Annotated in this window: 73 protein-coding genes and 4 pseudogenes (1 of these 77 cut by a window edge); 27 read left to right on the top strand and 50 right to left on the bottom strand. The window is 70.8% G+C overall.

All coding sequences use genetic code 11. From position 1 onward, the window contains the following. The first annotated feature begins 54 nt into the window (after window positions 1-54). Window positions 55-1719 carry a PHP domain-containing protein gene (locus G5C60_RS01390; protein WP_165254274.1) on the top strand — a complete coding sequence of 555 codons (1665 nt, stop codon included), beginning with the start codon at window positions 55-57 and terminating at the stop codon, window positions 1717-1719. Between the two features lie 139 nt (window positions 1720-1858). On the opposite strand, the gene G5C60_RS01385 is transcribed toward G5C60_RS01390, so the two are convergent. Genes G5C60_RS01385 through G5C60_RS01370 form a run of 4 tightly spaced genes read right to left on the bottom strand, consistent with a single transcriptional unit; the run spans window position 1859 to window position 5683 of the window. Beyond that, complete coding sequence (locus G5C60_RS01385) at window positions 1859-2314, bottom strand: MaoC family dehydratase (RefSeq protein ID WP_165254273.1); 456 nt, start codon at window positions 2312-2314, stop codon at window positions 1859-1861. A 17-nt stretch (window positions 2315-2331) separates the two neighbouring features. Continuing rightward, the gene (locus G5C60_RS01380) at window positions 2332-3864 is read right to left on the bottom strand and encodes an acyl-CoA synthetase (RefSeq protein ID WP_165254272.1); all 1533 of its coding nucleotides are present in this window, start codon (window positions 3862-3864) and stop codon (window positions 2332-2334) included. A gap of 10 nt (window positions 3865-3874) precedes the next feature. After that, window positions 3875-4762: an amidohydrolase family protein gene (locus tag G5C60_RS01375; RefSeq protein WP_165254271.1), complete on the bottom strand. Its 888-nt coding sequence runs from the start codon at window positions 4760-4762 to the stop codon at window positions 3875-3877. Window positions 4763-4765: 3 nt separating this feature from the next. Next, entirely contained in the window at window positions 4766-5683 is a 918-nt protein-coding gene (locus G5C60_RS01370) for an SDR family oxidoreductase (RefSeq protein ID WP_165254270.1), read from the bottom strand. Between the two features lie 228 nt (window positions 5684-5911). Here G5C60_RS01370 and G5C60_RS01365 point away from each other — a divergent pair, with 228 nt between their 5' ends. Together G5C60_RS01365 and G5C60_RS01360 are read left to right on the top strand one after the other, a co-directional pair. Next, window positions 5912-6337: a MarR family winged helix-turn-helix transcriptional regulator gene (locus G5C60_RS01365; protein WP_165254292.1), complete on the top strand. Its 426-nt coding sequence runs from the start codon at window positions 5912-5914 to the stop codon at window positions 6335-6337. A 69-nt stretch (window positions 6338-6406) separates the two neighbouring features. Beyond that, window positions 6407-7186, top strand: a complete 780-nt coding sequence (locus G5C60_RS01360; RefSeq protein ID WP_165254291.1) for an IclR family transcriptional regulator — start codon at window positions 6407-6409, stop codon at window positions 7184-7186. Between the two features lie 132 nt (window positions 7187-7318). On the opposite strand, the gene G5C60_RS01355 is transcribed toward G5C60_RS01360, so the two are convergent. Then, entirely contained in the window at window positions 7319-9085 is a 1767-nt protein-coding gene (locus G5C60_RS01355) for a sulfatase-like hydrolase/transferase (protein WP_165254269.1), read from the bottom strand. 553 nt (window positions 9086-9638) lie between these two features. On the opposite strand from G5C60_RS01355, the pseudogene G5C60_RS01350 reads away from it, so the two are divergent. Next, window positions 9639-10586: pseudogene (locus G5C60_RS01350) on the top strand (glycoside hydrolase family 16 protein); the annotation flags it as partial. Between the two features lie 173 nt (window positions 10587-10759). Beyond that, the gene (locus G5C60_RS01345; protein ID WP_241266393.1) at window positions 10760-11320 is read left to right on the top strand and encodes a DoxX family protein; all 561 of its coding nucleotides are present in this window, start codon (window positions 10760-10762) and stop codon (window positions 11318-11320) included. Window positions 11321-11371: 51 nt separating this feature from the next. On the opposite strand, the gene G5C60_RS01340 is transcribed toward G5C60_RS01345, so the two are convergent. From G5C60_RS01340 to G5C60_RS01330, 3 genes are all read right to left on the bottom strand, one after another. Beyond that, entirely contained in the window at window positions 11372-12415 is a 1044-nt protein-coding gene (locus tag G5C60_RS01340) for a hypothetical protein (RefSeq protein ID WP_165254268.1), read from the bottom strand. A 121-nt stretch (window positions 12416-12536) separates the two neighbouring features. Then, window positions 12537-13343, bottom strand: a complete 807-nt coding sequence (locus G5C60_RS01335; RefSeq protein ID WP_241266392.1) for an SDR family NAD(P)-dependent oxidoreductase — start codon at window positions 13341-13343, stop codon at window positions 12537-12539. Window positions 13344-13415: 72 nt separating this feature from the next. Continuing rightward, complete coding sequence (locus G5C60_RS01330) at window positions 13416-14303, bottom strand: helix-turn-helix domain-containing protein (RefSeq protein WP_165254267.1); 888 nt, start codon at window positions 14301-14303, stop codon at window positions 13416-13418. 146 nt (window positions 14304-14449) lie between these two features. Between G5C60_RS01330 and tkt the strand changes: the two genes are divergently transcribed. From tkt to G5C60_RS01295, 7 genes are all read left to right on the top strand, one after another. After that, on the top strand, window positions 14450-16543 hold the full coding sequence (tkt, locus tag G5C60_RS01325) for a transketolase (RefSeq protein WP_165254266.1): 2094 nt from the start codon (window positions 14450-14452) through the stop codon (window positions 16541-16543). Between the two features lie 19 nt (window positions 16544-16562). Then, on the top strand, window positions 16563-17699 hold the full coding sequence (gene tal, locus G5C60_RS01320; protein WP_165254265.1) for a transaldolase: 1137 nt from the start codon (window positions 16563-16565) through the stop codon (window positions 17697-17699). Beyond that, complete coding sequence (gene zwf / locus G5C60_RS01315; RefSeq protein ID WP_206438960.1) at window positions 17696-19306, top strand: glucose-6-phosphate dehydrogenase; 1611 nt, start codon at window positions 17696-17698, stop codon at window positions 19304-19306. The genes tal and zwf overlap by 4 nt, the downstream gene beginning before the upstream one ends. After that, window positions 19303-20235, top strand: a complete 933-nt coding sequence (gene opcA / locus G5C60_RS01310; protein WP_165254264.1) for a glucose-6-phosphate dehydrogenase assembly protein OpcA — start codon at window positions 19303-19305, stop codon at window positions 20233-20235. Before zwf ends, opcA begins: the two co-directional genes overlap by 4 nt. A gap of 71 nt (window positions 20236-20306) precedes the next feature. Then, window positions 20307-21185, top strand: coding sequence for a phosphogluconate dehydrogenase (NAD(+)-dependent, decarboxylating) (gnd, locus tag G5C60_RS01305; protein WP_165254287.1), 879 nt, complete (start codon window positions 20307-20309; stop codon window positions 21183-21185). Window positions 21186-21190: 5 nt separating this feature from the next. Beyond that, on the top strand, window positions 21191-21778 hold the full coding sequence (locus G5C60_RS01300; RefSeq protein WP_165254263.1) for a histidine phosphatase family protein: 588 nt from the start codon (window positions 21191-21193) through the stop codon (window positions 21776-21778). 231 nt (window positions 21779-22009) lie between these two features. Next, complete coding sequence (locus G5C60_RS01295) at window positions 22010-22318, top strand: hypothetical protein (protein WP_165254262.1); 309 nt, start codon at window positions 22010-22012, stop codon at window positions 22316-22318. A gap of 58 nt (window positions 22319-22376) precedes the next feature. Here G5C60_RS01295 and G5C60_RS01290 read toward each other — a convergent pair whose 3' ends face one another. After that, on the bottom strand, window positions 22377-24176 hold the full coding sequence (locus G5C60_RS01290; protein WP_165254261.1) for a bifunctional sugar phosphate isomerase/epimerase/4-hydroxyphenylpyruvate dioxygenase family protein: 1800 nt from the start codon (window positions 24174-24176) through the stop codon (window positions 22377-22379). A 113-nt stretch (window positions 24177-24289) separates the two neighbouring features. Then, window positions 24290-25165: a shikimate dehydrogenase gene (locus G5C60_RS01285; RefSeq protein ID WP_165254260.1), complete on the bottom strand. Its 876-nt coding sequence runs from the start codon at window positions 25163-25165 to the stop codon at window positions 24290-24292. A gap of 146 nt (window positions 25166-25311) precedes the next feature. On the opposite strand from G5C60_RS01285, the gene G5C60_RS01280 reads away from it, so the two are divergent. Beyond that, on the top strand, window positions 25312-25977 hold the full coding sequence (locus tag G5C60_RS01280) for a TetR family transcriptional regulator (protein ID WP_165254259.1): 666 nt from the start codon (window positions 25312-25314) through the stop codon (window positions 25975-25977). Window positions 25978-26197: 220 nt separating this feature from the next. Further along, the gene (locus G5C60_RS01275; RefSeq protein ID WP_165254258.1) at window positions 26198-27538 is read left to right on the top strand and encodes an MFS transporter; all 1341 of its coding nucleotides are present in this window, start codon (window positions 26198-26200) and stop codon (window positions 27536-27538) included. A 107-nt stretch (window positions 27539-27645) separates the two neighbouring features. On the opposite strand, the gene G5C60_RS01270 is transcribed toward G5C60_RS01275, so the two are convergent. Continuing rightward, window positions 27646-28050 (bottom strand): nuclear transport factor 2 family protein, encoded by a 405-nt coding sequence (locus G5C60_RS01270; protein ID WP_165254257.1) that lies wholly within the window; start codon window positions 28048-28050, stop codon window positions 27646-27648. Window positions 28051-28101: 51 nt separating this feature from the next. Continuing rightward, window positions 28102-28708 (bottom strand): annotated as a pseudogene (locus tag G5C60_RS01265) (TetR/AcrR family transcriptional regulator). Window positions 28709-28834: 126 nt separating this feature from the next. Between G5C60_RS01265 and G5C60_RS01260 the strand changes: the two are divergent. Both G5C60_RS01260 and G5C60_RS01255 read left to right on the top strand, forming a co-directional pair. Beyond that, a pseudogene (locus G5C60_RS01260) lies at window positions 28835-29287 on the top strand (serine hydrolase); the annotation flags it as partial. A 127-nt stretch (window positions 29288-29414) separates the two neighbouring features. Beyond that, window positions 29415-30878: a pentapeptide repeat-containing protein gene (locus tag G5C60_RS01255; protein WP_165254256.1), complete on the top strand. Its 1464-nt coding sequence runs from the start codon at window positions 29415-29417 to the stop codon at window positions 30876-30878. A gap of 61 nt (window positions 30879-30939) precedes the next feature. Here the strand turns inward: G5C60_RS01255 and G5C60_RS01250 are convergent, their stop codons facing one another. The 5 genes from G5C60_RS01250 to G5C60_RS01230 form a co-directional block, all read right to left on the bottom strand. Continuing rightward, complete coding sequence (locus G5C60_RS01250) at window positions 30940-32784, bottom strand: hypothetical protein (RefSeq protein WP_165254255.1); 1845 nt, start codon at window positions 32782-32784, stop codon at window positions 30940-30942. Between the two features lie 5 nt (window positions 32785-32789). Continuing rightward, window positions 32790-33710 carry a carbohydrate ABC transporter permease gene (locus G5C60_RS01245; RefSeq protein WP_241266390.1) on the bottom strand — a complete coding sequence of 307 codons (921 nt, stop codon included), beginning with the start codon at window positions 33708-33710 and terminating at the stop codon, window positions 32790-32792. 25 nt (window positions 33711-33735) lie between these two features. Beyond that, window positions 33736-34716: a carbohydrate ABC transporter permease gene (locus G5C60_RS01240; protein ID WP_165254254.1), complete on the bottom strand. Its 981-nt coding sequence runs from the start codon at window positions 34714-34716 to the stop codon at window positions 33736-33738. 51 nt (window positions 34717-34767) lie between these two features. After that, window positions 34768-36099, bottom strand: a complete 1332-nt coding sequence (locus G5C60_RS01235) for an extracellular solute-binding protein (RefSeq protein ID WP_165254253.1) — start codon at window positions 36097-36099, stop codon at window positions 34768-34770. A gap of 265 nt (window positions 36100-36364) precedes the next feature. Continuing rightward, a complete protein-coding gene (locus tag G5C60_RS01230; RefSeq protein WP_165254252.1) occupies window positions 36365-37486 on the bottom strand; it encodes an ROK family protein in 1122 nt (373 codons plus the stop codon). A 300-nt stretch (window positions 37487-37786) separates the two neighbouring features. On the opposite strand from G5C60_RS01230, the gene G5C60_RS01225 reads away from it, so the two are divergent. Together G5C60_RS01225 and G5C60_RS01220 are read left to right on the top strand one after the other, a co-directional pair. Next, the gene (locus G5C60_RS01225) at window positions 37787-38347 is read left to right on the top strand and encodes a hypothetical protein (RefSeq protein WP_165254251.1); all 561 of its coding nucleotides are present in this window, start codon (window positions 37787-37789) and stop codon (window positions 38345-38347) included. A gap of 64 nt (window positions 38348-38411) precedes the next feature. Continuing rightward, entirely contained in the window at window positions 38412-40352 is a 1941-nt protein-coding gene (locus tag G5C60_RS01220; protein ID WP_165254250.1) for a phosphatase PAP2 family protein, read from the top strand. On the opposite strand, the gene tgmB is transcribed toward G5C60_RS01220, so the two are convergent. After that, the gene (gene tgmB / locus G5C60_RS01215; RefSeq protein WP_165254249.1) at window positions 40312-41331 is read right to left on the bottom strand and encodes an ATP-grasp ribosomal peptide maturase; all 1020 of its coding nucleotides are present in this window, start codon (window positions 41329-41331) and stop codon (window positions 40312-40314) included. The genes G5C60_RS01220 and tgmB overlap by 41 nt on opposite strands. A 15-nt stretch (window positions 41332-41346) precedes the next feature. Continuing rightward, complete coding sequence (gene tgmA / locus G5C60_RS01210) at window positions 41347-41538, bottom strand: putative ATP-grasp-modified RiPP (protein WP_165254248.1); 192 nt, start codon at window positions 41536-41538, stop codon at window positions 41347-41349. Between the two features lie 467 nt (window positions 41539-42005). Here tgmA and G5C60_RS01205 point away from each other — a divergent pair, with 467 nt between their 5' ends. After that, a complete protein-coding gene (locus G5C60_RS01205; protein WP_165254247.1) occupies window positions 42006-43289 on the top strand; it encodes a serine hydrolase domain-containing protein in 1284 nt (427 codons plus the stop codon). A 43-nt stretch (window positions 43290-43332) separates the two neighbouring features. Here G5C60_RS01205 and G5C60_RS01200 read toward each other — a convergent pair whose 3' ends face one another. The 5 genes from G5C60_RS01200 to ribA form a co-directional block, all read right to left on the bottom strand. Then, a complete protein-coding gene (locus tag G5C60_RS01200; protein WP_420907329.1) occupies window positions 43333-43560 on the bottom strand; it encodes a hypothetical protein in 228 nt (75 codons plus the stop codon). A 207-nt stretch (window positions 43561-43767) separates the two neighbouring features. After that, window positions 43768-44829, bottom strand: coding sequence for a saccharopine dehydrogenase (locus G5C60_RS01195; protein WP_165254246.1), 1062 nt, complete (start codon window positions 44827-44829; stop codon window positions 43768-43770). Beyond that, a complete protein-coding gene (locus G5C60_RS01190; RefSeq protein ID WP_338145639.1) occupies window positions 44826-45980 on the bottom strand; it encodes an NAD(P)/FAD-dependent oxidoreductase in 1155 nt (384 codons plus the stop codon). The genes G5C60_RS01195 and G5C60_RS01190 overlap by 4 nt, the downstream gene beginning before the upstream one ends. Continuing rightward, complete coding sequence (locus G5C60_RS01185; protein ID WP_165254245.1) at window positions 45977-46948, bottom strand: ornithine cyclodeaminase family protein; 972 nt, start codon at window positions 46946-46948, stop codon at window positions 45977-45979. Before G5C60_RS01185 ends, G5C60_RS01190 begins: the two co-directional genes overlap by 4 nt. A 90-nt stretch (window positions 46949-47038) precedes the next feature. Then, a complete protein-coding gene (ribA, locus tag G5C60_RS01180) occupies window positions 47039-47713 on the bottom strand; it encodes a GTP cyclohydrolase II (protein WP_165254244.1) in 675 nt (224 codons plus the stop codon). A gap of 77 nt (window positions 47714-47790) precedes the next feature. Here ribA and G5C60_RS01175 point away from each other — a divergent pair, with 77 nt between their 5' ends. After that, window positions 47791-48603 carry a creatininase family protein gene (locus G5C60_RS01175; RefSeq protein WP_165254243.1) on the top strand — a complete coding sequence of 271 codons (813 nt, stop codon included), beginning with the start codon at window positions 47791-47793 and terminating at the stop codon, window positions 48601-48603. A gap of 176 nt (window positions 48604-48779) precedes the next feature. Here the strand turns inward: G5C60_RS01175 and G5C60_RS01170 are convergent. The 5 genes and pseudogenes from G5C60_RS01170 to G5C60_RS01150 all read right to left on the bottom strand — a co-directional run. Continuing rightward, window positions 48780-49868: pseudogene (locus G5C60_RS01170) on the bottom strand (lysylphosphatidylglycerol synthase transmembrane domain-containing protein); the annotation flags it as partial. Window positions 49869-50236: 368 nt separating this feature from the next. Further along, window positions 50237-51181, bottom strand: a complete 945-nt coding sequence (locus G5C60_RS01165; protein WP_241266389.1) for a class I SAM-dependent methyltransferase — start codon at window positions 51179-51181, stop codon at window positions 50237-50239. Further along, entirely contained in the window at window positions 51178-52278 is a 1101-nt protein-coding gene (locus G5C60_RS01160) for a glycosyltransferase family 4 protein (protein WP_165254284.1), read from the bottom strand. Before G5C60_RS01160 ends, G5C60_RS01165 begins: the two co-directional genes overlap by 4 nt. A 23-nt stretch (window positions 52279-52301) precedes the next feature. Continuing rightward, window positions 52302-52700, bottom strand: coding sequence for a 6-pyruvoyl trahydropterin synthase family protein (locus G5C60_RS01155; RefSeq protein WP_165254242.1), 399 nt, complete (start codon window positions 52698-52700; stop codon window positions 52302-52304). Window positions 52701-52946: 246 nt separating this feature from the next. Further along, window positions 52947-53939: a zinc-dependent alcohol dehydrogenase gene (locus tag G5C60_RS01150; protein ID WP_165254283.1), complete on the bottom strand. Its 993-nt coding sequence runs from the start codon at window positions 53937-53939 to the stop codon at window positions 52947-52949. Between the two features lie 176 nt (window positions 53940-54115). On the opposite strand from G5C60_RS01150, the gene G5C60_RS01145 reads away from it, so the two are divergent. Further along, window positions 54116-54979 carry a CDP-alcohol phosphatidyltransferase family protein gene (locus tag G5C60_RS01145; RefSeq protein WP_165254241.1) on the top strand — a complete coding sequence of 288 codons (864 nt, stop codon included), beginning with the start codon at window positions 54116-54118 and terminating at the stop codon, window positions 54977-54979. Between the two features lie 38 nt (window positions 54980-55017). On the opposite strand, the gene G5C60_RS01140 is transcribed toward G5C60_RS01145, so the two are convergent. Next, on the bottom strand, window positions 55018-56046 hold the full coding sequence (locus tag G5C60_RS01140; RefSeq protein WP_165254240.1) for a DUF748 domain-containing protein: 1029 nt from the start codon (window positions 56044-56046) through the stop codon (window positions 55018-55020). A 222-nt stretch (window positions 56047-56268) separates the two neighbouring features. Between G5C60_RS01140 and G5C60_RS01135 the strand changes: the two genes are divergently transcribed. Continuing rightward, a complete protein-coding gene (locus G5C60_RS01135) occupies window positions 56269-56562 on the top strand; it encodes a heavy-metal-associated domain-containing protein (RefSeq protein WP_165254239.1) in 294 nt (97 codons plus the stop codon). 132 nt (window positions 56563-56694) lie between these two features. Further along, window positions 56695-58977, top strand: coding sequence for a heavy metal translocating P-type ATPase (locus tag G5C60_RS01130; RefSeq protein ID WP_165254238.1), 2283 nt, complete (start codon window positions 56695-56697; stop codon window positions 58975-58977). Window positions 58978-59039: 62 nt separating this feature from the next. Here the strand turns inward: G5C60_RS01130 and G5C60_RS01125 are convergent, their stop codons facing one another. Genes G5C60_RS01125 through G5C60_RS01095 form a run of 7 tightly spaced genes read right to left on the bottom strand, consistent with a single transcriptional unit; the run spans window position 59040 to window position 66497 of the window. Next, window positions 59040-60455 (bottom strand): NADH-quinone oxidoreductase subunit N, encoded by a 1416-nt coding sequence (locus G5C60_RS01125; protein ID WP_165254237.1) that lies wholly within the window; start codon window positions 60453-60455, stop codon window positions 59040-59042. Further along, window positions 60452-61957, bottom strand: a complete 1506-nt coding sequence (locus G5C60_RS01120) for a complex I subunit 4 family protein (protein WP_338145638.1) — start codon at window positions 61955-61957, stop codon at window positions 60452-60454. Before G5C60_RS01120 ends, G5C60_RS01125 begins: the two co-directional genes overlap by 4 nt. Window positions 61958-61962: 5 nt before the next feature. Then, window positions 61963-63873: a proton-conducting transporter transmembrane domain-containing protein gene (locus tag G5C60_RS01115; RefSeq protein ID WP_165254235.1), complete on the bottom strand. Its 1911-nt coding sequence runs from the start codon at window positions 63871-63873 to the stop codon at window positions 61963-61965. After that, entirely contained in the window at window positions 63870-64175 is a 306-nt protein-coding gene (gene nuoK, locus G5C60_RS01110; RefSeq protein ID WP_165254234.1) for an NADH-quinone oxidoreductase subunit NuoK, read from the bottom strand. The genes G5C60_RS01115 and nuoK overlap by 4 nt, the downstream gene beginning before the upstream one ends. After that, window positions 64172-64735: an NADH-quinone oxidoreductase subunit J gene (locus tag G5C60_RS01105; protein ID WP_165254233.1), complete on the bottom strand. Its 564-nt coding sequence runs from the start codon at window positions 64733-64735 to the stop codon at window positions 64172-64174. The genes nuoK and G5C60_RS01105 overlap by 4 nt, the downstream gene beginning before the upstream one ends. 39 nt (window positions 64736-64774) lie before the next feature. After that, entirely contained in the window at window positions 64775-65707 is a 933-nt protein-coding gene (locus G5C60_RS01100; protein ID WP_165254282.1) for an NADH-quinone oxidoreductase subunit H, read from the bottom strand. 4 nt (window positions 65708-65711) lie between these two features. Next, window positions 65712-66497, bottom strand: a complete 786-nt coding sequence (locus G5C60_RS01095; protein WP_206438956.1) for a hypothetical protein — start codon at window positions 66495-66497, stop codon at window positions 65712-65714. A gap of 24 nt (window positions 66498-66521) precedes the next feature. Between G5C60_RS01095 and G5C60_RS01090 the strand changes: the two genes are divergently transcribed. Further along, window positions 66522-67346, top strand: a complete 825-nt coding sequence (locus tag G5C60_RS01090; RefSeq protein WP_165254176.1) for a hypothetical protein — start codon at window positions 66522-66524, stop codon at window positions 67344-67346. 317 nt (window positions 67347-67663) lie between these two features. Here the strand turns inward: G5C60_RS01090 and G5C60_RS01085 are convergent, their stop codons facing one another. From G5C60_RS01085 to G5C60_RS01070, 4 genes are all read right to left on the bottom strand, one after another. After that, window positions 67664-68014: an NADH-quinone oxidoreductase subunit A gene (locus tag G5C60_RS01085; RefSeq protein ID WP_165254281.1), complete on the bottom strand. Its 351-nt coding sequence runs from the start codon at window positions 68012-68014 to the stop codon at window positions 67664-67666. 190 nt (window positions 68015-68204) lie between these two features. Further along, complete coding sequence (locus tag G5C60_RS01080) at window positions 68205-69113, bottom strand: DUF5134 domain-containing protein (RefSeq protein WP_241266388.1); 909 nt, start codon at window positions 69111-69113, stop codon at window positions 68205-68207. 216 nt (window positions 69114-69329) lie between these two features. Beyond that, complete coding sequence (locus G5C60_RS01075) at window positions 69330-70250, bottom strand: M48 family metalloprotease (protein ID WP_165254232.1); 921 nt, start codon at window positions 70248-70250, stop codon at window positions 69330-69332. Next, window positions 70247-70615: a BlaI/MecI/CopY family transcriptional regulator gene (locus tag G5C60_RS01070; protein ID WP_165254231.1), complete on the bottom strand. Its 369-nt coding sequence runs from the start codon at window positions 70613-70615 to the stop codon at window positions 70247-70249. The genes G5C60_RS01075 and G5C60_RS01070 overlap by 4 nt, the downstream gene beginning before the upstream one ends. 158 nt (window positions 70616-70773) lie before the next feature. Between G5C60_RS01070 and G5C60_RS01065 the strand changes: the two genes are divergently transcribed. Then, window positions 70774-70986 (top strand): copper ion binding protein, encoded by a 213-nt coding sequence (locus tag G5C60_RS01065; protein ID WP_165254230.1) that lies wholly within the window; start codon window positions 70774-70776, stop codon window positions 70984-70986. Window positions 70987-71103: 117 nt separating this feature from the next. On the opposite strand, the gene G5C60_RS01060 is transcribed toward G5C60_RS01065, so the two are convergent. Then, window positions 71104-71847 (bottom strand): SDR family NAD(P)-dependent oxidoreductase, encoded by a 744-nt coding sequence (locus G5C60_RS01060; protein WP_165254229.1) that lies wholly within the window; start codon window positions 71845-71847, stop codon window positions 71104-71106. A gap of 102 nt (window positions 71848-71949) precedes the next feature. Here G5C60_RS01060 and G5C60_RS01055 point away from each other — a divergent pair, with 102 nt between their 5' ends. Continuing rightward, entirely contained in the window at window positions 71950-72804 is an 855-nt protein-coding gene (locus tag G5C60_RS01055; RefSeq protein ID WP_165254228.1) for a helix-turn-helix transcriptional regulator, read from the top strand. A 68-nt stretch (window positions 72805-72872) separates the two neighbouring features. On the opposite strand, the gene G5C60_RS01050 is transcribed toward G5C60_RS01055, so the two are convergent. Genes G5C60_RS01050 through G5C60_RS01030 form a run of 5 tightly spaced genes read right to left on the bottom strand, consistent with a single transcriptional unit; the run spans window position 72873 to window position 77766 of the window. Beyond that, entirely contained in the window at window positions 72873-73313 is a 441-nt protein-coding gene (locus G5C60_RS01050) for an SRPBCC family protein (protein WP_165254227.1), read from the bottom strand. A gap of 46 nt (window positions 73314-73359) precedes the next feature. Then, window positions 73360-74196, bottom strand: a complete 837-nt coding sequence (locus G5C60_RS01045) for an ABC transporter permease subunit (RefSeq protein ID WP_165254226.1) — start codon at window positions 74194-74196, stop codon at window positions 73360-73362. Continuing rightward, window positions 74193-75179 (bottom strand): carbohydrate ABC transporter permease, encoded by a 987-nt coding sequence (locus G5C60_RS01040; RefSeq protein WP_165254225.1) that lies wholly within the window; start codon window positions 75177-75179, stop codon window positions 74193-74195. The genes G5C60_RS01045 and G5C60_RS01040 overlap by 4 nt, the downstream gene beginning before the upstream one ends. Before the next feature lie 5 nt (window positions 75180-75184). Further along, window positions 75185-76477, bottom strand: a complete 1293-nt coding sequence (locus G5C60_RS01035) for an ABC transporter substrate-binding protein (RefSeq protein ID WP_165254224.1) — start codon at window positions 76475-76477, stop codon at window positions 75185-75187. Further along, window positions 76474-77766, bottom strand: coding sequence for an aminotransferase class V-fold PLP-dependent enzyme (locus G5C60_RS01030; RefSeq protein WP_165254223.1), 1293 nt, complete (start codon window positions 77764-77766; stop codon window positions 76474-76476). The genes G5C60_RS01035 and G5C60_RS01030 overlap by 4 nt, the downstream gene beginning before the upstream one ends. A gap of 233 nt (window positions 77767-77999) precedes the next feature. Here G5C60_RS01030 and G5C60_RS01025 point away from each other — a divergent pair, with 233 nt between their 5' ends. Further along, complete coding sequence (locus G5C60_RS01025; RefSeq protein ID WP_165254222.1) at window positions 78000-78731, top strand: FadR/GntR family transcriptional regulator; 732 nt, start codon at window positions 78000-78002, stop codon at window positions 78729-78731. Between the two features lie 21 nt (window positions 78732-78752). On the opposite strand, the gene G5C60_RS01020 is transcribed toward G5C60_RS01025, so the two are convergent. The 3 genes in view from G5C60_RS01020 to G5C60_RS01010 are tightly spaced (at most 52 nt apart) and all read right to left on the bottom strand, a layout consistent with a single transcriptional unit that may run on beyond the window. Next, a complete protein-coding gene (locus tag G5C60_RS01020) occupies window positions 78753-79718 on the bottom strand; it encodes an ABC transporter ATP-binding protein (protein ID WP_165254279.1) in 966 nt (321 codons plus the stop codon). 44 nt (window positions 79719-79762) lie between these two features. Next, the gene (locus G5C60_RS01015) at window positions 79763-82558 is read right to left on the bottom strand and encodes a hypothetical protein (RefSeq protein WP_165254221.1); all 2796 of its coding nucleotides are present in this window, start codon (window positions 82556-82558) and stop codon (window positions 79763-79765) included. A gap of 52 nt (window positions 82559-82610) precedes the next feature. Beyond that, a protein-coding gene (locus G5C60_RS01010; protein ID WP_241266387.1) for an FtsX-like permease family protein crosses the window boundary here: on the bottom strand, window positions 82611-84735 show its 3' portion. 1118 nt of this gene lie beyond the right edge of the window; only the last 2125 of its 3243 coding nucleotides appear in the window; its start codon lies off the right edge, out of view; its stop codon occupies window positions 82611-82613.

The raw sequence follows: 84735 nt of genomic DNA, 5'->3' as shown, positions 1-84735 counted from the left end.
CCCCTACGCCCCCCATGCTCGACAAGTGTCCGACTCCCGGAGAAGAGATCACCCATGTCCGAGCAACAACTGCCCAGTTGGGCGGATCCATCCGTCTCCCCCGCCGCCCTCGATCCGCAGGGCCTCTCCAGACGTCAGCTCATGCGCCGTGCGGGTCTGTTCGGCGCCGCCTTCGCGGCCGGTTCCCTCGCCGCGCCCGCGGCCGCGCAATCGACCCCGCTCGGCGGCGAAGACCCGCGGCTCGCCTACCTCGTCGGCGACCACCACCTCCACACCGTCTACAGCCACGACGCCAAGTACACGTTCACCCAGATCGCCCAGGCCGCTGCCGAGTACGGTGTCGACTGGATGGTGTTCAACGAGCACTCCAACTTCGGGCACGCGAAGTACGGGGCGCAGATGGAGCACGAGGAGATCCTCAAGACACGCGCCGCGAACCCCCGTCAGCTGATCTTCCAGGGCCTGGAGTGGTACATCCCGGGTGCCGAGCACTGCACGGTCTTCGCGGCGCCGGGCCCGCACGAGGTCGACGTCCTCACCAAGTTCGAGCTCGCCTACGACGGCAAGCTGCTCGGTTACACAGCGGGCGGCCCCACCCACCCCGACACTCCCCGCAACGAGGCGCACGCCGTCGCTGCCATCAAGTGGCTCGCCGAGCAGCGCCGCACCGGCTACGTCGACGACGTACTCGTCCTCGCCAACCACCCGCTGCGCCTGGGCATCGACTCCCCGCACGAGATGCGCAACTGGCGGGACGCGGCACCCGAGATCATGATCGGCGTGGAGGGCGCGCCCGGTGCGCAGGGCGGCGGCATCCCGGGCTGGCGCGGCCCGACGTCGATCCGCGGCGAGTACGAGAACAAGCCGTCGGCGAACTCCTGGCCCGGCTATCCGGAAGACGCGTACGTCACCTACGGCGGCTTCGACTGGATGACAGCCACCGTCGGCGGCCTGTGGGACGCCATGCTCGCCGAGGGCAAGCTGTTCACGATCACCACCAACTCCGATGTGCACCGGGTGGTGTTCGACACCTGGAAGAACGGCGACTGGCTGCCCGGCCAGACCTTCGACAACACCGGCCGTCTGCCCGACCCGGTGAACACGACCGAGCCGCAGCCCGGGGGCGACTTCTGGCCCGGCCAGTTCAGCCGCACCCACGTGGGCGTGACCCGCTACGGCTACCGCGCGGTGATGTCGGGCCTGCGCGCGGGCCGGGTCTGGCTCGACCACGGGCATCTGCTGGACGGCCTCGACATACGCGTGAAGCGGGACCGCGACTTCGGACCCGGTGTGACGCTCGGCGGCCGACTGCGCGTGCGCAAGGGCGAGAAGCTCACCCTGTCGGTCACCGTGACGACCGCCTCCCGCCCCAACACCCAGGGAATCCTGCCGGAGTTGGCTCACGTCGACGTCATCCGCGGCGCGGTACGCGGCCCGGCAGCCGACCGCGACGACTGGCGCGCCCCCGACACGAAGGTCGTGCACACGGCGGACGTGAGCGGGCGGAAGGGGACCTACACCCTGCGCATCCCGCTCACGGCCGGAGACGAGTCCTTCTACGTCCGCCTGCGCGGCAGCGACGGAAACCGCAACGGAACGGGCTATCTGGGAGCTGCCGTTGACCCGCACGGCCCGATCCCGCACGAGCCCGGGAACGGCGACCCGTGGGCGGACACCTGGTTCTACTCGAACCCGGTGTTCGTGGACGTGGCCCCGTAAGGGGCGCGGGGCTGTATCAATTTGCGGCTCCGCCGCGTGGGCGCGACCAGCCACAACGGGCCCCGTAAGGGGCGCGGGGAACTGCGCGACCAGCCACAAACGGCCCGCAGTTCCCCACCCCGCTCAAGCCCTACGGCGCTCAGGCATAAAACCGAGAAAGGCTCTGCAACACAGCCGCAGGCTTGGCCCCGCCCTCGATCTCGATCGTGCCGTCAACGGCAATCTGCACGCCCCCCGGCACGTCCTCGACCGACGCCAGCTTCCCGACCAGCCGAATCCGCGACCCCACCTTCACCGGCGAGGGAAACCGCACCTTGTTCAGCCCATAGTTGACCTTCGTCGAGACACCCTCGACGTCCAGCAACTCGGTGAACAGCGGGATGAAGAGGGAGAGCGTGAGGTAGCCATGGGCGATGGGAGCGCCGAACGGCCCCTCCTTGGCGCGCTCGGGGTCCACGTGGATCCACTGGTGATCCCCGGTGGCGTCGGCGAACGTGTTGATGCGCTCCTGGGTGACCTCGATCCACTCACTGGTACCGAGGTCACTCCCCGCAAGCTTCTTGAGCTCGTCGATGCCGTTCACGGTGATGCTCATATGCCGTAGTTCCTTAGCTAAGAGTTGGAAGAGTCGGAAGAGCCGGGAGAGCTGGTGCCGTACCGCTTACGGACACGTGCCTTCAGCAGCTTGCCGGAGGCGGTGCGCGGCAGTTCCTCCGCGAGCACCACCGACTTCGGGATCTTGTACTTGGCGAGGCGTCCGGCCAGCCGGGCGAGGACCTCGTGCGGATCGAGCTCCACGTCCTCCCGTGGCACGACGACCGCACGCGGCACCTCGCCCCACTTCTCGTCGGGCACGCCGATGACCGCGCACTCGACGATGTCCGGATGGGCCAGGAGCTGGTCCTCGATCTCGGCGGGATAGATGTTCTCGCCACCGGAGATGATCATGTCCTTGATGCGGTCGACGATGTAGACGTAGCCGTCCTCGTCGACCCGCGCCGCGTCCCCGCTGCGGAACCAGCCGTCGCTGAAGACGGCTGCGGTCTCGTCGGGCAGCCCCCAATAGCCGGGCATGACATGCGGTCCGCGTACGACGACTTCGCCGGTCTCGCCGACCTCGACCGGCGCCATGTCCGGCCGTACGACCTTCACGTCGCTGAAGAAGTGCGGCACACCCGCCGAGCCCGCCTTGTCGACCGCGTGCTCGGCGTCCAGGAAGAGCGTGCCGGGCGAGGCCTCGGTCATGCCGTACCCCTGGAGGAAGGTGAGGCCGCGCTCCTGGTACCTGGCGATGAGCGGGGTGGGGACCGGTGAACCCCCGCACGTCAGAATCCGCAACGACGACAGGTCGGCGCCGGCCCAGCGCTCGTGCCGCGCCACCTGGTCGAACATCGTCGGGACGCCGAACATGAAGGTGATCCGGTGCCGTTCGATCAGGTCGAAGGTGGCCGCCGGGTCGAATGCCTCGACCAGGACACAGGTGCCGCCCTTGAGCAGCACGGGCAGGGTGAGCATGTTCAGCCCGGCCGTGTGGAACAACGGGGCGGAGACCAGGGCGCGTTCCTCGGCGATCAGGTCGTGGTCGACGAGGACGTTGATCGCGTTCCACGTCAGATTGCCGTGGGTGAGCATGGCGCCTTTGGGGCGGCCCGTCGTCCCCGAGGTGTACATGATGATGCAGGTGTCGTCGGCGGTGACGGGTTCGTCGATCGGCTCGACGGCCGCCCCGGCGATCAACTCCTCGTACTCGGCGCCGATTTCGACGTACGACCGCACATCGGTACTGCCCGGCATACCGGCGACGACCCCGGCCAGCGACGGCGCGTAGACGAGTGCCTTCGCGCCCGAGTCCGCGAGCTGGTAACCGATCTCCGGTCCGGCGAGCCGGACGTTGAGGGGCACGAAGACCGCGCCGAGCGTGCCCGCCGCGAACAGCGTCTCCAGGTACGAGGGGTGGTTGGGGCCGAGGTAGGCGACCCGGTCGCCGCGTCGTACGCCGGCCGCGCGCAGGGCGTGCGCGAGGCGGGTGGTGCGCTCGTACAGCTCGGCGTACGAGACCTCGGTGTCGTGGTGGATCAGGGCGGTGCGTCGGGGAGTCTTGCGAGCCCGGCGTGCGGGCCACGATCCCAGTCCCTCATTGCGCATCGGTAGCCCCTTACGTCTTCGTCAGTCCGAGCAGCCGGGCCGCGTTCTCCTTGAGGATCTTCGGCTTGACCTCGTCCTTGATGGTGAGCTTCGCGAAGTCGGCGAGCCAGCGGTCCGGGGTGAGGACCGGGTAGTCGGAGCCGAACAGCACCTTGTCCTTGAGCAGCGTGTTCGCGTACTGCACGAGCTGCGGCGGGAAGTACTTCGGCGACCAGCCGGAGAGGTCGATGTGCACGCCCGGCTTGTGGGTGGCGACCGCGAGGGCCTCGTCCTGCCAGGGGAAGGAGGGGTGCGCCAGAATGATCTTCAGGTGGGGGAAGTCCGCGGCCACGTCGTCCACGTGGAGCGGGTTCGAGTACTTCAGGCGGATCCCGCCCCCGCCGGGGACTCCGGCGCCGATGCCCGTCTGGCCGGTGTGGAAGAGGGCGATCGTGCCGGTCTCCTCGATCACCTCGTACAGGCCGTACGCCACGGACCGGTCGTTCGGGAAGAAGCCCTGGATGCTGGGGTGGAACTTGAAGCCCTTCACCCCGTACTCCTCGACCAGGCGGCGGGCCTGCTTGACGCCTGCCTTGCCGCGGAAGGGGTCGATGGAGGCGAACGGGATGAGGACGTCCGGGTTGGCTGCCGCGGCCTCGGCGACCTCCTCGTTCGGGACGGGCTCGGTGCCGGTCGCGGACTCGGCGTCCACCGTGAAGATCACGGCGGCCATCTTCCGCTCGCGGTAGTACGCGGCCGTCTCCTCGAGGGTGGGCTTCCGCTTGCCCTCGACCTTGAAGTAGGCGCTGGAGGCGTCGTGCAGGTCGTCGTCGAGGGACGAGGTGCCCTTGGAGGACACCTCGGCGTGGGTGTGGACGTCGATCGCGACGAGTTCCTCGACGTTGAGGGGAGTCGCCATGGTTTACGCCTCCGGGAACTTCGGCGCGGGGATGCCCACGGTCTGCGGCTCGGCGCCCAGCGAGGTGGGCCAGGCGTCGGCGAGGGCGTCGGGGGACCAGCCACCGTCAGCGTACGCCGCCTTGATCTCCTGGGGATGGGACCAGAGGGCCACCTTGTCGCCGCCGATGCCGATGGCCTGGCCGGTGACACCGCGGGCGGCTTCGGAGGCGAGGAACGGGACAAGGGCGGCGCAGTCCTCGGGGGTGCCGAAGCCCTCGCCCTTGCGCAGGAAGTCCGGCAGCGGCTCGCCCTGGCGCATCGCCTCGATGTAGGGGGCGAAGGCCGGGATGGTCTCGGTCATCGCGGTGGCCGCGACGGGCACGATCGCGTTGACGGTGATGCCTGCGCGGCCCAGCTCCATCGACCATGTACGGGCCATGGCGGCGATGCCGGCCTTCGCGGCAGCGTAGTTCGTCTGGCCGAAGTTGCCGCGCTGTCCGGCCGGGGAGCCCACCAGGATCAGGCTGCCGCCCTCGCCCTGCTCGCGCATGCGCACGGCGGCGGCGCGGGCGCAGGTGAAGGTGCCCTTCAGATGGGTCGTGATCACCGCGTCGAAGTCCTCGTCGGTCATCTTCCACAGGACCTTGTCGCGCAGGATGCCCGCGTTGGTGACCAGGATGTCGAGACGCCCGAACTCCTCCACGGCGCGGTTGACCAGCCGGTCCGCGGCCTCGCTCGTACCGACCGCGACCACCTCGGCGACCGCGGCGCCCCCGGCCGCGGTGATCGCCTTGACGGCCTGCTCGGCGACGGCCTCGTCCACGTCGTTGACGACCACGGAGGCGCCTGCGGCGGCGAGAGCGTGCGCGTAGGCGAGGCCGAGGCCACGGCCGGAGCCGGTGACGACGGCCACTTTGCCGGTGAGATCGATGCTGGGCACGACGGGGTCCCTTCGAGAGCGGATGCGCTGCGGCTACGAAATCGAAGGTAAGGACAATAATTGTTGACGTCAATAGTTGTTGTCGGTGGAGGTGTGCGCCATGCTGTGAGAACCGAACACCACCTACGCCCGCCCCGCCCGACACTCGGGGCCACGACCAGGGAGCCCGCCATCGCCGGCCAGCAGCATGTGACGAACCCCGACGCCATCGACGCGCAGGAGCCGTGGATGCGGGAGCTGCACGCGGACACCGGCTACCTGCTGTACCGGATCGGTCTGCGCTCGGGGCAGTTGTTCAACGCGTTCCTCCAGGAGTCGGGGCTGCGGCTGCGTCACTACGCGCTGCTGCGCTTCCTGGCCACCTCGGAGGGCGCGCTCCAGCGGGAGCTGAGCGCCCGCCTCGGGTACGACCCGAGCGCGATCGTCGGGCTCGTCGATGACCTGGAGAAGCTCGGTTTCGCCGAGCGCCGTCCGTCGCCCGACGACCGCCGAAGCCGGATCGTCGTGCTGACCGAGGACGGCCGGGCGTTCCTGCGGAACACCGACGAGGCGGGGCTGCGCGTCACGAACGACCTGCTGCACGCCCTCGACCCCGCCGAGCGGGTCACGCTGCACACGCTCCTGCAACGGATCGCCGAGACAGAACTCAGCTGAGATGAGATGAGGTCAGGTGAGGTGGGATGAGCCGGGACGAGGTGAGGTGACATGAGCCGGGACGAGCTGATGACCGCACGATCGGCGCCCGACCGCCTCCTCGCCGTGCTCGCCGCCTTCGACCACGACCACCCGGCGCTCTCCCTCACGGACGTCAGCCGCCGGGCCGGGCTCAGCCTCACGACCGCCCACCGGCTCGTCGGCGCGCTCAGCGAGTGGGGTGCCCTGGAGCGCGACGCGTCCGGGATGTACCACGTCGGGCTGCGCCTGTGGGAGATCGCGGCCCTTGCCCCACGCGGCCTGGCGCTGCGGCAGATCGCGCTGCCGTATCTGGAGGACCTGTACGAAGCCACGCACGAGAACGTGCAGTTGGCGGTGCGCGACGGTGCCGAGGTCGTCTACATCGAGTGGCTCTCCGGGCGTTCGGCGGTCGGCGTGCACATCCGGGTGGGCGGGCGCTGGCCGCTGCACGCGACCGGAGTGGGGCTCGCGCTGCTCGCACACAGCGACGCGGCGTCCCAGGAGGAGTACTGCGCGCAGCCGCTCGCCACGTTCACCCCGTACACGATCAGGGACCCGGCCACCTTGCGCCGCGTTCTGGCCGAGGTGCGGCGCTCGGGCGTGGCGGTGAGCAGCCGTCAGGTCACCGAGGACGCCCTGTCGGTGGCCGCCCCGGTACGGGGAGCGGGCGGTTCCGTCGTGGCGGCGGTCTCCGTCGTGGTGCCCCAACGCGGCGCCCAGACACCGGCGTTGATCCCGGCGGTACGGCTCGCGGCGCGTGGGATCTCCCGGGCACTGGGGTGGCAGCCGGCCCAGGACAAACCACCGGGTCCGGCTGCCACCGGGTGACTAGGCAGCCTTGGTGAAGTCCGGTGCGGTACCGCGCCCCTAAGGAGGCCGCAGGCCTCTTAGGGGCGCGGGGAACTGCGCGACCAGCCTCCACCGGCCCGCAGGTCAATCACCGTTCTGCCAGCGGAGCGCTCACGCTGAGGTGTTCGCACTCGCGGCGTACGTGACGAGAGCACCCGCGTGCCTGGCCGTGCCCACGCAGGTCAGCCACTCGCCGTCCGACGTGGGCGTGACCGTCCACCGTGTGGTGAGGCGGCCGCCCGCGGTGATGAGGTCCGCGGTCTCGGAACTGAGCGCGCGTACGCTCCAGCCGCCCGGGACCTGGAGCTCGAGCCGGGCCGCCGTCCACGGCCTGGCGGAGCCGTTCGCGAGGGTGGCCGTCACGGTGAACTCGTCACCCCGCGAGGCCACATCGAGCGTCACACCGAAGGGCTTGCGCTCGTACGGGTCCACCCAGGACGAACGCATCAGCCTCACCAGCGCGTCGGCTTCGGCGGGGCGCTTGTCGGCGATGTCGTCCTGCTCGCCGGGGTCCCTGGCGAGGTCGTACAGCTCGACGTCCCACTGGTCGTCGGGTGCGCGGCGGTCCTGGCCAGGCGCGAACCGCACCGCCTTCACATCGCCGCGCCGCAGCGCCTCGGCGAGCTGTCGGCCCCGGCCCTGGTCGACGGCGTTGGCGCCCGGGGTCACGCCGGAGTGGTTGCGGTAGAAGTACAGGTGGTCGTGGCGGGCGGTGTCCGTGCCGCCGCGCAGCAGCGGGGCGATGGACAGTCCGTCGATGTCCGCAGGGGCGGGCGCGCCCGCGAGTTCGGCGAGGGTCGGCAGCAGGTCGGTGAGCGGGGTCAGGCGGTCCGTGGTGCCGGACGGTACGCGCTTCGGGGACCAGGCGATGAGCGGGACGCGGATGCCGCCCTCGTACAGATTGCGCTTGATGCCGCGCAGTCCGCCGCTCGCGCCGAAGAGTTCGGGGTCGGTACGGCCCTCCTCGTGCGGGCCGTTGTCGCTGGTGACGATCACCACGGTGCGCTGCGCTATGCCGAGGGACTCCAGCCGGTCGGTGACGTTGCCAACGAGGGCGTCGAAGCGGCTTACCTGGGCGGCGTGCAGCTTGTTGGGCCGCGACCAGGGGCTGGCGCCGTACGCCCCCATGTCCGGTGCGCGGCTCGGCGCGTGCGGCAGGGTGGGCGTGAGGCAGAGGAGGAAGGCCTCGTCCTTGTGCGCGTCCATGAAGTCGAGGGCGCGGCCCTCGAGGAGGTCGGGGGCGTAGGCCCGTCTCGCCCCGTCCTCGTTCTCCGGGATCTGCTCCCGCTCATCGTTCCGCCACAGGTACGACGGGTAGTAGTCGTGCGCGTGCCGGTGCGAGATGTAGCCGTAGAACTCGTCGAAACCACGGGCATTGGGGTGGCTCGGCTGGTTCGGCTCCTCGGGGCCGAAACCCCACTTGCCGATCAGCGCGGTGCGGTAGCCGCGGGCACGCAGGGCCTCGGCGAAGGTGAAGTCGCGGTCGGTAAGTGGGGCCTGGCCACCGGGCCCCCACGGGTTCTCGCGCACGGTCGCATGGCCGCTGTGCAGTCCGGTGAACAGGGAGCAGCGGGAGGGGGCGCAGACCGGGGCCGCCGCGTAGGCGTCCGTGAAGCGCAGTCCCTCGGCGGCGAGGGCGTCCAGGCGCGGGGTGCGGATCAGCTTCTGGCCGTACGCTCCGAGCTCGCCGTATCCGAGGTCGTCCGCGAGGATCACCACGAAGTTGAGCCCGTTCGCCGGGGATTGGGCGGCGGGCATGACGGGGGCCTGCGGAAGTGCGTCGGTGGACGAGGTCGTGGCCGACTCACAGGCCGTGGCCGCCCCTGTGACGCCGAGCGCGACTGCGGTCCCGGCGAGGAAGCGACGGCGGCTGGGCATACGTGTTCTCCTGTGCGGGTGGTTGAAGATCGGCTGCAACGACAACCGTGACTGATGGTGATGCTGATGTTGCTGGGAACACTCGGCGCAAGACCATGCACGGCGTATGAAGTGTTGGTTGCAGCAGGTCATTCGGGGGTGCGCACAGGTGGATCCGAGCCTCCGCACGACGCTGGGCGAACGCTCGCCCATAGAGAGGGCGAATCGCGGTCGCAGGTTCCCGCCTACCGGTTCTCGACTGGATTCGTCTGGTTCGTGACTCGATTTATGCCTTCGCGTGCCTTCTCAGGTCTTCTCGGGCCTTCTCGTGCCTTCTCGCGTCTTCTCGGGCCTTCGCCTGCCTTCTCGCGTCTTCTGGTACGCGCGGCCGATATCCCTCTCACCGGTCCCTCTTCGTTCACGGCGTGAACTCTCCACCCGCGCAAGCACTTTCTCGGCTTTACCTCTTGACGACTGGAGTGACAGGGAGCACATTGTCCGGCGCAGCTTCATTGAGAGCGCTCTCAATGGACCCCCACCTGCATACCCCCCACCCCTCCGCGAAGAGGCACCCATGAGTGGAACTCACAGCAAGCGCAAACCTCTCCGGCATGTGGTCATCGCCGTACTGAGCACGCTGGGCCTGGCCGCGGGCGCCGCCGCGGCGGTCACCCTGCCCGCGAACGCGTCGCCGCCCCCGCCCCCGGCGGGCTGGACGGAAGTGTTCACCGACGACTTCAACGGCGCCGCGGGCTCCGGCGTCAACACCGAGAACTGGCAGTATGCGACGGGCACCGGCTACCCGGGCGGCCCCGCCAACTGGGGCACCGGCGAGATCGAGACGATGACCGACAGCACGGACAACGTCTCCCTCGACGGGAACGGAAACCTCCGGATCACGCCGCGCCGCGACGCCTCCGGCAACTGGACCTCGGGCCGTATCGAGACCAACCGCACCGACTTCGAGCCGCCCGCCGGAGGCAAACTGCGCGTCGAGGGCCGGATCCAGGCGCCGAACGTCACGGGCGCCGCCGCGAAGGGCTACTGGCCCGCGTTCTGGATGCTGGGCGGGCCCTACCGCGGCAACTACCAGAACTGGCCGAGCGTCGGCGAGCTGGACATCATGGAGAACACCCAGGGTCAGAACACGGTGTACGCCACGATGCACTGCGGCACCGCCCCGGGCGGCCCCTGCAACGAGAACACCGGCATCGGCGGCTCCACCGCGTGCCCCGGCACGGCATGCACGGCCGGCTTCCACACGTACGCCGTCGAGTGGGACAGGTCGACCGACACGGAGGAGATCCGCTTCTACGTCGACGGCACCAACTACCACACGGTGCGCGAGAACCAGGTCGACGCGACGACCTGGGCCAACGCCACCAACCACGGCTTCTTCATCATCCTGAACGTCGCGATGGGCGGCGCCTTCCCGAACGCGCACGGCGGCGGCCCCGACGGTGGCACAGAGCCCGGCCACCCGCTCGTGGTCGACTACGTCCAGGTTCTCCAGGCCGCCGGTTAGAAGATCACGGAAAATGTTGCGGGGTCTGGCCCCGGCCCGGCAGGGCCGGGGCCAGACCCCACGTAATTTCCCCGAATACTTCGCGCCACGCTCGCCTTGTGCCACGGGTCAAGGGGAAGGAGCTCCTCCGCACATAACCCGAACGCACTTGCGGAGAGGCAGGTGGACGGATGTCCCTGGCGGAGCGGATGGGCGGCGAGGGCGGCGGACCCAAGGCCATCGACGGCTTCGGTGACGCCCCGGGCGGTGGCGGGATCAGGACCTCGGCCGGGCGTCATGCGCTGCTGCCGCTACGGCTCTTCCTCGGCATCACCTTCATCTACGCCGGTTTGGACAAGCTCACCGACTCCGCCTTCCTCGCCGGCAGCGGTGACGGCTCGCTCGCCTCGCTGCTGGAGAGCGTGCAGCAGACGGCGGCCGTGCCCTGGCTGATCGACCTCGCGCTGCAGAGCCCGGAGGGCTTCGGCTATGCCATCGCGGCGGGCGAGATCGCCGTGGGGGCGGGGACGTTGCTTGGCCTGTGGTCCCGGCTGGCCGCATTCGGCGGAGCGTTGATCTCGCTCACCTTCTGGCTGACGGTCAGCTGGGAGACCGAGCACTACTACTACAGCAATGACCTCGCCTATCTGATGGCCTGGCTGCCCCTGCTGCTGTCAGGGGCTCCGACGTACTCGCTGGAGTCGTCGCTGGCGGTGCGGCGACGGCGGAGGGGCCGGCAGATCTTCGGCTAGAGGACTTGCTCCTCGCCGGCCTCGTGGTCGGAGTCGTGGTGGGAGTCGTGGCTACAACGAGCAGCCGTTCTCCAGGTAGTGGCGCGTGACGGCCTCCGTCGGGAGATGCGCGCGGAACTCGTAGCACCACATGGCTCCGACGGTCTGCACCCGGGCGACCACAGTCACCTCGGTGGGCGAACGCTCCACACTCTCCAGCCGGTCGACCGGGGCGCCGGTCGTCTCGCCGCCCATCCCGTCGGGTGTCGGGAGGGCCAGGGCTACCTGCATCTCGGCATCGGTCAACCGTCCGTCGTCCAACGCATCCTCCATCCGTCGCTCGACGTTCTCGGCACCCGCTTCGAGTTCGGCCCGACGGGCCTTTTCTGCCTGGGCGTAGCGCTCGCGCTCGATGCGGTAACAGCCGTCCGGCTTCAGCAGTTCGGCGGTGACGGAGGACTGGGTCACCCGGAACTCGTAGCAGACCTTGCTTCCAAATCCGGTGCCGCCATGCAGCCAAGCAAGCGTGGTCAGCTGACCGCTCACGGTCTCCCTGTCCTCGATCCTGATGCCCGAGGTCTGCCACACGTGCGCGGTGCCCGCGCCCTCGACCCCGTCACGGGCCACCGCGGCCCGCAGTTCCACGACCACGTCGTCGGCGACCTCCGCCGGCTTCCGGTCCGGCCAGGGCGAACGGTCGAGGCAGGTCCGCTCGGGCACTTCGCGTACGGAGACGGAAGGCGAACCGGCGGAGGGTACGGTCTCGAACCGGTAGCACCCGGCGGCGTCCCCGGCGCCGACGAACCAGGCACCCACGGAAGCCGACAACCGCATGGTGACCGTGACGGTCCTGGCCTGACGCCGGACCTCGGGGCGCGACTTGGTGAAGCCCACCACCGCCCGGTCGATCTCGGTACCGAGCAGGATGCCGTCGGCGGCCGCCCGCGCCAGGGCGGCCCGCGTCCGGTCCACGCTCGCCTTCAGGTCGTCCCGCGCCTGGTTTTCGTAACGCCAGCCGCGCGTCCCGATCCACGCCATCACGCCGATGACCACCACCAGGGCGAGCACCAGCACGGTCAGGCAACCGTTGATCAGACATCCCCCGCGTCTCGCCATGCCCGCAGACTCCCCGAGCCACCGGTCCCGGGCATGCCCCTTGTCCGATACGTGATGGAACAGGCCTCGAACCGTGGTCGAACGGGCGCGGCGTCAGCGGCCTCGTCGAAGTCCGACTGCGTCAACCCGCCTTGGCCTGGGCCGAAATACCCCCGTCGACCGGCATCGCCACGCCCGTGACGAATGACGAGCGCCCACTGCACAACCAGGCCGCCGCCTCGGCGATCTCCCGAGGCGACGCCATGCGCTTCTGGATCTGCGGGGCGATGAACGCCTCCTCCAGATGCGGGAGTTGCCGCACCGCCTCGTCGATCATCTCGCTGCGCGTCGTGCCGACGACGAGTGCGTTGACACGGATCCCGTGCTCTCCGTACTCGGACGCCGCCGCCCGCGTGATCCCCAGGATCGCGTGCTTGGCCGCCACGTACGGAACGGACGCACCCGTCGCGTACCGGCCGGCCGTACTACTGGTGTTGACGACGGACCCGCCCTTTCCCGACGCCAGCATCACCGGCAGCTGGTGCTTCATGCAGTTCCACACGCCTCGGACGTTGACGTCCATCGTGCGGTCGTACACCTCGTCGTCCGTCTCGTGCAGCAAGGTCCCGACGGTGGCGTAACCCGCGTTGTTGAACGCGGAGTCGAGGCCGCCGAAATGCTCCACCGCCGCCTCGACGACGCGCTGGACGTCGGCGCTGACAGCGACGTCGCCCGGAACGGCGAGTGCCTGGCCGCCGGCGGCGGCGATCTCCTCGGCGAGCGTGCGCAGCCTGTCCTCGCGGCGCGCCATGAGAACGACCGCGGCCCCCTCTTCCGCGAACAAGCGTGCAGCGGCCTCGCCGATGCCGCTGGACGCCCCCGTGATCATGACCACTTGACCTGCGAGCAGGCCCTCGTGGCTCCCCTGTGCGATCCCTTGTCCCGTCATCGGCCGAGCATACGAAAGTCGGACCGCGCGCACCCTCGGCTTTGCGGGGCTCGGCTCGTAAACGCCGGTGTGTCAGCGCAGCTCCGCCCGGAACGCCGCCGGAGTCGTGTCGGTGTGCTGGTGGAAGAACTTGGAGAAGTTCGCGGCGTCGGGGAAGCCGACGGCCACGCCGACGCGCCCGATGGGCATGTCCGTGTGGGCGAGCAGACGCTTGGCCTCCAGGACGACCCGCTTGTCGATGAAGCCCTTGGGCGTCTGGCCCGTGGCGGCGCGCACCGCGCGGACCAGGGTGCGGCGGGAGTAGCCGAGGGCGTCGGCGTACGCGCTGACGCTGTGGTTGGTGGCGAAGCCCTTCTCGACCGCCTCACGGAAGCGGCTGAAGGTCGTGTCGGTGTGCTCGTGCGATGACTGGGCCGAACTGGCCGCCAGATGGGCCAGGCGCAGCAGAAACGCCGTCAGGGAGTGCCTCAGCACCGCGGTGTGCAGGCTGAGCGGGAGCGTCGTCGTGTCGACGTACTCGCGTTCCAGCTGGGTCAACGCGTGCCGCAGCGCGACCAGTTGGGCCGTGTCCGGACGCAGGAGCGGTGGCAGGTCGTAGCGGTAGAGGCCCGTCGCCTCCACGGTCGCGCGGGGCAGGAAGCCGGGCTGCATGGTCAGTGCCGTCCCGCGGTACCCGGCCGTCCGGGAGAAGCGATGGACCTGGCCGGGGCGGATCCACAGCAGGTCGCCTTCCGTGACCTCGTACTCGGCGAAGTCGATCATGTGGGTCACCGGGCCGCCGCTGAACAGCAGCACGACGTGGAAGTCGATGCGGTGCACGCGTTCCAGGGGCGCGTCCGCCTGACAGGCGTAGCCGGGCCCCATCGGGCCCACCTGCATACCGACGCCGGAGAGGCTCAGGTCGACGGGGAAGGGAAATGTCTTGATCCCGTCCCCGTCTTGCGTGGTTCTGTCTGCCATGTCCCTCTCGCAGCCGCTCGGCCCTGCTGTGCATGTCCCACTTTCACCGAAGGCTGACACAGGCACACCTTCCCCATCAAAAGTCAGACTTTTACTTTTGAAGGCGTTCCACCAGTCCACTCGGCACTCAGTGAGGACTTCTGAAGATGAGCGCGCAGAGCAACGACGACTTCGAATGGACCGACCTCGACCGGCGTGCCGTCGACACGGCCCGTCTGCTGGCGGCCGACGCCGTGCAGAAGGTAGGCAACGGCCACCCGGGCACCGCGATGAGTCTGGCGCCGGCGGCGTACACCCTCTTTCAGAAGGTGATGCGACACGATCCGGCGGATCCCGAGTGGACGGGACGCGACCGTTTCGTCCTCTCCCCCGGCCACACCTCGCTGACCCTCTACACGCAGCTCTTCCTCGCCGGGTACGAGCTGGAGCTTGACGACCTCAAGGCGTTCCGTACGCACGGCTCGAAGACGCCCGGTCACCCCGAGTACGGGCACACGGCCGGCGTCGAGACCACCACAGGACCTCTCGGTCAGGGTGTCGCCAACGCCGTGGGCATGGCGATGGCCGCCCGCTACGAGCGCGGTCTGTTCGACCCGGACGCCCCCGAGAGCGAGTCCCCCTTCGACCACACCGTCTGGGCGATCGTCTCCGACGGCGACCTCGAGGAGGGCATCTCCGCCGAGGCCTCGTCCCTCGCAGGCCACCAGAAGCTCGGCAACCTCGTCTTCGTCTACGACGACAACCACATCTCCATCGAGGGCGACACCGCCACCGCGTTCTCCGAGGACGTCCTGAAGCGGTACGAGGCGTACGGCTGGCACGTCCAGCGCATCGAGCCCTCCGCGAACGGCGACATCGATGTGCACTCGCTGTACGCGGCGCTCCGGGCGGCGCGGGCCGACACCGAGCGCCCCTCGATCATCGCGATGCGCACGATCATCGCCTGGCCGGCCCCGAACGCCCAGAACACCGAGGCCGCGCACGGCTCGGCCCTCGGCGCGGAGGAGATCGCGGCCACCAAGCGTGCTCTGGGCTTCGACCCCGAGAAGACCTTCGAGGTCTCCGACGAGGTGCTGAACCACACCCGTCAGGCCCTCGACCGCGGCGCCGAGGCGCACTCCGCCTGGGACAAGCGGCTCGCGGAGTGGCGGACGGCCGTCCCGGAGCGCGCGAAGCTCTTCGACCGCGTCGTGGCCGGGCAGCTGCCCGAAGGCTGGGAGTCCGCACTGCCGGTGTTCGAGGCGGGCGCGTCCGTCGCCACCCGTGCCGCGTCCGGCAAGGTGCTGCAGGCGCTCGGCGCGGTCATCCCCGAGCTGTGGGGCGGCTCCGCCGACCTCGCGGGCTCCAACAACACGACCATCGACACGACGAGTTCGTTCCTGCCGAAGGGCAACCCGCTGCCGGAGGCCGACCCTTACGGCCGTACGGTCCACTTCGGCATCCGCGAGCACTCCATGGCCGCGGAGATGAACGGCATCGCGCTGCACGGCAACACCCGTATCTACGGCGGCACGTTCCTCGTGTTCTCCGACTACATGCGCAACGCCGTCCGCCTCGCCGCGCTGATGCAACTCCCCGTGACGTACGTCTGGACCCATGACTCCATCGGTCTCGGCGAGGACGGCCCCACCCACCAGCCGGTCGAGCACCTCGCCTCGCTGCGCGCCATCCCCGGCCTGAACATCGTCCGCCCCGCCGACGCCAACGAGACCGCCGTCGTCTGGGCGGAGATCCTCAGGCGGCACGCCACGAACCCGGCCCCGCACGGCCTTGTCCTCACCCGTCAGGGCGTACCGGTGTACGAGCCCGACTCGCAGGCGGCGAAGGGCGGTTACGTCCTGCGCGACGCCTCCACCGAGACCCCGGACGTCATCCTCATCGCCACCGGCTCCGAGGTGCAGCTCGCCGTCGCGGCGCGCGAGCAGTTGGAGGCGGAGGGCGTGGGCACCCGGGTGGTGTCGATGCCGTCCGTGGAGTGGTTCGAGGAGCAGTCCGCGGAGTACCGCGCGAGCGTGCTCCCGCCGTCCGTCAAGGCCCGGGTGGCGGTCGAGGCAGGCATCGGGCTCACCTGGCACCGGTACGTCGGGGACGCCGGACGCATCGTTTCGCTGGAGCACTTCGGCGCTTCCGCCGACGCCAAGACCCTGTTCGCCGAGTACGGCTTCACTGCCGAGAACGTCGCCGCGGCAGCCCGGGCTGTGCTCAATTCAACTACGGGTGTTACCGCCGCGCGCGGTTGATCCGATCGCCAGAAAGAAGATGATCACTGTGACCAATACTGCCGACACCCTCAAGTCCCTTTCCGACGAAGGCGTTTCCATCTGGCTGGACGATCTGTCGCGCACACGCATCGAGTCCGGCAATCTCGCGGAGCTGATCGAGAAGCGGCACGTCGTGGGTGTGACCACCAACCCGTCGATCTTCCAGGCCGCCATAGGCTCCGGTGAGGGTTACGAGGACCAGCTCGCCGACCTCGCCGTACGCGGTGTGACGGTCGACGAGGCCGTACGGATGATGACGACCGCCGACGTCCGCGCCGCCGCCGACATCCTGCGGCCCGTGTACGACACGACCGGCGGCCGCGACGGCCGCGTCTCCATCGAGGTCGACCCGCGTCTCGCGCACAACACCGAGGCCACCATCGCCGAGGCCAAGCAGCTCGCCTGGCTGGTCGACCGGCCGAATGTGCTGATCAAGATCCCGGCGACCAGGGCGGGCCTCCCCGCGATCACCGAGGTCATCGGCCTCGGCATCAGCGTCAATGTCACGCTGATCTTCTCGCTGGAGCGCTACCGCGAGGTGATGGACGCCTACCTGGCCGGTCTGGAGAAGGCACGGGCCAACGGCCTCGACCTCTCCACCATCCACTCCGTCGCCTCCTTCTTCGTCTCCCGCGTCGACAGCGAGATCGACAAGCGGCTCACGAAGCTCGGCACGGACGAGGCCCTGGCGCTCAAGGGCAGGGCGGCGATCGCCAACGCGCGCCTGGCCTACGAGGCGTACGAGGAGGTCTTCGCGAGCGACCGCTGGACCGGGCTCGCCCCGTCCGGCGCGCACCGGCAGCGTCCGCTGTGGGCCTCGACGGGCGTCAAGGACCCGGCGTACAAGGACACGCTCTACGTCGACGAGCTGGTCGCGCCCGGCACGGTCAACACCATGCCCGAGGCCACGCTGAACGCCACCGCGGACCACGGCGAGATCCGTGGCGACACGGTGACCGGCGGCTACGCCCAGGCGCGCGCCGAACTGGAGGCCGTCGAGCGGCTCGGCATCTCGTACGACGAGGTCGTGAAGCAGCTGGAGGACGAGGGTGTCGCGAAGTTCGAGGCCGCGTGGGGCGAACTGCTGGACGCGGTGGCGACTTCGCTGAGCAGCAAGGGAGTTGACGGGGAATGAGCGACACGTCTGTCGAGGCGCTGGTCGAAGCGCTTGTGGCGGAGGAGACGCCCGCCGCGGTGCCGGTGGAAGGCGATCCGGCGGCCGACTGGGACAACCCCCTCCGTGACCCCCGCGACCGCCGCCTCCCCCGGATCGCGGGACCGTCCGGACTGGTCATCTTCGGTGTCACCGGCGACCTGTCCCGCAAGAAGCTGATGCCGGCCGTCTACGACCTGGCCAACCGCGGTCTGCTGCCGCCGGGCTTCTCGCTGCTCGGGTTCGCCCGGCGCGACTGGGAGCACCAGGACTTCGCGCAGGTGGTGCACGACGCGGTGCGCGAGCACGCCCGTACGCCGTTCCGTGAGGAGGTCTGGCAGCAGCTCGCCGAGGGCATGCGGTTCGTCCCGGGCGCCTTCGACGACGACGCGGCGTTCAAGCAACTGCGCGCCGCGGTCGACGAGTTGGACGCCTCCCGGGGCACCAGCGGGAACTACGCCTTCTACCTCTCCGTACCGCCGAAGTTCTTCCCGAAGGTCGTCCAGCAGCTCAAGAAGCACGGGCTCGCGGACGCCCCGGAGGGGTCCTGGCGGCGCGCGGTCATCGAGAAGCCGTTCGGGCACGACCTGGCGAGCGCGCGTGAGCTGAACGCGATCGTGCACGAGGTGTTCGACCCGGAGCAGGTGTTCCGCATCGACCACTACCTCGGCAAGGAGACCGTCCAGAACATCCTGGCGCTCCGCTTCGCCAACCAGATGTACGAGCCGATCTGGAACCGGTCGTACGTGGACCACGTACAGATCACGATGGCCGAGGACATCGGTATCGGCGGCCGGGCCGGGTACTACGACGGCATCGGCTCGGCCCGTGACGTCATCCAGAACCACCTCCTCCAGCTGATGGCCCTGACCGCGATGGAGGAGCCCGCCGCCTTCGACGCCGAGTCCCTGCTGGCCGAGAAGCTGAAGGTCCTCAAGGCCGTCAAGCTCCCTGAGGACCTGGCCCTGCACACCGTGCGCGGGCAGTACGCCGCGGGCTGGCAGGGCGGCGAGCAGGTGCGCGGCTACCTCCAGGAGGACGGCATCGACCCGGCCTCCACGACCGACACGTACGCGGCGATCAAGCTGGAGGTCGACAACCGCCGCTGGGCGGGCGTCCCCTTCTACCTGAGGACCGGCAAGCGCCTCGGCCGCCGCGTCACCGAGATCGCCGTCGTCTTCCAGCGTGCGCCCCACTCCCCCTTCGACTCGACCGCCACCGAGGAGCTCGGCGCGAACGCGATCGTCATCCGCGTCCAGCCCGACGAGGGCATGACGGTGCGCTTCGGTTCGAAGGTGCCGGGTACGTCGATGGAGATCCGGGACGTCACGATGGACTTCGCGTACGGCGAGTCCTTCACGGAGTCCAGCCCGGAGGCGTACGAACGCCTCATCCTGGACGTCCTGCTCGGAGACGCCAACCTCTTCCCGCGCCACAGGGAAGTGGAAGAGTCCTGGAAGATCCTCGACCCGATCGAGGGGTACTGGGACTCGGGCACCAAGCCCGCGCAGTACGCCTCGGGCAGCTGGGGTCCCGAGGAAGCCGACGAGATGCTCGCACGAGACGGACGGAGCTGGCGCAGGCCATGAAGATCGATCTGACCGACACCACGGCAAGCAAGATCAACAAGGCGCTCGTGCAGGGGCGCCGGGCCATCGGCACCCCCGCCGTGGGCATGGTCCTGACGATGGTCATCGTGACCGACGAGGAGAACGCGTACGACTCGATCAAGGCGGCCGAGGAGGCCTCGCACGAGCACCCCTCGCGCACCCTGGTCGTCATCAGGCGCGTCTCCCGCTCACCCCGCGACCGCACGAAGTCCCACCTCGACGCCGAGGTGCGGGTCGGCGCGGACGCGGGCACCGGCGAGACGGTCGTACTCCGGCTGTACGGGGACACCGGCGACCACGCCGACTCGGTGGTCCTCCCGCTGCTGCTGCCGGACGCGCCCGTCGTCGTGTGGTGGCCGGTGGACTCCCCCGAGGTGCCCGCGAAGGACCCGCTGGGCGCTCTGGCCCAGCGCAGGATCACGGACATGTACGCCGTCGAGTCGCCGCTCGTCGCACTGGAGCAGCGCCTGGCCTCGTACGCCCCCGGCGACACCGACCTGGCGTGGACCCGGCTGACGCCCTGGCGCTCGATGCTGGCCGCGGCCCTCGACCAGGCCCGTACGGAGGTGATCTCGGCCGCCGTCGAGAGCGAGGCCGACAACCCGAGCGCCGAACTGCTCGCCCGCTGGCTGGAGGCACGGCTGCGGGTGCCGGTCGAGCGCGTCGTCACCGCAGGGCCCGTCGTCACGGCGGTACGGCTCGGCACCGCGAACGGCGAGATCCGCATCGACCGCCCCGAGGGCCCGCTGGCCACCCTCTCCCTGCCCGGCCAGCCCTCGCGCACCCTCGCCCTGAAGGTCCGCCCCACCTCGGAGCTGATCGCCGAGGAACTGCGCCGCCTCGACGCGGACGAGATGTACGCGGTCGCCCTGCGCGGTGACGCCGAGGCGGCGAGCAGCCGTGCCTGACACACCCGGTTCACCCGCCCTGATCGCCACGTACCGCACCCTGCGAAAGAAGTGAAGTTGACATGACTGCGATGCAACTGGGCCTCATCGGCCTCGGCAAGATGGGTGGCAACATGCGCGAGCGGATCCGCCGCGCGGGCCACACCGTCATCGGCTACGACCGCAACCCCGACCTCTCCGACGTCAGCAGCCTGACCGAACTGGTCGACAAGCTCGAAGGCCCGCGCGTGGTCTGGGTGATGGTCCCGGCCGGCGGCCCGACCCAGTCCGTCGTCGACGAACTCGGGGACCTCCTGTCGCCGGGCGACACCGTGGTCGACGGGGGCAACTCCCGCTGGACGGACGACGAGAAGCACGCGGAGGAGCTGGCGGCGAAGGGCATCGGCTTCGTCGACGCGGGCGTCTCCGGCGGTGTGTGGGGCCTGGAGAACGGCTACGCCCTCATGGTCGGCGGCGACAAGGAGCACGTGGACCGGCTCCAGCCGATCTTCACGGCGCTCAAGCCGGACGGCCCGTACGGCTATGTCCACGCGGGCAAGGTGGGTGCCGGGCACTTCTCGAAGATGGTCCACAACGGCATCGAGTACGCCATGATGCAGGCCTACGCCGAGGGCTGGGAACTGCTGCAGGCCGCCGAGTCCGTCACGGACGTACGTGAGGTGTTCCGCTCCTGGCAGGAGGGCACGGTCATCCGTTCCTGGCTGCTCGACCTGGCGGTCAACGCCCTCGACCAGGACGAGCACCTGGAGAAGCTGCGCGGCTACGCGGAGGACTCCGGCGAGGGCCGCTGGACGGTCGAGGCCGCCATCGACAACGCGGTACCGCTGCCCGCCATAACGGCGTCCCTCTTCGCTCGGTTCGCCTCCCGGCAGGACGACTCCCCGCAGATGAAGATGATCGCGGCGCTGCGCAACCAGTTCGGCGGGCACGCCGTCGAGTCGGCGAAGTAGCGGTCATGGGTGACCTTCTTCTGGTCCGCCACGGCGAGACCGAGTGGAGCCTGTCGGGGCAGCACACCAGCTGGACCGACCTGCCCCTCACCCAGCGCGGCGAGGAACAGGCCAAGTTCCTCGCCCCGCTCCTCGCCGGGCGGACCTTCGCCCTCGCACTCACCAGCCCGCTCACCCGTGCCGTCCGGACGGCGGAGCTCGCGGGCCTGACCTCGGCCGCGACGGACCCCGATCTGCACGAGTGGGACTACGGCGCGTACGAGGGCGTGACGACGGCCGAGATCCATCGCACCCGGCCCGACTGGTCCCTCTGGACCGACGGCGTGCCCCCTGGTCCGGACGGCCACCCAGGCGAGTCTCCGGCCGAGGTGGGCGTGCGCGCCGACCGCGTCCTCGCGCGCGTGGCGCCCGCACTCGACGCGGGCGACGTGGTCCTCGTGGCGCACTCCCACTTCCTGCGCGTCGTGACGGCCCGCCGCCTCGGCCTGTCGGCCGAGTACGGCCGCCTGTTCCGACTCGAGACGGGAACGGTCAGCCGGCTGTCCACCGAGCACGGCAGCCCGGTGATCGTGGAGTGGAACGCCAGGGGATAGCGGGGGCTGGGCGAACCGGCGGAAGCCAGGAGCCGCACTCTGCCGATCACCAAAAAGACTTTCGCCTCTGGTGGATCGTGCCCTAATCTGCCGTCCGCGTCGGGATTCCGCCCGGCCGGTGCATCGGACAATTCCTCTGACAAAGGAAGGAGCGTGTCGCCATGAAATGGCGAACCCAGCCGCCCGCCCGGAAGTTCCGGGAGCCCGGGCGGCGGTTCCGAAAGGAACGAGATGTCCCGAACGGACAGGACAAAGCCGTTGTGGGTGCGCCATATTGAGCACAACCCCCGGCCGGTCCACGATCACCGCTACGGCCCCTGCGATCTGCCGCCGGACCCGACGCGGGAGGGCACGGACACACGCTGCCGGTGGGAAGACCCCGCCGCGCACATACTGTCCGGCCGCAACTGCTGTTCGGGCTGCAAGGTGCGCTCCCACATCAAGGAGCGGCAGCAGTGGGCCAAGGAGGACAACCGCAAGGAACGCTACGCGGGCCGACGCGAAGCTCGCCGTTTCGCCACCGGCGAGGACAGCGACTGACTCCGCCGGCACCGGTTCCGTTCACCGATGACCCACCGGCTCGGCCCGGAACCGTGGCTCAGCCGACCGGTCGCCGCGTGTGCTGTGCCGCGAGCCGCACCGGGGCGTTCTGCGCGCCGTAGCCGCGGTAGCTGTCGTCGCGCTGGACGAGTTCGAAGAAGACGCGGCCGACGGTCTCCGTGTAGCAGTGGCGGAACTCGCCGCCCGCGTCCCGGTCATAGAGGATGCCGAGCTCCCGGTACGTCTCCAATTCCTGCTCGGTGAACTCGTACTTGGCCGCGAGGTCGTCGTAGTAGTTCGCCGGCATCGGCAGCAACCGTCCGCCCGCGGCCCGGAACCGGCGGGCGGCCGTCACGACGTCGTCGGTGGCGAGCGCGATGTGCTGGGCACGGCCGCCCTCGTCGGCGGTGGGAGCGGGACCGACGCCGAGAGCGATGCGGACGCTGCCGTCGGCGTTGGTGACGGCGCGGCTGCGCAGCAGGCCGTACGGGTCGGCGACATCGACGCTCTCCTGGGCACCAAGACCGAGCACGCTGCGGTGGAAAAGGACCGCCTCGTCGAACTCGTGCCAGGGCTGGGTGAGGGCCAGGTGGTCGATGCGGTGGATGCCGTCGCCTCCGGATGACTTGTGCTGCTCGGTCGGCTGGAAGTCGCCTGTCCAGCTGGGGAGTTCGGGGCGGTCGGTGGCGCAGAAGAACAGTTCCGTGCCGTCGGGCGCGGCGACCGCGTCGAGCGGGGCGTCCTCGGGGGCGCGGCGTCGGGGCAGTACGGGAGCGAGAAGGGCCTCGGCGCGCCGGGCCGCACCGGCCGGGTCCGGGGACTCCAGGCCGATCGCGGCCAGCGAGGTACCGTCGCGTCGAGCGGGCGGACCCGTGTTGAGCAGGACGCGAGCCTCGCCCTGCTGCCACAGGTCCACCGGTTTGCTGCGGTGCCGGGCCGTGCGGGCGAAGCCGAGCGCGTCGAGGACCGCGGCGACCGGTTCGGCGTCGGGCGTGACGAGTTCGGCGAAGGCGATCCCGCTGGGCACGACGGGCGCGGGCGGCTCGGCGAGGCCCACCGTCTCCTGGAGGACCAGCAGCGAACGCCGGCCGTCGACGGCGGTCGGCCCGGCCTCGGCCTGCCGGAACACGTCGTTGAAGACCTCCAGCGACAACGGCCCCTGATATCCGGCACGGATCACATGCCCGACGAGCCCGGCGATGTCGAAGCCGCCCTGCCCGGGAAAGCATCGGTAGTGGCGGCTCCACTGCAGGACGTCCATCGCCATCAGCGGGGCGTCGGCGAGCTGAAGGAAGAAGATCTTCTCGCCGGGGATGTCCTCGATGGCCTTGGGATCGGACCCGCGGGCGAGGATGTGAAAGCTGTCCAGACACGTACCGAGCGCCGGATGATCGGCCCGCTCGACGATGCGCCAGGCATGGTCGTACGTACTCACATGACGGCCCCACGCCAACGCCTCGTACGCGACCCGGATGCCGGACTCCTGGGCCAGTTCGGCAAGTCGACGCAGCTGCCGGGCGGCGAGCACGTCGTCGTCCACGGCGAGCGGCGACACACTGGAGCACACAAGTACGGTGTCGGCCCCGAGCCGCCGCATGACCTGAAACTTGCGCTCGGCCCGGCGCAGGTTGCGGTCGAACTCGTCCTCCGGCACGGCCTCGATATCGCGCATCGGCTGGTAGAGGTCGATGCTCAGACCGAGGTCGGCACAGCGGTCACGGATCTCCTCGGGCGCGAGAGGACTCGCAAGCAGGTCGTTCTCAAAGATCTCGACCCCGTCGAACCCGGCCCGAGCGGCGGCCGTCAACTTCTCGGTGAGAGAGCCACTGAGGGAGACGGTGGCGATGGAGGTACGCATAGGGTGCTCCTTCAAGAATCCGGTTCCGGCAGCGCGCCCCTTAGGGGCGCGGGGAACTGCGCGACCAGCCACAACGGACCCGCAGCCGACGAACGGCACAACCCCCACGGCGCTTAGTTACGGACACGCGCAACACCAGCCAACTCGCCAATGTCCGCCAGCATGCGGTCGGCATCCGGTTCCCGACCGGTAAAGAGCCGAAACGCATCCGCAGCCTGGAACACAGCCATCCCACCCCCGTCCAGCGTGGCGCAGCCAACCCCGCGCGCGGCACGCAACAACTCCGTCTCCAGCGGCCGGTAGACAACCTCGGCCACCCACAACCCGGGATGCAGCAACTCAGCCGGAAGCGGCAGCCCAGGATGGGCCGCCATCCCCGTGGGCGTGGCATGCACGATCCCGTCGGCGTCGGCGACCAGCACCGCCAGCCGGTCCGGCGTCGCGGCGGCCGCACGGCCGCCACCGAAGTGCCGGTTCAGCTCAGCGGCAAGCGCAACCGCGCGGGCCGGCACAGCGTCCGTCACCGTGACGTGCCCCGCGCCAAGCGTGAGCATGGCGTGCGCGACCGCCGCCCCCGCACCCCCCGCGCCCAGCTGCACGACCCGCTCCAGCGGAGCGTCGGGCAACCCGCGGGCGAACGAGGCCGCGAACCCGGTGACGTCCGTGTTGTGGCCGATCGCGCGGCCGTCCTCGAAGACGACGGTGTTCACCGCGCCGAGTGCCTCGGCCTGCGGGTCCAGCGCGTCCAGATGCTCGATGACGAGCCGCTTGCAGGGATGCGTGACGTTCAGACCGTCGAAGCCCAGGGCGCCGGCCGCACGCACCAGCTCACCCACCGCTTCCGGGCCCACACCGAGGTGGTCGATGTCGATGAGCCGGTACAGATAACGCAGGCCCTGGCGGTCGGCCTCCCGTTCGTGCAGCGCAGGACTGAGCGACGGGCCGATGCCAGAGCCGATCAGCCCGACGAGATACGAGTCCTTTGTCACGAGGGGCCTCCTGAGGGGCTCACTAATGTACGAACTAGTACGTTAGTGATAGCAGCATCGCCGGGCCGTGGGAAGACCTCTCCGGGAACACGAAATGAGAGGGCTTCTACAATCGCGAGCACTGGACCCTCGCCCGAAGGAACCCGATGACCAGCGTCGAACAACCGGCACGCACAGGCGGGCGCATCCGCGACGCCGTCCGCACCAGGGCCGAGATCCTCGACGTGGCGACCCACGAGTTCGCCAGGGCCGGGTTCACCGGGGCCCGGGTGGACGAGATCGCCGCCCTGACCCGTACCACGAAGCGGATGATCTACTACTACTTCGGCGGCAAGGAGCAGCTGTTCACGGCCGTGCTGGAGCGGGCGTACAGCGTGATCCGGGAGGCCGAGCAGCAGCTGGACGTCGAGCACCTGGACCCGGTCGCGGCGATCCGGCGGCTCGCCGAGCTCACCTTCGACCACCACGAGGCACACCCCGACTTCATCCGCCTGGTCAGCATCGAGAACATCCACGAGGCGGAGCACATCGCCGCCTCCGCGGAACTGGGCAGGATCGGCTCGCCCGCGCTCGACGTGATCGGCCGCATCCTGGCGGCGGGGCGCGAGTCAGGCCTGTTCACGGCGGATGTCGACGCGGTGGACCTGCACGCGATGATCAGCTCGTTCTGCTTCTTCCGGGTCGCCAACCGGCACACCTTCGGCGCGCTCTTCGGCCGCGACCTGATCGCCGCCGACCAGCGGGAGCACTACCGGAACATGCTCGGCGACATGGTCATCGCGTATCTGACGGCGGACCGCTCGGCGGACTGACCGCGCCAATGCTCCGCTGCGCAGCGGGAGAGATCCTCCAGCACGACCCCTTGACACCCGGGAAACGTGAGCGCAACATCCGTAGCCAACCGCTACTAACTATCCAGTGGGTTAATTAGCCGGGTAGCGCCCGGCGCGGCCGACCCGTCACCCCAGGGATCCGGCACCTCTCCCCGCCGCTCACTCCGCCTGTGTTGGAGTTCCCTTGAAGGAGCACGCCGTGTCCGTCCCCGCCGCACCACCGGGCCAGCCGAGGAAAGCCGCCACGGCAGCCTGGATCGGCAGTGCCCTGGAGTACTACGACTTCTTCATCTACGGCAGCGCCGCCGCACTGATCTTCCCGGACGTCTTCTTCGACGAGTCGGACCCGGCCACCGGGACCCTGTTGTCCCTGGCCACGTTCGGCGTCGCGTACGCGGCCCGCCCGGTCGGCGCGCTGTTCCTCGGTCACTTCGGCGACAAGCTGGGCCGTAAGAAGATCATGGTCTTCACGCTGATGCTGATGGGCCTGTCGACATTCCTCATCGGCTGTCTGCCCACGCGGGAGCAGGTCGGCACGCTGGCCCCGGTCCTGCTCGTCCTCTGCCGCATCCTTCAGGGCATCTCGGCCGCGGGCGAGCAGGCCAGCGCCAACTCCATGTCGCTGGAACACGCGCCGCCGAGCCGCCGCGGCTTCTTCACCAGCTTCACGCTCAGCGGCACCCAGGGCGGGCAGCTGCTCGCCACCCTGGTGTTCATCCCGGTCGCCGCGCTTCCCGAGGACCAGTTGCTGGCCTGGGGCTGGCGCATCCCGTTCTGGCTGAGCTTCGCGGTCGCCGTCGTCGGCTACGTCATCCGCCGCACGCTCGACGAGACCCCGGCGTTCGCCCAGCAGGCCTCCACCGAGGGCGTCGAGAAGATGCCGCTGGCCGTGCTGCTGCGCGAGCACTGGGCGGATGTTCTGCGCGTGGTCGCGGCCGCGCTCATCGCCTCGGTGAGCACGATCTTCACCGTGTGGGCGCTGTCGTACGCGACCAGTGACTCGGTCGGCATGGACCGCACCTCCATGCTCTGGGTGGGCGCCCTGGCCAACCTCGTCGCTCTAGGCGCGATCCCGCTGTGGGCGACTCTCTCCGACCGCATCGGCCGCCGTCCGGTCTTCCTGCTCGGCGCCGTCGGCAGCGCCGTGACGATGTTCGGCTACCTGTGGGCCATCTCCACGGGCTCGTACCCGCTGGTCCTGATCCTCGGGATCGTCGCCTTCGGTGTCGTCTACAGCGCGGCGAACGGCGTCTGGCCAGCCTTCTACGGCGAGATGTTCTCCACCCGCGTCCGCCTCTCGGGCATGGCGATCGGCACCCAGATCGGCTTCGCCATCGCCGGGTTCGCCGTCACCTTCGCCGCGCAGATCGCGGGCCCCGACGGCGACGACTGGTTCGCCGTGGCCCTCTTCACCGCCGCGCTGTGCGTCCCACCGGTGATCGCCGCGCTCACCGCACGCGAGACGCACAAGGTCCCGACGGAGCACCTGGGCGAACGCCCGGCGGACAAGACCACAGATCGCGAGCGGATCGCGGCCTGATCCGACCACTCCCCGGCCCGCCACCGCCACCGCCGAGTCCCCGACGCCGTACGGCCGGTCGGGGCTCGGTGGTTCCCCGGGACGTGCTGAGCGAGCCCGCCGGACGATCAGTCGTCGAAGTACGCCTTGGCAACGGCGTAGCTGTCCTCGTAGAGGTGGTAGCGGGTGATCCGCCCGTCCCGGACGGTGGCGTGCAGGGCGAACGCGGTGTCGATGTCCCGGCCCGTCTTCTTGACCTCGGAGACCATGCGCCCGATGAGCACCACATCATCGCCCTCGGTGATGACCTGGCGGAGGTCGAACTCCTTGGCTTGCACATGGGTCTGCAGCAGCTCGAAGAACGTCCGCATGCCCTCCGCCGAGTCGACCTCCGGTACCCACGGAATGCCCGGCGGGTGCGGGATCGAGAACGACACCGAGTCGGCGAACAGCGCCGCCGCCTCCGTACTCTTCCCCTCGGCGAGCAGCGGGAACAAGCGTTGCACAGTCTGCGCCGGTGACTCTGCTGTCATGCCTGTCGACCTTACAGGCCGGACATGCGGTGCACTCCCGAACCGGGTCGGCTAGGTCGGGGCGATCGCGGCCTCGATGTGGGCGAGTTGGGCGGCGAGGATCTCTTCGAAGGCGGCGCGGCGGTCCACCTCGAGAGGGCGGACGTCGCGGGCGAAGTGGGACAGGGCCGGGAAGCGTTCGGGGTCGGCGCCGAGTACCGCGACGCGAAACAGCTCCATGCTCTGCTCGTGCTCTTCGGGGGTGACGGTGCTGACCCCGGCCTCGGAGGAGATCAACGCGGCGACGAGGACCGCGATCCGGTGGTAGCGCGCCGGGATCTCCTCGTCGGGCAGTCCCGAGGCGCGCAGAGCCTGCAGCACCTCTTCCATGACCAGCCGGGAACCGGTGCCGCTTGACGCGTAGCGTCCCCAGACCGCGGCGACCTGGGGCTGCTGACCGAAGGCCTCTCTCACGCGCAGGGCCAGGGCCCATGATGCGCTGCTTCCAGTCGCCCTCGGGGCGGTAGCCGTCCATGGCGGCCAGGAGGATCCGGTCGGCGACCGCGCGCAGCAGTTCGGTCTTGCTGCGGAAGTGCCGGTAGAGGCTGGAGGAATCGGTCCCCAGCACCGCGGCGAGCTTGCGCACGCTGAACGACTCGGCGTCGCTCGTGCGCAGCAACTCCGCCGCTGAACGCCGCCCTGGAAAACGTCCACCGCGCCGGGATACCGGGCCTGTTCGCCGAGGTGCGTGACGGCGACCAGGTCTGGCACGGCGCCGCCGGGGTCGCCGATGTCGCCACCGGTCGCCCCGTACGAGGCGTGGTTCGGCATGATCGACCCGCCGCGCGACTACAGCGTCTACGACATGTCATGGGTGGGACCGGCGGCCTCGTTGATATCGACCGTCACGGACCTCAACCGCTTCTTCGGCATGCTGCTCGCCGGCGAGATCGTCAGCCCGTCGTCGCTGGCGCAGATGCAACGCACCGTCCCGGTCGTCTCCCAGGAGGGAAAGACGATCGACTACGGCCTCGGCCTGCACCCGATGGAGGCTCCCGGACAGGCCACCTTCTGGGGCCATGGCGGCACGGTCTGGGGTGGTGGAGCGCTGACCATGACCCGTGCCGACGGCAAGCGGCAGATGTCCCTCGCGGTGAACCTCCAGAGGTGGAACAGGCTCGACTCCTCGGGCAAGCCGCAACCCCATCTCATCGACGACGCGCTTGCGGCTCTCCACCGCGTGGCGATGTACGGCTGACCGGGCTGGAGAGAGCCGCTTCCACCAAGCCGGCACGTCAGTCGCCGGTGCCTGTAGCAGCGGAGTGGAACGCCAGGGCGTACCGGCGAGTTGACACCTGCTGCCGCCCGCGTCAGAGTCCCCGCTGATGGAGATCAACGATCTGACGCCGGCCGAACTGCAAGTCTGGCGGGCCCTCCCGCGCGGGGAGGTCGTGGACTTCCGTACCGGCGGTGACGAGGACGCTGCGGCGGGGGCCGGCTGGGGGCCGGAACGGACCCTGCGCGCCTCGATGCTGAGGGCGCTACTGGTCCACGCGCCCCAAGAGGACGGCGAGATCGCCGCCCTCAGGGTCATGGGTGCCCTGATCACCGGCGCGCTCGACCTCACGCACGCCGTCGTCGACCACCCGGTCCGCCTGGCCCACTGTCACTTCACCGACCCGCCCGACCTGTACGGCGCCCAGCTGCGCAGGCTCAGCCTGCGCGGTTCCGTGCTCCCCGCCCTGGACCTCGGCAGCGCACGGGTCGACGGCGTGGTGAATCTGTCGGAGTGCCGGGTGCGCGGGCGCGTGCAGCTGAGCGGAGCCCAGATATCCGGTGCCCTGAACCTGGAGCGCGCCGAACTCACCGCACCCGACGACCGGGAACCCGTGCTCAAGCTCCAGCGGACGCTGCTGGAGGACGACTTGTGGGCGCCGGGGCTGCGCGCACACGGCGAGATACGGCTCAACGGCGCAACCGTCAACGGATCGGTCAATCTCGCCGACGCCCGCCTCAGCCACCCCGGCAAGGTCGCCCTCGACGCCATGACCCTCGGCGTGGACGGCGACCTCCTGCTGCGGCGCGTGAACGTCGAGGGATGGATCGGGTTGCGGGGAGCCCGTGTCACCGGTCGCCTCGACCTGTCGTACGCGCGTCTGTCGAACCCCGGAGACATGACGCTGCGGGCCTCCAGCTGCACCGTCGGGGAACTGTGGCTGCGCAGGGGCGAACCGCTGGACGGCGGTCTCAACCTGCGCCGGGCCCAGATCGAGGTCCTGTTCGTGGAACCGGAGAAGCTGCCGGGCACGGTCCGCCTCGACGGTCTCGGCTATACGACCCTCACGCCCCACGAGCCCGCCGAGCGGCGCCTGCCCATGCTGGAACGCGACGACGACCGCTATGTGCCGCACGCCTACGAGCAGTTGACCGCCGCCTACCGGCGGATCGGCGACGACGACGCGGCGCGCGTAGTTCAGCTGGCCAAGCAGCGCCGCCACCGGCGCACGCTTCCCTGGTACGGGCGCCTGTGGGGCCAGGTACAGGACGCGACCGTCGGCTACGGCTTCCGCCCGCTGCGCGCCGCGGTCTGGCTCCTTTCGCTGCTGGCGGTGGGCTCCGTCTCCTACGCCCTGCACCATCCGCAGCGGCTCAAGCCGGACGAGGCGCCGCCCTTCAACCCGGTCTTCTACACCCTCGACCTGCTGCTCCCGGTGATCTCGTTCGGCCAGGAGGGCGCGTTCGCCCCGAAGGGCGTGTACCAGTGGCTGTCCTACGTCCTCGTCCTCACCGGCTGGATCCTGGCCACGACGGTCGTCGCGGGCGTGACGCGGACGGTCAGCCGCCAGTGAGCGCCTTCACGGCGTGCCGCCCGAGTCTCCGCTCCAGGTCGGCGACAGACAGGTCAACAGGTCAGCGACGCGCACGGCGAACCAGCGTCAGTTCCGGTTCGCCGTGCGCGTCGGGCTCACCGAGCACCGCCGTGAAGGCTTCGGTACGCACAGTCAGGCCTTCGGGCGTTCGCTCGCAGTCCATGCTCAAGGGCTCCGTCGCCTCGGGCCCGTAGCGCACCGCGAAGACGTCCAGGCCCTCCGGTGCACCGGGTGCGGGGCCCGCTTCGAGGGCGGTGGTCGTCCGCACATGGCTCCAGCCCTGGTCGGGGTTGCCGTAGCCGCGCGGGTCGAGGGCGAGCGCGAAGGCCGCTTGTTGCTGGGTGAACTCGTGCCGGGCGTCGAAGCAGTCGGGGCTGTCCGGCTGAGGGTGCGTCAGCCGCAGTTCACCGGCGGACGCGACGGGCGGCAGCTCGCCGGTCCTGCGGAACCGGTCGCCCTCCGCGACGACGTAGGGCATCCCGGCGAGCAAGTACCGTTCCCCGCCGAGCCGTTCGACGATGACCGTCATCCACAGCCGCGTGCCGTCCGTGACATACAGCGACTGGACATGCCGCAGCACATGGTCACGGTCGACGACGGGTTTGCTCACGAGCTTGGCCGCGAGGTCCCCGGAGCGGTGGTCCCGTACGCGCACCGCGCCCATCGGACGGCACAGCAGGAAGCCGTCCGTCACGGGCCCGAAGCCGTGCTGCCGTTCGACGGCGGCGGCCACCAGCACCGAGCCGCCCGCCTCGATCACGGAGGGAGTCATCCGGTCGTCGAACGACACCGTGACGGTGCCCGAACGCAGTTGGTGGCAGACGGGTTCCGTACGCGGAGCGCGGTGCCAGCGCGTGGTGTCCTGGGTCTGCCACACGAGCATGAAGGCGAAGTGTCCGTCGATGCCGCCGTCGGCCCCGACCGCGTGCCGGCCCCAGCCCGTGTCCCCGGCGTAGCGGCCGATGTCGGCGCCGATGCGCCGGCCGAAGTACCGCAGCCCCAGGACGGATTCGAAGGCGGAGTGCTGCTCGCTGTAGCGCGGCCCGCCGATGTCGAAGCCGCTTCCGCAGAGCCGTGCGTCGATGTAGCGGGCGAGCACGTCGCCGTCCTCCGCGAACACCTCCTCGCCGCTGACCCGGTGGGCCTGGGCGAGGAAGGAGAGCGAGATCGGCCCGTAGTTGTTGTCGTACGCGCCGCCGTGCTCGGGAGGCAGCGGGGCGCCCCGGTCCCGTACGCGACGGGCCCGGATCTCCTCCGCGTACAGATCCATGGCCCGGCGCCGCACCGACTCGCCTTCATCGGAAGGGAGATGACGGGCGAGCATGAGTCCGCCGACCACGCAGCCGATGGCCTGGTTGGCCGCGTCCTGCGGGTTGAAGACCGTGGCCTCGGTCAGCCAGCGCCAGTAGCCGCCCGCCACGTCCAGGAGTTCGCGGTACTGCTCCTCGTCGACCAGCCCGTCCGCCGCGTCGAGCACGTTGACCGCCTGGAGGAGCGCCCACACGGTGCTCGGCCAGTCGCCGATGGGGTGGGCGCCGGGCGCGAGTACGTAACGGGCGTACGGCAGGCCGGAGCCCCGGACCGTCAGATTCGGGTAGCCGGGGTTGTCCTCCGTGAAGACGCGTGCGCTCAGGTGGAAGGCCAGGCTTCGGCGCACCGCGTCCGGCAGGCGCGGGTCCCTGGTGCGGTGCCAGGCCAGCGCGAGCAGTGAGGTGATGCCGAGTGAGGTGTCGCCGATGTCGTCGGTGGCGGCCGGGTGTTCGAGGTTGCCCTCGGGGGTGAGGCGGGCCAGCGCCTGGTCGGCCACGCCGGCCAGCACGGTGTCGTACGCGGCCGGATCGTCGGCCAGGTCGTGCAGCCGGCCTCGCTGGTGCGGGAGATACAAGCTTCTCAGCCCTTCATCCCGGAGGTTGCCAGTCCCTCGACCAGCCTCTTCTGGAAGATGAGGAAGCAGATGAGCGTGGGCAGAAGGGCGAGCGTCGCCATGGCGAACATCGGGCCGTACGAGGATCCGCTCGTCTGGTCCAGGAACAGGGTCAGGCCCAGGGGGACGGTGAAGCGGCCGTTCTGCTGGAGGTAGACGAGCTGGCTGAAGAAGTCGTCGTAGGTCCAGATGAAGGTGAAGATGATCGTGGTGATGAGGGCCGGGCGCATCAGCGGCAGGATGATCTTCAGGTAGATCTGCAGTGGGTTGGCGCCGTCGATCATCGCGGCCTGGTCCAGCTCCCGTGGGATGGAGCGGATGAACTGCACCATCAGGAAGATGAAGAAGGCGTCCACCGCGAGGAACTTCGGCACGATCAGCGGCAGGAACGTGTTGATCCAGGTCAGGTTGTAGAACAGCGTGTACTGGGGGATCAGCGTGGCCTGCATCGGCAGCATCAGTGTGCCGAGCATCAGCCCGAACCAGATCTTCTTGCCGCGGAACTCGAAGCGCGCGAAGGCGTAGGCCGCGAGCGAGCAGGAGATCACGTTCCCGATCACCGCGCCGATCGTCACGATCAGCGAGTTGGTGATGTAGAGCGAGAAGGAGTTGCCGGAGCCGCTCCAGCCCTCGGAGTAGTTCTCCGGGCGCACCTGGTCCGGGATCAGCCCGGGCTGGGTGAAGATATCGGTGTCGGGCTTGAACGAGCTGCTCAGCATCCACATCAGCGGATAGAGCATGACCAGCGCCACGCCGATGAGCAGTGTGTGGATCAGGATGCGGCGCGGGCCGGTGAGTTCGCGCAGCTTCCGCAGCGGCGACTTCTTCAGCGGCGACCCGGTCTGGGTGGCCTCGGTGGTTTCGGTGGCCTGGGTGATGGCGGACATCGGGTTACGTACTCCTCACCGACGCTCAGTCGTCGTAGTGGACCCAGTAGCGGCTGGCGATGAAGTTGATCGCCGTGAACACTGCGATGACCAGGAACAGCACCCAGGCCAGCGCCGAGGCGTATCCCATCTCCAGGTCGGTGAAGCCCTTCTTGTAGAGGTAGAGCGAGTACAGCATGGTCGAGTCGAGCGGTCCGCCGGTGCCGTTGCTGACCACGTACGCCGGGGTGAAGGTCTGGAACGCGCCGATGATCTGCAGGACGACGTTGAAGAAGACGATGGGCGTCAGCAGCGGCAGGGTGATCCGGAAGAAGCGGGTCATGACACCGGCGCCGTCGATGGCGGCGGCCTCGTACACGTCCTTCGGCAGCTGCTTCAGACCGGCCAGGAAGATGACCATCGGGGTGCCGAACTGCCAGACGGCCAGCAGGATCAGCGTGTAGACCGAGGAGTCGGGGTTGGAGATCCAGTCCTGGGTGCTGTCGATGCCGAACCAGCCGAGAAATTCGTTGAACAGGCCCTCGCCGCCGAAGAGCTGCCGCCACATGATGGCGATGGCCACCGCCCCGCCGAGCAGCGACGGCAGGTAGAAGGCGGCGCGGTAGAAGCCGAGGCCGCGCAGCGGGCGGTTCAGCAGGACCGCGACCGCCAGCGCGAGGGCGAGCTTCAGCGGTACCGAGACCACCACGTACACGGTGGTGACGCTCACCGACTTCCAGAACTTCGGGTCCTCGGAGAACATCCGGCTGTAGTTCTGTGTGCCGACCCACTTGGCGGGCGAGAGCAGATCGAAGTCGGTGAAGGAGAGGTAGAGCGAGTCGAGCATCGGATAGATCGTCAGCCCGAACAGGCCGACGAACCAGGGGGCCAGGAAGAGGTACGGCCACCAGCCTCCGCCGCGCCGTCTGGCGGCGCGGCGGCGCATGCGGTCACGCTCCCGCTGGTCGGACGGGGTCGCGGGAGCCGTCGGCTCCTTCACGACCTCGTCAATCTTGGCGGTGGTCATGCTCATCTCCCTGGCCTTCTCCCCGTCCTTATCCGCTGTTCTGTCCGCGCCCTACTCCGCCAGAATCTGTTCCGCTTGGTCGAAGAACGCGCCGAGCTCCGCCTTGACCGTCTTCTTGCCGAAGGCGATGGAGAGGTTGGACTGGAACAGCAGGTCCCAGATCTGGTCGGCGCCCTTCGGCGGGGGCACGGGAGTGGGCAGGGCGTCGGACGCCTTGGCGACCCGCTTGGAGATGTAGTCGGCCACCTCCATGTTCCGCTTGTCGATGTCGGACAGGTCCGGGGAGACGATGGAGCGGGCCTTCTCCGTGGGCGGGATGCCGCGCAGCAGCTGCATGTCCTTGATCGCCGCCTTGTCCTGGGCGAAGAAGGTCATGATCTTCACCGAGTCCTCGATGCGCTTGCTGGCCTTGGTGGCGCTCAGCAGCACGCCGCCGTTGACGTAGTTGCCCTCGCGGGCACCCGACCAGTCGCCGTGCGGGGAGGGCAGGAAGTCGAGGGTCTCCTTGGTGATCGAACCGCCCGCGCCGTAGACGCCGATGTCGAAGGTGATCAGGGTCTTGCCGATGACCACACCGTTCTTGGTGAGGTTGTTGTGGGCGGCCGAGGTGATCTCGGGCCCCGGGCACGCCTTGTCCTTGCGCATGCCGACCCAGTACTCCCACCACTCCTGGAGGGTGTCCGCGGTGAAGCCGAGCTTCTTGCCGTCCTCGGTGAAGAACGGCTGGCCCTTCTCCCGGGCGAAGACCTCGAACGCCTGGAGGGCGCCGCCGCCACCGTCGTCGACGCCGAACATCTTGCCGCCGCTCTTCTTGTTGACCTCGACGGCGATCTTCTTGAGGTCGGCCCAGGTCCATTCGCGGTCCGGCAGCTCCAGGCCCAGCTTCTCCAGGCCGCTGCGGTTGACGGTCAACTGGTTGACGCCGATGCCGGACGGCACGCCGTACAGCTTGCCGTCGACGGTGCCGGCCGCGAGCAGCTCCTTGGAGAAGCCACTCAGGTCGAGGGACTTGCCGACATACTCGTCGAGCGGGGCGATGACGCCCTTGCGCGCGTACTGGGCCACCAGCGCGGTGTCCATCTGCGTCAGGTCGGGGGCGCTGCCGCCGGCCACGTTGGTGTTGAACCGGTCGAAGAAGCCGTCGTAGCCGGAGTAGCGCTCCTCGATCTTGATCTTGGAGTTCTTCTCCTGGAACGTCTTGAGCGCCTTCTTGTACGCGTTGTGCCGGTCGTCGCTGCCCCACCACGTCATGGTCAGCTTGTCGCTGGTGGTGCCGGCGCCGGTTCCTCCGCCGCAGGCGCTGAGCGTGCCGCCGATCGCGGTCGCCGCGGCGATGCCGCTCGCGGTGCGGAACAGGCTTCTGCGCGAGATCTGGTGACCCACCGGGTCCTCCTGGATGTGCGTGACGGATCCCCTGGCCGTCGAGCGGCTCGGGTCGATTCCCTGGGGTACGCCTTCCGGCGCGCGGCCTCGCCCGGCCGCGCCGCACTGACGGGTGAAGGTCCCCGGCCGCTGAGGGCCGCAGTCGTACGAGCACGCCCTCGCACGGCTTCCGTACGTCGAGTACGGCGGGGCGCCCCACCCAGAGCCGGGTCCCGCCGGCCATGGAAAGCGCTTGTCCGGACATTGGCAGACCATCGAGTCTCCGTCAATGCTTCACTGGCGTCCCTCCGGTCACGGTTTGGATTCCGCGAGCCACCGCGAGGCGGCTCGCGCCCGTCACCGTGCCGCTCTCGCCGACCGTGCTGCTGACCACCTCGGTGGGCCAGCTCAGCCGCGCGAGTTCGGCCCGTACACCGGGCAGGAGCTGCGGGTCCGTGCCGGTGGCGCCGCCCAGCACGATCAGTCCCGGGTCCAGCACGGCGGTCACGGCGGCGGCGAGCCGGCCCACGTCGGCGGCATGGCGGGCGACCATGGCGCGGGCCGTGGCATGGCCTTCCGCGGAGAGTGCGAAAAGCCGGTCGGCGGTACGGGGGCACGGGCCGTCGGCGTCCTGCCAGGCCTGTTCGGTCCGGCGCAGCAGGGAACGTACGCCGATGTGCTCCTCGAGGGCCTCCTGGCGCGGTCCGCGGTCCTCGTCCCAGGGGTAGGGCAGCCGGGCCACCTCTCCGGCGGCGCCGTTCGCGCCGCGCAGCACATGACCGCCGATGACGATGCCGAGGCCTATACCCACGCCGATCCGCAGATAGCCGAAGCTGTGGCGGCCACGCGCGGCGCCCTCGTGCAGCTCGGCGAGCGCGGCGCAGTTGACGTTGTTCTCGAGGTGGACGGGAACACCCGGCGGCAGCGCGACGGCCATGGCGTCGAAGACGGGGCCGGCCTTGGCGGTCGCGGGACGCATACCGGCGCCTTCCGGGCCCTGCGTGATGACGTCGCCGACGGCGACGACGACGGTGCGCAGCGGGGCGCCGGCGGGCAGCTCCTTGAGGACCTCGCGTACGACGTCGGCGGCTTCCGGGCGGGACCCGGTGCGCTCGGCGAGCAGGCTGCCGTCCAGGGCGCAGCCGCGCACCCGGGTCTGGGCGGGACCGAGATCGACGGCGAGTACGGTGCCGGCGGCCGGCCCGAGACGGTAGACGGCGGCGGAACGGCCGGTGGCGCCGAAGGCGGTCCCGGAGTGGGCGGCGAGCTCGGCGGACTCGAGCTCGGCCACGGCGGAGGAGACGGTCGGCTTGGAAAGGCCCGCACCGGCTGCCAGTTGGGGGCGGGTGGCGGTACCCGCCGCGGCCAGTACGGCGAACACCGCGCGGGCGCTCTCGCTCAGCTGCATGCTCTCCCCAGGTCGTGCTGCGGCGGGTCGGCCGCAAGGGTGTCGGCAATGGGATTCCCTGCCTCTTGACGCGCACCCTACTTCGTTAGTTAACTTCCTAACGAACTCAAGGCGGTACTCGCCTGCCGCCCTCACCAGAAGCCCGTCCCGGGGCTTCCCGACCCGTTTCCCGACTGCTTCGTGACGTCCACGCCGCCGCTCCGCGGGGACTGTCGCGAGGTGTCAACTCCCGCCTGTCCAGGCACGGTTCGCCCGCCGTCGCTACGCATCGCAGCATCGCGCGACGACGAAAGAGGTTCCGTGCAGGACTCCACGGCCAGTGCCGTCGGCATCGACGTGGGCGGCACCAGGACGCGTCTTTCCGCTGCCGCCGCCGCTTGGTCAGCCGCGCTGACCGGTGAGGCGTTGCCCTGGGGCACGCACCCCGACACGGTGGCCGTCGGCGGGCACGCTCGCGAGACGCGACTCCCCTCGACGGCCGCACGGTCCAGGTCGGCGGCTGGGGTGCGGTGCCCGGCGGCGAGGAAGGTTCGGCGGGACTGGTGCGCGACGCCGCGGAGATCCGTCCGAGGCCCCCTGGCCCGGTGGGCGGCACGCGACCGCGGCGATCCGCCGGACGTGCTCGCCGGCCGTCCGACCGCCGCCTACGCCGTACCCGAAGTGCCGTCGCCGGGCGCGGCGTTGGAGAGCGCGACGGATGTCCGGGCCGAGTGGGGGCGGCACGCGCCCGCGGTGACGGACGTCCCGGCCGAATGGCGGCGGCACGCGCCCGCGATGTTCGCCGTAGCCGAGGACGGTTCGCCGCTCGCACGTCCGGAGCCGTTGCGCCGGCGCGGTCGCTCCTCTGAAGCGGTCTTCTGAAGGGCTCCTCGTCCGAAGTCCTTGAGCCTTCCCACGTCCCATGTCCCACGCAGAGAGGCACCTCATGCCCGGGCAGCACACCCGTCCCCCACACCTTTCCCCGCACCACCGGCAGGGCATCGACCGGCGCGTGTTCCTGCGGAACTCCGTGGGCGTGTCGGCGGGGCTGATCGCCGCTCCGGCGTTCACCGCGTGGCCCGCCGCGGCGGCCGCGGCGGGCTCCCCCGCCAACTCCCCCGCCGCCTTCGTCGACTCCTACACCACCAACGTCCTCGCCAACCAGACCGCCGAGACCAACGCGGCGATCCGCATCCTGGACGGTTTCGCCGAGGTCTGGAAGACGGGCTCCGACTGGGACACCGGCACCCCGCTCATGCCCGAGGTCCTGCGCGCCAACATGCGTTACAGCGTGCGCGTCACCACCCGCCGCACCGACGCCGAGGCGCGGCTGGCCTTCATCCACGACCGCCAGCATCAGAGTTACGCGGTGATCGCCGGCCTCGGCCCTCTCGCCGGCCTCTACAAGGCGGGCGCGAAGGCGGTCACCGGCATCACGTCCGCGCCGGACGGCACACCGGCGGGCAAGATCAGCGACACGCTGCCGGCCGACGCTCCGGCGGGTTCCGCGCTGGGCGCGGGCTCCCACGACTCGGACCTCGGCAAGGTGGCGGAGCTGGTCGACACCGTGCGCGGCCCGTTCGCCTCGGGCAATCCCAGCAAGTTCGCGTACCAGTACCCGCGTCCCTGGCGTATGACGGAGGCCAGCGAGGTCGTCGACACCGGCGAGAAGGACGCGCTCGGCTACCCGGTCTACGCGTCGGACGTGGTGGTCGCCCCGCAGTTGCTGCGGCAGCGTTCCGAGGACCCGGCCGAGGACGGGGGCTTCCCCAGCGGGCACAGCAACGCCTTCTACCTGGCGGCGCTGGCGATGGCGTACGCGGTTCCGGAGCGGTTCCAGGAGCTGGTGGCCCGTGCCTCCGAACTCGCCCACACCCGCATCGTGGCGGGCATGCACTCCACCGTCGACGTGATCGGCGGACGGGTTCTCGCCACGGCGCTCGCCGCCGCCGCGCTCGCCGACCCGAAGAACGCCGGCCTCAAGGAGGCGGCCCGCGCCCAGGCCTCCGCGTACTTCCAGAAGGAGACCGGCACGACCGCCGACACGCTGTACGGGTACGCGCACTCGGCGGGCCTGGACACGGACCCGTACGCGGACCCCGCGCTCAACTCCGCAGCGGTCACGCCCCAGTTGACGTACGTCCTGCCCAAGCGGCCCGCGCGCGACCGCATGACCGTCCCGAAGGGTGCCGAGGTCCTTCTGGAGACGCGGCTGCCGTACCTCTCCGCCGCCCAGCGGCGCGAGGTGCTGCGGACGACCGCGCTGCCCGCCGGATACGTCCTGCTGGACGGCTTCGAGCGGTGGGGCCGGCTGAACCTCTTCGCCGCCGCCGACGGTTACGGGGCGTTCGACTCGGACGTGTGCGTCACGATGGACGCCGCCGACAGGGGCTTCGCCGCGGCCGACACCTGGCGCAACGACATCGGCGGGCGGGGCGCGCTGGTCAAGCGGGGCACCGGCACGCTGACCCTCGCGGGAGCCAACCGCTACGCCGGAGGCACCACGCTGGAGGAGGGCGTCCTCACGGCCGGTTCACGGGACGCGCTCGGGTGCGGTGACGTACGGGTGCTGGGCGGCACGCTGCGGTCGGCCTCGACGCTCCGGGTGCGCGGCACGTACACCCAGGCGTCCGGTGCGACCCTCGACGTGACGCTCACCGACGACGGCGAACCGGCTCTGGCGGTGGCCCGGCGCGTTGTCCTCGGCCCGGGCAGCACCCTCGTCATCCGGCTCGACGACGAGCGGCCACCGGCGCCGGGCGCCACGGTCCCGGTCATCAACGCCCGTGTGCTGCAAGGCGGGTTCGGCCGTATCACGGTCGACGGCTACGACGCCGAGCCGGTGTTCACGGCTCGCGGTCTGTCCGTACGACTCCATCGAAGGTGACCGGTTCGACCGATACCTGGCCGTTCGGCAGCATCGGCTCGGGGACGGGCGCGGCGAGCCAGTCGGCGACCGCGCCCGCGATCGGCTGGTCCGTCTCTATTTCCACGAAGCCGAACTGGCCCGACTGGTTGCACTCCAGGAACCACCAGATCCCGTCGGCGTCCTCGGCGAAGTCGAAGGCTCCGTACGCGAGTTGGGCCTCCCGGAGATAGCTGTGCACGCTCGCTGCGACACGCGGCGGGGTCTCGACCGGGTGCCATGGTTCGGTGGAGGCGGCGAAACGGACGTCCACCTCGTGGGGGTCGGCGTCCTCGCCGACCGCCTTGCGGGCGGCGAAAAGGCGGTCGCCGACGCAGGTCAGCCGGATGTCGGCGCGTTTGGCCACGCGCCGTTGAAGCAGGGTGGGGCCGAAGGCGACGGCCGTGAAGTCCGTCTCGGGTGCGACCCTGCTGGTGGGGACCGCCCTGGGCGGCTCCTGCGGGTGTGCGCCCGAGACGGGCTTGACCACCAGGTCCGGGAAGCGTTCCGCGAAGTCGCGGGCGGCCTGCGGGAACGTGGTGATCAGGGTGGCGGGTACGGGAAACCCGCTGCGCTGGGCGAGATGGAGCTGCCAGGGCTTGTGGCGGGCCCGGCGGGCCGCGTCGGGGTGGTTCATCCAGCGTGCGCCGGTGGAACGCAGCATGCCGTAGAGCGCCTGCGCGGACTCCTCGGTGAGCCAGTCCGACGGTTCCGCGACCCGTGTCGCGGGCACGCCGGGCCTGCGGACCCACACGGACCGCAGACCGCTCATGCTCACCAGCCGGCCGCCGGCGGACAGCTGGCCGCGGAAGCCGCCGCGCGCGTACTCGCCCGTCAGGGCGACATCTCCGGGCAGGTCCGCGGGGTCGAGGCGGACGACCGGGACCCCCGTCCCGTCCAGTCGCGCCACCACCATGTCCGCGGTCACGTCCTGTTCGCACGTCAGGATCAGAACCGTCATCGTCGCGGTCCGTCTTCAGTCGTCGAAGTGAGTCTTCGAGCCCGCCGTGGACGTCGTGGCCCCCAGTTCCCGCAACACGGTGTAGTCATGAGCCGCGATCCGCCCATCAGGGAGGACGTTCAACTGCAGTCTGGAGTCATAGGCATACGGAACGCTCACCTCCAACTGCTGGGCCGGACGTGCGTAGTTGAGCGCGAACGGTCGCATTGGTTCTCCTTGCTCGGTGCTTCCCGGCCAAGCGGATCGTGACGCTCCGGCGTCGCGGCACCTGGCAGGTCTGCTGGGCTTCCACGGAGATATACGAATCGAACAGTCGAATGGTTGCTTCACGCTGTGTAGTCACGCGAACCGTCCAGCCCTCAGCCTCCCTCCGGCTCGACCGCTCCCTACATGCATAGGGCACCCATCCGCCCTCTAGGACGTATACCCCGACGTGGCGGATCCGGTCCTCAGTCGCAGTTCAGCGCACTGGAACACGCCGTGGATCGTCGAACGCCACACGTGCCCCACTGGCACCTCGGGTGAGGGCGGACGTCGCATGCTGGAGCGCGGGGGCGTCGCCCGCCCGGCGCTCGGCGATAAATTTCACTTGGACGACATCTCCTTCCTCGACCTTTCTCGACGTTTCTCGACCCTTCTCGACCCTCCTTGACCTTCCTCGACGGGAGCAGACGATGAGCGAGCTGCGACAAGAGGTGGAGCCGACCGAGGTCGGCCTCGATCCGGCGGCACTGCACCGGCTGGACCGCTACTTCGCCCGCCTCGTCGACGACGGCCGGTTGCCCGGGTACCTCGTATCGGTGGCCCGTCACGGGCGTGTCGCGCATCTCACTGCGTACGGCCTCCGCGACCGGGAGGCCGGTCTGCCGGTCGCGACGGACACGATCTGGCGGATCTACTCGATGACCAAACCGGTCATGTCCGTCGCGGCGCTGATGCTCCAGGAGGAGGGCCTGCTCGGCCTCGACGACCCGGTGGCCCGCCATCTGCCGGCCTTCGCCGAGCCCCGGGTGTACGTCGACGGAAGCGGCCCCGGCCTCAGGACCCGCCCCGCCGAGGAACCCATCCGGATCCGGCATCTGCTGACCCACACCGCGGGCCTGACCTTCGGCTTCTACCACGTCCATCCCGTCGACGCCGCGTACCGTGGCGCCGGAGTGGAGAGGGCGGAACCCAAGGACGCGGACCTGGCCGAAGCCTGCGATCTGTTCGCGCGCCTGCCGCTCCAGTTCGAGCCGGGGACGGAGTGGAACTACTCGGTCGCCACGACCGTCCTCGGGCGCGTGGTGGAGGTGGTGTCGGGCCGGCCACTGGACGCGTTCCTCGCGGAGCGGATCTTCCGGCCGCTGGGGATGGCGGATGCCGGGTTCTGGGTTCCCGAGGACCGGGCCGAGCGGCTGGCGGTTCTCTACGTCGAGAGTGACGAGGGAGGCGGGGACGTCGAGGACGGCGAGGGGGACAAGGGCGATAAGGCCGGTAAAAGCGGTAAAGGCGAGATCACCCGGAGCCCCGAGCAGCCGGGGCGCAGCCGCCCGCGTCTGCTGTCCGGCAACGGCGGGCTGGTGGCGAGCGCTCACGACTACCACCGCTTCATGGAGTTCCTCCGCCGCCGCGGCGAACTCGACGGCACCCGCCTCCTCGCGCCGCGGACCGTGGACACGATGGTCTCCAACCACCTCCCCGGCGACCTGCGCGGCTTCGGCAGCCCGGTCCACGACCTGCCCGGCAACGCGGGCGTCGGCTTCGGCTTCGGCCTCTCGGTCGTGATCGATCCGGACCGTACGGAGTCGCCGTCAAGCCCGGGGCTGTACGGCTGGGCCGGGGCGGCCGGTACGACGTTCTGGGTCGACCCGCACCACGACCTGACCGTGCAGTTCCTGACCCAGGTGCGGCCGGCCGCGGGACCGACGTGGTTCGCGGATCTGAAGAGGCTGGTGCACGAGGTCGTCGCCGACTGAGACGCACCATGGGTTCAGGGACCGCGGGCCCTTCGACGCACTATCAGTCATCGGTCCGCAGCGTGAAGTCGATCCCCTCCCGCCCCAGTCCGGCGAGCCACTCCTCGGAGCGATCCGCCGTCTCCGCGGCCCGGCTCAGCCCGGCCGGCAGCGATCCGTCCAGAATCCGGCGGACACCCAGTGCCAGGGTGCGCGACACACAGCGCGCCCTCGCGCTCTCCTCGGTGTCTCCCCGCACGTCCAGCAGATAGCGCCCGCGGTATCCGACCACGGAGGCCGACCGCGACCGCGTGGTCCCGGCCGTGAGGCCCAGGGACGCCAGGCTCCGCGCCGCCCGTTCCTCGGTGCGGTGCCACAGGAGTACGCGGTCCGCGGTGTCGCAGAGACAGGCGAGGCCGCTGCCCGTGGACAGGCCCGCGCCGATCCAGTGGACGGTGCCGGACGCCGGGCGGCGGCCTTTCCAGGCGTGGTGATCGTCTCAGGTATGGCCGGACTCCCCCGCTGCCAGGCCGAGTTCACGGCACGCCTCGTGGAAGCGGTCCAGACAGCGCCCCCACGGGCCGCCCACCCCGAACTCCAGGAGCTGCGGTGTCAGCGCCGCCGAGAAGTCCGTGCTCGCCTCCTCCGGCAGCAGGGACGGCAGGTTGTCGATGGCGATGAGGTCGAGGGCGGGCCCTTCATGGAGGCGTCGTACGGGATCCGTCCAGTCCGTGACCGTGTCGTAGACGGGAAGGACGTTGTAGGGGGAGCCGACGTCGCAGGTGACGTCGCACACCGTGCGCAGTCCGCGGCGCGGCTCGTCCAGGTCCTTGTCCGTCAGGAAGGGTGTCACGGGCCCGGTGCTGAGCACGCAGTTGACCATCAACTCGTGGTCCAGCAGAGCCTGTCGGTCCAGGTCGCGGGTTTCGGCGAGGTCCCAGCACGTGGGGTCGAGTCCGGCCTCCATGAGCGCGACCCGCGCACCGCGTCCGGAACGGCCCAGCGCACCGATGACGAGCGCGCTGAACTGCCCGTCGGCGGGGCCGGGTCGGAGTACGGCGTCCAGTTCGTCCTTCGACGTGGGGCGCAGTGGCGCGGTCAGCCTGCCCCGGTGGTGGAGTACGGCGAGGGCGGCGCCCACGTACCCGGCCCAGTAGCCGAAGGCGGCGAGCCGCCGCCCGTGGTCGTCCACCAGATACTCGAGATCGAACAGGGCCCCGCCCCCGGCGACGAACCGCCGCAGCAGCGCCTCGGCCCCGGGCTGCCCCTTGTACGCGTGCCCGAAGAAGACATGGCGGTGCCTCAACTCGCCCGGCTCGTCGGGGAGTTCCTTGAGGCCGACGACGACCGCGTCCAACGGTGCGACGGACCAGGAGTGGGGCTCGACGACACGGCACCCGGCCGCCTCGTACGCCTCGACCGGGAAGATCCGCTGTGGGGACCTCTCGACCGTCACCGTCACGCCGTTCTCGACGAGCCGCCGGGCGTCGGACGGCACGACCGGGGTGCGCCGCTCGGTCGTACGGGCCTCATGGCGCAGCCACAAGTGGAGCTCGGTCATACGCAGTTGACCTCCGGTCGCAGGGCGTCGGCGGCGAACCGTTCGGCCCGCAGCGGGGTGATGTCGACGAAGGGATCATGCCCCAGGAAGAGATCGCGGACGACCTCCCCCACGGCGGGTCCCTGGAGGAACCCGTGCCCGGAGAACCCGGTCGCGTACAGGAAGCGGGACGGTGAACTCGCCTCGCCGATCAGCGCGTTGTGGTCCGGAGTGATCTCGTACAGGCCCGCCCAGCCGCCCGTTCTGCGCAGGTCGAGCAGGGCGGGGGCGCGCCGCTCCATCGCCTCGGCCAGGCGGGGGATCCAGCGGTCGTGCGTCCCGGTCGCGAAGCCGGGTGTCTCGTCGGGGTCGGACATGCCGACGAGGAGGCCGGGGCCCTCGGTGTGGAAGTACAGGCTGCTGGTGAAGTCGATCGTCATGGGCAGGTCCGGCGGCAGGTCCGGGACCGGTTCGGTGATGGCGATCTGGCGGCGCAGCGGCTCGACCGGGAGGTCGACGCCGGCCATCGCGCCGACGGCCCGTGACCAGGCGCCCGCCGCGCACACCACGGCCGGGGTGGCGATACGGCCGCGGTCGGTGGCCACCGCCGTGATCTCGTCACCCTGCGTCTCGATGCCGGTGACCTCGCAGTGCCGCACCACCGTCGCGCCGTGGCGGCGGGCGGCGGCCGCGTACCCGTGCACCACGGCCTCGGGTGTGCAGTGCCCGTCGTCCGGGGAGAACGCGGCGGCCAGCAGTCCGTCGGTGGTGATCAGCGGCGAGAGGCGTCGCGCCTCGGCCGGGTCGATCATGCGGCTGGGCACGCCCAGTTCGTTCTGCAGCCGGACGCCTGCCTCGAACGCCGCGACTTCCTCCGGCGTCGACAGGAGGAAGAGATAGCCCACCTGGTGCAGCCCGATGTCGTGGCCCGTCTCGTCGCCGAAGCGGGCGAACGCCTCCAGGCTTCGCGCGCCCAGCTGGATGTTGAGCTCGTCGGAGAACTGTGCCCGGACCCCGCCCGCGGCCCGCGAGGTGGACCCGGAGGCGAGTTCGTCCCGCTCGACCAGCACCACGTCGCGCACTCCGGCCCGCGCCAGCTGGTACGCGATGCTCGTGCCCATCACCCCGCCGCCGATGACGACGACGCCCGCCCGCGCCGGTACACCGCTCACAGGCCTGCCCCCCTGGCGGCGTCGATCACGGCCCAGGCCGCGGCGGCGTCCTGGATGCCGAGCCCGACGCTGTTGTAGTAGACGATGTCGTCGGGGCTCGTACGTCCGCGGTACCGGCCCGTGAGCACACCGCCGAGCGGAATCAGGTCCTCCGTGGTGAGCAGCCCGTGGCGCAACGCGTCCACCACGGGTCCCGCGTGGCCCGCCGCGGTGTCCGGATCGTCGACGACCACCGCCGCGGCCCGCCGTACGACATCGGCGTCGACCTCACTGCGTGTCGGCTCGAAGGACCCCACGCTCACCACCGTGCACCCCGGAGCGAGCCACTCGCCACGGACCACAGGCGTGCTGCTGAGCGTGCAGGCCGCGACCATGGGCAGCCCGGCCACCGCCTCCTCGGCCGAGTCGACGGCTTTCGCGGCGACGCCGAGTTCGGCCGCAAGACGCTGTGCCGCCCGCGCCCGCCTGCCGGGGGTCGGACTCCACACGCGTACGGCCTCCAGGTGCCGCACCCGGGCCACCGCCCGCGCATGGGCGAGCGCCTGTGTGCCGGAGCCGAGGAGGCCCAGCTCCGTGCTGTCGGCGCCCGCCAGCGCGTCGAAGGCCACAGCGCTGCCCGCGGCCGTACGCAGCGTCGTCACCGCCGTGCCGTCCATCACGGCGACGAGCCGCCCGGTGACCGGATCGAGCGCGTTGATCACCGCGTGCACGGTCGGCAGCCCGGCCGTCGCGTTGCCCGGATTCACGCTGCCGATCTTGGCGACGGCCCCGGTGTCCGCGGACAGCCGCGCGACATACGCGAACATGACACTGTCGTCGAACCCGCTCGGATGCATGATCTTCCCGGGCAGGTCGGCGGTGCCGTCGCCGAGCGCGGTGAAGGCCGCGCGCTGGGACGCGATGGCCGCGTCGGTGTCCAGCAGCTCCGTCACCTGGTGTCCGGAGAGGTAAAGGACGTCGTCTGTCATCCCTTGTTCCTTTCCAGGATCCGGGCCGCCGCACCCCCCAGGCCGCACGTCCGGGTGACGCGGACCTCGCTCAAGACCGGCGAGCGGCGTTCAGGACCAGTGGATCACCGCATCCAGATGCGGCAGGTGGTGGTCCATGCGCTCCCGCTTCGTCCGCAGATAGCTGATGTTCTGCTCGCGCGGCGGTATCAACAGCGGGACGTGCTCGGCGACTTCGATGCCGTGGTGCCGCAGGGCCTCGCTCTTGCGCGGGTTGTTGGAGAGCAGACGTACGGAGGGCACGCCGAGGTCGTGCAGCATGTCCGCGGCGACGCCGTAGTCGCGGGCGTCCACGGGGAGACCGAGGGCGAGGTTCGCCTCGACCGTGTCCAGGCCCTCCGACTGAAGCTTCATGGCCTGCAGTTTCGCGAGCAGGCCGATTCCTCTGCCCTCGTGGCCGCGGAGGTAGAGGAGAATGCCGCGGCCTTCCGCCACGATGGTGCGCAGGGCGGTCGACAACTGGTCACCGCACTCGCAGTGCGTGGACCCGAAGGCGTCTCCGGTGAGGCACTCCGAATGCAGTCGGGTGAGCGTGTCCTCCGTTCCCTCGATATCGCCGTATATGAGGGCCACTTGTTCATCCCCGCGTTCGAGGTCCAAATAGCCGACGGCGAAGAAATCTCCGTACACGGTGTGCAGTTGGAGATCCACCACACGCTGGACACCCGACTGTACATCTGTCTTGGGGCGGGCACTTCGACCGAGCACGCCTTTGCTTTCCTTCATTTCTTTCTGCATCCAATCTGCCGTTGCCGCGTTAGCCTGCTCTCGTCGGTGCCTACGGAACGAAAGGCCTTAACAACATGAGCGGTTCGGGAACACAGCTGACCACCTCCGGCCTGTTGCCTCTGGACACCACGGAGGACGTGAGGGCGCGCCGGCCCGGCGTCGCCGTCCTTCCCATCGGCAGCTTCGAACAACACGGGCCCTTTCTACCGCTGACCACTGACACCGTCATCGCCTGCACCATCGCCCGTGAGGTCGCCGCCGCGTATCCGGTGCATCTCCTCCCTCCGCTGACCATCGCCTGCTCGCACGAACATGCCGCCTGGCCTGGGACGGTCAGTATTTCCGCGGTGACACTCCACGCGGTGGTACGGGACATAGCCGACTCGCTTCGTCGCTCGGGCATCGACGCCCTGGTGCTGGTCAACGGACATGGCGGGAACTACGTACTGGGCAATGTGGTGCAGGAATCCGCAGGGAGCGGGACGCGCATGGCGCTGTTCCCGGCTGCGGAGGACTGGGAGGAGGCGCGGGTCCGGGCCGATGTGCGGACCTCGCTGCTCAGCGATATGCATGCGGGGGAATTGGAGACGTCCATCCTGCTGCATGCTCATCCGGAAATGGTGCGTCCCGGTTATGAGACCTCCGACTTCCTCGCCGACGACCGACGGCATCTTCTCACCCTCGATATGTCCGCTTACACGGAGTCCGGTGTCATCGGCCGTCCTTCGCTGGCTACCGCCGAAAAAGGCAAGGAGCTGCTGGCGGGCCTGGTGGACTGCTTCGGTTCGTATTTCTCGATCCTCACGCCGGAGACAACGGATGCTCCGGGCGCTGTGGATGCCACGCAAAAGGGAGTTGAGCAGGACGACGCGGGGAGCCGGCCCTGACCGTCCGCCGGTGGTGAGCGCGGGACGTGGCCGTTGTCGCGTTGCGGCACGCCCTTCTCGTACTCGGGTCGCGGGTGCCGCAGGCCCGCGGCCCACCGGGCGACGAGTACGGCGACGCCGGGCAGGCTCGCCACGAAGCTGAGCACTCCGTAGACGACGGCGACGCTCAGCCCCGTGCTCGCGCCGAGCCCCGCGGCGCCGAAGGCCCAGGCGGTGACGCCCTCTCGCGGGCCCCAGCCGCCCACGTTCAGCGGCAGTCCCATGGCGAGCAGGGCCAGTACCGCCAGGGGCAGCAGCACGACGGGCGAGGCGTCGGATCCTCCGACGCGGGCCGCGAGCACGAACATCACGAGGTGACCCGCCAGCACCACGGCCGACGAGACGACGACACCTGGCCAGGTGTGGCGGGCCACCAGTCCTTGGCGCGCCTCGGTGAGCGCGGTGCGCAGGGGGCGGGGCATGCGACGCGACGAACCGCCGGACGAGCCCCGCAGCCGGATCGCGACGACGGCGGCGACAATCCCGGCGAGCGCCAGCGCGATGGCGGACGCCTCGACGAGGTGCCGGGTCTGCGGCTGCACCGGTGAGGGCAGCGTCGCGAGCAGGACCCCGCCGACGGCCATGAGCGCCACCTGGCCCGCCACCCGTTCGAGGACCACCGCGCGGACGCCCCTGCCGAGGTCACCGGCGCTCTGCCCGTGCCGTACGGCGCGGTGCACATCGCCGAGTACGCCGCCGGGCAGCGCCGCGTTCAGAAACAGGGAGCGGTAGTAGTCCGCGACGGCCGGCCCCAGCGGCAGCCGGATCTTCAGCCCCTTGGCCACCAGGCACCAGCGCCAAGCGCTGAACACGGTGGTGACCACGCCGATACCGAGGGCCGCCAGCAGTGTGGTGCCGTCGATCCGGCGCAGCCCGTCCAGGAAGACACCGGTGCCGAGCCGCCAGAGGAGTACGCCGAGGATGGCGACGCCCGCGATCGTGCCGAGGTGGGTGCGGAGCGCTCGGGAGTCGATACGGGCTCGGACGGCACGGAGGGCGCGGCGCGCCGGTCCCTTACTGGGGCTCGCGCCCGAGCGAGGGCTCGTACTGGGGTTTGCGCCCGTGCGGGAGCTCGTACCGGGGCTCGCGTCGGTGCGAGGGCTCGCACTGGGGCTCGCGCCCGAGTGAAGGCTCGTATCGGGGTTTGCGCCCGTGCGAAGGCTCGTACCGGGGTTTGCGCCCGTGCGAAGGCTCGTACCGGGGTTTGGACCCGTGCGGGAGCTCATACCGGGGCTCGCGCCCGAGCGAAGACTCGTACCGGGGCTCGCGCCCGTGCGGGAGCTCGTACCCGGGCTCGCGCCCGTGCGAGGGCTCGCGGCCGTACCTGCCTTGGCCAGCGCAGTCGCCCCTGCCATGACCGGCACGGTCGGCCCAGCCAAGACCGGCACGCTCGCCCCAGCCAAGACCGGCACGCTCGGCCCCGCTGCGACCGGCACGGTCGGCCCAGCCATGACCGGCACGCTCGGCCCCGCCGTGACCGGCGCCTCCGCCACCCGTACCGCTTGCTCGTCGCCGCCGTCCCGGGCCGTCCGCGCTGTCGTCACGTCGGCCAGGACGGCGCGTGGCTGCGCGTCGGCTGTCACCGCCTGGGCGCTCATGCCGCTCCCCCCGTCGGCCGGGCGAGTGCCAGCAGATCGCTGTGATGGACCACCACGCTCAGCTCCCCCGCGGCGCACGCCGCGAGACGCGCGCGCAGGTACGCGCCCGCGCGCTCGGCGAGTTCGGGGCGTTCCTCGACGGCCGCGCCGACCCAGCCCCGCAGCCACTCCGCCGTCAGCGCGGAGTCGTCGGGGCCGAGCCGCCAGGCGCTGGGATGCACCCGTACCGTCGCGCCGTGCCGGGCGAAGGCGTCGCAGGCCGTCGTCACCGCGTCGGGTCCGAGCAGGTCGCCGCGGCGCTGATGGGCGTTGAACGCGTCGCCGATCTCGGCGTCCAGCGGATCGGCGGGGGTCAGCTCGACGCGCCCCACCACCGAGAGCGTCAGCAGGGCCGGGCAGCCGGCTCCGGCGCAGGCCGCGGCGAGCGCCTCGATCTCGTCGGCGGTGAGCACGTCCAGCAGGGCGGAGGCCGTCACCAGCGAGGCACCGGCCAGGGCGTCCGAGGTCAGCCGGGACACGTCACCACGCTGCGTCTCGACGGTGACGCGGCTGCCGTCGGCGGCCGAACGGGGCGAGCCGACGGCGGCAAAGTGGAGCAGATAGGGGTCGCGGTCGTGCAGGACCCAGTGCTGGGGGCCGTCGAGGCGGGGCGCGAGCCAGCGGCCCATGGAGCCGGTGCCGCAGCCGAGGTCGTGGATCACGAACCCGGTGGACCCCTGCGGCAGGTTCGCGAGCCGGATCCGCAGCGGATCGAGGAGCTCGGCCGCCCGCGCCACGGAGTCGGCGCCCTCGCGCAGCTCCAGCCACTCGGGGGCGTACTTCGTCACGTCGTCGGCCTCCGTCTCGGCGCCGCGCCTGCGGTCACCCAGCCGAATCGTTCCCGCCTCGTGGCCCGGAGCCGCGGTCGTCGCGCGCCCGGGCGGCGTCATGCTCGTGCTCATGCCGCCCCCTTCCTGGCGTCGCGTGCTTGTCGCCCCAGCACACCGGCCAGGCTCCGGGCCGTCGCGGCCCAGCCGTCCAGCGCGGCCCGTCGCCCGCGCGCGGCGGCCCTCAGCCGGCGGCGCACATCGGCGTCGACAAACCAGCCGCGCAGCTCGGCCGCGAGCGCGGCCGGGTTCTCCGGCGGTACGAGGATGCCGGGCACCCCGCCGTCGGGCGCGCGCCCGACCGCTTCGGGGAGCCCGCCGACGTCCGTCGCCAGGACGGGGATGCCGCGGGCCAGGGCCTCGGTGACGGCCATGCCGTACGTCTCGGCGTACGAGGTGAGGACCATGAGGTCGGCGGACGCATAGCTCGCGTCGAGTTCGGCTCCGGACCGGGGGCCGGCGAGGTGCATCCGGTCGCCGAGGCCGTGCCGGTCGATGAGGTCCCGGAGTTCCGCGACGTAACCGGGGTCCTGGCCGAGACCGCCGACGCAGACGCAGCTCCAGGACAGGTCGGTGAGAGTGGCGAGGGCCTCGACGAGGCGGTGCTGCGCCTTGCGCGGGGTGACCGAGGCGACGCACAGCAGCCGCGAGACGCCGTCGGTGCCGGGCGCGAGGGGCGCGATGTCGGCGCCGGGCGCGGCGACGTGGACCCGGTCGGGGGCCAGCCCGTGGTGGGCGACCAGCCTGCGGGCGGCCCATTCGCTGGTGGCCACGATCGCGGGCACGGCACGCAGTGTGCGGCGCTCCCGGGCGTCCAGCTCCGCCGCCAGGGCCGGGGCGAGTCCCGTCTCGTCGCCGAGCGGCAGGTGGACGAGGACCACCAGGCGCAGCCGTTCGGTCTCCTGGATGACGATGTCGGGGGCGGCGCAGGCGACGAGTCCGTCGAGGAGTACGACGCTGCCGTCCGCCAGTTCACCGAGGGTGCGGGCCAGTTCCGCGCGGGCGGCCGCTCCGGGCCGGGGCCAGTTGCCCTCGACGGCGTGCTTGTGGACCTGCCAGCCGAAGGCGGGAAGGTCCAGGCAGACCCGGGCGTCGTAGATGTTGCCGCCGCTGGGCGTGGTCGGGTCGTCCACCCCGCCGGGCATCACGAAGTGCATGGCGCGAAGGGACATCGGGATGATGTCGGCGTGCTTGTTCACAGGGCACGCTCATAACTCGCCCAGGCGATGTGCGACTCGTGCAGCGTGACCGTGATGCCGGCCAGGCCGCGGGCGCCCTCGCCCAGCGCTCCCTTGTGCACCCGCTCCGCGAGGCGGTCGGCGATGACCTTGGCCAGGAACTCCGTGGAGGTGTTGGTGTCGGCGAAGTCGGGTTCGTTGTCGAGGTTGCGGTAGTTCAACTCGCTCACCACCCCGCCCAGCTCCTGAGTGGCCAGTCCGATGTCGACGACGATGTTGTCGTCGTCCAGCTCGGCGCGGCGGAAGGTCGCGTCCACGAGGAACGTCGCCCCGTGCAGGCGCTGCGCGGGTCCGAAGACCTCCCCGCGGAAGCTGTGGGCGATCATGAGGTGATCGCGGACGGTGATGCTGAACAACGGACGACCCTCCAGGTGCGGCGCGTCTGATCCCTCTGCCGGGCGTGCCGTGTAGTACGGCAGGTCCGTTCTCCGTGTTCAGGGCGTACGGGAGGAAGTTTCTGCGCGTTGTTGATTCGGACACATCGCCAGGACGTGTCGTTCGGTGGACCGGTCACCCGGCGTAGTCCCGAACCGGATCCGTGCCGGTCCAGCGGTGTTTTCAGTGGGACCCGTATCGATTTTCAGCGGGGCCCGTATCCATTGTCAGTGCGAGGCCCCGCCGGTGTCGTACCGCACGAGATGGCACAGCGCCTGTGTTTCCCCCGAGGCGAGCCCGGCCATCGCCTCCGGCAGTTCCTCGAAGGCGCACGCGCCGGTGATCAGCGCGTCCAGGGCGGGGTCGGCGAGCAGTTCGAGCGCGAGGGCGAGCCGGTCGGCGTACGTACGGCGGGAGCTCCTGGCCGGGGACACGGTCCCCACCTGGCTGCTGCGGACGACCAGGCGGCGGGAGTGGAAGGCCTCCCCCAGCGGCAGGCTGACCCGGCGGTCGCCGTACCAGCTCAGTTCGAGGACGGTCCCCTCCGGGGCGAGGAGTTCCAGGGAGCGGGTGAGACCTGCCTCGGTGGCGCTGGCGTGCACGACGAGGTCGCAGTCGCCGACGGCGTCCGCGGGGAGCGCGAAGTCGACGCCGAGCGCTCGGGCGAGTTCCGCCCGCGCCGGGTTGGCGTCGACCAGCTGGACGCGGACGGCGGGGTACCGGGCGAGCAGCGCGGCGACACTGGCGCCGACCATCCCGGCGCCGACCACCGCGATCCGGTCGCCGATCAGCGGTGCGGCGTCCCACAGGGCGTTGACCGCGGTCTCCACGGTGCCGGCGAGGACGGCACGCGAGGCGGGCACCGACTCGGGCACGGGCGTCACGGCGCTCGCCGGAACGACGTACCGGGTCTGGTGCGGATAGAGACAGAAGACCGTACGCCCCACGAGCGACGCGGGTCCCTCCTCCACCAGGCCGACGTTGAGATACCCGTACTTGACCGGTCCCGGGAAATCGCCCTCCTGGAACGGCGCCCGCATCGCGGTGCGCTGGCTCTCGGGCACACCACCGCGGAAGACGAGGGTTTCCGTCCCCCGGCTCACTCCGGAGAAGAGTGTGCGCACCAGAACCTCGCCCTCGGCGGGGCTCGGCAGACCGACGTCCCGGACCTCGCCGTGACCGGGTGACCTCACCCAGAAGGCGCGCGCTGCGCGGTCCATCGGCATCTCATCCTCCTGAAAAGTCGTGCTGCAAAGCCCCGCAGAGTCGTGCCCAGGCTGTGAACCTGCTGAGTCCGGCTGAACGATCCGGCGACGGTTCACGTACCGACCGTTGCGAAGCCGCGGACAACGTAAGCGGCAATGATCGACTTTGTCATCTGGCCGGAGGATGTGCGGTGGCCCTGAACAACACATACGACACGAGGCTCTTGCAGGTGCAGCAGGAGACGGCGGTGGGAGCGGGCGTGCAGCTCCTCCTGCTGGCCGTGATCGGCACGGCCATCGGCATGGGGCCTGTGGGCTGGCTGACGGGCCTGGTGTTCGCGTTCGCCACCTGGGCCGTGCTCGCCCGCGCCCTGCACCGCACGCGGCCCCGCTCGTTCGGCCCCGCGAACCGCGTCACCCTGGGCCGGGCCATCCTCGTCGGCGGCGTGACGGCCCTGGTGGCGGACTCCTTCCAGAGCCCGCCGCCGGTCACGCTCCTGGTCGCCCTCACCGCGGTGGCCCTGATCCTCGACGCGGTCGACGGCAAGGTCGCCCGCCGCACCGGCTCCTCGACGGCCTTGGGCGCCCGCTTCGACATGGAGGTCGACGCGTTCCTGATCCTGGTCCTGAGCGTGTACGTCGCCACGTCGCTCGGCCCGTGGGTCCTGCTGATCGGCATCATGCGCTACGCGTTCGTGGCCGCGGCCCGAGTGTTCCCGTGGCTGAACGCCGCCCTGCCCCCGAGCACGGGCCGCAAGACGGTGGCGGCGCTGCAGGGGGTCGCGCTGCTGGTGGCGGGGGCAGGGGTTCTGCCGTACGTCCTGACCTTCGCAACGGTCGTCCTGGCCCTGGCCTCGCTGGTCTGGTCGTTCGGACGGGACATCGGGTGGCTGTGGCGGAACAGGGACCAGCGGAAGACGAACCAGCGGAACAGGGACCACCACAGCACGCCCCGCGAGGCCACCACCGAGCCCGCGGCTCCTCAGCCCGGCTCCGCATCCTCCCGATCCTCCCGGCTCCCCGCACTCACCGCATCGGGCAAGACGGCCGGTTGACCGGCAGCGCCCGCCGGTGACCGGCGGGCGCCCCTGCTTCAGTGCCCGTGGCCGCCGTCCGAAGCGTGCTCGTCCGCGGGCGGCTCGCCCGTAGTGGGCTCGTCCGTAGTCGGCTCTTCCGTGGTCGGTGCCGCCGCCGGCCCGCCTGCCGCGTGGACCGTGAAGGCCGCCGTACGGACCTTCCCCTCGTGCTTGAAGTCGAGGAACAGGCGGTACGCCCCCTTGCTGGGTGCCGTTGCCGTGAACGACACCTCCGGACCGGGATCCGTCTTTCCGTCGCCCGGCTCGCCATTGGGGTGGACGTGGAGATAGGCCAGGTCGCCCGAGCGCAGGGCGACGAGATGGCCGTACGCGCCGAGGTAGGGCTGGAGGTTCTTCACCGGCTTGCCGTCCTTGGCGACGTTCAGCTTCAGCTCACTGCCTCCGCCGGGGCGCAGCTCGCCGTTGAGAGTCACCTCGTAGCCGTCGACCTTCGCGACGGTGCTGGGCTTCGGCAGTTCGGCGGGCTTGTACGGCCCGGACACCGCGAGGTCGGAGCCCAGGGTCAGTCCCTCCGAGACGCCCTTGGGCGTGAAGTCGGCGAAGACGCGGTAACCGCCCGCCGCCGGCAGCTCGACGGGTGTCGACCACGTGCCGTCGGCGGCGCGGGTCGGGTGGAGGTGGCGGTAGACCGTGAGGTCGCGTGAGGCGACGATGAGGTGCAGTTCCTTCTCGTGTTCCCGCTGATACGCGGTCACGTTCCGTCCGGTGCTCTCCTGGACGATGGCGAAGCTCAGCTTGCCGGGTGTCCCGGCCTCGATGCGCGAGGTCTTCAGGTCGAGGGTGTAGCCGTCCTCGGACGTCTGGAGCCCGCCGGGCAGCTGCGCTTCGCGCTCACCGCCCGCCTCCGTGCCTCCGCTCCGCCCCCCGCCTCCGTCGCTGTTCGTGCTTGCCGCGTGGCCGCCGTGCTCTGAGGTCCCGGCGTCTTCTGACACCACGGGGTCGACGGCGTTGCCCACCCCGTAGGCGGTGCCGAAGCTCGCGGCGAGTGCGGCGGCGAAGGCGGTGATCTTCAGTCCGGTGTGCATGACGTGGTCCCTTCTCAGTCTCAAGTCTTGAGGGCCGCCGCTCAGTGGGCGACTGACATCCCCAACATACCCCCATGGGGTATCTAGTCAAGTCGAATCGGCTCTTGCATTGAATACGGGCGGGGGGTATACATGGAGTCGCACGGCGCCATACCCCCTAGGGGTATCAAGGCGTCAAGAGAACAGCCGAGTTCGAGCATTCATCTCCACAGGAGGAAACCCATGTCGTCCTGCTGCACCCCTGACGGCAGCTGCCACACCGGCCAGGCCCCGGAGAACACCACGTCTACGGCGGTCTCGGACGGTCACACCACCGTCTACAAGGTCAACGGTGTGGGCAGCGCCCACTGCCAGGGAGTCGTCGCCAAGGCCGTCGGCGGACTCGACGACGTCATCGGCGTCGAGGTCGAGATCGGTACCGGCCTCGTCACGGTCACCACCGGCGGCGCGCCCGACGACGGCCTGATCGCCGAGACGGTCGACGAGGCCGGCTACGAGTTCGCCGGCCGCGCCTGACCTAGAAGCCGGGCGGGGCCTCACCCACCGCGAGCCGGGCGGGGCCTCACCCACCGCGAGCCGGGCGGGGCCTCCCCCTCCGCGGCCCCGCCCCCGCCTTCCCAGTCATCCGCAAAGCTGCGAGGAGCAGACATGACCACCACCACACCAGGCGCCGCCGAGGTCGAACTCGCCATCGGCGGCATGACCTGCGCCTCGTGCGCGGCCCGGATCGAGAAGAAGCTCAACCGCATGGACGGCGTCGAGGCGACCGTCAACTACGCCACCGAGAAGGCCAAGGTCACCTACCGCGGCGAAGAGGTCTCCGTCCAGGACCTGATCAGCACGGTCGAGGCCACCGGCTACACCGCGCAGGAGCCCGCTCCCGTACGTCCCGAGTCCGCACCCGGGCACGGCGACGGGGACGGCGGCAGGGGCGGCGCAGGAGCGGACGACGAGCTTCGGCCGTTGCGCGAGCGCCTGATCACCGCGGTCGTCCTCGCCGTGCCGGTCGTGGCGATGGCGATGATCCCGGCCCTCCAGTTCGAGTACTGGCAGTGGCTGTCCCTGACGCTGGCCGCGCCCGTCGTCACGTACGCCGCCTGGCCCTTCCACCGCGCCGCCTGGACCAACGCCCGGCACGGCGCGGCCACCATGGACACGCTGATCTCGGTCGGTACGTCGGCCGCGTTCCTGTGGTCCCTGTGGGCCCTCTTCTTCGGCACGGCCGGCACGCCCGGCATGACGCACCCCTTCGAGCTGACCATCGCCCGCGGTGACGGCGCGGGGAACATCTATCTGGAAGCCGCGGCGGGCGTCACGGCCTTCATCCTCGCGGGCCGCTACTTCGAGGCCCGGTCCAAGCGGAAGGCGGGCGCGGCCCTCAAGGCGCTGCTGGAGCTCGGTGCGAAGGACGTCACGGTCCTGCGTGCCGACGGTCGCGAACAGACCATCCCCACCGCCGAGTTGAAGGTGGGCGACCGCTTCCTGGTGCGCCCGGGCGAGAAGATCGCCACCGACGGTGTCGTCGTCGAGGGTGCGTCCGCCGTGGACGCGTCCATGCTGACCGGCGAGTCGGTACCGGTCGAGGTCGCGGTCGGCGACGGCATCACCGGTGCCACGCTCAACGTCGGCGGACGTCTCGTCGTCGAGGCCACCCGGGTCGGCGCCGACACCCAGCTCGCGCGTATGGCCAAGCTGGTGGAGGACGCGCAGAACGGCAAGGCCGCCGCCCAGCGCCTCGCCGACAGGATCTCCGCGGTCTTCGTACCGGTCGTCATCGGCCTCGCCCTGGCCACCCTCGGCTTCTGGCTCGGCAACGGCTCCGGACTGACCGCCGCCTTCACCGCCGCGGTCGCCGTCCTGATCATCGCCTGCCCGTGCGCCCTGGGGCTCGCGACGCCGACCGCGCTGATGGTCGGCACCGGGCGCGGCGCCCAGCTCGGCATCCTGATCAAGGGCCCCGAGGTCCTGGAGAACACGCGCAAGGTCGACACCATCGTCCTCGACAAGACCGGGACGGTGACCACGGGACGGATGACGCTGCTGGCCGTGCACACCGCCGACAGCACCGGCGAGGACGAAGTACTGCGTCTGGCCGGTGCGCTGGAGCACTCATCGGAGCACCCGATCGCGAAGGCGGTGGCCACAGGCGCCGCGCAGAAGGTCGGCGAGCTGCCCACCCCGGAGGACTTCGCGAACGTCGCGGGTCTCGGCGTCCAGGGCATCGTCGAGGGCCACGCGGTCCTGGTCGGCCGCGAGAAGCTGCTCGCCGAGTGGGAGATCTACCTGCCCGTGGAACTGGAGCGGGCAAAGGCCGAGGCCGAGGCAGCGGGACGTACGGCGATCGCGGTCGCCTGGGACGGCGAGGCCCGTGCGGTCCTCGAAGTGGCCGACGCCGTCAAGGAGACCAGCGCCGAGGCGATCACGCGGCTGCGGGCCCTCGGCCTGACACCGATCCTGCTGACCGGCGACAACAAGGCGGTCGCGGAGTCGGTCGCGGCCGAGGTCGGTATCGACGAGGTCATCGCCGAGGTCCTCCCCCAGGACAAGGTGGACGTGATCAAGCGCCTCCAGGCGGAGGGCCGTTCGGTGGCGATGGTCGGCGACGGCGTCAACGACGCGGCCGCGCTGGCCCAGGCCGACCTGGGCCTGGCCATGGGCACGGGCACGGACGCGGCGATCGAGGCCGGTGACCTCACTCTCGTACGGGGCGACCTGCGGGCCGCGGCCGACGCGATCCGGCTCTCGCGCAAGACCCTCGGCACCATCAAGACCAACCTCTTCTGGGCCTTCGCCTACAACGTCGCCGCCCTCCCCCTCGCGGCCGCCGGCCTGCTCAACCCGATGATCGCGGGAGCGGCGATGGCCTTCTCCTCGGTCTTCGTGGTCGGTAACAGCCTCCGGCTGCGGGGGTTCCAGGCGATGGGCAACTGAATCGGAGGCTCGGCGCCGAATGGGAGGCACCTGCCCTACCCCTACCGGGTAGGGCAGGTGCCTCAGCGCATGCGGGCGAGCGGTCCGTCGAGCAGGTCGAGGACCGGGCCTCCCGCGATGCCGAGGACCACGGACGCGCCCGCGGCGGCGCAGGCGAGCCAGGCCGCGGGCCGCACCACAGCGTGCGTACGCGCTTCGTCCGAGCCGGAGACCGCGGGGTAGATCCACCGCAGGTAGTAAAAGAGCGACGCCACGGTGTTGACGGCCGCCACGACCGCGAGCCAGGCGTAGCCGCCGTCGACGGCCGCGGTGAAGACCTCCAGCTTGCCGAGGAACACCGCGGTGGGCGGGGTGCCGAGCAGGCCGAGGAGGCAGACGGCGAGACTGAGGGCCAGGGCGGGATGGTTGCGCAGGAGCCCGCGGTAGCCGTCGACGGTGCTTACGTGCGGGAGGGCGCACACCACGGCGAAGGCGCCCAGGTTGGTGAGGGCGTACGCCGCCAGGTAGTAGAGCAGCGCTCCCTGGGCCTCTTCGGCGCGGCCGACCACCGCGACCGGCATGAGGAGGTAGCCGACCTGACTGATCGTGGAGTACGCGAGGAGCCTCTTGACGTCGGTCTGGAAGAACGCGGCCAGGTTCCCGAGCGTCATCGACGCGGCGGCGAGTACGGCGATCAGGGCCGGCCACGGAACGTCCGTGTCGGCGAGGGGCACGGCGACGAGACGGTACAGCGCGGCCAGGGCGCCGATCTTCGGCAGCGTGGCGAGGAACGCGGCGACCGGCGGCGAACTGCCCTGCACCGCGTCCGGCACCCAGAAGTGCCCCGGGACTCCCCCGGCCTTGAACAGGACTCCGGCGAACAGCCCGACCACACCCGCGGCCACGAGCCCGGCGGGCGCGGTGGGAAGTGACTCGCCCAGCGCCGGATAGGGGGTCGCGCGGCCTGCGGCGAACAGCACGGTGATGCCCGCGAGCATGACGACGCCGAGCAGCGCGCCGACGACGTAGTACTTCAGGGCCGCCTCGGTGCCGGGTCCGTCCTTGCGGAATCCGGCCAGCGCGTACGCGGGGACGCTCGCCAGCAGATACGCGGCGGCGAGCAGCAGCAGGTCCTGGGCGCCGGCCAGCATCAGCGCGCCGAGCGCGGCCAGTTGGAGGAGGACGTAGAACTCGGTCTCGCGTGGGTGCGCGCGGAACGGAGCCAGGGAGAGGGCGAGGACGAGGAGGGTGCCGCCGAGAATCACGACGCGCGCCGCGGACGTCACCGGGTCCACGGCGAACGCCCCGTCGAAGGCGGTCAGGGTGTCTCCGGCAGCGGCGACGGCGGCCGCCGCGATGCCCGCCGCGCAGGCCGCCATCGCCAACGCGCCGACCAGCCACTGCCGGTGGCGGGGCAGCCAGGCGCCGAGCAGCAGTCCAAGGACGGCGGAGGCGCCGAGGAGGACTTCGGGGAGCAGGTCGAGGGGGTTCTCGTTCATCGCGCGAGCCACTCCAGCACACCGCGCGAGGCGGGTTCGATGACGTCCAGGAGGAAGCGCGGCGTGAGGCCGAGGACGACGGCGAGGATCAGCAGGGGCACGATCGCCGCGCCCTCATGCGCGCGGATGTCGGCGAACGGGCGTGCCGCGCCCGGCGCTTCGGGCAGCCGCAGCGGGCCGAGGAACATCCGTTGCAGGGCGCGCAGCAGCAGGGCGGCGGTGAGGAGGATGCCGAGCACGCTGAGGCCGGTGGCGACCGGCCGCGGCCCGAGGCTGCCGGCGAGGATCTGGAACTCGGCGATGAACCCGGAGAACCCCGGCAGCCCCAGCGATCCGAAGACCGCGACCCCGGTGAGCGCGGCGAACACCGGAGCCGTGGCCGCGACGCCGGAGTAGGCGCCCATGTCGTACGTGCGGCCGCGCTGGTAGAGGACACCGGCCAGCAGGAACAGCGCGCCGGTCAGCAGTCCGTGGCTGACCATCTGGTACGTCGCACCGGTCACCGCCAGTCGGCGGGCGTCACCCGTGTCGTCCCCGACCGCCGCCGCGGCGCCGATCGCGAGAATGATGTACCCCATGTGGTTGACCGAGGTGTAGGCGACCATGCGCTTGAACTCGGTCTGGGCGAGGGCGACCAGCGCCCCGTACAGCACGGAGACCACGCCGACGACGACGAAGACGAGGGCGTAAGTGCGCCACGCCTCCGGGAGGATCGGCATGGCGATGCGCAGGAAGCCGTACGTGCCCATCTTCAGCAGCACGCCGGCCAGGATGGCCGAGCCCTCGGCGGGAGCCTCGGTGTGCGCGGGCGGCAGCCAGGTGTGGAAGGGCACGGTCGGCGTCTTCACGGCGAGTCCGACCCCGATCGCGAGGAGGACGAACCCGCCGTACACGGACCGTCCGGCGACGGGGTTCTGCTCGGTGAGCGCCACCATGTCGAAGGTGTGCGGGTCGGCGGCCAGATACAGGCCGATGAAGCCGAGCAGCAGGGCGAGCGAGCCGATGAAGGTGTAGAGGAAGAACTTCAGCGCGGCGCGGGCGGCCCCGGTGTGGCCCCAGCCCGCGATGATGAAGTACATCGCCACGATCGACAGGTCGAAGAAGACGAAGAACAAGATCAGGTCGAGCGCGGCGAACAGGCCCAGGCAGGTGGTCTCGAGGAAGAGGAAGAGCGCCGCGAACTCACGGACCCGGCGCGTCTCACGCAGGGCGTACACCGAACAGGCCAGGAACAGCACGCCGGTGAGGGCGATCAGCGGCAGCGAAAGACCGTCGACGCCGATGTGGTAGCCGATGCCGGCGCTGGGGATCCAGCGCGCGTTGGTCTCGTACTGGATTCCGCCGTCGTCGCGGTAGCCCGCCCAGACGACGAGGGTCAGGACGAGCACGGCGGCGGAGACCGCCACCCACACGGCGAGAAAGACCGTGCGGGGTGTGCTGCGTGGCAGGCACAGCAGCAGGACGGCCGCCACGGTGGGCAGCAGGACGATGGCCGTGAGCACGGCGGTCACCTCACGAGGACGAGGACGACGGCAAGGACGGTGAAGGCCGCGACGGCCTGGGCGAGGTACTGGTGCAACTGGCCGGTCTGCGGGCGCCGCGCGAGCCGGCCCAGTTCCCGGCTCGCGGCGGCCAGGCCCTCGACGGCGCCGTCGACAGCGGCCTCGGCACGGCGGTTGACGGCGTCCGCCAGGCGCACCGTGCCGCGCGCCAGGTTCTCGACCCCGCGGTCGAGGACGCGGTCGTCGAAGGCCGCGAGCACGGCGGCGAGGCGCTGCACGGGACGTACGAGCAGGGCATGGGCGGCGGCTTCGAGCCCGAGCCATCCGGCGGTCCACCGCACGACGGACTCCGGAGCCGGGGCGCGCCGGGCGCCCCACGCCCAGACGGCCCCGGCGGCGAGCAGGGCCAGGCCGCCGCTGAGGACGAACTCCCAGGCCCGCGGGGCGGGTTCACCGGTGACGCCGAGGGTGCGCGCGACGGCTTCGCGCACGGGAGGCAGGACGAGAACCGCGAGGGCCGCGGTCGCCAGTGCCAGTACGGCGAAGGGTACGGCGACCACGGCAGGGAGCCTCGCACCGTTCCGCCCGGCGGCGGCTGCCACGCTATCCGGAGAGGCCGGAGAGGGCTGCCAGACGTACCAGACGGCCTTGACGCCGTAGACCGCCGAGATCACGGCGGCCGCAAGCCCCACCGCGTACAGCGCCGGGCTGTGTTCCAGGGCCGCGGCGAGCACGACGTCCTTCGCCGCCCAGAGCGACAGCGGTGGCACCCCGGCGAGGCCGAGGGCCGCCACCGTGAAGGCGATCCCCGCTGTCCGGTGGCGGCGGGCGGCACCGCGCAGTTCCGGCAGTGCCTTGCTGCCGAGCCGGGTCAGCCAGTAGCCCGCGACGAGGAAGGCGAGGCTCTTCGCCGCGGCATGGGCGATGAGCTGAAGCGTGCCGCCGACACTCGACTCGACACCCGCCGCGAGCACCATGAAGCCGATCTGGGCGCAGCTCGACGCGGCGAGGAGCTGTTTGAGGTCGGTCTGCGCGACCGCGACGAGTCCGAGGGCGAGCGCGGTGACGGCGCCGGTCCACGCCACCGCTTCCTCGCCCCAGTCGGAGGCGGCGAGCAGCGGCTCAAGGCGGATCAGCAGATACGCCCCGGCGACGACCATGGTGGCGGAGTGCAGCAGCGCCGAGACCGGGCTGGGGCCCTGCATCGCCTTCGACAGCCAGAAACTGAAGGGCAGTTGGGCGGACTTGCCGAGCGCGGCGACCAGTACACCCGCGGTCAGCACGTGGAGCCAGGGGCTCGGGACGTGCTCCAGTCCGTCGAGCGCCATGCCGTCGAATGACGTGCCGTCGGGCATGCCGTCGAGCGTCAGGCCCTGTCCGCCTGCGAGCGCGGCGCCCGCGGCCAGGTAGAGGCCGAGGTCGGCGGTGCGGGTGGTGAGGAAGGCGGTTCCGGCCGCGGTCACCCGTACCGGGTCACGCCACCAGTAGCCGATCAGCGCCCAGGAGGTGGCGCCCATGACCTCCCAGCCCATCAGCAGCGCGGGCAGGGTGGTGGCGGTGACGGTCACGAGCATCGCCCCGCTGAAGAGCAGCATGAAACCGAAGAAACGGGCTCGTGCCTCCCCCGGACCGATGTCGGAGACGCTGAACAGCAGAATGACCGCGGTCACCGCGGTGACGGTCACCGCCATCAGTCCCGACAGACCGTCCACGGCCAGGCCGAAGGGCAGTCCCTCCAGGAGCGGTGCGGACACGGCCGGCTGCCGGAAGGCCGCGACGACGGCGAGGACGACGGCAACGGTGGAGGCAGCCACCGCGAGGGCCGGAGCGGGGCGGTCGGCTCTTCGGCCGAGGACGGCCAGGACCGTACCGGCGGTCAGGGGCACGGCGACCAGCGCCCACAGCAGGGCGCTCACTCCTTCAACTCCGCTGCCTCGTCGGTCATGTCGACCTCACGCGCCCGGAACAGGGCGGTGACCACGGCGAATCCGATGGCCATCTCCACCGCCATCACGGTGACGGCGAGGACGATCAGCACCTGTCCGTCCGTGGCGGCGGGCGCGACGTAGTGCCAGACGGCCGCGGCGGCGAGGATGATCCCGCCGAGCATCAGCTCGAGGCCCATCATCAGCATCACGATGGACTGCTGGGTGAGCGCGCCGAAGAGACCGACGCTGAACAGCGCGGCGGCCACCAGCAGGAACAGTTCGAGGTTCACCGCCCGACGCCTCCTCGTACCGGATCGTCGGCCGTACGAGCCTTGAGGTCGTCGCCGAACCTGTCGTAGCGGCCCCGGCGGGTGGCCAGTACGACGGTGGCGACGATGGTGGTGAACAGGGCGAAGCCCAGCGTCATCATGGTGAGCATGTGCGGACCCATCAGGGACATGCCGAGCGCCATCGTCGGGTCGTCGTCCGGCCTGCCGCTCCGCCGCGGCCACGGCGCGGTCAGGATTCCCGTGGCGAGCAGCAGGAAGACGACCGTGCAGAGGACGGCCGCGCCATTCTTGTTGTGCAGCATGGACATCGGCATCAGCCCGGCCGGATTCATCATGTACATCACCATGAAGACGGCCATGATGGCCATCTCGATGGTCATCATCAGCACGATGACCACGCCCAGGTAGTCGAGGCCCAGCAGGATGACCAGGCCGCCGACGCACAGCAGCGAGAGCAGCAGGGCGTACGTCGCGCGGGCCATGGAGTCGAAGCGGAACACCATGACTCCACTGGCCACGGCGAGCACGCCGAGCGTCCAGAAGACAACGTCGTCCAGCATTCCCCGCTCCCTGTCGGTATATCGGTTGAGTACGACGACTTATCGGTTGAGTACGACGACGGCGACGAACAGTGCCTGAAGCAGTGTGAGCGGGACGAGCACCATCCACGCGAACTCCATGTAGCGCTCCATGCGCAGCGTCGGCAGCAGGCGTCGGCCGGCGATCAGCAGCGCGAGTACGGCGACGGTCTTCACCAGGGTCCACGCCCAGGCCGGCAGCAACGGGCCGTGCCCGCCGCCGAGGAAGAGCGGCACGCTGAACGCCGCCGTGACCACCAGCAGCAGCCAGCGACCGCCCAGCAGCACCAGCCGGTCCACTCCGCTGTACTCGGCCACGGCACCACCCGCGGTGTCCCGCCCCAGCGGATGGTCGAACGGCCCCCAGAACGCCATGGCCATCGCGCTGAGCAGGTACACCACGAACGCGGCCGGCATCCAGATCGCGTACCACAGCCCCTGTTGGGCCTGTACGACCTCGCTGACCCGCAGCGACTCGGCGCCGAGTGCGGCCGTGGTGATCGCGAACATGTGCGGCAGCTCGTAGGCGAGTCCCTGTGCGAGGAAGCGGTATCCGCCGATCAGGGACAGCGCGGAGTTCGACCCCCATCCCGCGAGCCAGACCGCCGCCCACGCCAGGGCCTCCATCGCGTTGAACCACACGACGCCGACGACCGGATCGGTCACGGAGCTGAAGCCCCAGGGCACGACGGCCGCCGCCAGGACGGCGGCGACGGGCACGAGCGCGATCCCGGTGCGGCCGAGCAGCGTGTCGTCCGCCGTCGTACGACGCCGCTGCCCGCCCAGCAGTCGCAGGACCTCGCGTACGGGCGTGGTGGCGGCCCGGAGCGCACCGGTGCGCCCGCGCTCGGCACCGGCGGACAGTACGGCGTCGAAACCTGCGGCGGCGAGGGCGAAGACGACGAGCGCGAAGGGCATCAGCAGGACCGCCCACAGCGGTGCGGTCTCAGGCACGGTCTCAGTCATGGACGTCTCCCGGCAGGTCGTCGAGATCGTCGAGATCGGGGTCGAGGCTCGCGACGATCAGCCGGGCGCAGGCGAACTCGGCGCCCTCCAGCAACTCGGGCAGGGTGTCGAGCAGCGCCCGCGAGGGCGACCGGGCGCCGTCACACCGCCCACGCGGCCCGTCGGCCTCGTCGGCCGAGAGGGCGCCGGGCGCGTCCAGCTCGGAAAGGGAGCGCTCGATGGCCTCCAGCCACACGCGGACACGGGCGTGTACGTCCCCGTCCCCGCCCCCGTCCGCGACGAGTGCCGGGCCGGTGACCCCCAACTCCCTTGCCCGCTCGGCGCGCAGCACCCCGATTCCGGTGGTGAGGCCCCGCAGTGTCCGCGAACCGCCGACCCGCCGGACCAGACGGCGTACGTCTCCGCGCAGCTCACCGGCGGCAGCACCGGCCAGCACCGCATCGCGCAACCGGCGCGCGCGTGCGGCGGGGTCCGGCCAGCCGGCGACGGCGAGGAACCTGCCGAGGCTGTCCAGGTGAGCCGCACAACGCCGCCGCTCGGCGTCGCCCCTGGCCACGGGTTCGCCCCGCAAGGCGCGTTGCCAGGGCTCGTTCCAGAACGCACGCCGTGGTGAGCGGCCGCCAACGGCCACGGACCGCGTCTCGGCGTGCTGGATCACGTCCCCCTGGAGCGCGACATCGAGGACCAGCCCGGCCGGCCAGTCCGGAAGCACGGGCCCCAACGGCACATGCAGCCGGTCGAGCCTCAACTCGTCCCGGTCATCGGCACGTTCGGCCATGGGCAGCCCGGCAATGAGGCCACCGTGGTGATGACCACCGTGCCCGCCATGTCCTTCGTGGCCGCCGTGACCGGCATGGGCGCCCTGACCGGCATGGGCTTCGTCCTCACCATGGCCTTGGTGCCCGCCGTGGGCTTGGTGGCCGCCATGGCCTTCGTGGTCATCATGCGCCCCATGGCCGCTGTGACCTTCGTGGGCGCCGTGACCGACATGGGCTTCGTGCTCGCCATGCTCTTCGTGGCCATCATGCCCGCCATGGGCTTCGTGGCCGCCATGCCCTTCGTGGCCATCATGCCCGCCGTGGCCTTGGTGGCCGCCATGGTCTTCGGGCTCGCCATGCGCTTCATGGCTGTCATTCCCGCCATGGCCTTCATGGCCTTCTTGCGCCTCATGACCGCCGTAGCTTTCGTGCGGGCCGTGACCGGCATGGGCTTCGTCCTCACCATGCGCTTCATGACCGCCATGACCTTCAGGCTCGCCATGCTCTTCGTGGCCGTCGTGCCCGCCGTGGGCTTGGTGGCCGCTATGGCCTTCGTGGCCATCATGCGCCCCATGGCCGCCGTGCTCTTCATGGCCATCGTGCCCGCCATGGGCTTCGTGGCCGCCGTGCCCGCCATGCCCTTCATCGCCGCCGCGCCCCTCATGGCCGCCGTGCCCTTCGTGCTCACCATGCGCCTCATGGCCGCCGTGCCCGCCATTCCCTTCGTGGCCATCGTGCCCGCCATGGGCTTCATGGCCGCCATGGGCTTCGTGACCGCCGTGCGCTTCATGGCCGCTGTGCCCGCCATGGCCTGCGTGGCCGCCGTGACCGTCACGGTCGGAATCCGTTCCGTGGCTCGGCTCTGGTGAGGGTGCTTCTCCCTCCAGGCCCGAGAGCAGCAGCTGCCGTACCGCGTCCAGGGAGGGCCCGGTCTCGTCGGCGGCGACGACAGTGACGTACGCCTTCGGGTGGGGCACGACGCTCCACAGGTCGCGCAGCAAATCGGTGTGAGCGTCGGTCGGCTCTCCGGCGATCACCACGGCGGCCGCGGCAGCGGGGCTTGCGGTCAACGGCCAGCTTCGTCGGCGTAGTTCGGCCTCGATCGCCAGCCGCTCCTCGGTCGCGCCGGGCAGCGTGACGAGCAGGACGGGAGGGCGATCGGCCGCGGACCGGCGCAGCGCGCTCCTCAGGCCCATCGCAGAGCGCCCTCACGCCAGGCGTACGTCACGGCGGCGAAGAGGATGCCCAGGAAGAGGAACATCTCGATGACGGCGGGTGCGCCCATCTCGTTCACCACTCGGACCCACGGGTACATGAAGAGCATCTCCATGTCGAACGCCAGGAAGAGCATCGTGACGGGGTACCACCGGACATGGAAGCGGGAGACGGCGTGCTCACGCGGTGGCAGTCCCCCGGCGAAGGGACCCGTTTCCAGCGGCTCACGTCGCGCGGCCAGCAACGCACCGAGCCCGTACAGTGCGGCCACCCCCGCGGCCGTCACTCCCAGCAGCACCAGTATCGGCTCCCAGACGCTCATCTCCGCCATGATGCCCGCTAACTCCCTTCGCACCCAGAAGGCACGCAAGCCGAGTCGAGGCCCACGAGGTCACGGCTCACCTGGGCCCTCAACACATCTCAGTGTTAAGCCTCTTGGCGCATCGAGGCCGAGCCGATCCTAGTACACAGGGCCGTCAGGGTGTTTGGAGGCCCGCTCCCGTGGGAGAGCGTCAGGCGACCATCATCAGGAGCATCGCCGACATGGTTCCGCCCATGCCGATGTGAGCGGCCAGCGCCGCCTCGGGCGCGGCGCCGGAACGGCGACGGCGGCCGTGACCGCCGTGCTTCGCGGTCCGGGCCCTGTCCCAGACCGCGATCGTCAGCGAGGCCAGGAACACGACGACCGTGTCCGGCATGGCGAGCAGCCAGCGGCCCCAGCTGCGGCGTCGGCCGCCTTCACGGCCCTCGGTGAGGCGATGGCCCCGGTCGGCGCCCCGAATCCGCGCCCAGACGGACGCGGCGATCGACAGCAGGAAGTAGACGGCGAGCGCCATGACCACGAGACGCCAGGCGGAATCCGAGGACGTGGACGTTCCGCCACTCGCGGCAGCGGTCATGTCGGACATGTTCATCCCGTGTCCCTGCCCATGCCCACCCCCATGCATGGACTCCATGCCACCCATCGACTCCATGTGTGAATGTGACGCCGCCTCCGCGCCTTCCATCTCCATGTGCTGCATGCCCGGCATGTGCGCCATGTGGGAGCCGCCCAGAGCGAGCACCGGCCCGGAGGACGTGCTCGTCATCGCGAGCGTCATGATCACCATGCCCGCGCTGCCGACGATGAGATGGACCCAGTGCCGGCCGTGCCTCCAGCCGGCCTCACGCGTGTGCTTCACGGCCACCGCGACGCCGCCGAGCCCCAGCAGCGCGAACGCCGCCGCCCACCACATGCCGTACTCCGCGTACCAACTCACCGTTGCGGGCAGGGCCATGACGGCCATGCACACGCTCATCAGCAGATCGCCGCCGGCCGCGAACCTGGCCCCGCCCGTCGTGGTCGCCATCCGGACCGAGCTGACAGCGGCCACCAGAACGGCGATCACCGCAATGGACCAGGTCACAGCAAGGCTTCCCATGCGTCATCCTTCCGCGCCGACCGACTGCGGCAACTGCTGACGCCCTTAGTACGTGACGAGCCGAGGGGGCGTTCAAGTCCCTTACAGGAATGGGTGATTCGGCAGATGAGCGACCATGCGCACCGTCGACAGGGTCCCGGATGAGCTAGATCACTTAGCAGTCTGGACGGACGAGAACCTGGACTGGAAACCTGGACGAGGACGGGATGCGGCGCGTCAGAGCAGGCAGCAGGTCAACAGCAGCGGCAGGAAGGGCGTCGTGACGGATGCGACGGCGAGCCCGAGCCGGGTCGCCGCGTGCGGCTTGGCCTCCGGCGTCAGGATGCGGTGCAGCCGGATGAGAGTGCCCGGCCCTCCGGCACCCAGCGCGGGCTGCGGCGCGCGCCCGGCGGCGACCTCGCACAGGGCCGTGGCCAGGGCGTCGCGCGAATGGAAGCGGAGCGCCTTGTCGTCCGCGATCATTTCGAGCAGCAACGCGGTCTGCTCGGCGGCGTGGCGAGCGAGCGGCAGCCCGGGAAACGCGCGGGCGAACGCCCTGGTCGCCACATGGAGCAGATGGTGACGGCCCCGGATATGGGCCTTCTCGTGTTCCACAACGGCACGCACCTGTGCGTCGGTCAGCGCCTCCAGTGCGCCCCGCGTCACGACGATGCGGCAACGGCGGCCCGGCAGGCAGTACACGGCGGGAACCGCGTACTCGACGACGGTGGCGCCGTACTCCGGAGCCTGGACGCCGATCATGGTCAGCATGTCGGCATGCCGGCGCCGCTGCCTGCGGGCACTCCACGCCGTGCACACCAGCCAGCCCATCGGGAGCAGCACGACGGCCACGGATGCCGGCAGTACGGCCGTGTCGGCCGGCGTCAGGCCTCCGGACGTCGCCTCTCCGGGCGACATGTGCGGGGCGAGGCCGCAGGCGCTGAGCAGTCCGATGAGGCCGTCGTGCACATGGTGATCGGCGAGCGCGAGGTGGTACAGGGCCAGGGCCGTGGCCATGACGAACGTCAGCGACAGGCCCTGCCAGGTCAGGACGGCGATCGCGGGGAGACGGTGCGGCCATCGCGCCCGCACCAGGAAGTACGGGATCACCGCACCCACGACCACGGCGTACCCGGCGGGCGCCGCGGCCGTGATCACGCGCCGCTCCGCCGCCCGGCGGCACGCAGCGCGGCACGCAGCGCCTGTACTTCGTCGGCCGAGATCTGCTCCACGAAGCTGATCAGCACTCCGGCCGGGTCCGGGTTGCCTTCGAGGGCGTGCTGCATGCGCGCGGCCGTGTACTGCTGGCGCGTGCACGTGGGCGTGTACTGCCAGGCCCGGCCGTCCTTCTCGCGTGTGAGCATGCCCTTGTTGAACAGGATGTCGGCCACTGTCTTCACCGTGCTGTAGGCAATCGGGCGCTTCTTGTTGAGGTCGTCGCGTACCTCGCGCGCGGTGGCAGGGCGCCCCCAGGACCAGAGGCGGTCCATGATCTCCGCCTCGAGCTCACCCAACTGTCGCACGCCCGCTCCTTTCTACGCAGGCCGGCTCTCGGCGCCTCCGGCTGCAGTGACGGTTCATCGTAGTCGTCGGCCCCGTGAAGCGGACTCTTGACAAAACCCATACCCCCTGGGGGTACTATGGGCGCGTCAAGGAGAGTCGAGGAGAGAGGAGCAGTGTCATGGTGCAGGACGTTTACGAGGTCAAGGGCATGACGTGCGACCACTGCGTCAAGGCCGTGTCGTCCGAGGTCGGCGCGCTCGACGGCGTCACGGGCGTGGAGGTCGATCTGGAGACCGGCCGGGTGGCGGTGTCCAGCGACCAGCGCCTGGACTACGACGCGGTCGCCGCCGCCGTGGACGAGGCAGGCTACGACCTGCTGGGTCGCAACTGACGGCGAACGGCTCCAGCCGAGGTGCCGACTCGGCAACCGGGAGCCGGCTCGGCACCGGGTCGGGTCCGCGGGGCCGCCGTCGGCGACCGCTTGAGATCCGCCCCGGCCGGGCCCGCCTCACCACGCGTACGTGCCCCCGTTCTCATTGAGGAAGACCCCTGTCGGGGCGTCCGGGGGCAAGGTGACCTGGCGGGCTATGTGGGCACCGCCCTCTTCGGCGGTCAGGTGGCCGGTGTGATGGTTCAGGTCGGTGGCGCAGAAGCCGGGTGACAGGGCGTTCACCTTGATGCCGGTGTCGCGCAGGGTGTTGGCGTAGATGAGGGTGATCGCGTTCAGGGCGGCCTTGGAGGAGTTGTAGGCCAGCAGGTTCGCGTACTGCCACAGCGATGAGTCCGGTTCGCCGAGGAAGGCGAAGGTGCCGAGGCCCGAGGAGACGTTGCCGACGTATCCGGCGGGCGACTTGCGCAGCAGCGGCATCATGGCGTTGGTGACCGCGACGACGCCGAGCACATTGGTCTCGTAGGCCTCGCGCAGGGCCGCGAGGGGCAGTTCGGTCGGCGGGCGGCCGCGGTCGCGGCTGATGGCCGCGTTGTTGACGAGGATGTCGAGGCGGCCGTACTCGGCCTCGATCAGCGCCGCCGTGGCCTCGATCGTCGCGGGATCGGTCACGTCGAGCCGGACGAACCGCGCGTCGAGCCCTTCCTCGGCCAGGCCTGCCGCAGCCGCGGTGCCACGCTCGGGGGCGCGGGCGCCGAGCAGCACCGTGTGCCCGGCCCGGCCGAGCGCACGGGCGGTCGCGAGGCCGATGCCTTTGTTGGCGCCGGTGATCAGGACGATCTTGCGTTCCGTTGGGGTGGTCATGGCTTCACCGTGGGCCACGCGAGCCGGCGCCGGGAGAGCAGTGCCGAGGCTGGTATCGGCAGTCCCATGGTGGCGAGGGCGCGGGCGGGCCAGACTCGGGGCATGGACCATGGAGACCGGGCGGAGCTGGCAGCCTTTCTGCGGCGGCGGCGTGCCCGGGTGCGGCCCGCCGACGTCGGCCTCGAAGCCGGGCCGCGGCGGCGGACACCCGGTCTGCGCCGCCAGGAGGTCGCGCAGCTGGCCGGGATGTCGGTGGACTACTACATCCGGCTCGAACAGGGCCGTGGCCCGCGGCCGTCGCGGCAGATGCTCGGTGCGATCGCCCGCGCGCTGCGGCTCTCCGACGGCGAGCGCTCCTATCTGCACTACCTCGCGGGCGAGGTGCCCGGCCCGCCGCCAGGCCCGGCCCACGACGTGCGCCCCGGGGTGCTGCATCTCCTGGACCGGCTCGACGACACCCCCGCGCTCGTCTGCGACGCCAAGTACGACGTGCTGGCATGGAACCCGATGGGCGCCGCCCTCGTCGGGGACTTCTCTGCGCTGCCACCCGGTGAACGCAACGTCATCTGGCGGTTCTTCACGCGTCCCGAGGCGCGCGGCCGGTACGACGCCGAGGACGCCCGGCAGTTCGCCCACGCCTCCGTGGCCGATCTGCGCGCGGCGGCGGCCCGCTACCCCGACGACCCGGGCGTCCGCCGCCTGCGGGACCGGCTCCTGAGCGCAAGCGCCGAATTCCGCGCCCTGTGGGACGAACAGGACGTCGAGGTCCGCCGCTCGACCCGCAAACGCCTGCGTCACCCGGTGGTCGGCCCGCTGGACCTGAACTGCGAGGCCCTGCACGACCCGGACCGGGACCAGTGGATCATCCTCTATACGGCCCCGCCGGGCTCACCGTCCCACGAAGCCCTGCGCCTGCTGAAAGTGGTGGGCACGCAGGATCTCGCGGGACGGGGATGAGGACCCGGCGGCGGGGCCGTACGCCGGCGGCACGCCCCGTGGAGCCGCGCCTCAGGCGAGGTATCTCCTCAGGCGGGGTATCTGAGCAGTTCGCTGACCGCCCGCCCGAACACAAGGCGTCCGCCCCACGCCGTCGGCGCGTCGAACAGCCGGGGCAGCCCCCGCAGCCGTGCCTCCTCGCGCCAAGTGGTCTGGGATCCGCCGCCCCGGGTGCGCACCTCGATCTCGGCCCAGCCCAGCACCACCGAACCGCGCTTCTCCAGTCGGCAGAAGCCGGGGGTGTCGTCCGTGGGCGGCTCCCAACGGACGATCTCCATCGGGTCGTTGAAGGCGAGGGGACCGATGCCGGTACGGGCCAGGACGACGGTGCCCGGACGGACCGGCTCCGCCGGGGTGACGGTGATCCTGGTCAACGGTACGTACGCACCGTGGCGCCGCCAGTCGGTGACCCGCTGCCAGGCCTCTGGGGCGGGCAGCAGCGTCCTGCGCTGGATCTGGAAGAGGGCCACTCCGAGATCGTAAACGTCCAGGCCCGTGACGGGCCGCGTCCGCCCATCAGCCCTTCACCGCACCGGAGGTGAGCCCCTGCACGATGTGCCGGCTCGCGAAGGCGAACAGCAGCATCGTGGGCAGGATGGTGAGCACGGCCGCCGCGGACATCGAGCCCCAGTCGATGTTGAAGCTGGAGATGAACCCGTTCAGGGCCGTGGGGACGGTCTTGTTGCTGTCGCTGTTCATGAGCGTCACCGAAAGGAACAGCTCGTTCCAGCAGTTGACGAAGTTGAAGATGAACGCGGCGATGATGCCCGGCCTCATCACCGGCAGCAGCACCCGGAACAGCGCCCCGAACCGGGACAGGCCGTCGATCATGGCGGCCTCCTCCAATGCGTCCGGGATGTTCTCGAAGAAACCGCGGAGCATCACCGTGCAGAACGGGATGCACACGGCGATGTAGACGAGGACGAGCCCGAGCCGGTTGTCGACCAGCCTGAGGTCGGTCATCAGGAGATACAGCGGCCCCAGCGCGATGAAGGACGGAATCATCTGCGTGACCAGGGCGGCCATCAGCAGCGCGGACTTGGTGCGGAACTCGAAGCGCGCCAGCACGTACGCCGACAGCATCGAGATCGCCGTCGCCACCGCGCCCGCGACGGTCGCCACGATGAGGCTGTTGGTGAGGTACGTCCCGAAGTCGGCCTTGCCGAACAGCCCGCTGTAGTTCTCCAGCGAGAAGTGCTCGGGCCAGTAGGCGATCGGGAAGGCGAAGATGTCGCCGGGCGCCTTCAGCGACGTAACCGTGATCCAGTACAGCGGGAAGACGGTGAAGACCAGCCACAGTCCCAGGAAGGTGAACCTGGCGGTCCGGCCGGCCGCGGTCTCCTTGCCGATCACAGGCGCACCCCTTTCTTCTCGCGCGTGGCCAGGAGGAAGAACACCGCGAACACCAGCAGCCCGGCGACCACGAGGAGGCCGAGCGCGGAGGCCCTGCCGTAGTCGCCCTGCTGAGTGATCTTGATCATCCAGGTGGTCACGATGTGCGTCTCGTCGTTCGGCCCGCCGCCGGTCATGCCGAAGATCAGGTCGGGGAAGTTGAAGATCCAGATGATCCGCAGCAGCACGGTGAGCGCCAGCGTGGTGCGGATGTACGGGATGGTGATCTGGAACAGCGTGCGCGCCTTGCCCGCGCCGTCCAGCGCCGCCGCCTCGTACAGCTCGTCGGGGATCGACTGCAGCGCGGCCAGAATCATGATCGCGAAGAACGTGACGCCGTACCAGATGTTGGCGATGAGCACGGCGATCATCGCCGTGTTCGGATCGGCCAGCCAGGCGATCGGCTCGTCGATGAACCCCGCCTTCTGCAGCAGGTCGTTGACGACGCCGAACTCGCTGTTGAACATCCAGCGGAACAGGATGCCGATGAGGAACCCGGAGATCGCCCAGGGGAAGAAGATCAGCGCCTGGTAGACACCGCGGAAGCGGAACCGGCGGCGCAGCCACAGGGCGAGCGCGAAGCCGATCACCAGCTGGGGCACGATCGAACCGAACACCCAGAGGGCGGTGTTGGCGAGGACGGTGCCCCAGGCGGGGTCGGCGAAGACGTCGCTGAAGTTCTTCAGGCCCACCCACGAGGTGTCGGTCAGGTCCGTCAGCTTCCAGTTGCGGAAAGCCATCTGGCTGCCCGCGACCATGGGGTAGTACGTGAAGACCGCCACGAAGACCGCGGCCGGCGCCATGAAGGCGGCGATGAGCAGACCGCGGCGGGTGGTGAACTCCCGCCTGCGACGGCTGCGCCGGTCGCCGCCGCCGGGCGGGGCGCCCTCCTTGCGGACGGCGGTTCCCCTCCCGGGCGTCGTCGTCGTGGACGCGGAGTGCATCTGTTCTACTTCCACTTCTCGGTCCAGTACGCGTCCCAGCCGGCCAGCAGCTCCTTGGGCGTCGTCTTGCCGAGGATCAGCTTCTGCACATCGGTGTCGGCCTTCTGCTCCCACTCGGTCCACCAGGCGACGCCCCGGGGCTGGGTGACGACGAGGTACTTCTCCGGGTGCTCCGTCATGGTGACGTAGCTGGACCAGGGGCCGGTCTTGTAGAAGGAGTCCTCGGTCGCCGACTTGAGGATCGGCACCAGGCTGTTCTTCTTGGTGAAGGCGGTCGAAGCCTCGCCCTGGGAAAGGAACTCGACCAGCTTGACCGCCTCGGCCTTGTGGTCGCTGCCGGCCGCGACGCCCCACCCTGCGGTGGCCAGCGGCTGTACGGTCTTGCCGCCGGGTCCGGCCACCAGCGGGGCGGTGTCCCACTGGTCCTTCGAGACCGACTTGGACTCCGAGACCGTGGCGATCACTTCGGGGTCCTGGAGCAGGAAGGCCGTGGAGCCGTTGGAGAAGCCCTCGACCATCTCCGGATAGCCCCAGGAGACGGACGACTTGGGGGACGCCTGCTTGAACAGCTTGAGGTACGTCTCCATGGCGTCGAGGGCCTCGGGCGCGGAGAAGATCGTGCCGCCGTCCTTGAGCCGGAAGCCGTTGGCCGGGTCGACCTTGTCGGCGAGGTACGCCTCGATGACGGCGGTGGCGTTGCTGTTGGCGTTGGCGCCGCCGCGGAAGGCGTACCCGTACCGGCGCTTCGCCGGGTCATGAATGGCGGAGGCCTGCTCCAGCAGCTCGTCCCAGGTGGCCGGCGGCTTGCTGAAGCCGGCGTCCTTGATGAGGTCGGTGCGGTAGAAGAGGCTCAGGCCGTAGAAGCCGTACGGGACGAAGTACGTCCTGCCCTTGGCGTCCTCGGAGGCCTTGACGGCGTTCTCCGTCATGGCCTGCCAGCCCTTCCAGCCGTCGAGGTCCTTCTTCATGTCGTAGAGCCAGCCGTTGTTCGACCACGGGCCGACGGTGATGTCCCGCACCTCGAGGGCGTCGACGCCCTTGCCGGACTGGAGCATCTGCTGGATCTTCTGGTCGGCCTGCTCGGTGGGCGGGGAGATCAGGTTGACCTTGATCTTGGGGTTCTCCTGCTCGAAGTCCGCTATCAGGTCCTTGAGCAGATCGGTGCGGGCCGGGTTCGTCAGGCTCTCGACCATGTTGAGGGTGACTGTTCCGCTCGCGCTGGGGCTCATGGTGGAACAGCCGGTCAGGACCATCGCGGCGGCTGTGCCGAGGGCGAGGGCTGCCGTCCTTTTTCTCATCGTGCTGACCTCTTCGTTGGCTTCGTCGACTTCGTCGGCTTCGTTGGGTTCCTTGGGTTTCCTTGGGTGGCGGCCTCGCGGGCCCACTCGCCGAGGACGGGGACGCAGGTCTCGGCGAAGTACTCGTAGTCGGCGGCGGTGTTGTAGACGTGGGCGGACAGCCGCAGATAGCCGGTGCCGCCGAAGCTGGTGAAGGCCGTCTCCACACCAAGCTCCTGCGCGGCCCGGTCGCGCAGCGCGTCGGCCTCGACGCGGCTGGCGGCCAGGCCCTCGGGCAGCCGCACCAGCCGCATACCGGGGACCGGCATGCCGACGTCGACGGTGCCGCCGACACCGGTCAGCTCGGCGAACGCGGCGCCGACGATCTGCTCGGCGTAACCGGCCAGATCGTCCATGTACCGGCGGGCGGTCTCCCAGCCCCACGTGCTCTCGATGAAGTCGAGCGCCGTGGGCGCGGCCAGATAGGCGGTGGCGTCCACCGTGCCCTGCTGGTCGAAGCGGTCGGGGTACGGATCGGCGGCGCCCCACGAGTCGATCAGGGGGTACAACTGCTCGCGCAGGGGGCCGCGGGCGACCAGGGCCGCGGTGCCGCGCGGCGCGCAGCCCCACTTGTGCAGGTTGCCGACCCAGAAGTCACAGGTCACACCGGCCAGCGGGGCGGCGATCAGGCCGGGGGCGTGCGCGCCGTCCACGAGCAGCGGGATGCCACGCCGCCGCGCCTCCGCGCCGATCCGCTCCACCGGCATGCGGCGTGCGGTCGCCGAGGTGATGTGGTCGAGGACGACGAGGTCGGTGGCCTCGCCGAGTTCGGCGACCACGGCCTCGTACGCCTGCTCCTCATCCGCGTCCAGCGGCACCCGGGCGGTGTGGACCCGGCCGCCCCAGCGGCGTGCCAGCCGTTCGGCGCCCATGGTCACGGCGCCGTAGCCGTGGTCGGTGACGACGATCTCCCCGCCGTGGCGCGGGGTGAGGGCGGCGTAGACGGCGCTGGCGCCGGCGCTCGCGTTCGGCACGAGGGCGAGGTCCTCTGGGGCGGCCCGCAGGAAGGCCGCGAGTTCGACCCGGGTGGCGGCGAGCCGCTGCGGCAGCGCCGGGAACCAGACCACCGGAGAGCGTTCCATCTCGGCGCGCAGCCGGTTCTGCCGCTCCTGTGCCACCAGGGGAACCGCCCCGAACGAACCGTGGTTCAGGTGCCGCAGAGCGGGGTCAAGGGACCATGCCTCCGCGGCGGGCGCGCCGTCGGCCAGCAGCAGGGGGCGCGGCGCGGTGGTGACCTCGGTCTCGCTCACATGACTCCTCATCTGCCGGACGGGCGCCCTGCACCGACATCAGACCGCCGTCAGGGACACGTATGATGACTCGGCATCCTGGCAGGGCTTTTCCGAGCAATCAAGGGTGCAATCGAGAGATACATCAGATGACTTACGGGCGACACATACGAGACATCTGATGACTCGCTACAGTGCGGGGAGGTCTCGGCGAGGCCGCCGGCCCGTCAGGGGACGGTCAGGGGAGGAGTCGGATGTCCGCAGTCGACAAGGCGTTCCACGGCCTACGGCACATGATCGCGTCGGGGCGCCTCGGCGCGGGCGAGCGCATTCCGCCCGAAGGGCAGCTCTGTGAGGAACTGGGCGTCTCGCGGGGGTCGTTGCGCGAGGCCGTACGGATGCTCGCGGCCCTGGGCGTGATCGAGCCGCGGCACGGATCGGGCACCTACGTCTCCCAGCTCAGGCCGGAGGACGTCATCGGGAGCCTCTCGCTGACGCTTGAACTCCTGCCGCTGCCCGGCCTGTTGGAGGTGTACGAGATCCGGCGCGTGCTCGAGGCCCATGTCGCGGCCCAGGCCGCGGCGCGCTGCACTCCCGAGACCGTGAAGACGCTCTTCTCGCTCATCGAGGCCATGGAGGACACCGACGACCCCGCCAAGGCCTCCGAGCTCGACCACCGTTTCCACGCCGAGATCGCCCGGATCGGCGGCAACCCCACCCTGGCCTCGCTGCTGTCCGTCTTCCGCGCCCGCTCCCGCAAGTACCAGGTCTTCACCCTCCCCGAGGGCCCGGAGCTGCGCCGCAAGAGCGACGAGGACCATCGCAACCTGGCCACCGCCATCGCCGATCGCGACCCCGTCGCCGCGGCGGGCGCCGCGCAGGCTCACGTCGCCCAGACGGAGCGGTGGCTGCGGGCCTTCATGCCTCCGGTCGAGTCCGTGGAGTCCCTGGACGTGGAGTCCCTGGACGAGGACACGCCGGGCTGACGTCGCGGATGGGGCGATCGGTCAGTCGGCGCGTTCGGGCTCGGCAGGGCGATCAGGCTCGGCAGAGCGGCCCGTCTCGTCGGACCACACCCCCACATGGTCCGGTTCCGCTGTCAGGCGGACCCGGCCGCGCAGGCCGTAGCGCTCCACGTAGTCCTTGGGCAGTTGGAGCCGGCCCGTGCGGTCCAGGACCGTGTACTCCTCGGCGCCCGTGCCGTCGGGCGCGCGGAGCGTCTCCGTGGACGTACGGCCGTCGCGGATGCGGACCGTGCGGCGGACCTGTCCGGAGACGAGCGGGTCATGGGTGACGACGAGGACGGTGGCGCCGAACTCCTCGTTGGCGCGGCGCAGCGTGGCGAACACCTCCTCACCGCTCGCGGTGTCGAGTTCGCCCGTCGGTTCGTCGGCGAGCAGCACACGAGGAGCGTTGGCCGTGGCGACCGCGACGGCCACGCGCTGCTGTTCGCCGCCGGAGAGCTCGGCGGGACGGCGGTCCCGGCAGTACGCGACGCCCAGCACGTCGAGGAGTTCGGCGGCGCGCGCGGCCCGCTTGCCGCGCGGCACGCGCGCGTACTTCATCGGCAGCGCCACGTTCTCCAGGGCGGTCAGATACGGCAGCAGGTTGCGCCCCGTCTGCTGCCATACGAAGCCGACGGTGTGCCGGCGGTAGCCGAGCCGCTCGCGCCGTCCCATGGCGAGCAGATCGTGTCCGGCGACGCGGGCGCGGCCCGCCGTGGGCAGGTCGAGCCCGGAGAGGATGGACAGCAGCGTCGACTTGCCGGACCCGGAGGCGCCGACGAGCGCCATGCACTCGCCCTCCTCGACGACGAGGTCGAGCCCCTGGAGCGCCTGCACCTCGACCTCGTCGGTGCGGTAGACGCGTACCAGGTTGTCGCAGACGACGAGCCCGTCGTCCGCGTGCGGGCGCCTGGAGTCGCGGGCCCGCTCCTCCAGTACCCGCAGGTCGCTCGCCTGCGGCTTCTGCAGGTCACTCCCCTGAGGTTTCCGCGGGTCACTCCCGTGAGGTTCGGTCACCGTTCCTCCGTAAGGCGCAGGACGGCGCCGAGCCCGCGGCGCCGTCCGATCCAGGTCTCCACAGCGACCGCCACGACGACCAGCACGCCGAGTCCGGCGCCCAGGGCGGCGGTCAGCAGCAGGTCGGGGTGCAGGGTGGGGGCGGCGGGTCCGCCCGTGAACTCCCGCAGTTCCAGGGCGGGTCCGAGCAGCGCGGGCAGCGTCAGGCCCAGTGCGGTGCCGCCCGCCACCGCAGCCAGCACCATCGGCACCAGTTGCAGCAGGTGCAGTGCCGAGGTGGCACGGTGGCCGAGGCCGAGCGTGCGCAGGTAGGAGGCGGTGCGGCCGCGCGCCGGGGCGGACAGCATCAGTTCGAGTACGAGGGCCAGCAGGGCGAGGAGCACGGCGAGCGCGGTGCACGCGGTGTGCGCGGCCGTCAGGACGTCGATCATGCCGTCCGCGTCGGCGTCGGCCTCCTCCTCGGCGCGGATACGCAGTTCTCCGACGGCGGAGTCGGAGGTGGCTCGGGGCACGAGGGCCCGCAGCGCCTGCGCGTCAAGGCGCGGGCCGTACAGCAGCAGCGCGGTCTCCTCGAATTCGCTTGCGTCGAAGCCCCTCAGATCGCGGTTGTCGGCGAGGATCAGCTGGTCCCGGGACGTCGTCGTACTGCGGACGGGGCCGATCGCCGGGTCGCGGAGTACGTCGTCGGGGAGGCCGCCGACGACGCGCAGGCGCAGCTTCCTGCCGTGCGAGGTGATGGTGAGCAGGTCGCCCGCACGGGCCCCGGTCGCCAGGACCCGGATGTCCGGGCCGCGCCCCGGTGCGGTGAGTCCGGCGTCGTCGAGTGCGCGCGCCGCGGCCGAGCCGGGTGACAGCGCCCGCAGCTTCGCGCCGTCGACGCCGATGAGGCTCGCGATGCCGTAGCGCTCGCCGCTGGTCCCGCTCATCGGGTCGACGCGCAACTGCCGCACGCTGACGGTGTCGCGTACTCCGCGGACCCGGGTCAGCCGTTCGGCGACGTCGGGATTGCGGACCGCGCCGCGGAAGGAGGCGTCGGCGCCGACCTGCCAGGCGGCGGCCTCGCGGCGCCCGTCCGACAGAGTCCCGGCCACAAGCCCGCCGAACACCGCGCCCGCCAGCGTCACCACCAGGACGAGCAGCGCGAGCACCCGGCCCTGTGCCTCCTTCGCGGCCCGGGAGAGCGCGATGAGGGGCACGGCGCCGCGCCGCCGCGCGGACCAGCGCGCCAGGAGCCGTACCGGCAGCGGGTAGCAGCGCACCAGTACGGCGACGGTGGCGAGCCCCAGCAGCGCGGGCACCGCGGCGAGCAGGGGATCGGGCCCGGCGTCGCCCGCCGTGCCCCGGGTCCGCAGCGCGAACACACCGGCCGCGGCGAGCAGCAGTACCAGCGCCTCGGCGACGATCCGGCGGCCTGCGGCATGCCGGGTCGGCTCGTGCCGGGTGCGTACGGCGCGGTCGCGCAGGGCGTGCCAGGTGAGCGCGGGCAGCAGCAGCCAGACGAGCGCGGCGACGAGCAGCCCGTAGCGGTACGCGGGTGAGTCGCCCGGGAGCGCCCAGGTGGCGGCGAGCCCGGCCACGAGCCCGAGCAGCGCGGCGGGCGCGGTCTGTGCCGCCCGGGCCAGTGCGAGGCCTGCCGCGGAGGCGCCGCGGGCGCGCTGGAGCCGGTGGGCGGGGAGACGGCGGCGCACCGCGAGCAGCGCCGTGACGACGGCGGTGAGCAGTCCGGTGACGAGCAGGGACGCCAGCGCGAACGAGATCACGGCGCGGCCCTGGCGCCACTGTGTGCCGAACTCGGTGAGCACGTCGGGCAGCCGGGTGCTGTTCTGCAGGGTGGAGGCGTTGCGCGAGCCGATGGTGCAGAACATGCCGCCGTAGTCGGCGATATCGCCGCAGTAGACGGTCCGCGCGTCGTCCGGGTAGCGGGTGAGCAGCCGCTGGAGCTCGCGCTGTCCCTCGTCGTCGGCGAACCGTGTGGCGGTGGGCGCGTCGAGGTCGAGACGCATGCCCCAGGTGGCGGTGAGCGTGGCGTCGGCCTGGGTCTGGAGGGTGGTGACGGTGCGCGGCGCGACGAGGGCGCGGGCCTCCCAGTCGAGTCCGGAGGCGCTGCGCGGGGGATGCTGCGCAGGGCGTGCCAGCTGGGGCTGTTCGCGCCACAGCCGGCCTCCGCGCGCTGTGCCGCCGGCGTCCGCGGTGAAGAACCCGACGACGACGGCGGTGGCGTGGACGTTCTTCAACGCGCCGGGTTCGACCGGGAGTTGCTGCCCAAGGCGCAGTCGCAGCGCGTCGCGGGTGCGGGTGGAGACGGCGATCTCGACGGCCTCGCTGTCCGGGTCGGGCGGCCGTCCCTCGGCGTAGGCGGCGCGGCCCGGCGCGTCGGAGGCGTACACGAGGCCGAGGCCCACGTCCCCGGCGTCCGTCGTGGTGCGGACGAGCGGCAGTTCGACGCGGGTGGAGTCGTGCACGAGGCCGCCGTCGAAAGCGCCGGGCGCCGCGCTCTCGATCACGCCGGTGGTCGGCAGCAAGTCGTCGCCCAAGTCGCTCTCCTGGGTGTCCGGACCCACGCCGACCGCCGGTTCGAACCGCGCGCTGAGCAGGATCCCGGGCTCCGCCCGCTGCTCCTGCTCAAGGCGCGACGCGAGTGCCCGCCCGGCAAGCCGGTCGAGCAGATCGGGGCCCGCGGCGGCGACCGTGGTGAGCAGCGCCATCAGCACCAAGAGGCAGACCAACAGGGGCAGTTCGGCCTGTGCCTCGCGCAGGGCGACCGGGTCGGGCGACCGCGTCGGGCGCCTCATCGGTCCTCCCCCGCGTGCACCCCGGAGACGTCGACCGGCCGCATGGGGCGCCTCATCCGTCCTCCCCGGCACGCAGCACCCGGGCCAGATCGACCCGCCCCAGGAACCGAGCCGCCACCGTCACCACCGCACAGATCACCAGCGTCGTCGCACCCGCCGTGAGGACCACGCGCACCCAGGGCACCTCGGTGAGCAGCCCTGGGTAGACCGGCCGGCCGGTGTCGTCGACCGTGACCACCGGCATGATCACGGCGGCCAGCAAGGTGCCCAGCAGTGTGCCGAGCACCGCCGCGACGGCGGCCAGGGCCAGTTGTTCGGTCCACAGGTACGCGGCGAGCTGCCCGCGCCGCACGCCCAGTGCCCGCAGCAGCGCGAACTCCCGGGCCCTGGCCCGTGCCGAGAGTGCCGTGTGCAGCGTGAAGCCGACGACGGCGAAGGCCGGCGCGAGGACGAGGCACAGGGTGAGCGCCCCGCGTGCGCCCTGCCGCAGCGGGTCGGCGGCCAGCCGGGCCCGCGTCTGCGGCACGTCGACGGCCGTGCCGAGGCGGAAGTCGGCCCGGACGGCGCGCAGTGCCGCGGCCGCGTCCCCGTGGTCGGCGGCCACCCACCAGGCGCCGTCGGCGCCGGGCAGTGCGCCGTCGAGCACGAACTGGGCGGCCATGGCCCGGGAGTCGGCGAGCAGCCGGGGCCGGTCGCGGTCGGCGCCCGGCACGGCGTCGATCTCCCCGACGACCTTGATACGGGCGGTGCCGCCGCCCTCGCGCTGCAGCGTGACCGTGTCGCCGACGCGGGCCTCGCCGGAGTCCAGCAGCGTGCGGTCGGCGAGCGCGGGCGCGGCGGGGCGCCCCTTGGCGCGGTCGGTGCCCAGCCGCACACTCCAGGTGGGGTACTTGAGCGCGGTGTCGGGCCCGCGCAGCACCGCGTTCAGGAGCGTGCCGGGCGCCGGCCGGTCGGAGCAGAGCACGGGCCCAGGGGCGTCTCCGGGCCGCCGGGGCGGCTTGGCGCCGGGGCAGCCGGCGACGTACCGGTCAGAAGGGTCGGTGCGCACGTCGTGCCAGGCGGGGGGCTGGTTGAGGCCGGGCACGCGGTCGACGGTGAGGCGGTAGGTGCGCCGTACGGTCTCGTCGGTCATGCTCAGGCCGAGCTGGACGATGCGTACGCCCTCGCCGCGGGCCGGGACCTTGAGGCGCACGGTGCGGGCCGCGCCGTCGGTGTCCTCGAGGGTGACCTCGCTCGCGTGGGCGAGGCCGTCGGCGTCAGTGAAGTGGACGGTGAGCCGGACCGGCACGGGGGTGCCGGGCCCGTCGGCGGACAGCTTGACGCGCAACGGGAGTTCGCGCGGGGAGCCGTCGAGCGGCAGCCCGTACGCGGGGATGTTCCGGCCGAGCGGGGCGACGAGTTCGGACACCGGCCGGTCGCTGAGATCGGGGCGCAGGGCGGGGGCGGGGCCGCGCGTGGTGTCGATGCCGGTGACGGTGACCCAGCTCTGGCCGAGGTAGCCGTTCGTGTCGACGACGGGGGTGACGGCCCGGGCGCCGGGTAATGCGGCGTACGTCGTGCGCCGCTCGGCCGGCGCGAGCCGGTCGCCGGGGTCGATCCGCAGGTCGGCGCCGACCTTGAAGACCGCCTGGTCGTGGTCGCCGCGGTCCAGGATGGCGAGCGCGGTACTGCTGAGCGCCGCGACGGCCAGGGCGAGCGTCACCAGCAGCGCGGGACCGGCGTGCCGCGCGGCGCGGCGCGCGATCTGCCAGCCGCCCAGGGCCAGCACGAGCCCGGTGCCGCGCCGCGCGAGGGGCTCGGTGATCCGGGCGAGCAGCGGCAGTGCCCGCAGGGCGAGCAGCGCCGCGGCGGTGGTCATCGCGACGGGTGCCAGCACGAGTACGGGGTCGACGCCGCCGCCGGTGACCGGCGAGCGGTACTGCCGCAGCTGCAGCCAGCCGAGCACGGCGACGGCAGCCAGCGCCAGGTCGGCGCCGAGCCGCTGCGCTCCCGCGAACCTGCCCAGGCGCAGCCGTAGTCGGCGCACCGCGTGGCGGTCGCGTACGGTCCGCACGGTCGGCAGCAGCAGGGCGGTACCGTGCACCGCGACGGCGAGCAGCGCGGCCGCCCAGCCCGCCGTCAGTGTCGCCGTCGCGGGTACGTCGCCGGGGATCAGCCCGGCTCCGTCGAGCAGCCGT

It is taken from the genome of Streptomyces scabichelini (assembly GCF_011045015.1).
Taxonomy (GTDB): domain Bacteria; phylum Actinomycetota; class Actinomycetes; order Streptomycetales; family Streptomycetaceae; genus Streptomyces; species Streptomyces scabichelini.
Note: the sequence above shows the minus strand (reverse complement) of the source record. Positions and strands in the feature narration are given on the sequence as shown.

What these genes read in the sequence shown, in the direction of transcription:
- G5C60_RS01245 (WP_241266390.1), bottom strand. Translation starts at nt 33,710, where the DNA reads ATGTCCGCCATCACCCAGGCCACCGAAACCACCGAGGCCACCCAGACC.
- G5C60_RS01270 (WP_165254257.1), bottom strand. Translation starts at nt 28,050, where the DNA reads ATGACAGCAGAGTCACCGGCGCAGACTGTGCAACGCTTGTTCCCGCTG.
- G5C60_RS01095 (WP_206438956.1), bottom strand. Translation starts at nt 66,497, where the DNA reads ATGGCCGAACGTGCCGATGACCGGGACGAGTTGAGGCTCGACCGGCTG.
- G5C60_RS01175 (WP_165254243.1), top strand. Translation starts at nt 47,791, where the DNA reads ATGAGCGGTTCGGGAACACAGCTGACCACCTCCGGCCTGTTGCCTCTG.
- tgmB (WP_165254249.1), bottom strand. Translation starts at nt 41,331, where the DNA reads ATGACGGTTCTGATCCTGACGTGCGAACAGGACGTGACCGCGGACATG.
- G5C60_RS01035 (WP_165254224.1), bottom strand. Translation starts at nt 76,477, where the DNA reads ATGAGAAAAAGGACGGCAGCCCTCGCCCTCGGCACAGCCGCCGCGATG.
- G5C60_RS01085 (WP_165254281.1), bottom strand. Translation starts at nt 68,014, where the DNA reads ATGAGCGTCTGGGAGCCGATACTGGTGCTGCTGGGAGTGACGGCCGCG.
- G5C60_RS01055 (WP_165254228.1), top strand. Translation starts at nt 71,950, where the DNA reads ATGGACCATGGAGACCGGGCGGAGCTGGCAGCCTTTCTGCGGCGGCGG.
- gnd (WP_165254287.1), top strand. Translation starts at nt 20,307, where the DNA reads ATGCAACTGGGCCTCATCGGCCTCGGCAAGATGGGTGGCAACATGCGC.
- G5C60_RS01150 (WP_165254283.1), bottom strand. Translation starts at nt 53,939, where the DNA reads ATGGACCGCGCAGCGCGCGCCTTCTGGGTGAGGTCACCCGGTCACGGC.
- G5C60_RS01390 (WP_165254274.1), top strand. Translation starts at nt 55, where the DNA reads ATGTCCGAGCAACAACTGCCCAGTTGGGCGGATCCATCCGTCTCCCCC.
- G5C60_RS01125 (WP_165254237.1), bottom strand. Translation starts at nt 60,455, where the DNA reads ATGAACGAGAACCCCCTCGACCTGCTCCCCGAAGTCCTCCTCGGCGCC.
- G5C60_RS01300 (WP_165254263.1), top strand. Translation starts at nt 21,191, where the DNA reads ATGGGTGACCTTCTTCTGGTCCGCCACGGCGAGACCGAGTGGAGCCTG.
- tkt (WP_165254266.1), top strand. Translation starts at nt 14,450, where the DNA reads ATGAGCGCGCAGAGCAACGACGACTTCGAATGGACCGACCTCGACCGG.
- G5C60_RS01345 (WP_241266393.1), top strand. Translation starts at nt 10,760, where the DNA reads ATGTCCCTGGCGGAGCGGATGGGCGGCGAGGGCGGCGGACCCAAGGCC.
- G5C60_RS01330 (WP_165254267.1), bottom strand. Translation starts at nt 14,303, where the DNA reads ATGGCAGACAGAACCACGCAAGACGGGGACGGGATCAAGACATTTCCC.
- G5C60_RS01015 (WP_165254221.1), bottom strand. Translation starts at nt 82,558, where the DNA reads ATGAGGCGCCCGACGCGGTCGCCCGACCCGGTCGCCCTGCGCGAGGCA.
- G5C60_RS01375 (WP_165254271.1), bottom strand. Translation starts at nt 4,762, where the DNA reads ATGGCGACTCCCCTCAACGTCGAGGAACTCGTCGCGATCGACGTCCAC.
- tgmA (WP_165254248.1), bottom strand. Translation starts at nt 41,538, where the DNA reads ATGCGACCGTTCGCGCTCAACTACGCACGTCCGGCCCAGCAGTTGGAG.
- zwf (WP_206438960.1), top strand. Translation starts at nt 17,696, where the DNA reads ATGAGCGACACGTCTGTCGAGGCGCTGGTCGAAGCGCTTGTGGCGGAG.
- G5C60_RS01205 (WP_165254247.1), top strand. Translation starts at nt 42,006, where the DNA reads ATGAGCGAGCTGCGACAAGAGGTGGAGCCGACCGAGGTCGGCCTCGAT.
- G5C60_RS01340 (WP_165254268.1), bottom strand. Translation starts at nt 12,415, where the DNA reads ATGGCGAGACGCGGGGGATGTCTGATCAACGGTTGCCTGACCGTGCTG.
- G5C60_RS01255 (WP_165254256.1), top strand. Translation starts at nt 29,415, where the DNA reads ATGGAGATCAACGATCTGACGCCGGCCGAACTGCAAGTCTGGCGGGCC.
- G5C60_RS01165 (WP_241266389.1), bottom strand. Translation starts at nt 51,181, where the DNA reads ATGAGCACGAGCATGACGCCGCCCGGGCGCGCGACGACCGCGGCTCCG.
- G5C60_RS01230 (WP_165254252.1), bottom strand. Translation starts at nt 37,486, where the DNA reads ATGCAGCTGAGCGAGAGCGCCCGCGCGGTGTTCGCCGTACTGGCCGCG.
- G5C60_RS01105 (WP_165254233.1), bottom strand. Translation starts at nt 64,735, where the DNA reads ATGCTGGACGACGTTGTCTTCTGGACGCTCGGCGTGCTCGCCGTGGCC.
- G5C60_RS01130 (WP_165254238.1), top strand. Translation starts at nt 56,695, where the DNA reads ATGACCACCACCACACCAGGCGCCGCCGAGGTCGAACTCGCCATCGGC.
- G5C60_RS01335 (WP_241266392.1), bottom strand. Translation starts at nt 13,343, where the DNA reads ATGACGGGACAAGGGATCGCACAGGGGAGCCACGAGGGCCTGCTCGCA.
- opcA (WP_165254264.1), top strand. Translation starts at nt 19,303, where the DNA reads ATGAAGATCGATCTGACCGACACCACGGCAAGCAAGATCAACAAGGCG.
- G5C60_RS01185 (WP_165254245.1), bottom strand. Translation starts at nt 46,948, where the DNA reads ATGACAGACGACGTCCTTTACCTCTCCGGACACCAGGTGACGGAGCTG.
- G5C60_RS01040 (WP_165254225.1), bottom strand. Translation starts at nt 75,179, where the DNA reads ATGCACTCCGCGTCCACGACGACGACGCCCGGGAGGGGAACCGCCGTC.
- G5C60_RS01140 (WP_165254240.1), bottom strand. Translation starts at nt 56,046, where the DNA reads ATGCACACCGGACTGAAGATCACCGCCTTCGCCGCCGCACTCGCCGCG.
- G5C60_RS01240 (WP_165254254.1), bottom strand. Translation starts at nt 34,716, where the DNA reads ATGACCACCGCCAAGATTGACGAGGTCGTGAAGGAGCCGACGGCTCCC.
- G5C60_RS01220 (WP_165254250.1), top strand. Translation starts at nt 38,412, where the DNA reads ATGCCCGGGCAGCACACCCGTCCCCCACACCTTTCCCCGCACCACCGG.
- G5C60_RS01060 (WP_165254229.1), bottom strand. Translation starts at nt 71,847, where the DNA reads ATGACCACCCCAACGGAACGCAAGATCGTCCTGATCACCGGCGCCAAC.
- G5C60_RS01160 (WP_165254284.1), bottom strand. Translation starts at nt 52,278, where the DNA reads ATGTCCCTTCGCGCCATGCACTTCGTGATGCCCGGCGGGGTGGACGAC.
- G5C60_RS01290 (WP_165254261.1), bottom strand. Translation starts at nt 24,176, where the DNA reads ATGCGTACCTCCATCGCCACCGTCTCCCTCAGTGGCTCTCTCACCGAG.
- G5C60_RS01295 (WP_165254262.1), top strand. Translation starts at nt 22,010, where the DNA reads ATGTCCCGAACGGACAGGACAAAGCCGTTGTGGGTGCGCCATATTGAG.
- G5C60_RS01385 (WP_165254273.1), bottom strand. Translation starts at nt 2,314, where the DNA reads ATGAGCATCACCGTGAACGGCATCGACGAGCTCAAGAAGCTTGCGGGG.
- G5C60_RS01025 (WP_165254222.1), top strand. Translation starts at nt 78,000, where the DNA reads ATGTCCGCAGTCGACAAGGCGTTCCACGGCCTACGGCACATGATCGCG.
- G5C60_RS01195 (WP_165254246.1), bottom strand. Translation starts at nt 44,829, where the DNA reads ATGACCGAGCTCCACTTGTGGCTGCGCCATGAGGCCCGTACGACCGAG.
- G5C60_RS01080 (WP_241266388.1), bottom strand. Translation starts at nt 69,113, where the DNA reads ATGGGAAGCCTTGCTGTGACCTGGTCCATTGCGGTGATCGCCGTTCTG.
- G5C60_RS01355 (WP_165254269.1), bottom strand. Translation starts at nt 9,085, where the DNA reads ATGCCCAGCCGCCGTCGCTTCCTCGCCGGGACCGCAGTCGCGCTCGGC.
- G5C60_RS01360 (WP_165254291.1), top strand. Translation starts at nt 6,407, where the DNA reads ATGACCGCACGATCGGCGCCCGACCGCCTCCTCGCCGTGCTCGCCGCC.
- G5C60_RS01280 (WP_165254259.1), top strand. Translation starts at nt 25,312, where the DNA reads ATGACCAGCGTCGAACAACCGGCACGCACAGGCGGGCGCATCCGCGAC.
- G5C60_RS01065 (WP_165254230.1), top strand. Translation starts at nt 70,774, where the DNA reads ATGGTGCAGGACGTTTACGAGGTCAAGGGCATGACGTGCGACCACTGC.
- G5C60_RS01365 (WP_165254292.1), top strand. Translation starts at nt 5,912, where the DNA reads ATGCGGGAGCTGCACGCGGACACCGGCTACCTGCTGTACCGGATCGGT.
- G5C60_RS01135 (WP_165254239.1), top strand. Translation starts at nt 56,269, where the DNA reads ATGTCGTCCTGCTGCACCCCTGACGGCAGCTGCCACACCGGCCAGGCC.
- G5C60_RS01380 (WP_165254272.1), bottom strand. Translation starts at nt 3,864, where the DNA reads ATGCGCAATGAGGGACTGGGATCGTGGCCCGCACGCCGGGCTCGCAAG.
- ribA (WP_165254244.1), bottom strand. Translation starts at nt 47,713, where the DNA reads ATGAAGGAAAGCAAAGGCGTGCTCGGTCGAAGTGCCCGCCCCAAGACA.
- tal (WP_165254265.1), top strand. Translation starts at nt 16,563, where the DNA reads ATGATCACTGTGACCAATACTGCCGACACCCTCAAGTCCCTTTCCGAC.